The following is a 115343-nucleotide window of genomic DNA, read 5'->3' as shown; positions in this document are numbered from 1 at the left end:
TGACTCAGAAGGCGAGGTTGTGGTTACAAAATCCGTACCTGCCGAATGTTTTGACCCGTCTTTCGCGCGTGAGACGCTCGCACAGCTTGAAGGCGAACAGGATCAAATACCGCCCAGCTACTCAGCTATCTCGGTTGGAGGAAAACGGGCGTACGCTCTCGCCCGAGAGGGTAAGGACCTTGAGATTCCTGCTCGCCATATCACCGTCTACCAGGCGCGCCTTGTCTCTCTCTCCAAATCGTCCGAGGATTCAAACGACTGCTTGTGGACCGTTGATCTGCGTGTTTCTAAAGGAACCTATATCAGAAGCATTGCGCGGGATATGGGTCGCAAGCTCGGGACCGCGGCGCATATAAGCGCCTTGCGCCGAGTGGTTTCAGGGTCAATTAGCCTTGATGACTGTATTGAACTTTCTTTGCTCGAGACACGCGGCGCGTCTTGTATCGATGAATACCGTCTGGACCCTGCGCACGCCCTGCAACTGCCACTATATCGTCTGAATGAGCGGGAGTTTGCTGATGTGGTAGTCGGTCGGCGTATTGCGGCAGGTGAAGTGGAAGACAAAACAGGTTTTTCTCGCTGTCCTTCTCGCCGTCCGCCTCAGCAAAACGAACGCATAGCTCTCGTGTATGAGGGGGCGCTCTGTGGCGTCTGGCAATGCCAAGAAAACAAGCTGGTATGCTGCGCGAATTTTTCGCAGGGAATAGGCGGGGTTTCAGCATGAGCGGCGCGATAGAAAACTGCCTTGCGAAGTCTGTTTTTTACGGAGTGGAGCTGCCTGAGCCTCTGAGAGTCTCAAAATCGCAGCTCTATACCCTTGCCGACAACGTGCTTGGCCATGAATGTGTATGCGCGATTGGCGTGTTTGACGGTCTGCATAAGGGCCATCGCACGCTTATTGAAGCTGCAAGAGAAGATGCCTTGCGCCGCCGCGTACCGCTCGTGGTGGTAACGTTTGATCCAGATCCCGCTGAGGTTTTGTTCGACCGCGCGCCAAGGCTGTTGTTGCAAGACGCCGACAGACTTTGCGCGCTTGCCTCTCTTGAACCAGATGCGCTTCTGGTGCACGCGTTTACGCCTCAATTTGCGGCGCTGACGGCTCAAGACTACATCGAAGAAGCGCTTTTACCGTCCGTATATCCGGTAGCTATTCACGTTGGTTCCGACTTTGGCCTGGGCGCGCGTGGAGAAAGTCATGTAAACGATCTGGCGGCTCTTGGGCAACAACACGGTTTTGAAGTTGTGGCGCACCAACTCGTCACGCACGGAGGCGCTCCTATTACCGCGACGCGTATCCGAAGTCTTATCGAGGCCGCACGATTAGATGAAGCCCAGACGCTTCTGGGCAGAAATCATTTTCTTAGAGGTGAGGTCATTCATGGCCGCGGGGAGGGCGCGGGATTTGGCTTTCCAACGGCCAATCTGAGACTGTCTGCAAAAGACTGTCTTCCTGCTGATGGCGTCTACGGATGCTATATCATTGATGGCGCAAGGGCTTGGCCCGCTGCAGTAAACGTTGGTGCTCCTCCAAGTTTTGCAACGAAAAGCGCTCCTCTGCTTGAGGCGAACCTTTTGGGCTTTAACGACAATCTTTATGGACATACGCTGAGCTGCGTGTTCATAAAACATCTTCGCCCTTCGATGCAATTTGGTGATCTTGAAGAGCTTAAAAGGACGGTATTTCACGACATCGAGTGGGTACGAATTCATCTAGGTGAAACGATGCTGGAGGTTGACTGTGATATCTGACGAGGACAAAGAAAAAGTGCGACAAGCCACTGACTTTGTGCAGCTCGTTGGTGAAACCGTCAATCTTCGCCAGCGCGGTAATGAGTTTTGGGGCTGCTGTCCGTTTCATGGCGAGAAGACCCCATCGTTTAAGGTTAATCCCCAAACAGGACTGTGGCACTGCTTCGGCTGTTCAAGCGGGGGAGATGTCTTTAATTACGTACAAAAAAGAGAGAATCTCGAGTTTTCTGATGCTGTCCGCTACCTTGCCGATCGGGCAGGCATAACGCTTTCTGAAGAAAAGAAGTATTCTCGCGGTCCTCGGAAAAACCGCCTGATTGAGTGCCTTACCGAAGCCGAGAATTTCTTCCACCTCATGCTTATGCGCGGCCGCGGAGAAGGCTCCGCCGCTGCTAGAGCCTATCTTTCGGGACGCGGGTTTGGCGGAGACGTCTGCAAGCGTTGGAAACTTGGCTATGCGCCAGGAAGAGGGTCGCTCGTAGCGCACCTGCGCGAGAAGGGCTTTACCGAGCGGGAAATGATTGCCGCTAACTTAGCTATCGATAGAAATGGCCGTACGACCGATTGGTTCTATGATCGCGTAATGTTTCCGATACACGATGAAAGAGGCCGCACCATCGCCTTTGGCGGGCGCGTTTTGGTGACAGCGAAAAACGCGCCAAAGTATCTCAATACGCGTGACACTGCCGTTTTTAATAAGGGTAAACACCTATTTGCATATGACAGAGCCAAAGAGACCATGGCAGCAACAGGCACTGCTATTGTGTGTGAAGGGTATACCGATGTTATAGCCATGCACGAAGCGGGGTTTACTAATGCCGTTGCGGCGCTGGGAACGGCGTTCAGGCTTGATCACGTCAAGCTCCTTGAACGGCAGCGAGTTAAAAAGATTATCTGCATGTTTGATGGAGACAGCGCGGGGCAGAGAGCTGCTTCTCGTTCAGTTCAGTTCATCGACAAAACATCGGCGGCGTTTTTGTGCGTTGTGTTGCCGGATAACCAAGATCCCATGGAGTTTTTGGCGGCGCATGGGGCCGAAGCTCTGCAGGCTCATCTTGACCAAGCGCGTCCGTTGATGGATTTTGTCTTTGAAAGCAAACTTGGTGAGTTTGATCTTTCTACGCCGGGCAGTCGCGTCGCGGCGCTTCATGCCATGGCCGAAATCCTCGCTCCGCTCAAGAAGTCAGTATTGCTTGATGAATATGCCTTGCGTCTTGCGGATGCCCTCGGAGTCAATGTCAACGATGCGAAACGCATCATCCGAGAAACACCGATACAAGAGATTCCCGAGCCGAACCGTTCAAATTTTCAACCAACACCGGCAGAGAGTCGTACGCGGCAAGACGGCGCTTCTCGCCAAGAGGTAAGCGCGCCGCCGGCGCCTCCGGACACCGCGCTACAATCGCTCTCCCATGATGACCGTATGCAGTTACAGTCCGAGCGGGAGCTTTTGTCTGCAATGGCGGCTCGTATTGACACGGTTCGTACCTATGGAAAGCGTATCGCGGAGCTTTCATGGGTCGACAGCCGCCATGAAGCTATGGCGTGGGCAATGCTTGCCACGCCCAAAGGAACCCCGGCGCCTGCTGTTATCGCCGCTGCCCAAGTAGTTGAGCCAACGGCTCCGCAGGTACTTTCGGGCGGGAAGGTGTTTTCTGCTGAGGGAATGAGCGAACAAGAGAAACTGAACCTTATCGTCAATACGCTGGAGTTTTTCTCACTTAAACGAAAAATGCGAGAACTTCGTCGTTTGTTGCAGCGGAGCGCTTCCGAAGAAACCGCTCCGCTGCTGCGACAAATCTCAGAGTTACAGAAGCAGATTAATGAAGCGGGCGAGCGATTGTCGGCAAATTGATATCTGTTTTGAAAGCCTGCAATTAATAGTTAGTAAATGGGTATACTGCTTCCAGTTGTTGCGTTGAAAGGACTTATGTGTCTGCGAAGAAGACAAAAGAGAGTGTCAAGCTTTCCGATGAACTGAGCAAAGTGGCAGATGAAATTATAGTATCCGTAAAGGATTCGGGTTCTGTCTCTGAAGATGACATTCAGGTATCCCTTCAAGAAATTGATGTTTCCGATGATGAGCTTTCCCAGCTTTACGAAACTATTCGCAGCAAAAACATTGAGATTACCTCAGCGGCTGATGTGTCCGCCGATTATTCTGATGACGTGTCTGATGATGACTTCAGCGGCTCAGATGATGATTTTGATGACTCGTCTTCTCTCGATGAGGATGAGGACGATGAAGACTCCGAGGCGCTCAATGAAGCGCGCCAGGTAAAAGAAGCGCTTCGTTCCGTTCCCAAGGCAAAAACCGCAAAGCCCAAGCGTTCTTCTCGCGCCCGTGCCCGCCGTGTCGATACGTCTACCGTCATGCTTACCGGAGATCCGGTGCGCATGTATCTGAAAGAAATCGGTAAGGTTGACCTCCTGACAGCATCTGAGGAAGTCGATCTTGCTATGAAGATTGAGGCCGGCACGGAGGCTTCGCAGAAGCTTGAAGATTTTGAGGACGGCAAAGCCGAACTGTCACGGGCAGAACAGCGGCGCCTTATGCGTATCGAGCAGGTTGGACTTGATGCGAAGCAGCAGCTTATCAGCGCAAACCTTCGTTTGGTGGTTTCTATTGCCAAGCGCTATGTGGGACGTGGCATGCTGTTTCTCGATTTGATTCAGGAGGGCAACCTCGGTCTTATCCGCGCTGTCGAGAAGTTCGACTACACCAAGGGCTTTAAGTTCTCCACATACGCCACATGGTGGATTCGTCAGGCTATTACGCGCGCCATTGCCGATCAGGCGCGTACTATCCGTATTCCCGTGCACATGGTTGAGACTATCAATAAGCTGATTCGTGTGCAGCGTCAGCTCTTGCAAGATCTTGGCCGTGATCCTACGCCGGAGGAAATCGGCGCGGAGATGGATATGTCACCCGATCGTGTGCGTGAGATTCAAAAGATTTCTCAAGAGCCGGTTTCTCTTGAAACGCCGATTGGCGAAGAAGAGGATTCGCAGCTTGGTGACTTTATTGAAGACTCCACCGCAATCGCTCCTCCTGATGCAGCCTCTGATTCTATGCTTCGCGAGCAGTTGGAACAGGTGCTTGACGGTTTGGCTGATAGAGAGCGCAAAGTTATCAAGTTCCGCTTTGGTCTTGAGGACGGCCGTCCGCGCACGCTTGAGGAAGTCGGCCGCGAGTTTGGCGTCACGCGTGAGCGTATCCGTCAGATTGAGTCAAAAACGCTGGCAAAGCTGCGTCATCCGTCGCGCTCTGCCCGTCTGAAAGACTACATGGAAGAGTAGAAGACCACAGCAGCCATGAGGAAATGAAATTAATGCTTGCATGGTTGTGAGAGTGTCTTTATACTTAAACACCGCACAAAGCATTCTTATGGCATGTGCTGTTTTACCGACATATTCCCCGATGGCGCAGCGGTAGCGCAGCTGACTGTTAATCAGCGTGTCGCAGGTTCGAATCCTGCTCGGGGAGCCAGGCTTTTCAGACCGAGATTTTTCTCTCGGTCTTTTTTATATTGACCTCACAAAAATAACGCAAAATGAGCGATTTTCGCCCGTTTACCACACGCAAACGACCGCTGGGCGAAGTTATGGGTACGTTAACATACAGGTTTGTTAACGTATTCGGCAAGGTTAGTGTCGCGTAAAGAACGCGATATACAGAGAAAGGGCAAATCCTATGGAGATGTCTCGTCGTAAGTTTGTTGAGTTCTGTGGTCTTGGCGTTCTGAGCGTTGCCGGCACAAGTGCGCTTGCGGGTTGCGACAACAGCAACAAGAGCGATGATTCCGGCAAAAATGCTTCTGCTGGTGGCGCGGTAGCAAATAAGGACAAGCCGGTTGTCTTCTTTAATCGCCAGCCGTCCAACAGCTCTACCGGTGAGCTGGATATGGCTACGTTGAACTTTAACAAGGACACCTACTATGTCGGCTTTGACGCCAATCAGGGCGCTGAAGAGCAGGGCAAGATGGTCCTTGAGTATGTGAAGAAGAACGCCGCCAAACTTGACCGCAACGGCGACGGAACCATTGGCTACGTTCTCGCCATCGGCGACATCGGCCACAATGACTCCATCGCTCGTACGCGCGGTGTCCGTAAGGCTTTGGGCACGGCTGTCGAGAAGGACGGCAAGGTTGTATCTGATCCTGTCGGCAAGAACCTCGATGGTTCCGCAACGGTTGTACAGGACGGCAAACTTGACGTTGACGGCAAGACCTATGTGGTTCGTGAGCTTGCCTCCCAGGAAATGAAGAATTCCGCCGGCGCCACATGGGACGCGGCAACCGCAGGCAACGCCATTTCCGCCTGGGCCGCTGACTTTGGCGATCAGATTGACGTCGTCGTCTCCAATAACGACGGTATGGGCATGGCAATGTTTAACGCCTATTCCAAGAAGGAAGGCCTTCCGACCTTTGGATACGACGCCAACTCCGACGCGGTGGCCGCCATCGCCGATGGTTTCACCGGCACCATCTCCCAGCACCCGGATATTCAGGCGTACCTGACGCTCCGTCTGCTTCGTAATGCCCTTGATGGCGTCGACATCAATACGGGTATTTCTTCCAAGGATGACGCAGGAAACGTTTTGTCCTCCAGCGACTACAAATACGAAGCCGATCAGCGTTCCTACTACGCGCTGAACGTTGCCGTTACTAGTGACAACTACAAGGACTTCTTGGATGCAACCACTCCGTATCCTGACGCTTCGAAGCAGCTTGACGCCTCCAAGAGCCCTGAGAAGAAGGTGTGGCTGAACATCTACAACTCCGCTGATAACTTCTTGAGCTCCACCTATCAGCCGCTGCTTCAGAAGTATGACAAGCTTCTGAACCTCAAGGTCGAGTATATCGGCGGCGACGGCCAGACTGAGGCGAATATCACCAACCGCCTTGGCAACCCAAGCGAGTACGACGCCTTCGCCATCAACATGGTTAAGACCGACAATGGCTCGTCTTATACGCAGCTCCTTCAGAACTAACCGACTGCTGTAACTGCGTGCAATCCGAGAGGAGGGGAGCTGCTCCTCTCCTCTCGGTGTTTCTCGATAGCTGGCTTCTTGCAGGCCAGAAATATACCGCGAGAAGAACAGTACGAGAGAAACAAAGGGGTGATAAAATGGCTGATTTGCAAGATGATGTCGTCCTCTCCATTAAGGGCATGAGCAAATCCTTCGGCCGCAACCGCGTGCTTGATCATATTGATCTTGAAGTGCGTCGGGGTACGGTCATGGGTCTTATGGGCGAGAATGGCGCGGGCAAGTCCACCATGATGAAGTGCCTGTTTGGCACCTATCAAAAAGATGAAGGTCAAATATTTCTCGATGGCAGAGAAGTCAGCTTTTCCGGACCTAAGGACGCGCTTGAAAATGGCGTCGCTATGGTTCACCAAGAGCTTAATCAATGTCTTGAGCGCAATGTCATTGACAATCTCTTCTTAGGCCGCTATCCAGTCAATGCCATGGGTGTCATTGATGAAGGGCGCATGAAAAAAGAGGCGAACGAACTCTTTCGCCGTTTAGGCATGACTGTCAATCTGACGCAGCCGATGAAGAAAATGTCCGTTTCTCAGCGTCAGATGGTTGAGATTGCGAAAGCGATTTCGTATAACGCAAAAATCATCGTGCTTGATGAGCCTACATCTTCGCTTATGGCTCAGGAAGTCGACAAGCTCTTCTCGATGATTCGCATGCTGAAAGAACAGGGAATTTCCCTGGTTTATATTTCCCATAAGATGGATGAGATTTTTGATATCTGCGATGACGTCTCGGTGCTGCGTGACGGCAAATTGGTGATGACCAAAGCCGCCAAAGAGACCAGTATGAATGAGCTTATCGCTGCGATGGTAGGCCGTTCGCTTGAAAATCGATTCCCCAATGTCGACAACAATCCGGGTGATACGTATCTTTCGATACAGCACCTGTCAACAAAGTACGCGCCGTATCTGCAAGATGTAACGTTTGAGGTTAAAAAAGGCGAGATATTCGGCCTTTACGGTTTGGTTGGCGCAGGCCGCACTGAGCTTCTGGAAACTATTTTTGGTGTGCGGACGCGGGCGGCCGGTCGTGTCTACGTCAACGGTCATCTTATGAATTTCTCGAGCGCTGCTGAGGCTATGGATCACGGCTTTGCCATGATTACCGAAGAGCGTAAAGCCAACGGTCTTTTCTTGAAAGGCGATCTTACCTTTAACACTACTATCGCCAACCTCAATCAATACAAGTCCGGACCCATGCTTTCCGACCCTAAGATGACCAAGGCGACAGTCAAAGAACTTAAGGTCATGAACACTAAGGCCATGGGTCCCGATGATTTGATTTCAAGTCTTTCCGGCGGCAACCAGCAAAAAGTTATTTTTGGCAAGTGGCTTGAGCGCTATCCCAAGGTATTTTTGATGGACGAGCCAACGCGAGGCATCGATGTCGGCGCTAAATACGAGATTTATGAGCTCATTATCGACATGGCAAAGAAGGGGACAACCATCATCGTGGTGTCTTCCGAGATGCCTGAGATTTTGGGCATTACCAACCGTATCGGCGTGATGTCCAACGGCCGCCTTTCGGGAATTGTGGACACAAAACATACCAACCAAGAAGAACTCCTGCGCCTCAGCGCAAAGTACCTGTAAAGAGAGGGTTGATACATATGCCAAACACAGGTGATTCTGTCCTGACAGCCGAGCAGGAGCTCAAGCTGCGCAAACCAATTGACGAGTATGTAGGCGCCATTCAAAAGCAAATCGATGAATTGCGCAAAGATGGAACCGACCAGGCTGTCCTCGCAATGAGCAACATTGAATCGATAAAGCGGGACAAGTCGATTACCGCCGATGAGCGCTCCTCCCAGATTGCCGAGCAGAAGGCTCTTCTCGATAAGGCGAAGAGGGTCGAGGCGACGCACAAAGGTGAGATTTCAAAACTGATCGCTGACGCGGAGAGCTATTTGAAGCAACACTTCTCGCCTGAATATCTTGAGCCTGTGAAAGCGAGCTGCAAAGCGGAGAAAGTTGCGGCAAAGCAGGAGTACGAGAAGCGCTTGGCGGAGCTTGAAGCCGAGCACACCCAGACGCTTTCCACGCTGAGCGATTCTCAGGAAATAAAGGACGAGAAATACGTTTATAAAAACCGTCAGTTTGACGCAAAAGTCACTTATGAGAAGGAACTGCAGCGCATCAAGGACCGGGCGCATGACGCGTTTGGGTATGAGTACCACTTGATTGACCAGCTGCGCATGTCGAAGTTTACGCCTCTTGAGACGCAGGCTCAGCGTTGGGAGAATTACAAGTATTCCTTTAATATGCGTTCATTTTTGCTGCAAAACGGCCTGTATATCGTTATTTTGCTGGTTTTTATTGGTTTGTGCATCGTGACGCCGGCCGTAAAAGGTACGCAGCTTTTGACCTATAACAACGTACTCAATATTCTTCAGCAGGCGTCACCTCGCATGTTCTTGGCCCTCGGCGTCGCCGGCCTCATCCTACTTACCGGTACCGATCTTTCTATCGGTCGTATGGTGGGCATGGGTATGACGGCCTCGACCATCATCATGCACCAGGGTATCAATACCGGCGGCGTCTTCGGCCATATTTTCGATTTCACCGGCCTTCCCATTTCTGTGCGGGTTATATTCGCTTTGCTGACCTGTATCGTCCTGTGCACGATATTTACCTCCATTGCCGGCTTCTTTACGGCGAAGTTCAAGATTCACCCGTTTATTTCAACGATGGCAAACATGCTCATCATCTTTGGTATCGTGACCTACGCTACAAAAGGCGTTTCTTTCGGCGCTATCGAGGCGAGCATTCCGGCCGCGGTGATTCCGCGCGTAAACGGGTTTCCGACAATCATTTTGTGGGCGGTCGCTGCCATTGCGCTCGTGTGGTTCATTTGGAATAAAACTACCTTTGGCAAAAACCTCTATGCCGTCGGTGGTAATCCCGAAGCGGCAGCCGTTTCCGGCATCAATGTCTTCAAGGTTATGCTTGGTGCCTTTGTCATGGCTGGTATCCTGTATGGTTTCGGTTCGTGGCTTGAGTGCATGCGCATGGTTGGTTCCGGCTCCGCTGCCTACGGTCAGGGTTGGGATATGGACGCTATTGCCGCCTGCGTGGTCGGCGGCGTTTCCTTCACCGGCGGTATCGGCAAGATTTCGGGTGTCACAACGGGCGTTCTTATCTTTACCGCTCTGACGTACTCGCTGACCATCCTGGGCATCGATACCAATCTGCAGTTCGTGTTCTCTGGAGTTATCATTCTTGCTGCGGTTACCCTTGACTCTCTGAAGTATGTTCAGAAAAAGTAAGTAAACCGTTCGAGCGTAAACAGTCATACGTAAAAGGCAGGCCGTTTGAGGTCTGCCTTTTTTGTGTTGCCGAGAAGATCTGTTGAGAGATGAGAGAGTGGTAGAGAGCGATGAGAAGCGGTCAAGAAGCAGCGCTGAGAAGCTCTATAGAGCATCCAAAAAGCGGCGCTGTCCCTGACGACCCGCACTGTCCCATTTGAAAACGCCGGCGTCTTCTAGGACGTGAGCAAATACGGCACCGACCTCATCATGCAGCAGAGATTCAATGTCTGCGGAATTTTGCGCAATGGCAGCCCTGTGGCGGCGAAACACCTCAAGGGCCCATGCGGCATGGGAGAGTGTTTCGGGCTTTTCAAGGAGCTGGGCTTCAAGTGCCGCCTCGTTGCTGCATACTGCGGCATCGACAAGCGCTTTGCCAACCGCGTCAAGCTCAGGTACAAGGCGAGGCGGCAGGATGGCAAGACCCATGACTTCAATGAGCCCGATGTTTTCTTTTTTGATGTGATGGTATTCGGCATGAGGATGAAAAACACCCAGAGGATGCTCATCTGACGTGATATTGCACCGCAAAGCGAGATACGCCTCGTACACGTCGTTCACACGGCGTACCACAGGGGTCACGGTATTGTGAGGAGTTCCGTCTTTGGAGCGCGCAACGACCCCGACAGACTCATCGGAGTACGTTTTCCACACCGCGATGACATGGCAGGCGGCCTCAAGAAGCGCTTCTCGGTTGGAAGAAGTCAAGCGAATCACCGAGAGGGGCCATGTGAGAACGGCGCCTTTGACATCAGGATAGGAGGGAAGCGCAAACGTCTCTGAAACGGCCGCTTTTATCATAGGGAACTCATGCGCGCCGCCCTGGAAGTGATCGTGGCTGAGAATCGATCCGCCTACGATGGGCAAATCGGCATTTGAGCCGATAAAGTAGTGAGGCAGGTAGTCAACGAAGTCAAAAAGACAGGTGAGCGCGGAGCGGTCGATGTGCATTGGACGGTGATGAGCGCTCATAGTAATGCAGTGCTCGTTAAAGTACGCATAGGGGCTGTATTGAAATCCCCAGCGCTCGCCGGCAAGCTCAAGAGGAATGATGCGCAAGTTCTGCCGAGCGGGATGGGCCCCGAGGGGAGAAGAGGCGCTTCGTCCCGCGTACCCTTCATTTTCAATACAAAGTTGACATGCAGGATACTTCTTTTCCAGAGATAGTTCAGCTCCTGCGGCGGCTATCTCACGGGGATCTTTTTCAGGCTTTGAAAGGTTAATGGTTATTTCAAGATCGCCCCATGTTGTTGAGGCGCTCCATTGGATATTTCGCGCGATAGCTTGGCGGCGGACGTATCCCGCATTACAGCTGAGCTGGTAAAAATAATCGGTAGCGACTTTTGGCGACTCTTCCGCATGGAGCGCCTTGAACGTGTAGGAGACCTCGGAAGGCTTAGGCATCAGCGTGCCCATGATGCGCATGGAGATGCGGTCGCGGCCGGAAAGCGTGTTCTCTTCTTTTCCGCGTCCGATGGCTTTTTCGGCGAGAAGCCCCAGAATACCTTCGAGGTCAAATTCGCTTGCAGCAACTCCGGTGCCAGCAAACGCCTGCTGCTCGTCTGTGATTTCATCAACAAATTTGTCAATGGACGGCGCCTCGGCGTGCGCCCACCCTTCATCAGGCGCGATATTCTCGGCTCCAATAAGGTCGAGCACAAAGTTATAGCTCCATATGCGGTCGTCCCAGCCGATAAGGTCGGTGGATACTGCGTAATCTATCAAGCTCTGGATAGCCTGCGCCGTACTTATAGCCATTGCGCGTATGCTCCTTCTTCAGAGATGGTGTATTGCTGGCAGGCCTGCTCGCCAAACCAGCCGTTCATCTCCTTGACAAAGGTCTCAACGATATCGAGAGGAACAAAGCACTGGATTGATCCGCCAAAGCCGCCACCGTGAATACGAAGGGCGCCGCGGCCATCAAGTATGTGCTCAGCAAGGCCGAGAGCCAACATTGCCGGCTGGAAGCTGCCTGCGGTTGAAACATTTTGCAGATACATCGCGGAGCTTGCGCCGGAAGCGCGGGTGAGAGCAAGGAACGTGTCGATGGTGCCGTGTTGCAGCGCGTTCCAGCGTTTGTCGACAAGATCGTTTTCGTACCAGTAATGAATGGCGCGCAGCAACGCGCGGTCTCCGAGTTTCTCGCGGAGCTCGGTGACGCGAGCGTTGAAGTCCTTTGGGCTTACCTCACACAAGCGGTCTTTGCCAAATTCAGCAGCGACCTGCTGCATCTCAACGGGAACCGCAGCGTATTCGTCCGTAAAGCGGACATGATCAGATCCCACATCGACAAGGCAGAGCGCATAGCCGAAATCTTCGAAGTTGCAATCGAGCTTGGCGGTCTTGGGCGCCGTGGGATCTTCGAAATCCATATAGGCAAGGCCACCCATGCAAACCGAGAGCTGATCCATAAGGCCGCTGGGCTTGCCGAAATATTCATTCTCAGAGAATTTGCACTTCAGCGCCAATTCAACAGGGGAGAGGCGAGGTCCTTTCCAAAGCGCCTCCATTGCGCGCCCCAGCGCTGCTTCGATGGCTGCGGAGGAAGAAAGACCGCCTCCGCCGGGCACAGTGCTTGTAAGGGCAATGTCGAAGCCTGCCGGTTCATAACCCGCCTCGACAAGACCTGCGAGCATGCCGCGGGTGATACCAATGGTTGAAAGGTGCTCGTCCGTGTTCTTTTTGAGGTCGTGGGCGTTAAGTTCAAAAGGCTCGTAGCCCTTGCTTGCTACACGAATCATATCGCTGCCGTTGGGAGCAGCGATACCGTTGATAGCGACATTGAGGGCGCCGGCAATGACGTGGCCGCCTTCATGGTCGGTATGGTTTCCTGCTATCTCAGATCTTCCGGGAGCATGGACTGCAAGGTACTTCTCGCGAGAGCCAAACTGCTCTGTGAAGAGGACTTGAGCTTCGTTGTGCTGGCTGCGTGTTGTTGGGGCGGTGCAATCTGTCATGATGCGTCCTTTTCAAAGAGAGATAAGAAGAAATAAGAGCCCGTGAGTAGATCCGTTTTGACTTATCGGGGAGTGATCCTATACACAATCTTTGAATGCCAGGGATGTTCTGGCTCGCAAATTGACTGGTCCCACTCCGGATGATGAATACAGTCAGGGTAGAATTCCGGCTCAAAGGCAAATCCGTCATTTGGCCTGTAGATGGCGCCCTCCTTGGCGTTTCTGTCGTTGAGCCAATTTCCCGTATAGAAATGCGCTCCCGGAGCAGTAAGGGCAATTTCAAGCCGCGCTTTAGCGCCGGTCGCTGCAAGCGCGACGCGTGGCGCGGCCTCGCTTCTGTATCCGTCGATGCAGAAACAGTGATCATAGCCGTGAGCAATGTGCAGCTGTTCGTTGTCGGCGTCGATATCTGCTCCGATGAGTTTTTCTGAGCGAAAATCAAACGGACCGCCGGCAACGGGCGCGCGCAGACCTTGAGATACGCAGTCTGCGCGGAGCGGCAGGTAATTCTTTGCGTTGATGCGCACGGCGTGGTTGCGAACGGTACCCGAATTGTGGCCTGACAAGTTGAAGTACATGTGGTTAGTCATATTGACAAAGGTTGGCTGATCAGAGACGCATTCCTGAGAAAGAAGCAGCTCGGTGCCGGTTGTGGTTGAGACAAGCGTATAGCAGACGGTAAAGCGACGCGCTCCGGGAAGTCCAAACTCACCATCGGGGACAGAAAGCGTGAAAACGACAGCGTTCTTCTCGTCATCCGGAGCGGCGTGCCAGAGACGCTTATGCAAGCCGCGGGCAAGATCGGTATGGAGATTGTTCTGTTTGGAGGGACCGTCGTTTTTAGGAAGATGGTAGAGAGTTCCGTGAAGGGGAACCTCCGCCTTATCGATGCGATTTGCCGAAGGGCCGATGGTCGCGCCATGGCAGGCGGGATTGTCAAAGTAGTCCTCAAGTTTGTCGAAGCCCAAGACGATATCGTGTTGTTTGTTATCGCTGCCAACTACCTTGAGCGATTGGACCGCGGCGCCAAAGTCAGTCAGGATCAGCTGTACCGGTCCTGCCGAGAGGGTATAGGTAGATGCAGGTAAACCTTTGGGCGTGACTCCAAATGATGTACGAGAAATCATGGCGCCTCCAAAGTTAGGTTTCCAAAGTCAGCTGTGTTTCGATATCTTTAGTATACTGATGATGTTAACGTACTCAATACCTTTTCGGGAGAAGCGGTATTCTTTTCGAGCGGTGGTCCAATTCCGGCGACAAACGGTCGGAACAAAGCAGCAAACGGTCGTTAACAAGATGATTTACCTTGTCTTTTTGAGATCGTATCTCGCCTTGCTATTATGGGTTCGTTACCATTTGGAGGTGTTCGAGTTATGCCACGGCAGCAACATAACGCGAAACGCACCGCGCGTGTTCCGCGTCCCGTGTCAATGGCCGATGTCGCGCGTGAGGCGGGCGTTTCGCAGCAAACCGTTTCCCGGGTCGCAAACGATCTGCCAAACGTTAACGAGAACACACGCAATCGCGTGCAGGACGCTATGGTGCGGCTGGGGTTTCGTCCCAACTTCGCCGGACGGTCTCTCAGGAGAGGAACGTACAATTCGGTCGGACTGTGCCTCTATGATGTTCGTGAATTTGGCAACCTGGCAACACTCGATGGTATCCTTACGGCCGCCCGAGAGCATGGGTACGCTATTACCATGATAGAGAGCGTCGATGACAATCTTTCGCTATCCGACGTTTCTCAGCGCATTACAGAACTTCCCGTGGACGGCATGATTATCAGCATGAGTCTCATGGCGTCTGACTTCGCGTCCTTTGAACCTCAGCCGGCTATGGGAACCGTTCTGTTGAGTATGTATGAGCACCCACTTTGCACGACGGTAGACTCAGATCAGTATGGCTGCTCAACGACGGTGGTTGACCATTTCTTCGAAGCGGGCCACACAAATATCCGCTTTGTCGCGGGCCCTTCCTATTCAATCGATTCAAACTTCCGACAAAAGGGTTGGCGAGAAGCACTTGAGCGTCTCGGCCTTCCCATCGTCGAACCTTTGGCAGGGGATTGGACGGCGGACAGTGGCTATGAGATTGGCTGCAAGCTTGCTGAAGACACTGAGGCGACGGCTATCTACTCAGCAAACGATCAAATGGCGCTCGGTATCATTACCGCCTTGCGCGACAAGGGAATTCGTGTTCCTGAAGATATAAGCGTTATCGGTGTGGATGATTCGCTTGAAGGCTATCTGCCGCACTGCAACCTCACTACTGTCCGTTTTAATCTGCTTGAACGCGGACGCATGGCCTTTGAACACGCGCTGAGAGGTCGCACAGCCGACTTCGTTCCTGAAGCCGTTCGCATCCCAGGCAAACTCATCATAAGGGATACGGTACGAGATCTGCATTAGCTTCTCTTTTGGCTCATGGGCTATACTCGTAACGATAGTGTGCAAATGAGAGTGGGAGCGTGATGGCTGATTCGCATAAACCAGAGCTGGCGTGGACGGTTCAGGTTTCTTTGAATACCCATGAGGTCCATGTCGGTGAGGATGTTATAGCTACCCCTTGTATTACGGGCGCGGATGCAGCAGGTTTTCGATTCAACTACGTCTGGTCCAAAGATGATTGCTGGGAAGATGGATGGTGGGATACGACTGAGCACCAGTTCGGTGGTTCCATTACCGATACAAGCTGGACGTATACCTTTGATGATCCCGGTCGCTATCACCTCTATATCGATGCCTTTGACCCCAAGGGTAATCCGCAGACGGTTACGGCCTGGGTGGTCGTTGCCGGTGAGAATGACTTTATGCGACCCTCTCTTCCGTCTCCAGAGGCTGAGACGGTCGTGAAGGTCGACCATGTGCAAGAGATTTTCAATATAGCTTCAGAGCAGTACAGCTCGCTTAAAGAATATGTCATTGCGCTTACGCGCCACGAACTCAATTTCAAAGAATTCCGCGCGCTTGATGACATTTCTTTTGAGGTCAAACGTGGTGAGGCGTTTGGTCTTGTAGGAACAAATGGTTCAGGCAAGTCAACCATGCTGAAGATTATTGCGGGCGTTCTTGAGCCAACCTCCGGTACCTGTGAGGTTACAGGCACCATTGCGCCGCTTATAGAGTTAGGCGCCGGTTTTGATATGGAGCTTACGGCAAAGGAGAATATCTATCTCAACGGAGCTCTTCTCGGCTATAAAAAAGAGTTTATCGATGAGCATTTCAACGATATTGTGGAGTTTGCCGAGCTTGAAGGCTTTATGGAAATGCCGCTGAAGAACTACTCTTCGGGTATGGTAGCAAGGATTGCCTTTGCCATTGCCACGGTTACAGAGCCTGATCTCTTGATTGTTGATGAGACGCTCTCGGTAGGGGACTTTTTGTTCCAGCAAAAATGCGAGAAGCGAATCAAGGATCTCATTTCCTCCAACAACGTCACCGTTCTTCTCGTCAGCCATTCAATCGACTTGGTGCAGCGAATCTGTGACAGGGCGATTTGGATTGAAAAGGGTACTCAGCGCATGCTTGGACCTGTGGATGAGGTGTGCGAGGCATATGAACATCTGCAACGCTGAGGTTTCTCAGTGATTTGCTACGTTTCCGTGCTATACTCCTGTTGTCTTTAAACGCGGTACGAGATACCCGAAAGCAAAAGAACTCCATACACTTTCTTGGGATGTCTGTGCCGCGTGGCTGTCAGGCATCTTTTTTTAGGAGGGTATATGGAGCAACCGTTGCTCAAGGCTGTCATCATGGATGATGCGGCCCTCTCGCGCGCCATCACGCGCATCGCTCACGAGATTATTGAGCATAACGAGGGTACGAAAAACATTGCGCTTGTGGGCATTATCCGCCGCGGCGAGACAATTGCCGTGCGCCTTGCAGACGAGATCCAAAAAATTGAGGGTACACGTCCTCAGATTGGTTCTTTGGATATCAGCTTTTACCGCGATGACGTGCGCCGCAGCATCGCTCCGGTGCTTCATGCGACCAACATTCCCTTTGAAATAAACGGCCGTGATATCGTGCTGGTAGATGACGTGCTCTATACCGGCCGCACCATTCGCGCCGCTCTTGATGCGTTGATGGATTATGGACGTCCTAAGACTGTTCAACTTGCGGTCATCGTGGACCGAGGCCATCGTGAGCTTCCTATTCGCGCCGACTATGTGGGGAAAAACGTCCCGTCCTCCCATGAGGAGATTGTCCGCGTTGAGGTGGAGCCGATTGATACGGTAAATGGCGTGAGCGTGTGGGACGCGCGCCATGAACATGCTATTGAGGGGAGCGCAGAGTAAATGCTGTCAGTAAAGCACCTGATTGACACGAACAGCCTGACTGCCGATGACATCACTCAGATTCTTGATACGGCGAAGGCTTTCGAGGCTGTCAACAACCGCGACATTAAAAAAGTCCCTGCGCTTCGTGGGCGGACTATCGTCAACCTCTTCCTCGAGCCTTCAACGCGTACTCGCTCCTCATTCGAACTTGCCGAGAAGCGTCTCTCCGCCGACAGCCTCAACATGGGTGGCTCAACTTCGTCTGTAGTAAAGGGCGAAAGTCTTGCCGACACCATCCAGACAATCGACGCTATGAACGTAGATATGTTTGTTTGCCGCGCGAAGCTCGCCGGTACTCCTCAGCGCATTACGGAAAATACGGACGCCATTGTTATTAACGCGGGAGACGGCAAGCACCAGCATCCTACGCAGGCCATGCTTGATTTGTATACCATCCGCGAGAATTTTGGTCATCTTGACGGCCTTAAGGTAGCTATCGTAGGCGACCTGTCTCACAGCCGCGTGGCGGGCTCTCTTGCTCCCGCGCTTAAAACTATGGGCGCTGACGTGACGCTTGTAGGTCCTCCCACGTTTCAGGTGGATGACCCCGATTGGTTCGGCTGCCCGCAGACCGCCGATCTTGATGAGGTCATTCCCGAGATGGACGTCGTGTATATGCTTCGCGTGCAGCTCGAGCGCATGGAAGGAGCTGCTATTCCTTCTCGCCGTGAATACAACCGCCTCTTCGGCCTTGACGAGCGCCGGGCAAACCTCATGAAGCCTGAGGCAATCGTCTGCCATCCAGGTCCTATGAACCGTGGTATGGAAATCAATACCGAAGTCGCCGATTCGGCGCGCGCCCGCATTCTTGACCAGGTCAATGCAGGCGTTTTGACTCGTATGGCCGCAATGTACCTACTGCTTGGAGGAGAATCTGATGGCCTATCTGCTTAAAGCCGCTCATGTAATCGACCCGCAGCTCAATCTTGACGATGTCATGGACGTTTTGGTTGACGGCGAGAAGATCGTTAAAGTTGGAAAAGACCTTGCCGCCTCAAAGGACGTGCACGTCATTGACGCGACAGGCAAGTATTTGGTGCCCGGTCTTGTTGATATGCATGTGCATTTCCGCGATCCTGGATTTGAATATAAAGAGACTATCGAGACGGGCTCTAGGGCGGCGGTCCACGGAGGCTTTACCGACGTCGCTACTATGCCGAATACCAATCCGGTCACGGATACGGGCGCGGAGATACGCTATCAGCTCGATCACGGTCGCGAGGCGGGCCTTGTGCACATCCGTCCTATCGGCGCTCTTACCAAAGAATCCAAGGGGGAGGCTTTGGCTGAGATTGGCGATATGGTTATGGAGGGCGCTTGCGCTTTTTCCGATGACGGTCATGGCGTGCAGAGCGCCGGCATGATGCGTACCTGCATGGAATATGTATCTCAATTTGATCGCGTGGTAGCTGCTCACTGCGAGATCGAATCTCTTTCCGCCAACGGCGTTATCAATGAAGGCAGAGCCAGCACCCGTCTGGGGATGTTTGGCTGGCCCGCGCTTGCCGAAGAGCTTGAGATCTCTCGCGATATTGAACTTTGCCGCCTGACGGGATGCGCTTTGCATATTTGTCACATATCTACAGCTCGCGGAGTCGATTTGGTGCGCCAGGCGAAGGCGGAGGGCTTGCCGGTCACCGCGGAGGTCTGTCCTCATCATCTTTTCCTGAACGAGGAAGACATTACCAATACGTATAACACCAACCTGAAGATGAACCCGCCGCTCAGAAAGGCCTCGGACGCCCAAGCGCTTCAGGAGGCGGTTATCGACGGCACAATTGACTGCATCGTGACCGACCACGCCCCGCACGCCGCACATGAAAAAGATACCGAGTGGGAGATTGCCTATTTTGGCATCATCGGTCTTGAGACTTCGCTGCCGCTCATGCTGAGTCGCATGGTAGAGCCCGGAAAACTTTCCTGGGAGCGTCTCGTGGAACGTATGGCTGTCAATCCGCGTCGTATTCTTCGTCTTGAGCCGGTGCGCATTGAAGCGGGCGGTAAGGCGGATCTGACGCTTATCGACCCCAATCGTGAAATTGAAGTGACTGAGGCGTATTTTGAGAGCAAATCAAATAACTCAGCCTTTATAGGCGAGAAGCTTCGCGGCGTTGCTACCGACGTATTTGTGAGTGGTCATCGCACGCTTGTGGAAGGCGTTGTCACTCCCGGAGGGGAAAGCCGATGACGCTTCGGGGAAACGCCAAGCTGTTTAACTTCACGATTCTCTCAAACGAGCCGGTGGCAAAGGACACGTACCAGGCAGTGCTTTCAGTCCCGGGACTTGCCGGGACTTTGAAGGCGGGTCAGTTTGTCAACGTCAACGTTCCGGGAGACAAGACCCACATTCTTCGTATTCCTCTGTCCTTCTCGCGCATTGATAACGCCGCCGGCACGCTTGAGCTTATCTATGCAACGGTAGGCGAGGGTACAAGGCGCCTCTCCGAGATGCAGCCCGGTGAAACGAGCGATTTTGTAGCTCCCTGTGGCAGGCCCTGGCGCGTAGATGCCGGCTCAAAGCGAGCTGTGCTTGTCTCGGGAGGCGTGGGCATTACACCGCTCATAGCGCTGGCACAGGTTCTTGCCGAGAAGAACATTGAATTTGACGCCTGTATAGGCGCGCAGACTGCTGAGCGTCTCTATGGCAAGAAGCGACTCCTTGCCTGCGGCGCAGGTCAGGTCTTTGAGACAACCGATGACGGCTCGCGTGGCACCAAAGGCTTTGTGACTGACGCTCTTGCTGAACTTCTCGCGCAAGGAGTGTGGGACGTTGTATACACCTGTGGACCGGAGCCCATGATGCGAGGTGTTGCACGTTTAGCAGAGGCTCAAAGCGTCTCGTGCCAGGTTTCTCTGGAGCGCATGATGAGTTGCGCATTTGGAGCCTGCAATACCTGCAACGTTGCGCTCGCGCGCGGAGGGTACGCGTCTGCCTGTATGGACGGACCTGTTTTTGATGCACGGGAGGTGGCATGGTGAGCGCTATAGCTATGGCCGTTGACCTTGGCGGCATTGCCATGAAAAACCCGGTCAATACCGCGGCTGGCACCTTCGGATACGGCTGGCAGTTTGAAGGGTTTTATGATGTATCTCAGCTTGGCGCCATCACCATGAAAGGTGTTGCTCGCGTGCCATGGGATGGAAACCCCGCCCCTCGTATGTGTGAGCTTACCAGCGGCATGATGAATTCCGTTGGCCTCGCAAATCCCGGCATCGACGCTTTTGTGGACCGGACAGGTTCGTATATGGACGAGCTTGAGGGACGCGGAACGCGCGTTATTATGCAGATGGCGGCTCACTCAGTCAAAGAAATGGTTGAGGTTGTTGAGCGTACAGAAGAGCTTGCTCCCCACATTTCGGGAATCGAGCTCAATGTCAGCTGTCCGAACCTGGCAAAAGGGGGAAGAGCTCTTGGAGCCACACCTCAGCAGGCCGCTGAGGTCATGCGCGCTGTCAGGCCCCTTACAAACCTTCCCATACTGGTCAAAATGGCTCCCGTGAATGTTGCCGAGATTGGCAAAGCGCTTGAGGCGGAGGGCGCGGATGGTCTTACGCTCATAAATTCCCTTTCGGGGATGTCCATTGATGTTCATACGCGCCGTAGTCGTCTGTCTAAGCCTACGGGCGGCACGAGCGGTCCTCTCTGCCATAACGTTGCCGTGCGCATGGTGTGGGAATGCGCGCAGGCGGTGCAGATTCCTCTTTGCGGCGTAGGCGGCATAGAGACTGGCGAAGATGCCGCTGAGTTCATTCTGGCAGGCGCTACGGCTGTTTCTGTAGGCTCTGCGAACCTGTATGACCCCATGAGTGCCCCTCGAATCCTTTCGGAGCTTACCGAGTGGGCTGAGTCTCAGGGCGTATCTGACATTGCTGAGTTGGTTGGAGCGTTTGAATGCTAAAAAATGATGCCTGCGCGCGCGACGCCATTATCGTCGCTCTTGACTGTGACCGTGAAAGAGCTCTGGAGCTCACCGACCTTCTCGCTGGCCATGCTACCTGGGTCAAGGTCGGCATGACGCTTTTTTATCGCTACGGGCCAAGTATTGTTACACAGATGAAAAACCGGGGTTTTAATGTTTTTCTTGACCTCAAAGTGCACGATATTCCGTTTCAGATTCATGGCGCCGCGTGTTCTGCGGCACTGTCTGGAGCCGATATCCTGTCCATTCACGCTCTTGGCGGTGCCTCGATGATTTCCGAAGGGCGAGCCGGCGCAGAGGAGGCTGTAAAACTGCTGGGTTTGGACGAAAGCAGGCGCACCAAGCTTGTTGCTATTTCAGTTCTTACGAGCATGAATGAAGAAAGCCTGCATTCCATTGGCGTTGCGGGAGGTGTTCCCGATGAAGTCGCGCGCCTCGCACGCCTTTCCTACGATGCGGGTGCCGATGGACTTGTGTGTTCACCGCAGGAGGCAAGCTCTATGCGTACACTTCTTGGTCCTGACGCTTTAATTATTACACCAGGCATTCGTCCTTTGGGCTGTGAGAAAGGCGATCAGCAGCGGGTAGCGACTCCCGCAGCGGCCCTTGATGCCGGCGCGTCAAAATTGGTCATTGGACGACCGATTACCGCTGCCGTCGATCCGCTTGCCATTTTTGAAGAAATTGTTGAGGAGCTTGCAAATTGAGTTTTGTGCAGTTTTCTACATAAATGGCTTCATTTCTTCACTATTTTAAATAAGTGCTGGTCGACTATTCTTTTTTTCAAGAAATCTGATTGAGTTTGCCGTGCAAATATGCAAAAATAGTGACGTTTTAAGGGAAAATGCTCTGTACCCCCTTGTAAAACCGCTGATGTTTGGCATACTAGTTCGTTGATTGTGCCTACGGCACGAAATATTGTTCGCGTACTTATACCAATGAAGTACCGATGTTTGGAGGAATAATGGCACTACCTAACCTTACTCCTGAGCAGCGCAAGGCAGCACTCGAGAAAGCTGCAGAGGCTCGTCACGCTCGCGCGGAGCTTCGTGAGAAGGTCAAGAACGGCGAGGTTTCACTCAAGGAAGTTCTTGATTCCAATGACGCTATCGCTGAGCGTATGCGTGTTTCCGCTTTGATTGAGTCTTTGCCTGGTTACGGCAAGGCTAAGGCTGCTAAGGTCATGGCTGAGCTTGGTATTTCCTCAACCCGCCGTGTTAAGGGCCTCGGCGCTCGTCAGCGCGAGCAGCTTCTTGAGACGCTTTCCAAGTAAGTGACTCGCTCCGCTAAACTTTTTGTTGTTTCTGGACCGTCAGGCGTTGGCAAAGGCACGCTCGTTTCACGTCTTCGTGAAGAGCGGCCAAACCTGGGCCTGACGGTTTCAGCTACAACGCGTTCTCCTCGCGAAGGGGAACGCGACGGCGTTTCGTATCATTTTCTTTCCGAAGAGGCGTTTGAGGACCTTGTGCGGAAGGGCGGCTTTTACGAGTGGGCTCAGGTGCATGGACACCGTTATGGCACGCTTACCTCTGAAGTCGAGCGTCTTCTCGCGCGTGGTCTGTCGGTTGTTCTTGAGATTGATGTGCAGGGTGGCCTGCAGGTCCGACGCAACAACCCCGACGCGGTCCTCGTTTTTATCGAGCCCCCCTCGTTTGAGGTGCTTGAAGCTCGTCTTCGGGGTCGTGGTACGGAAGACGAGAAGACCATCCAGACACGGCTTGCGAACGCAAAGCGTGAGATGGAGTTTGCGGACAGCTATGATGTCCGTATAGTAAATGACAGCCTTGACGATGCGCTTCGCAAGCTTGAGGCTGTATTTGATATGTATGAATCGGATGAAGGGTCTACAAAAGATGTCCGTAATCAAGCCTGAAATCGATTCGCTGCTTGCAAAGACTGAGCACAATCCATTCCTTTTGTGCTCTATCGCTTCAAAGCGTGCATGCGATATCAATAATATGCTTCATGGCCAGCACCTGCGCGTTATCGCTGTCCAGGATTTTGATGACATTACAACGGTTGTGTCCGGCAAGGATTCCATTTCCGTTGCGATGGATGAGGTCAACGACGGTACCTTGAGCTTTGAAAAAGATTCCTTTGATGATGCCATCAAGGGCGAGAATACCATCGAAGTTTAGAGTATGTCCGAAAGAATATGCCTTGTTCACTATCATGAAATTGGACTGAAAGGCAAAAATCGCTCAACCTTTGAAAATCAGCTGGTAGAAAATCTGAGAAGAGCCCTTCGTGACTTTCCGGTCATGGAGGTCTCTCGCATTTCCGGCTATGTTATCGTAAGGACGAAAGATCGACAGGCTACTAAAGAATTGCAGCAGACCATCGCTCAAGTTCCCGGTGTAGCCCGCGTTTCTTTAGCCTATCGCTGCGGCTTAGAGGAAGAAGAGTTTTATAAAGCCTCTGTTGACGTCCTTGCTGAGGCGGGAGAGTTTGATACGTTCAAGGTGCATGCGCGCCGCTCCGCTACCGACTATCCCGTTCATTCCATTGATTTAAATCGTATGGTCGGTTCTGTGTTATGCAGACACTTTCCTTATAAGACGGTCGCCATGCACAAGCCTGACGTAACAGTTGTTGTTCACGTCATCCAGGGCAATACCTATGTATACGCCGCTTCGATTGTCGGCGCGGGTGGTCTTCCTGTAGGAACTGCGGGCAAAGTGGTGTCGCTTCTTTCAAGTGGCATTGACTCGCCGGTTGCTACCTGGATGGTGGGTCGCCGCGGCGCTACGGTTGTTTCGGTACACTTTTCAGGTCGTCCTATGACAGCGGATACCAGCGAGTATCTCTGTCGGGATATCATTGAGGCGTTAGAGCCATCGGGTGTAATAGGACGGCTGTATGTCGTGCCGTTTGGTGAGCGGCAACGTGAAATCTCTCTGAGTGTTCCTCAGAGCCTTCGTATCATTATGTATCGCCGCGTCATGTATCAGGTGTCTGAACGAATTGCTCAGCTTGAAGGCGCAAAAGCGCTGGTAACAGGTGAGTCGCTCGGCCAGGTGGCTTCACAGACGCTTGATAATATCGCTGCGGTTAACGAGGCTGTCTCCATTCCTGTTCTTCGTCCTCTTATCGGTTCCGATAAGCAGGAGATTATCAGACGTGCGCAAGCAATTGGGACCTTTGATATTTCCGCTCAGGCTGCAGATGATTGCTGCACGCTCTTTATGCCTCGGCGCCCTGAAACTCATGCCCGCCTGCGTGAAGTTCTAAAAGCCTGGGATTCTTTCGACCATCAGGCAATGATCGATGATTTGGTGGCGCATGTAGAGTATCAGGATTTCAAACAGTGCCCCTCCTATAAACCGCCTCGCGAGCTTAAGGCGTTCCATACAGATCTTGCCGCCGCATCGTTTTGTTTCTGAGTGCACTACCTCTTACTGCTTTCGGTGAGAGGTAGTTTTGTATCGGCGACAGGCAAGATAATCTGTTATTACACAGAGAAACTCTGTGTAATAGGACAAGTTTGTTCTGGCATTTTGCGGTTTCTCGTCATATATCAGTCAGCAAGCCGTCAGAGCGGCAGATCATATATGCGATTTTGAGTTGGCGCTATCGCCTTGTGCCTTCACGATAGAAGGAGAGGTGATGACTATGGCGCAAAAACCATCTGCCGCAAAAACATCGTGGTCGATGCTTAAGAGACGATATGGTTTTACCGGAAACAAAAAAGTCCTTATAGGGCTTTTTGGGGTACTTACGGCGGCGCTTTTGGGAGTAGCTGCATTTTCTCAGGTGACCCATGGGTCAGTAATCCCTCGACAGCCAAGCGAAAAAGCGCAGACGGATGCCCGCAGCGAAGACGCAGCTCAAACGAACACAGAAGCCTCTTCTCAGCTGTCCTCTCAGTCGTCTGAGTCAAGCGAGACCGAGCGTAAGAAAAAGGCTCCATCTGTAGTGGTATATGTTGATGGCGCTGTGTCGGCGCCAGGCATCTATACCCTGTCTCAAGCTCCACCTCGCCTCAACGATGCTCTTGAGGCTGCGGGAGGTCCTACCGATGAAGCGGACATATCAGAGCTGAACCTTGCTGCTCTCATCAAAGATGGCGAGAAGTTCCACGTTCCCGCAAAAGGAGAAAAGCAGGCTTTTGGTCAATCATCTCCCTCGGGCACTTCGGGCACAAGCTCTGAGGCAAATGCTGAGCCTTCTCTTGTCAACCTCAATACGGCTGATGAAAAGGAACTCATGAGCCTTCCTGGGATTGGGGAGTCGATGGCTCAAACGATTGTCAAAGACCGTCTTAAAAACGGTCCCTTTAGCACGCCGGAAGATCTCATGAGGGTCTCAGGGATTGGCGAGAAAAAATTTGAGCGAATAAAAGACTATGTCTGCGTGTCTTAAATTTGCAAAATCGCAGCGTAAGGTCATGAAACCTCAGCGTCCAGCGGTTCCTCCACTGCTGTATGTTCTTATTGCCGCCCTGGTGAGCGCTCGTCTGCTTTTGGAACAGGGATGCTCTCATCAGGCTTTGCTTGGTATCGGCTTGGTATGTCTGGGAGGAGCTTGTCTGGGTGTCGTTTGTTTTGTTCGGCACGGCTCAGTTGTTGTGGTAGCCATGATAGTTGCGAGTATTCTCGCGTCATCTTTTGCTGCGTACATAGCGTATCAAGGACTGCTTCACTCTGATGAGTCATTTACGCGCACCGCTCCTTCTCGCTATGAGTATGTCCTTACAAGCGATATGCAAAAAGGGGAGTCGTCATGGAAGGGCACGGCAGACGTGTATCAAGACGGACAGCTTCAAGGCTCTGTTTTACTGCTGACGGGGCGTGAATATGATGTGGGTACCCATATACAGTGCATTGGCCGCTATCGTTCCTACAAAGAGGGAGAAGCGGGCAGGAAGAGCTGGCTGCAGGGGATTGCGGGTTCGGTGCGTGTGGTAAAGGTAGTGAAGGCGTTTGAGTCAAAGGGTGTGAGGGGAGAAATTTATCGCCTGCGAAAAGAGATTCTGAAGACGCTTGAGCCTGCGCAATCAGCGGGGAGGGCTCTTGTTGCGGGATGCGTATGCGGCTATAGAGAGGCTTATCGAGAACTCAAGCTGCAAAGGCCGTTTATGTATTGTGGCCTCTCACATTTGGTATCAGTCTCCGGATCTCATTTGGCGCTTCTCGCCTTGCTGCTCGAGCTGATATTGAAAAGGCTTTTCATGCGCCCTTTAGCGAGAAATGCCGTGAAGCTGTGCGCAACAGGGTGTTTTGTCGTGCTTTGCGGGTTTCCCGTTTCAGCTCTTCGCGCATGGCTCTTAGTTGTTGCCTCATGCGGATCAGAAGCTGTGGGGAGAAGAAAAAATTCTTTGACGTCCAGCTGTGTTATCGCACTGGTGATGGTGTTGTTGCATCCTCAAACCTGCGAATCGGTTTCATTTTTACTCTCGCTTTGCAGCGTCTTTGGACTCATGCTTTACGGTTCGTATATTCGCTATGGAGTCCGCTTGGTAACGCCGCGTTTACCGTTGTCTTCGGGGCCTGCGGGTTTTCGCAAGGCCTGTAATACACTGCTCAAAATAGAAGGCGATACCATAGCCGCTTCTCTGACCGCGCAACTTGTGACCCTTCCTGTCTCTATAGCGGTGTTCGGACAATTTTCCCTCATTGCTCCTCTTGCAAATGCGCTTGCCGTAAGTTTTTTCAGTGCGTTGGTCGTCTTGGGGTTTCTTGTATGCGCCACCATGAAAATCCCCGGTGTATGCGCGGTCGTGCTTGGTTGTATCGACATTATAGGAGCGGCGTTCTATTTCATCGTGCAGGCTCTTGCACATATTCCTGTCGCAAGTGTAGCAGTTGAGGCGCCGTCAAGCCTTCTTTGGGCTGTGTCTTGTATTGTATCGGCATTGGTGCTGGTATGGTGGCCGTCTATTCGCCCGCGTGTGATTCTTGTGGGTACGGTGTGTGTAGTGCTGAGCTGCGCGTGTTATTTTGTGAGATGGCGCTATTTCGCGCCTGCGCGCATTTGCGTGATGGACATCGGACAGGGCGACGCCATTTTGGTGACAGATGGCGCTTCATCGATGCTCATTGATACAAGCCCTGATGAAGCGGTGCTTGACGCGCTGCAGCGGCAGCATGTTTTTCATATTGATTCGGTACTTTTGACTCATCTTGATATGGACCATGTAGGCGGCGTTGATGATTTAGTTGGTCAGATACCTTGCGAAGAAGTTATTGTCGCGCACGGCGTCAACGCGCATGAACAGAAATGGCTGAAAACGGCGATTATGCAGCTGACGGGTAAGGCCTCACGAGAAGTCGTATACAAAGAGAAGCTCTCGGTAGGTCGGTTCCATATGAATGTGATATCTCCTGTTGGTGAGGTAACGGGAAATGAAAACACCGATTCGATTGAAATGCTCGCATCGTATCATGACAGCGCCGGCAATTCGCTGAATGCGCTTTTTACCGGCGATGCCGAAGAAGACAGGACAGGAGAAGCGCTGCGGAGGGGAGACGTTGGCGACATCGATTTTCTCAAAGTAGGACATCACGGTTCTGCTCGCTCGATTACTTCTGCGCAAGCACATGTCTTAAAGCCTGAGGTGGCTGTTGCAAGCGCTGGAAAAAACAACAAGTTTGGCCATCCCAAACCGCAATGCGTAGCTACACTTGAGGAGAGCGGTTCAGCCTTTTATTGCACAAAGGATGACGGAGATGTGACGGTTGGGCCTGGACGCGACGGCCCGCGCGTGCGCACGCAGCACAAACATCGGTAAGCGTGTAAAGTAGAGAGGCAAGCAGGTCTAGGGAGGTAGGGTATGGCACAAGGTCTTCTTCCGGCGTATCTGGCAGTTGGCCCCAATGAGCTCAAGAGGAACAAGACGATTGCACGATTGAAGGGACGTCTTGATGAGTCTTTTGCCACGTTTAACCTCGATGAATTTTCCGGCACTGACACTACGCCCGAGGCTCTTGTTTCTGCCCTTCAGACGATGCCTTTAGGAGATAGTTTTCGCGTTGTGATCGTAAGAGAGGCTGACAAGCTTCCCAAGATTGCCTCTGACGCGTTGGTACGCTATCTTGATAATCCAAATCCCGCTACAACGCTTTTGCTGACCGCGCAAACACTTGCGAAAACTACTAGGTTGTATAAGGCGATAGCAAAAATTGACAAGAAGGCAATCGTTGAGTGCGCTTCTATGAAATCGTCTGAGCTTTCTTTATACGTTCAAAATCTCGCAAAAAGCCACGGGTTTTCGATTGATGATTCTGCCGCTCAAGAACTAATCAATCGAGTGGGAGATTCAACGGTTATGCTAGACGCGCAGCTCAAAACACTTGCCGCGCTCGGCAATGGTCAGATGGTAACAGTTTCTTTTGTGGAACAGCATGTTGTTCGTACCGCTGAGGTAAAGCCTTGGACATTCTTGGACAGCCTCTCATCTCGGAATTTACCGCGCTCACTTGAGTTGTATGAGATGCTGCCCGATAAGAGCCCGCTGGGTCTTTTAACGCTCATTACAACGCGTGTACGAGAGCTTATTTGCGCTTCATCATTGAGCAGCCGGGGAGAGACGGCGTGTCTTGCCGCAGAATTAAAAAAACAGTATTGGCAAGTTCGAAGCTACACCGCGTGGGCTTCTGCTTTTAAGCCCGGTGAGCTTGAGGGGCTTCTCGCCACCTGCGCCTATTGCGAGCGGGAATTAAAAAGCGGTGGTGACGAGAAGACCGTTATGCTGAAGCTGATTATGCAGATGTGTAAGAAAAAGGCGAACTCCGAAGAGTCCGCCTTGACAGTGCAATGAGTGCGGCGTGCTGTGCACTTTATGAAAGCGTATTGACGAGTTTCTGAACACCGCTCTTGCGCTTGGCCGCCTGGTTCTTGTGGATGATGCCCTTGGAGGCAGCCTTGTCAAGAAGACGACCTGCCTTGTTAGCTGCAAGCTGAGCGGCGTCTTTATCGCCGGCTTCAACGGCAACGCGAACATGCTTAATGACGGTCTTGAGCTCGGAGCGGACAGCCTTGTTACGCTGACGTGCCTTCTCAGCGGTGAGAATGCGCTTCTTCTGAGACTTGATGTTAGCCACGTGTGGTTCCTTTCGAATGTACGATGTGAGGCCTCTACGCTGAGACACGATGAGGACAGCTTTGAAAGTATAGCACGATGCCCCCGGTATGAGCTATTATTTTCTCTATGAATACATACGATACTTCACATATCCGCAACTTTTCCATTGTTGCGCACATTGACCACGGTAAATCGACCATCAGCGATCGCATCTTGGAGCTTACTCATACCGTTGAAGAACGTGACATGGACTCCCAGCTGCTTGACACTATGGACATTGAGCGGGAACGCGGCATTACCATTAAGTCGAATGCCGTTCGCGTTATGTACGACGCGGACGATGGTGAGCGCTACCAGTTCAATCTGATTGATACGCCGGGACACGTTGACTTTACCTATGAGGTCTCTCGATCTCTCGCTGCGTGCGAGGGCGCGGTGCTTGTAGTTGACGCCACGCAGGGCGTCGAGGCGCAAACGGTCTCAAACGCCATGCTTGCCATGAATGCTGATCTGGATATCGTTCCTGCCATCAACAAGATAGATTTGCCCTCAGCCCATCCTGACGAGGTAAAAGAGGAGATTGAAGACAGCCTTGCTATTCCGGCCGATGATGCGGTCTGCGTTTCGGGAAAAACCGGCGAGGGTATCCACGATCTTCTCGAGGCGATTGTCTATCTTGTCTCTCCGCCAAAAGGGGACGAGAAAGCTCCGCTCAAAGCTTTGATTTTGGACTCTTATTTTGACCAGTTCAGAGGCGTAGTGGCAACGGTTCGCGTTTTTGACGGTTCTATCAAGGCCGGCGATCAGCTTATGATGATGCAGGCCAATATAGCGTTTCTTGTTGAGGAGGTAGGCGCCAAGCGTCCGCTTGAGGTGGCTTTTGAAACGCTTTCTGTCGGCGAGGTAGGCTATGTGGTTACCGGTTTGAAGGATCCCGGTGCCGTGCATGTCGGAGATACCTTGACGTATCGTGATGTTCCGTGCGAGAAGCCCCTGCCGGGATATCGAGAAGCGAAGCCTATGGTATTTACGGGACTTTTTCCCATTGACAACAAGCAATACGAAAATCTCCGCGATGCCCTTGATAAGCTGCGCGTGAACGATCCTTCACTGACCTGGACTCCTGAGACGTCAGTGGCGCTTGGCTTTGGCTTTCGTGTGGGATTTCTGGGTCTTTTGCATATGGAAGTGGTCAAGGAGCGTCTTGAACGCGAGTTCGACCTTGATCTTATTGCGACAAGTCCTTCCGTTGACTATCACGTATACAAGACTGACGGCACGATGCTTGAGATGACCAGCCCCCAAGATCTTCCTGATGTGACGCGTATCGATCGCATCGAAGAACCGTATCTCAAGGCGAAAATTATTGTACCTCCGGAGTATGTAGGCGCGGTCATGCAGCTGATCATTGATCACCGTGGCGTTTCAAACGATATGGTGTATTTAACCGACAAATCGGTTGAGATGCATTTTTCAATCCCCTTGGCCGAGCTCATCCTCGACTTCTTTGATCAGTTGAAGAGCCGTACCAAAGGCTACGCTTCGCTTGATTATGAATTTGACGATTACCGTCCGTCTGATTTGGTGAAGTTGGACATTTTACTTGCGGGCGACATTGTAGACGCCCTGTCGTTTATTGTGCACAAAGACAAGGCATATGGTCTTGCGCGTGGTCTGTGCGACCGCTTAAAGGGCATCATTCCGCAGCAACTCTTTGAAGTACCCATTCAAGGCGCGATTGGCAATAAGATTATTTCCCGCTCTACCGTTCGTGCCCGCCGCAAAGACGTGTTGGCAAAGTGCTACGGCGGCGACATTTCCCGTAAGCGCAAGCTGCTGGAAAAACAAAAAGAGGGGAAGAAGCGCATGAAACAGATTGGTTCGGTCGAAGTTCCCCAGGAGGCCTTCCTCGCTGTTTTGAACGTTGATGATGAGTGATTTTGTGAGCGCAGACGTAGCTGAAATTCTCAAACAAGAGGCCACTTCGGCAGGTCTTACCTCTCATCTTGCGCCCTTTGCCCAAGGAGTAAATTTGCGTGAGCGCTTGGCGCGCAATCCCGTTCTCATGGCGCCCATGGCAGGCGTGAGTGACGGAGCGTACCGACTTCTCGCACGCGCGGGAGGCGCGGCTCTTGCCTACAGTGAGATGGTTTCTGTGGCAGGCATTCACTTTGGTGGCGAGAAGACCTGGGAACTTGTCTATCCGCTCGTGCCGGAACCGGATATTGCGGTTCAGGTGTTTGGCTCAAAGCCCGAACAATTTCGTGAGGCGACTGCTCAGATAACTGAGCGTCTTGGCTCAAAGCTCGCTCTTATTGATATCAATATGGCGTGTCCCGTACCGAAGGTTGTCAAAAAAGGGGAGGGGTCAGCTCTTCTCGACAGCCCAAAACAGGCGGCTGAACTCGTGAGAGCCTGTCTGTCAGAGACAAACGTGCCGGTTACGGTCAAGATACGCCGAGGACGTCTGCAAGGCGAGGAACAGGCGCCTGAGTTCGCCCGCGCTATGGAGGCGGCGGGGGCGGCGGCTATAACCGTTCACGGACGCTTTGCCTCGCAGCTCTATCGGGGTACGGCTGATTGGGGCTGTGTGAGCCGTGTTGTGGACGCGGTGTCAATTCCGGTCATCGGCTCAGGAGACCTTATGAGCGCTCAAGATGTCGCATGCGCGCTTACAGAAACGGGCGTGAGCGCGGTGATGGTTGCGCGCGGTACCTACGGAAATCCGTGGATTTTCTCGCAAAGCACAACGCTTCTTGAGGGCAAGGCTATACCTCAGCCAACGCTCTTTCAGCGCCTTTCCGCCTTCAAACTGCACGTGCGCCTTTTGGACGCGGCTCATATCCATATCGCTCGTGCGCGAAGCCTGTCTGCCTGGTATTTTCGAGGCATGCCTCATGCCGCCTATTGGCGCGGGTGGTCGGTGCGATGCGAGAGCGCGTCTGATTTTATACATCTTGCCGACGAGCTTTTCTTTTGCGTGACACATGAGATTAATCCGGAGCATGAGAAGTATGCTGGAAGATAGCAGCTGGTCGGAGCGTCTGCATATGAGTGGCGTCAGGGCGCTCTATGTGCATATCCCGTTCTGCGCGCAGAAGTGCGCCTACTGCGATTTTGCTTCGTGGCAAACAGCGTCTTATGATGCGCTCATGGAGCACTATCAAGCGTCAATTGAGTCTCAGATACAAGAGACGCAGGAGTTGGGCCTGCTTGAGGATTGCCAAAGCGCCTATATCGGTGGCGGCACTCCAACGCTTCTCGGGAAAGCCCTTGGCCGCCTGGTGTCACATATACGGATGAGCGCGCCGGTGCGTGAGTTGTCCTGCGAGGCAAATCCCGATTCGCTTACCGACGGTGTGCTTGCATCCTTACACGAGGCCGGAGCAACGCGCCTCTCTATTGGTGTTCAGAGCTTTGAGGACCGCGAGCTTGCCTTGCTTGGTCGTATCCATACGGCTCAGGAAGCCTTTGAGCGTGTGGAAGCCGCGCTTGCCTTGGATTTTGACGTTTCATGCGATTTCATGTGCGCCTTAGAAGGGCAAACGGAGCGCACATGGCGCCACACGCTTTTGACCTTTTTGCAGCTTGGTGCAGATCATGTGAGCATCTATCCACTGACGATTGAAGAAGGCACGCCTCTTGCACGCCGCGCACGCCGCACGGGAGCCGCATGGAACGATCAGGAGATACAGGCTGAGCGTATGCAGGAGGCCAAGAAGATCCTTGAAGGTGCCAGATATGCTCGCTATGAAGTAGCGAGCTACGCGCGAAACAATGCCGCATGCCTTCATAATATCGCGTACTGGACAGCTCTTCCGTATTTGGGGCTGGGAACCCATGCTGCTTCAATGCTGACGTCTGAAGGATACGCGAAGCTGCGCTCACTACAAAGACAACTTCCCGCAGCTCCGCGCAATGCTGCTCGCGTCCGTCTGACAGTGCAAGATGACCGCCGTACGATAGCTGCCGGCAAGACGCTTGCCGACACCGCTTTTGACGTGGAGTTTTTGAGCGCGCGAGAGGCTGTTGCTGAAGACCTCATGTTGGGCGCCCGTCTTTCAGAGGGGCTTTCGGAGGCGCTCGTCCAGCATGCGCGTGAAACGCTTGGGGTGGCGTGTGTGGACGAGACGCTTGAGAGCTGCGTGCGCGATGAGCTTCTCGCGCAAAACGATGCAAAACGTCTGGCGCCGACAGAGATGGGATGGCTTATGGGCAACGAGCTCTACGGTCGTCTGTGGGATCTGCATTAAGGGAGCCGTTTCTGGGTACAATTTGCGAGATTTGATTCGCGACGATTCGATCATATGGTTGGAGACAATGCATGGCATCAATGAACGAGAAGGACTACTACGCCATTCTTGAGGTCTCGGAGACCGCGACCACTGAGGAGATCCGGAAGGCTTTCCAGGTAAAGGCGCGAAAGCTGCATCCCGATGTCAACAAGGAGCCCGATGCCGAAGTGCGTTTCAAAGAGGTCTCCGAGGCGTATGCCGTGCTTTCCGATGCTGATAAACGCCGTCGTTACGATGCGATGCGCTCAGGCAGCCCCTTTGCGGGAGGTTATGGTCCTTCAGGCTCGCCCGCGGGATCGGGCACATATAGTCAAGATCCGTTTGGCTGGGGTTTTCCTTTTGGAGGCGTCAACTTTTCATCGTGGCGTTCAGGAAATTCACGCCGTTCGCGTGCGTACAAGCCTCAGACCGGCGCTGACATTGAGTATGACGTTACACTTACGCCTGAGCAGGCTCAAAAAGGAGTGCGTAAAGGAATTACCTATCAGCGCTTTGCCGCCTGTGAGGTTTGTCATGGCTATGGCTCAGTGCACCATAGCGAAGCGTCTTCAACGTGTCCCACCTGTGGCGGCACTGGTCACATTCACGTTGACCTGTCGGGTATTTTTGGCTTTGGAACCGTTGAGATGGAGTGCCCTGAGTGCGAAGGTACCGGACATGTGGTGGCTGACCCCTGCGATGCGTGCAGCGGAACAGGTCGCGTGCTCTCCGCGAGCGAGATCGTAGTTGATATTCCGGCGCATGCCCACGATGGGGACGAGATTCGCCTTGAAAACAAGGGAAATGCGGGTACCAACGGCTCAAAAACAGGCGATTTTGTGGTCAGGGTCCGCATTCCTGAGGAACAGGTTACCCTGCGTCAATCTATGGGAGCGCGCGCTATTGGCATGGCTCTTCCGTTTTTTGCGGTTGACATCGCAACAGGAGCTTCACTCATCGGCGCTATTATCGTTATCATGCTCGCTGTTTTCGGCGTTCGCAATATCATTATCGACGGCGTTAAACGCTCGCCGCGCTGGTGGAGAAATCTTGGCAACGCCGCAATCAACGGAGCTGCTACGGGCATCATATGGGCGCTCATGGCCTACATGTTCTTTTCCTGCACTGCAAGTCTTGGGCGCTGGTAGACAAGTCTTGCAGCGAGAAGGACAGGGCGAGAAAGTCGTGTAAAGAGAAAGCCGTGTGGAAAAGAGCCTTTTGCTCGGCGTGAGACGGTTCAGAGTTTTAAGTAATGGGAGACGTAAAGCGTGAAACCAAAGCGAGATTATTATGAGGTGCTGGAAGTTGAGAGAGATGCCGACCAGCGCACGATTAAGAGGGCATTTCTGAAAAAGGCGCGCAAACTGCATCCGGACGTGTCTGATGACCCTCATGCTGAAGACCTTTTCAAAGAAGTGAATGAGGCGTATTCGGTTCTCTCCGATGAAACGAAACGCTCCAACTACGACAGATACGGAGACGCGAGCGGCCCTGCTGGTTTTGGCGCGTCGTCGGGGTATGTCGATATGTCCGATATTTTCGGCGGAGGCTTTGGCGGTTTCAGCGATATCTTTGACTCGTTCTTTGGTGGGCGCAGCGGACGCGGTGGCGCGGCGGCTCGAACTCGCGGCTCCGATATGGCAATTCATCTTTCCGTTACGCTTGAAGAGGCTGCTGCCGGCACGCATAAGACCATTGCCTATGACAGACTCTCGCCGTGTGAGGATTGCGACGGCACTGGCGTTGGTGAAGGCGGACGAGTAGAAACCTGTACGCGCTGTCATGGTACAGGAGCGGTGATGCAGGTTCAAAAAACCGTTTTTGGTCAGATGCAGACCCAAACCGTCTGTCCTGAGTGTGGTGGCACGGGCAAAAAAATTACTGCGCCGTGTGAAACCTGCGCCGGAGAAGGGCGTACTCCTGAGCACGAACGCCTGACAATCGATATTCCCGCTGGTATACATTCCGGCCAATCGCTCGTTATGAAGGGCAAAGGCGAGGCTGGTGTTCGCGGAGACGTTGCGGGAGACCTTATTGTGACCGTTGAAGTTGCGGCTCATGAACATTTTGAGCGTCGCGGTGATGATCTCTACCGAGCGGTTACTATCGACGCTCTGCAGGCCATCGTTGGGACGTCCGTGAGCGTTGCGGGTATTTTGCAGGATGAGAGCATTGAGATTAACATTCCCGCAGGCTGTCAATACGGTCAGCAGATTGTTGTTGAAAACCGCGGTATGCCGCGCATGAACAGTATCGCGCGTGGGAATTTTATTGCCATGATTCAGATACAAACTCCCGTTGATTTGAATCGTACGCAGCTCCTTGATCTAGCCGCCATCGTCGCTGAACGTTCGCTCAATTCATCGGACGCTCCATCTGCGGCAACGAACAAGGCTTCCGCTGAACCAAAAGCTAAGCGTCCCAGACCTCGTAAAAAGACAAGGAAGTAGTATGGCGAACAAGAGAATCGCCTTACTCAATTTGGGATGTCGCGTCAATCGCGTTGAGCTTGACCTTATGGCTGATGAACTCATACGGATGGGCTGCTCGATTGTCGACCAAGAGGACGCCTCAGCCATTATTATCAATACCTGCGCCGTGACAGCGGAAGCGGAAGCCAAGACCAGAAAAGCGGTTCGGCATGCGGCGTCGCTGCCTCAGGCGCCGCTGGTAGTTGCCACCGGTTGTGTTGCCAACCTGTTTGCCGATGAGCTCGCCTCACTTGCACCCAATGTTGTGGTAGAGGTCCAAAAGGATCGCGTTGCTGAAGTGGTCATGCAGGAGCTCGGCTGCGCACTTGAAGGCGTGAGTGATGAGGGATACCTGCTGCGTAAGGCGACTCCGACAGGGCGCACGCGTCCGGGCATAAAGATACAGGATGGCTGTGACAACCGCTGTACCTTCTGCATTGTATGGAAAGCGCGTGGTCCTGCTCGCTCGCTTGCACCGGACGAGGTTATTAAACAGATTAGAGTAGCTCAGAGCCATGGCGCCCAGGAAGTTGTTCTGACCGGCATCAATTTGGGAAGCTATCGCGTAGCGCTTGGCGAAAAGACCGTCCGGCTGCCTGAACTTCTCGATTTGATACTTCAAACTACTACCATCGGTCGGGTGCGCATTTCTTCGCTTGAGCCTCCCGATGTAGACGAAGAGCTTCTTGCGGTTATGGCCTCGTCAAACGGGCGCGTGGCTCCCTTTTTGCACCTGTGTCTTCAGTCCGGCTGCGACGAAACGCTTCGCCGGATGGGTCGTATGTACCAAACCGAGCTGTATCGTTTTGCGGTTGAAGCGGTGCGAGAAAAGATTCCTCATGTGTCGCTTGGCACCGATTTGATTGTCGGATTCCCCGGTGAGACCGAAGAAGAATTTGAAATCTCCCGCGCCTTTTGCGAAGAAATGAATTTCTCAAAGATGCATGTGTTTCGCTACTCCAAACGTCCCGGAACGCCTGCCGCGCAAGCGCTTGGACAGGTATCGCCACAGGTGATGGCTGCGCGGGCGCATACCATGCGTGAGCTTGCGTTTCAGATGCGCTATCAAAGCGCGCGCGGGCTGGTGGGAACAACGGACAGCGTTGTCGTTCAGACGCCTGGCAAAGCGGTTTCCGGAGGTTTATTTGACGTATCACTTGATCCTGGCGTTCCTGTTGATTCACTCATTTCCGTACGTTTTGAATCTGTTTCAAAGGACGCTACACTTAAGGCATCGCTTGTTTCTGTATAACGGAGGAGTATGGAGCCAACACAGATTCGCCTGACTATTCCTGACTCGGTCGATCCCACCGCGCTGATGGGTCCCTCGGACGTGCTTTTGCGCCGTATTGAAGAAGCGCTCGATACGCTCATCTCCGTACGTGGCTCTTCTGTTACCATCTCAGGTCCCGCGTCTGACGCCGAACGCGCTGTATTGGTTTTTTCTCGTCTTATTACGATGGTGGAAGCGGGAAGTGCTCCAACGCTTTCCGATGTCGATATGCTGCTTGATTACGAAGAGAGCGCAGCAACCGCCCCGATTGTCTCGCTTTCAAACGACATTGTGCTCACCAAAGGAAGCCGCTCTATCAGACCAAAAACCGCTGGACAAAAGCGTTATATCGATGCTATTTCTGAGCATACTGTTACCTTTGGCCTCGGTCCTGCTGGTACTGGCAAGACGTACCTTGCTATGGCGATGGCTATCGCGTCGCTCAAACGTAAAGATGTCAGCCGCATTGTGCTGGTACGTCCGGTAGTTGAGGCGGGGGAGTCCCTGGGTTTCTTGCCGGGCACGCTTGAAGAAAAGCTCGATCCGTATGTGCGGCCTCTGTATGACGCGCTCTTTGATATGGTTGATAGAGAACACGCAAACTCCCTTATTGAACAGGGTATTATTGAAATCGCACCGCTTGCTTTCATGCGCGGACGTACCATGAACGACGCCTTCGTTATTTTGGACGAGGCTCAAAATACCACGCCTGAACAGATGAAGATGTTTCTGACTCGTTTGGGCTTCTCGTCAAAGTTTGTCATAACGGGAGATACCTCGCAGCGCGATCTTCTCGGGGAAAGTGGGCTCGATGTGGCGCGCCGGGTGCTTCATGGCCTTGATGACATCGCGTTTATTGATTTGGGCCGAGAAGATATTGTCCGCCACGCCCTTGTTGCTAAAATTGTTGAAGCGTACGAGCGCAGCGAGAAGGACCGGCAGCAAGGTAAGGGAGCACGGTAAGCCATGTCCCATGACTACGACATTTCTATTTCAGAGGGTGTTGAGGTACCTATCTCACAAGATGAGATAATCGCCGATTGCAATCTTGTCCTTGAGCAGGAAGGTATCAGTCGTCCCTGCATGGTGTCTATCTCTGTGGTACGCGATGACGAGATACGTGCGATAAACCGTACCTGGAGACAAAAAGACGCAATCACCGATGTAATCTCCCTGGAAATGGAGCGTCCTGACGATCCTGATTTGATGCCGGGTGAGCCTTGCGAGCTGGGAGACATTGTATTGGCGCCCTGCTATATCAGCCGTCAGGCGACTGACTTCCACACGACACCCGCAGATGAATTTCGCCTGATGCTTGTTCACGCCATGCTTCATCTGCTCGGCTACGATCATCTTGAAGATGCGCAAGCGGAAGTTATGGAAGCTCGCGAAGACGAGCTTGTCGCGCTGATTGTAACGGATCGACCTTTTACCCCCGTGACCTTGACACGCCATCGTGAGGGGACAGACGAATGATTCCAGGCTCAAGAGGAAAACATCCCAATTACCGAAGGAGCCTTCTCTTTGCCGTGCAGGGCTTTCGAAACGCTGTCAGGCAAGAGGCAAATCTGAAGCGCATGCTTGCTATTGCAGGATTAGTTTTGGTTGTCAGTCTTATTGTGGGCCTGGATATCATTGGCTGGATACTCGTTATTGGCTGTATCGGCAGCGTGATTTCGGCAGAACTGCTCAACACCGCTATCGAGACCGTCGTTGACCTTGTTTCTCCCGAGTTTCATCCTCTGGCGGGCAGGGCAAAAGATATTGCCGCCGCCGCCTCATGGTTTATCAGCGGAATTGCCGCCCTTATAGGAATCCTTGTTTTTGCTCGCGCTCTCTTTCATCTGTAACAGGAGGATTTTGTGTCCAATAGTGCTATACCATCTTCAACTTCGTTTCACAGCGGTTTCGTGGCTCTTGTTGGCCGTCCGAGCGTTGGAAAATCGACGCTCGTAAATGCCTGCCTGAATGAGAAAATCGCCATTACGAGTCCCGTGGCGCAAACAACGCGACGGCGCCTGCGGGCCATTGTCAACAGTGATGACTCTCAGTTGGTTCTTATCGATACTCCTGGCCTTCACAAGCCCAAGGACGCTCTTGGAAAAGAACTCAACAAAACAGCTCTCGCAGAGCTGAATGATGCCGATGCCATCGCGTTTTTAATCGACGCTACCAAACCGGTCGGTCGAGGTGATGAATGGGTTGCGCACTACGTCGACAAAGCCAAGGCGCCCTATAAGATCTTGCTTATCACAAAAGCCGATATCGCCGTAGCCGAACAGATAACGGCGCAAATTGAAGCCGCACAACAACTTGCCCGCTTTGATGACGTGCTGGTGCTTTCCGCCGTGGAGGATTTTAATGTCAAGGCCTTCATACAGCTCGTGTCAGAGCATCTTCCCGAGGGACCTCAATGGTTTCCAAATGATATGGACGTTGACGCCTCGGATGAGGATCTTGTGGCGGAATTTGTCCGAGAAAAACTCTTGTGCAATCTGCGCCAGGAGGTTCCTCACTCTGTTGGGGTCGTATGCGACAAGTTGGAGTTTTTAACCGATGACCACGCTTCCATTTCAGCTACGATTCTCGTTGAACGTGAGAGTCAAAAGGGAATTGTGGTTGGCAATAAGGGATCGATGATAAAAAAGGTTGGGATTCAGGCTCGCAAAGACCTTGAAAAGCTCTTCGGCTGCTCAATCTACCTTGACTTGCACGTTCGCGTACAGCCCCAATGGCGCCGGGACGCCAATGAGATACGCCGCCTCGGCTATGCTTCTGAGGACTAAAACGTGCCCGGCAGACGCACACATCGCATACAAGCTCTTGTGTTGGACAGGACAAAGCTTGGCGAACAGGATCTTATCCTGACGCTTCTGTCCTTCGGTGGAGAAAAAATACAGGCTGTCGCCAAGGGCGCGCGGAAGCCCGGCGGCCGCTTTGCAGCGCGGACTGAGCTTTTTTCCGAACTTGACGCTCTTGTGGCCGAAGGACGTTCTCTGGCGGTGATTTCCGAGGCATCGCTTATCGACGCGCATGAGGCTATCAGGGGAGATCTGTCGCGCGTGTCAGCCGCGTCAGTATTGTGCGAAATCGCACGCCTGACGTGCGCCGAAGGATATGAAGATACGTTTTTATTCCCGATTCTTTCCCGAGCGCTTTCAGCGGTCGAAGAAGCCTCAGATGACGCGCATCTTGATTTGATTGTCGCGGCGTACGTTTTTAAGGTGCTTGCGCATGGGGGCTGGAGGCCTGAGCTTGGCTCATGCATCGCCTGTGGAGATGAGGCGCCAACGTTCTTCTCGCCGCGAGCAGGGGGCGCACTTTGTGCGTCGTGCGCTCATGAAGTCGAAGGAGCTGAAGCGGTAACTCCCTCGCAGCTCGCATGGCTTTCGTCTCTTATTTCATTGACGTTTGACCAGCTTGTTGAGGTAGAAATTGACGCAGAGACAGCGTTTTTTCTGCTGAGCACAGCGCATATGTGGGCAGCAACGCATCTTGACGCGCGCCTGCGAGCGTTTGAATTTATGCTGAGTGTGTGATTCTCGGACGAAAAGCTCCCTTCTTTTGGTAGACTTTTACAGGTTGGTACCTCACTCTTAGCAGACCGTCACTGCCGGCGGCTGTCCCAGTGTGAGGCGAATTCACGCGAAAGGCGGTTTCATCATGGCAGTTTCTAAAGAGCGTAAGGCTGAGCTCATCAAGCAGTACGGCAAAGACGAGAAGGACTCCGGTTCCGCTCCGGTGCAGGTTGCGTTGCTGACTGAGCGTATCCGCGAGCTCACCGAGCACATGAAATCCCATCAAAAGGACTTTCACACCCGTCGCGGTCTTCTGATGCTTGTTGGTAAGCGTCGTCGTCTTCTTTCTTACATCAAGAAGAATGACATCGAGGAATATCGTGAGCTTATCAAGAGTCTGGGCATCCGCGACAACATCCAGTAAATAAGGTTATGCAGAGGGCGCCCGCGGGGCGCCCTCTATGTTTGCGAGCCCGTCTGCAATGGGGCAGGCGGAGATAGAAGAGGAATATACATGACAAAAGTAACGCACGAGTTTGACCTCTACGGTAAACACTACGCGCTTGAGGCTGGCGAACTTGCGAAGCAAGCGACAGGAGCCTGCATTGTAAAATGCGGAGACTCTACCGTCCTTCTAACAGCTGTCGTTTCAAAAGAGCGCAAAGATTATGATTTCTTCCCGCTGACGGTTGATTTCATTGAAAAAATGTACGCCGTGGGACGCATTCCGGGAGGTTACCTCAAGCGTGAAGCTCGACCGAGCGAGAAGGCTACCCTTACCGCTCGTATGATTGACCGTCCTTTGCGTCCCTCCTTTCCTGAGGGCTTTCGCAATGAGGTTCAGATTGTCGCCACTTCGCTGGTAGCGGATCAGATTAACGCCGTTGACACCATCTCCGTTATGGGCGCCTCCGCTGCGCTGCATATCGGTGGCGTTCCATATGAAGGACCGCTTGCATGCGTTCGCATTGGACGCAATCCCGAGACCGGGGAGTTCTTGGTAAACCCGACCTATAGCGAGCGCGATCATTCCGATTTGGATTTGGAGCTTGCCGGTTCCGCGACGTTTATCTCAATGCTTGAGGCTGGCGCTCATGAGATTTCCGAGGAGGATATGCTCTCCGCTATGGCCTTCGGTCAAGAGGCGATTGCGGCGTTCTGCGAGGAGCAGAAGAAATTCTTCGCAAAATGGGAAGAGGTCAACGGTCCTATCGAGAAGCGCTCGTATGTCCTGGATGAGCCCATCAGCGAAGTACATGAGCGCATTTTTGCTCACTATGACGAGATGAGCGCGGCTTTGAAGGACGCTGACAAGCAATCTCGCATGACCAAAGTGGCCGATTTGATGGAGGCCATTAAAGCTGAGTTTACGGAAGAAGAGCAGGAGGCGTGGAGTCGCGCCATTGCCGTTGAGCTTAAGGGTCTGGAGAAGCACGCCATGCGCGTTATGGTTGTCGAGACCGGTGAGCGCGTAGACGGCCGTGCGGCAGACGAGATACGTCCCCTTATGGTTAAGCCCGATTATCTGCCGCTGGTGCACGGCTCTGGCCTGTTCCAGCGCGGTCAGACACAGGTGCTTTCCGTTTGTACCTTGGGCATGCTCAATGAGTGGCAGCGCCTTGACACCATTGAACCCGTTGACGGTAAGCGCTATATCCACCACTATAACTTCCCGCCCTTCTGCACCGGGGAAACTGGCCGTATGGGCAGCCCCAAGCGCCGCGAGATTGGCCATGGCGCCCTGGCGGAGCGTGCGCTGCTTCCTGTTATCCCTTCCGAAGACGAGTTCCCCTATGCTATCCGCGTAGTTTCTGAGGTTATGGAATCAAACGGATCGTCTTCTATGGCCTCCACCTGCGGCTCAACGCTTGCGCTTATGGATGCGGGCGTGCCGCTTACACGTCCTGTTTCCGGTGTCGCCATGGGTCTTATTCAGGAGAATGGCAAGACGGTCGTCCTGACAGATATCCAGGGTCTCGAGGACTTCCTCGGTGATATGGACTTTAAGGTTACCGGTACCGTCAAGGGCATCACGGCGATGCAGATGGACAATAAGGCAACCGGTCTTACTCCTGAGATTTTGCGTCAGGCCCTGATGCAGGCTCATGAGGGACGTATGTTCATTCTTGAAAAAATGCTTGAGCAGATTCCGGCGCCTCGCGAAGAAACTAAAGAAACCGCTCCACAGATTCTCTCGCTTTCCATTCCCACTGATAAGATTCGTGACGTCATCGGTTCCGGTGGCAAGGTTATCCGTGGTATCCAGGAGGACACCGGCGCGACCGTTGATATTCAGGAGGACGGCTCTGTCTTTATCGCCGGCACGCTTGGTGCTGCCGAGGCGGCTGCAGAGCGCATCAAGGCCATCGTCAAGGTTCCTGAAGTAGGCGAGGAGTATGCCGGCCGTGTCGTGGGCATTCAGCCTTTCGGTGCCTTTATTGAGCTTCTTCCCGGTAAGGACGGCCTGTTGCATATCTCTCGTGTTGCGCAAGGGCGCGTCGAGAAAATCGAAGATGTTCTCTCCATTGGCGATGAGGTCAAAGTTCGCGTTCTTGAGGTTGATGAGAAGGGCAAGATTTCCCTCGATCGCCTTGACAAACCTGAGGCTCCCGCTTCGTCCGGTAAAAAACATGAAGAGCATGGTGAGCGCCGTCCGCGTCGGGAAACACGTCGTCCTGGCGATAACGGCGGCGAGCACCGCCAGCCGCGTCGCCACCATGACGCCTAAGGATACCTGGCGCAGTTTTGTGACTCTGTAAGCGCTGAATTGCACGCGGTAATGTGGGTACGTTGCAGCCCTGGCCCTGTGATAGTGGCCGGGGCTTCTTTTGCATACTACTGAAGATGTTATTTCTTACATCTCTGCCAATTTATGCAAACTTTTGTACGATTTTCAATATAATAAGTACTATCTGTATGTTTGGATTGAAAGGTATGCAAAAAAGAGACTCTTTTTTGCGTTGTTATAGTTTGTATGCAGAAATGCTTTGCTTAACGAAAGGATTTGTTCTTAATGCCTAAAAAAGAAGCACCCTTAAAGATTATTCCTATGGGTGGCTTAGACGGCATTGGTAAAAACATGACCGTCTTTGAGTACGGCAACGACATGGTTCTTATCGATGCCGGCTTGATGTTTCCCGATGATGAGCAGCCAGGCATTGACTTGGTGCTTCCCGATTATACCTATGTGCTTGAAAACGAACATAAGCTGCGCGCTATTTTGATTACCCATGGACATGAGGATCATATCGGCGCTCTGCCGTATCTTTTGATGGACTTGACGCGCAAGGTACCTATTTACTCCAGCAAACTTTCGTTAGGTTTCATTGAAGGCAAGCTTGCCGAGCACAAATTAACGGGCATCAAACTCTGTGAAGTCAATGACGGCTCCAATATCAAGCTGGGCGCTTTTGACATCACCTTCTTTTCCATGACGCACTCCATCCCCGCGGCGTTTGGCGTTCACATGAAGACGCCTGCGGGTTCCCTTATGCATACGGGAGATTTTAAGCTCGACCAGACGCCCATTGACGGCAAGCGTCCCAACTACGCGGCCATTACGACATTTGCCTCCGAAGGGCTTGACCTCTTGCTTTCTGATTCCACCAACGCGAACCATCCGGGCTTTACGCCTTCGGAAGCAGCGGTGGGGCCGGCGCTGAGGCATATTATCAAAAACGCAAAAGGCCGCGTCTTTGTGGCGTCCTTCTCGTCCCATATTCACCGCCTGCAGCAGGTGTGTGACGCCTCCGTTGCCGTTGGTCGCAAGGTGGTCGTAACGGGCCGCTCAATGGTTACCAATACCAAGGTCGCGCGTGACCTCGGCTATCTTAAAATTGCCGATAAAAACATCGTCGATGCCTACGATGTCGAGAAGCTCGCCGACGACCGTATTGTTGTCTTGTGCACTGGCTCACAGGGAGAGCCGCTCTCCGCGCTTGCCCGTATGGCTAACGGCGAGCATAAGTCGCTCTCTATACGCCCTCAGGATACGGTAATCATTTCCGCGACGCCCGTTCCTGGAAACGAGCGAAGCGTGCAGTCCATCATCAACTCACTTTCCAAGATTGGCTGCGCTATCTACGACAAGTCGAAGACGCTCGTTCATGTTTCCGGCCACGGAAGCCAAGAAGAGCTCAAGCTGGTTCTTGGCATGGCGCGCCCCAAGAACTTTATGCCGGTACATGGCGAGGCGGTACATCTTCGCGCCCATGCAGAACTTGCCAAACAGATGGGCATCCCTGAAAAGAATATCTTCATCCTTGATAACGGCGATTCTCTTGAGATGCGGGAGGGAAAGGTCAAGCGCGGAAAATCCGTGGAGTCCGGTGTCGTCTTTGTCGATGGTCTTTCCGTGACGGAGTCCAACCCCGTTGTGCTTCGCGATCGCCAGCGCTTGGCGCAAGACGGTATCGTGACCGTTGTGGTAACGCTGGTGGGACGCAGTCGCAAGGCGGGTGTCGTTGAAGTGTCAGGACGCGGCGTTTCGTTTGCTACGGACGACGAGCTTATGGACGGCGCGCAAAATCTAGTTCGCAACCAAGTAGATAAATTCTCCAAATCCGAGGGGTCAAACCCCGAGGCAATACGTAAAAACATCAGAAACTCCCTCTCCAATTTCCTTTGGACTAAAACGCATACACGTCCAATGGTTATTCCGGTTGTTATGGAGGTATAAGCTGAATGCCCGCTCAACGTAGTTCAAATGCAGCAAAAAGAAGAGCAGGTCAGTCGAGGCGCGCATCGGCCTCTCAAGGCTTGACACCCGTTCAAAACGACGTCATTGGCGTCGTGCTTGCCGTACTGGCGATAGCACTTTTCGTTTCGGTTATCCTGCCTTCGACCGCCCTTGTCACCAGCGCTGTCGGTCATGGCCTGAAGCTCTGCTTCGGTACGGGGGCGCCACTCTTTCCGATAGCGCTTTTCATGTTCGCCATGACGTTTTTCATGCGGGACGAAGGACCCGTTTCAACGCGTATTGCCGTTGGATTGACGCTTGACGTTCTCGCGGCTCTTGCCATGATTTCACTCAACTTTCCCGGCGCTGAGCAAAATCCTCAGATTCTGCTTTTTGAGTCGAATCTTGAAGTTGCCGGAGGGTATGTTGGCGGCGGCATTGCGCTGGTACTGCTGCAAATGCTTGGACGCATTGTCGGAAACATTCTGTTGCTTGGCGTACTTATCGCAGGCATAGTGGTGTGCGGATTTTCCATTTCTGACGTTGTCAGCCGAGCTTCGGGCCGTTTTGATGAGATGCGTGAAGACCACCGCATCAGACGAGAAGAGCGTGCCGCCGCGCGTGAGGAAGCCTCCTACGCCGAACAGGGAACGCGCATTGCTTCAGGAAAGAAAAATCGTCGCAAAACCGCGGACGAACAGCCTTCGCTCTTTGATGAAACAGGAGAGGGTAAAACTACCTTTATCGGTGATCGCAAGACGAGTGTCCTGCGCCGCAACGCGCGCCAATCAGAAGGAGAGGAGCTTCTTGAAGATGAGGATGCTGCCTCAGATACCCTGGCCGGTCGCGCGAAGACAACGCTTCTAGGCCGCACGTCCAAGGCCCACGAGGGTGACGGACAGCAGGACAGCCAAGAGGAGCAGTCCGCATCTGCTGCGACTCAGAAAAAGCGCAAAACGGCATCCAGAAAGACGAAGGGCGACGTTCCCGACTTCCTCGCAAATCCTGAAAGCTTAAAGCGACCGGGCGACGATGACAGCACCTACGAGCTTCCGCCCTTCTCGATTCTCAAAACTAACGCGAACTCAGGCAAGTCCGCCGTGTCTGAGGATGAGCTCGCGCAGACAGCCCAGCGTCTTCAGGCAACGCTTGAGGAGTTTGGGCTTTCAAGTCAGGTAGTCGGATGGGTCGCCGGCCCCTCGGTGACAACGTTCAAGATTTCCATGGGTGAGGGCGAGAGGGTCAATAAGATTACCAACCTTGAAGATGATATCGCGCTCTCTCTCGCGGCGAAATCGGTGCGTATTTTTGCGCCTATTCCTGGAACTTCGCTGGTTGGCATTGAAATTCCTAACGAGAAGTCGCAGGCGGTCAACCTTGCCGATGTGCTTCCGTATGCCAAGGGCGGTCCGCTTGAGTGCGCCTTTGGCCGCAATTCCGAAGGAAAGCCCATTGTAGTTGATTTAGCGAGCCTTCCGCACCTGCTGGTAGCAGGTACTACAGGATCGGGCAAGTCGGTACTTCTGAACGCCATCGTTATGTCGATGCTTATGCGAACTACGCCCGAGCAGGTACGCCTCATCATGGTCGACCCCAAGCGCGTTGAGTTCACAGGATACGCCGGCCTTCCGCATCTGTATGTCCCAGTCGTTACGGAACCGCGACAGGCGGCAAGCGCACTTCAGTGGGGCGTTACCGAGATGGAACGGCGGCTCAAGGTATTCGAGCATTATAAGGTGCGCGACATTAAGACGTACAACAAAAACGTTGATAGCGATAAGTACGCCGACATGGAAAATCCCCCCAAGCATATGCCGTACTTCGTGATTGTCATTGACGAGCTGGCTGACTTGATGATGGTTGCCGGCAAAGATGTCGAATCTTCCATCGTACGCATCGCGCAGCTTGGCCGTGCGGCCGGCATACATCTGATCGTTGCCACGCAGCGCCCCTCCGCAGACGTTGTAACGGGCCTTATCCGCGCGAACATCGATAACCGTGTAGCGCTTTCCGTTGACAACTCCATCAACTCGCGCATTATCTTGGACCAAAAGGGCGCGGAACAGTTGCTGGGCCGCGGCGATATGCTGGTCAAACTTCGCGGAAGCAAGCCCAAACGCGCGCAGGGATGCTGGGTTTCTGACGAGGAAATCGAGCAGACCGTCAGATACATCCGTGAGCAGCGCGTTGCCGAGTATCACGACAATATCCTGACGGTCGCCGTGCCGAGTCAGGTTGACGGAACCGCGTCTCAAGGGGCTTCTCGCGAAGACGACCCGCTCATTTGGGAAGCAGCGCGCATCGTCGTTGACTCTCAGCTGGGATCTACCTCCAGTTTGCAACGTGCTCTTTCTGTGGGATATGCCCGTGCTGGTAGAATTATGGATATGCTTGAAGCAAAGGGAGTTGTCGGACCTGCTAATGGTTCCAAACCCCGTGAGGTCCTGATTGATAAAGATGCACTTGAGGAGCTTAAAGTGCAGGATGCAGCCTATAAGGAGGTCGAGTGACCATGCCACGCCCGCGTTTCAGTGAGATGCTTGTTGCTCGCCGTCGCCAGCTTGGTATCTCCATAACCCAAGCGTCAAAAACGTTAAAACTTAAAGAGCAGGCGCTTATCGCTTTTGAGGAAGGGGACTTTGAGAACATTCCCCAGAGCGGTTACGCGCAGGGCATGCTCTCTTCGTACGCTCGCTACCTGGGGCTGAATCCCCGTGAGGTAGTTGACCTCTTCCAAGAGGAGGTCTTTGAGCACGAGCATGGAACCTACTCACATGAGCTTCGCCGCCGTACGCGAGACACGCAGTCGGGCCGTGGCATCTCAGGCTATGATGTTCCCAATGAGGCTGAATCACGTCCGAAAGCCTATGTGCAGTATCACGGTCTGCTCCCAACGGCAGGAGGCCCTGCGGGCGATATGGGCGCCTTCGCAACTACCTCAGGCGTTCGCTCTCGACAATCGAGTGTCCCCTTGGCGGGATCTTCCTCCGATTCGACAAACGCCTATTCATTTTCTGAATACGCAACAGGTCACGCTTATAACGCCTCACCGGATTCCGCGCATCGACGCAGTTCTTCTCGGCTGCGTACACGCGGCGTAGCGGCGCGCAGACGGGTAGGAATCGCTGGAGTATCGGGAACTGAAGGCTCTTCTCGGCTCATACGCGAAACGCAATCGACCCCGGGCTATCCGGCGTCGAGCGATCAGACGCGCATGATGGCGCGCGGCTCAAGGCTTGGTTCTCGCTCCGATGTCAGTACGCGCAGTGTCGCTCCGAGCGAGTATACCGATGACCTGCATTATGACGATCAAGCAGCTCCTTATGAGCGCGCGTCTACTATTTCCGGCCGCCGCGGTTCTCGTAACATTGCAAGCGTTGACAGACCAAATGTTCGCCGCCGTCAGCCGAGCAACCTTTCCCGCGCACCTCGAAGGTCGCGTCGCCGTGGCGTTATGGGAGCCATCGATGAGTTTTTCTCCAACACGGCGCGTGCTATCGCGACAATCGTGGTAGTGCTGGCCGTTATTTTGACGCTTATTATTATTTTCTCGGTCAGAGCATGCGCAGCCAATAAGACCAATCCTGTTCCGTCACGTACGGTGAGCGTCAATAATGAGTCTGCAACGCAGCAGTCTCAGTCTGAAAAAACGGATACCACGACGGAACCCAAGAAAGACTCAGAGGAATCTAAGCAGCCGGAGAAAACCACGGAAACGAAGACGGACAAAACGGAAGTTGAGATTAGCGTTCCCGATGGACAATTCAGCTGGCTGGAGATTGATGAGGACGGCACGTATGTAGTTGCCGATAAGGTCACAGGACCTTGGTCTAAGACGATTACAGTCAAAGGGACGCTGAAAATCCAGGCAGGCGTTCCGGGAGCGGTCACGGTAAAGGTGAACGGGCAAACAAAAGCGTTTGAGAATAGCTCGTCAGGAATTGGCATCATGACTATCAAGGGGTCGGAATCCAACAGCGAGGATACCTCCACGAAAAACGATACCTCTTCCTCTACAAAGACCGATGATTCCAAGACTGACACTTCCGCTCAGAGCAGCACAAATCAGGAGACTACCACGTCGTCGAGTTCGAACACCAACTAAGTTCATATAAGGTGCGCTGGTGAGAAGGGCTTCTCGCCAGCGCCGTATGAGGAGAGATTATGGCAAAAGAGTCCAGCTTTGACGTTGTGTCAGAGGTAGACATGATGGAAGTTGACAATGCGTATCAGCAGGCCACGCGCGAGCTTTCTCAGCGCTACGACCTGAAAGATTCAGGGGCCACGTTGGAGCTTTCCAAGAAGGACGCCGCGTTTACCATCGCGGCGCCATCGGATTTCGTGGCCTCTCAAGTACGGGACGTGCTCGGGAGCAAGCTGGTAAAGCGTGGTATCGATTTAAAAAGCGTTCGCTGGGCAGATCCCGTGCCGGCGGCCGGCTCTTCGGTGCGTCAGATAGGAAAACTGGTGCAGGGGATAGACCAGGAGACCGCTAAGCGCATCGCAAAAGACATTCGTGACATGAAGGTTAAAGCTAAGGCAACGGTTGAGGGCGAGAAGCTCCGTGTTGCCAGCGCTTCTCGCGATACGCTTCAGTCCGTTATCGCATTTCTAAAGGAGCAGGAGTATGGTCAGCCCCTCCAGTACGTCAACTATCGCTAGGGGCAAAAACGTCCTGTTTGTTACGTGGGGATGTGCGAAAAACGAAGTTGACACAGACCGCATGAGGGCGCTGCTTTTGGCGCACGGCTACAGTGAGACTACCGATTCTGAAACTGCCGACGTCGCCATCGTGAATACCTGTTCTTTTTTAGCGTCCGCTACGGAAGAGTCCATTGAGACTACGCTGCAGATTGCTGAGGAGGCTTCTGCAGGTGTGCGCGAGCTTCCCATTGTGATGTGTGGCTGCGTGCCATCTCGTTACGGCTCTCAGCTGCCAGAACAGCTGCCGGAAGTCGCCGCCTTTGTCCGCGCTGACGAAGAAGACGGTATTGTCGGCGTGGTGTCTGAAGTTCTAGGGGTCAGCCTTGCTTCTCCGTCTGTTATCGCGGCCCATGGGATGCTGCGTACTATTGAGGGAGCCAGCGCGTACGTCAAGATTTCAGACGGATGCGACCGCTTCTGTGCGTTTTGTGCCATCCCGTATATCCGCGGTCGCTACCATTCCCGTTCTGCTGACGAGATTCTCTCTGAGGTTGCCTCTTTGATGAAGGGTGGCGTCCGCGAGATTATCCTCATTGGCCAGGATACCGGCATTTGGGGCAATGATCTCGGCAAGACAGCTGACGGTGAAACGCTTACTCTGGCGTGGCTCATGCGTCAGGTTGCTCAAGTGGTGCATCCCTATGGAGGCTGGGTGCGCGTACTCTATCTTCAGCCCGAGGGGATGACCGATAATCTTATCGCCACCATTCGCGATATCCCTGAGTGCCTGCCCTATATCGACATTCCCATACAGCATTGCAATGAGCGCGTCCTTGCGAGCATGGGACGCTCTGGGTCCGCTGATGAGCTGCGCGTTCTTTTTGACCGCTTGCGAAGTGAGATTCCCAATATGGTGCTTCGTACTACGGGCATGTGCGGTTTTCCCGGCGAGACAGAAGAAGAGTCTGATGAGCTGTATGACTTCATCCAGGAACAGGAATTTGACTATACGTCAGTCTTCACGTACTCTCCGGAGGAAGGGACCAAGGGCGCTCATATGCCCAATCAGGTTCCAAACGAGGTCAAAATGGAGCGCACCCAGCGCCTTATCGATTTGGTAGAGGAGCTTGGGTTTGCGGCAACCGCTCGTCATGTTGGCGAGCGCTGCGAGGTCATTATTGACGGTGTTGAGGAGTCTGATGGCATAACGGAGCTTATCGGCCATGCGTGGTTCCAGGCGCCCGATTCTGACGGAGCCGTGCACATTGCCGAGGGCGAGGCCCGTGTGGGCGATATTGTCCTTTGCGACCTTGTTGATTCGTTTTGCTATGAGATTATCGGCGAGATAGTTGACGAGAAGAACGTCTAGTGGGGAGATATCTTGTGCCTAAAAAAAGCATTTGGACACCGGCAAATATTGTGACCTGCGCTCGAGTGGCGCTTGTGCCCTTGTGGCTTTTGTCGGCGCAGCTTTTAGGACGGCCTGCTGCCTCAGTCGGGGAGGGGCTTGCGATATCCTGCGGTCCGGCTCTGGTATTTTTCGGATATGTGATTATCTCACTTACTGACAAGCTGGACGGATATCTGGCCCGGAGCCGCAATGAGGTTACTACCTTTGGCAAGTTTTTGGATCCGATTGCTGACAAGCTTGCCGTTGTTGTCGCCCTCTGCGTGCTGCTTGAGTGGCATATGGTCTCTCCTTGGGTTTTGTTTGTCATCGTTGCCCGCGAGTTTTTGGTATCGGGGCTTCGCATGGTAGTGGCCTCCGCCGGTACGGTCATCGCGGCGTCCAATCTCGGTAAGTGGAAGACCGCTACCACTATGGTTGCCATTTGCGGTTTGCTGTTTTTACCGGTCATTTCCGCGGGACCCGTTCAAGACGCGCTCAGCCTTCTCTTTACTGTTCTTATGTGGATTGCCGTGCTCTTGACCGCGTGGAGCGGCATTGACTATTTCATGAAATCTTGGTCTATCATCGCAAAAGAGGCATAAGTTATGCAGACAACCTGCTGTGACAAGGAACTCTATGAGGCTGCGGCGCGTGTTATTCGCGAGGCGGCCGCTGCCCATGTAACACTAGCGACAGCAGAGTCATGCACAGGAGGTCTTGTCGCAGGAGCGCTTACTGCCGTGCCGGGTTCTTCTGAAGTCTTTCTCGGCTCCGTGGTGAGCTATGCCATTGAGGTGAAGCAGAAGGTGCTGGGCGTCTCCGAAGAGATTTTTGCCGTGCCGGAGTTGGGAGCTGTGTCGGAGCCGTGCGCTCAGCAGATGGCACAGGGAGTTCGTCGTACGATTGGCTCAGAGCTCGCTGTTTCTACTACGGGAATTGCAGGACCAGGGGGAAGTGAACCCGGAAAACCGGTGGGTACCGTTTGGTTTGGAGTCGCGAGCGCGCATGGAGTTCACGCAGGAGTAAAACATTTTGACGGGTCTCGCGATGACGTGCGCCGAGAGGCTGTGCTCTACGCGTTGCAACTGTTTCATGAGGAAATTGTGAAGAAGTAAAACCTTCGATACGGAAGAATATGACTCCAAAAATACCGGTGAAATTATGTCCGGCAAAACAGCGCTGGGCATTCTTAATCATTTCGGCGCTTTGCCTGATTTTGCGTCAGTTTTCTGATAGATACCGGTCAAAAAGCGGTCAGATTGCTTCGATAAAATCATCAGTAACATATTGACATCGAACGCTTGTTCCTATACGATGTATGCAATTCGACCCAAGGAGAAATAATGGCAAAAAGGCAGGTCACTCGCGAGATTAAACCCCGCACTACTGGTGAAGAACGTGAACATGTTCTTGAGACAACTACCTCAGAAATAGAAAAGAAATTTGGCAAGGGCGCTATTATGCGTCTGGGAGACGGTGGACCTTCCTTTGATATCCAGTCAATCCCAACTGGCTCTATCGCGCTTGACGCAGCTCTTGGCATCGGTGGCGTTCCGCGCGGTCGTATTATTGAAATTTACGGCCCGGAATCTTCCGGCAAGACAACCCTCTCTCTTGAAATTCTCGCTGAGGCGCAAGCACTTGGTGGAGTCGTGGCATTTATAGACGCGGAACACGCCCTTGATCCGGGCTATGCTGCTCGGATTGGCGTTGACATTGATGAAGTGTTAATCTCTCAGCCTGATACCGGTGAGCAGGCCCTTGAGATTTGCGATATGCTGGTGCGTTCGGGCGCTATTGACGTCGTCGTTATTGATTCAGTAGCCGCCCTCGTGCCCCGTGCGGAGATTGAAGGGGAGATTGGTGATTCCAGCGTTGGCCTTCAGGCTCGCCTTATGAGCCAGGCGCTCCGAAAGCTTGCGGGATCGCTTTCTAAATCAAACACTACATGCATATTTATCAATCAGCTTCGCGAGAAAATCGGCGTCATGTTCGGTAACCCTGAAACCACTTCGGGTGGCCGTGCTCTGAAGTTCTTCTCGTCTGTGCGCATGGATATTCGCCGTGTCGATAGCATTAAGGTGAATGGTGATGTTGTTGGCAACCGAGTCCGCGTGAAAGTAGTTAAAAATAAGGTTGCCCCTCCATTTAAGCAGGCGGAGTTTGACATTATGTACGGAAAGGGCATATCAAAAGAAGGCTCTATTCTTGACATGGCAGTTGATGAGGAGATTGTTAATAAGTCAGGATCATGGTTTACCTATGAAGGGGAGCGGCTTGGACAGGGCCGTGAAGCAGCTAAAGAGTTTTTGCTTGAAAATCCCCAACTTATGGATGAGATTGATCATAAAGTGCGCCTTGCTGCGGGTTTAATCGAAAACAATGACGAAGCGGTTGGTATTCCGGTTGCTCTGCAAAATACCGAGGATGCTAAATAGTGTCTTCACTAGCATGGGAGCTTACTTTTCCGGAGAAAAGACAGAGCACTCTTGGGCGCAAGAAGCCCTGTGTAACTCTCTCCCTTACCTCTGACGCCGGTGGAATTGAGCGTTTCTCTATTCCCGTTAGTGTCGGGCGAAAAGTGCAGTCATTAGAGCGAGAAGGGGCGTTTCACCCGGATTCAAGAGCGGAGTTCATATATGAGCTTACGCGGATACAAGAGAGCCTCATTCGCAGCCGTATTGAGACGCTGATTTGCCGCCGCGACTATTCGTCTTACGCACTGAGGGAGAAGCTCAGACTTGATGGGTACTTTTCCTCGGTTGTCAAAGAATCTGTAGAGCGTGCGGTTAAGGTTGGTCTGGTTGATGACGCTAGGTACGCAGATTCCTATGTCCGCGCAAAAGTCTCGCAAGGATGGGGCGCCATACGAATAGAGCGTGAACTTGAGAGAAAGGGGTTGTCAACCTCGTTGCTTGAGGGCTGGCCACAATCATATCTTTCCGTTGCGAGCCAAAAGGAAAAGGCGCTTTCTCTTGCTCGGCGCAAACGCCTAACCGGGAAGAACGATTATGAAAGAATAGTCCGTTTCTTAGCTTCCAAAGGGTATTCGTTTGAACTCTGCTCTTCGGCGGCCAAACAGGTGCTTGCGGAAAGCGCTCAGGCAAAGACGTAAGTTTTCAAAGTCGTGAATATATATGAATTTGCTGTCGGATTAGTCTGTTTACCTGCTTTTAATTGACAAATGATATGACAGTGAGTAGGATTAAAAGGCCATGAGAATGAGCATTTCCCGTCGGGTTTTCCGGCGTCACTTTTACAGTTCGTAGTTTTTTGAAAATGGCCTGCAATGGTGTTTGGTTACCTCCTCTTATGGCGGGTTCGCTGCCTTGGTCAAACAGGGAAGCGTCTCCTGAACATTTATGGAATACGCCATTTTAGGAGTAAGTATGGAAATTGCACTCGTAGGCATTGTCTGCCTTTTGGTGGGCGCCGCTGTTGCTTACGGCATTCTTGCCGGTAAAAGCAATTCTCGTTTGAAAATCGCTGATGAGCAGGTAAAGCAAGCTGAATCAAATGCAGGCCGCATTACTTCAGAGGCTCAACGTCAAGCGGAGACCGTCAAAAAAGAAGCAATCCTTACGGCAAAAGAGGAAGTTCTTCAACTGAAGCAGAACGCTGAGGCGGAAGAGAAGAAGCGCAAGAGCGAACTTCGCAGCATGGAGAATCGCATCCTTCAGCGCGAGGAATCGCTTGACCGCCGAAATGATGTGCTTGATAAGCGTGAGCATCAGCTTTCCAGTCTTCAGGGTCAGCTTGACCGCCGCAAGAATGATTTGGATGGTCTTGTTGCGCAGCAATCTGTTGAGCTTGAACGCATCGCGTCACTATCCCGTGATGAGGCTCATGATGAGCTTATAGAGCGAGTCCGTTCTGAAAGCGTTCGCGATGAAGCTCAGATTCTGCGTGATTCAGAGCAGAGGGTACGTGCGCAGGCCGATAAAACCGCGCGTGAAATCATTTCAACAGCCATTCAGCGTGTTGCTGCTGACCAGGCGTCTGAGATTACCGTAACTACGGTTCATATTCCGTCTGATGACCTGAAAGGCCGTATCATCGGCCGCGAAGGACGCAACATCCGTACCTTTGAACAAGTTTCCGGTGTCTCTTTGGTGATTGACGACACCCCTGAAACCGTGGTACTTTCCAGCTTCGATCCCGTTCGTCGCGAGACCGCTCGCGTAGCGCTTGAGAATCTGATTGCTGATGGACGCATTCATCCCGCACGCATTGAAGAGCTCTACAAGAAGGCTGAGAGCCTCGTCAAAGAACGCATTATTGAAGCAGGAGAACAAGCCGCTTTTGACTGCGGTATCCATGACCTGCACCCGGAGATCATCAGAACCCTAGGCGCTCTTCGGTATCGCACCTCATACGGTCAGAATGTACTTGCTCACTCTGTCCAGGTGGCGGTGCTGTGTGGCATGATGGCTGAGGAGCTGGGCATGGATGCAAAGCCGGCAAAGCGAGCCGGTCTTTTGCATGACCTTGGCAAAGCTATCGACCATGAGGTAGAAGGCCCCCACGCTGTCATAGGCGCCGAGCTTGCACGTCGTCACGGCGAGCGTCCGGAGATTGTGCACGCCATCCAAGCGCACCATGCAGATATTGAACCCAATACCGTTCTTGACGTCCTCGTCATGGCTGCTGACGCAATATCCGCAGCTCGTCCCGGCGCACGCCGTGAGTCTGCGGAAAATTACATCAAACGTCTTGAGAAGCTGGAGGAGATTTCCAACGCTCACGAGGGAGTTGAGCGCACCTATGCCATGCAGGCGGGTCGTGAGCTTCATGTCATGGTTGAGCCCGAGAAAATCAGCGATGCTGAGGCTACAGTTCTCGCGCATGATATCGCCAAACAAATCGAAGATGAGATGGAATATCCCGGCCAGGTTCGCGTTGTCGTCATTCGCGAGTCACGTGCCGTCGATGTTGCAAAGTAATTCATGGCTGAAGAAACGCATCTTTTGGATTTTGTTGCCTCTATGGGCGGTGAGCGCGCACTCCGCATCGAGGAAAATCTCGGTGCGGGGTACGTTCGTTTACGCGTAGCCGAAGCCGAACGTCGTCAGGCAAAGCATGACATCCGTTGCGTTGAAGATATTGTCATCGAAATGCTCCGTAATTCTCGCGATGCGGGTGCTCGCCATATCTATGTGGCGACCACACGCGAGGATAACATCCGTTCGCTTGTGGTTTTAGATGATGGCTCCGGCATACCTCTTGAAATGCAGGAGCGCATTTTTGACGCGCGTGTGACCTCAAAGCTTGAAAGCGTTCATGTTGACAGATGGGGCGTTCATGGTCGCGGCATGGCGCTTTATTCCATCAAAGAGAACACCCTTTCAGCAAAAGTTTTGTCTTCCGCGGCTGGTCTGGGCGCTTCAATACAAATCATTGCTGATACAAAAAACCTTTCCGAGAGAGCTGATCAATCCAGCTGGCCCCATGTCGGAGTTGATGATGATGGCCAAAAAGCGCTTGTCCGCGGGCCTCATAACATCGTTCGCACCTGCTGTGAATTTGCACTGGAGTCAAAGGGAAGCTGCGACGTATTTCTCGGTTCGCCGGCAGAAATCGCCGCAACCGCGCGCGTACGCATACCTCAGTCAATGAGTTCTGCTGACCTTCTTTTCATCGACAACCTGGCGGAAGTTCCTGTGTTGGAACGTTTCCGCGTCGCGTCGGACGCGCGGGAGCTTTGCGAGATTTGTGCCACGCTTGGCCTTACGTTGTCAGAGCGTACGGCGCATCGCATTCTGTCAGGTCAAATTAAGCCCATAAGAAGCTGTTATGCCCGCCTTTTTCATACAGGAGAGGCAACCGGGCCAAAAGAGATTGATCTTTTGAGAGACAGACGGAGTCTTAAATTGTCGAGAAAAGACGAACATGAATTTGCACGTCTGCTCGAAAAAGATTTCTCCTTTCTCTCCGATCGCTACTATCTTTCTATGAGCAACGAGCCAAAGATTCGTGTGGGAAAAGGTAAAATCGTAGTCACGTTTGAATTGGATCCGGAAGACTAACACAAAGCACACAGTAAGAGAGAGCACGTAGCAAGAAGCCGAGAATAACCATCGAAACGAAGCACTATCGCCTAGAAATGAAGAGTAAAACACGGTACCGCAGGAGTATATATGGGATTGCTAAAAGTCTCGAGCAAGTCATCACCCGCATCGGTCGCGGGCGCCATCGCCGGTTTGGTTAAAGACAGAGAACCGGTAACGCTGCAATGCATTGGCGCCGGTGCGGTGAATCAGGCGATAAAGGCGATTGCAATCGCCAGGGGATTTCTTATCCCGACAGGCTATGACATTTCCTGCGCGCCGACGTTTTCCGATATAGAGATAGCGGGGGAGAGCAGGACGGCTATAAAAATAGTCGTATATGTTCACACCCTCTCTGCGGCCGGAGCTACATTCGACACTTCTCCAGATATTCTCGGCGAGAAAAAAGTTACAGGGAAAATCCCAATCTACACGGAGTTATCTAGCATGTTTGAAGCCTCTGAGCTTGTTGGCAAGACATACCACATTAAGACATTCGGCTGCCAGATGAACCTTCATGATTCCGAACGCGTCAGCGGTCTTTTAGACGCCTGCGGATGCAATGAAGTTTTGACGACTGACGATGCCGATATCGTAGTTTTTATGACGTGCAGTGTACGCGAGAATGCCGACCAAAAGCTGTACGGCCAGGCGTCCGCTATGGTCAGTGCACCTAAACCTCCCTCGGGAAAACGCATTGTCGCCATTGGTGGCTGTATAGCCCAGCGCGATGGCGAAAAGTTGAAACAGCATGTTCCTGTGGTTGACGTTGTTTTTGGTACCAGTGCTCTCGCAAGCCTTCCTGAGCTGCTTGTCGAGGCATTCAAGGGTCATGACGGACAGGTCGTTGTTGATACTCAAGAGGAGGGCAGGGGCTTCTCGACAGAGCTGCCCAGCCATCGCGCCCAGTCCTTCCATGCATGGGTGCCCATCATGACAGGCTGTAATAATTTTTGTACTTATTGCATCGTGCCGTACGTTCGTGGGCGCGAACGGAGTCGTACGTTTGAGGCGATTGTCCGTGAATGTGAACGTCTGGTGGGCGACGGCGTTCGTGAGATTACCCTGCTCGGCCAAAACGTCAATTCCTATGGCCGTGATTTGTACGGAAAGCCCCGCTTTGCTGAATTGCTCCGCGCGGTGGCAACGACGGGAATTGAGCGCCTCCGCTTTACGTCATCAAATCCGAAGGACCTTACGGACGAAACCATTGCGGCCATGAAGGAGACGCCTGCCGTGATGCCCCATCTGCATCTGGCGGTTCAAAGCGGTTCTTCTCGAATTTTAAAGCGAATGAACCGAAGCTATACGCGCGAGGATTACCTTGATGTGGTACATCGTCTCAAGAAAGCTATGCCACACATTGCTTTCTCAACTGACATCATCGTTGGCTTTCCAGGCGAGACTGAAGAAGACTTTGAACAGACGCTTTCGCTTGTCAAAGAAGCTGAATATTCTTCGGCTTACACCTTCATCTATTCAAAACGGCCAGGAACTCCTGCCGCTGAATTTGAAGATGATACACCGCACGAGATTATTCAGGAGCGCTTTGACCGACTTGCAAGTCTTGTAGCGAAGCAGGCGCATGAGGCCAATCAAAAAGACTTGCATACAACCGTTTCCGTACTAGTCGAAGGCACTTCAAAACGCGATGATCACGTTATGGTAGGACACAGCGAGAAGAACCAGACGGTTCACTTCAGCATTCCCAACAATCACTCCTGCGATGAGTATATTGGCAAGATTGTTGACGTTTTTATTGATGAAGCCCGTACGTGGTATCTCAGAGGAACGCTAGTAGGCGATCCTAGATGAGCAGTCTTCCCTCGGTAGTATGCATCGTAGGTCCGACGGCATCGGGAAAGAGCGCTCTTGCCGAAATGATAGCGCAAAGACTTGAGACCTCGATTGTTTCAACTGACGCTATGCAGGTATACAAGGGGATGGATATCGGCACTGCAAAGGTACCAGCTGAAGAGCGTATAGTACCGCTTTTGATGGTGGATATGATTGATCCTGTGTGGGAAGACTATTCAGTTCAGCTTTTTCAGCGTGATGCACGCGCTGCAATAGATGCGCTTTTGGCCTGCAAAAAGCTGCCTGTGCTTTGTGGCGGCACGGGGCTCTATCTTGATGCTGTCATTGACGAGATGTACTTTCCTTCAGGAGCGCTGAAAACGCCGACCCGCTCAAAATACGAGGAACGCGCCGCTACCGAAGGTCCTGATGTGCTCTATCGTCTTCTGCAGGAGCGCGATCAAAAAAGCGCCGAACTGATACATCCTCATAATGTACGGCGTGTGATTCGCGCGCTTGAGATGTACGATGAAGGAGTCTCCTATGCAAAACAGCATATGGGCCTAAGAGCTCACACCCCTCATTATGCAGCGTCTTTATGGGGCCTCTCAATGAATCGCGCGAGATTGTATGAGCGTATTGACCGGCGTGTTGAGCAGATGTTTGCGGCGGGATTTGTGGATGAGGTGAAGCGTCTTGTTGAAGACGGTTTTACGGCGGACAGTACTGCAGGACAAGCCATAGGATATAGAGAAGTACTATCTTACCTTGCAGGTTCCTGTACACTCAAAGAGGCGGTAGAGGCGGTTAAGCAGCATACGCGCCGGTATGCCAAACGTCAGCTCTCATGGCTCAAGCGAGACGGCCGCGTTACATGGCTTGATTTGGATACGATAGGTATGGATGAGGCCGCAGACACCGTGCTTTCCGGCATTGGAGAGGGTCAGCATGAGTCGCTTTAAGCCGTTTTCGACAGCTCCCGTACCAGAGCGCGCGATTCTCGTAGGCGTTGATTATGGCAGGCGCGCTTGGTCTTTGGACGATTCAATGGCCGAACTTATGCGTCTTGCAGAAACTGATGGCGCAGAAGTCGTAGCAACACTTACGCAAAAGCTTGAAGCTCCCGTGCCAAAGACATTCATCGGTACGGGCAAAGCTACAGAACTCGTATCTCTTGTCCGCACCCTTAACGTTGATGTAGTTATCTTTGACGATGAGCTTTCTCCCTCTCAACAGGCAAACCTCGAGAAGCTTGTGGGTGAGCCGACGAAAATAATCGATAGAACTGCGCTGATTCTTGATATTTTTGGTACCCATGCAAAAACACATGAAGGCAGGCTTCAAGTGCAGCTTGCTCAGCTGCAGTACGTTCTTCCACGACTTCGCGGCATGTGGAGCCACTTGGTTGGCGAACAAACACGCGGAGGTATTGGCAGCCGTTTTGGTCAGGGCGAGAGTCAGCTTGAAGTTGACCGCCGACTGATTCGCAACAGGATAGCGATGCTTAAGCGAGAATTACGCGAACTTGAACAGCGGCGGAACGTGCAAAGCAAATTGCGCTGGGATTCAGGCGTCTTCAGCGTTGCCCTTGCGGGATATACCAATGCCGGCAAGTCTACGCTTCTCAATAAGCTTACTGACGCGTCCGTATATGCGAAAGACGAGCTCTTTGCGACACTTGATCCGACGACACGAGCCATAACGCTTGACGAAGGCCGCCGGATCACGTTGACTGATACGGTTGGATTCATACAGAAACTTCCAACAACTCTTATCGAGTCATTTAAGTCGACGCTTGCTGAGGCAAAGGCAGCTGATTTAATCCTTGTGATTGTCGACGCGTCTGATAAAAACAGGGACAAGGAAATTGAGGTTGTCACCTCAATTCTTGCTGATATCCACGCTTCTGCTCAGCGGCAGCTTCTCGTGTTCAATAAAATTGATCTTTTAGAGCATGACGAAATACTGACCCTGAGGGCTTCATATCCAAATGCGGTATGCATTTCCGCTCAGGAAGCAATAGGTTTGCGGGAACTTCTTTATGAAATTACTCGTATTGCTAGTGAAGGAGATGCTGTTATAAGCGCTCTTGTTCCCTTTGAAAAGGGGTTTCTTTTGAAAATGGTACATGAGCGTTGCCGAATCATACGCGAGCAGTACCTTGCCGAGGGGCTTCAGATTACTGTCCAGGCCGATGAGCGCATGCAGGCTATTCTCAAACCCTACCGAAATGACTAGATTGGCATGTGCCCGGTAAGCACACCTGCTATGAGCAGCAAAAGAGGCTGATGCAGGATATAGATGACAAGAGGATATTTTCCTATTTCTGAGACTACAGGAATGTAGAGCCTCTGCAGTGCAGGCGTGTATCCCTGCGCGAGGGCTGCTCGGTTACAAGCGGCTCCCGAAAGATAGAGCAATAGGTAGGGAAGCAATGGATAGTAGTCACTCGTTATGAAATGTAGCCCCGGAAATCCCAGCCACGCAAGATAGCCGGTTGCATAGAGCGTGCTGGGCAGACGTATACACAAAGGCCCGATTCCTACTGTGCCGGAAGGAAGATTGTAGAGCACAAGAAAGAGTATGAATAACAGGGCAGCTGTGGTATATCCCTGTACGAAAATACCGCATTTTTGAAGCAGCGCTTCAATAAGTGTGCAGGCGGCCATACAATAGATAATGCCAAATGAGATAGGGGCGTCTATACGGGCGATAGACGTAGCCACATAAATCATAAGCGCGAACAGGCCGTATATAAAGGCTCGCTTGAGCGCATTTTTTGAAAAAGAACACATAGAACCGGCAATAAAAAGAAACGACCAAGATATGCTGGCTCCCCATAGGTCGGTCAGAGGACGGGTGAACCAGAGTAAAGCAAGATCTTCTATATATACAAGGTCGTATGCAAAATGAAAGAGCACCATCGAAATGATAGACAGACCTCGCCAGGTATCAAAAAACACAATACGTAATTCTGAACCTGAAGAAAATCGCGCCGGCGTCAAGACGTCCTCCTAGGATAGAGAGCGGATTAATGCCGTAACGATACCAAGGATGCGGGGATTATCTGAATAGATAGGCTCCATCGTGTCATTTTCAGGCTGGAGACGGATGCAGTTCTTTTCTCGATAAAAAGTCTTGACTGTTGCGGAATCATCAATGAGCGCGACAACAATCTGCCCATCGTGAGCGTCTTGTTGCTCTTTTACGATGATGTAGTCGCCATTAAAAATACCGGCGTTAATCATGGATTCCCCGTGCACACGGAGGATGAACGTGCTTGCATCGCCGACAATGCTTGTAGGCAAAGAAAGCGTATCCTCAACATTTTGCTCTGCAAGAATTGGTGTACCTGCAGCGACGTTGCCGATGACAGGCAGCGTAATAACGTTGGCATTGATGTCTTGGGAGATTGAAGCGAGCTTTACGCTGGAACGAGAGCCATCAGAGCTGCGAGGGACGATTTTCATAGTTCGAGGCTTTTTAGGATCTCGGCTGATAAGACCAAGCTCTTCAAGAACTTTAAGGTGCATGTGAACGGTGGAAGGCGAAGCGAGTTGAACAGCCTTGCCGATTTCCCTTACCGAGGGAGGATAGCCATGCTCTTCTGTGTACGAGCATATGTATTCATAGATAGCACTTTGACGCTTGCTGAGCTTTCCCTTAGGCATGCGGACCTCCTTTATCGCTGTGCATATCATACACCTGTTCGGTATAAAAATCAAACGAATGTTCGTATTTTTTGTTGACACGAACAAACGTACGGTCTATAGTGAGTACACATGTTCGGTTCGATTGTTGTCCGGTTGGTAAGGTATAACCGTTCCGAGAAGCACTTCGGAAAGGATCGCACTATGGATAAGCAGTATTTAGATGCATGCATGTCTGACGGCACTTCTGCGTTGAAGACTACATCGCGCGGACTTGTTCTCATTGAGGGAGGAGCATCCGCAAAATCAGCTTCAGCCGCACAAATCAAACATGAACGGGTTGTCGCGCCTTATCAGCCTTTTTCTTTACGGCAACTCATTGTCTTTGCTGCTGCTTTTGCAGTGGTAGCTGCTGTTCTCATGTCAGTTTATAGCCTTCGTATGGCTGCGATAGAAGATTCCGTTGACGCTTCTTTGAATCAGGTTCAAACGGAGACAGTTTCTGTGAAGTCTGGCGATTCTCTTTGGTCACTTGCCGCACAGCATGGCGTTACAGGGGTATCCACCGCTGACGTAGCGCACCATATCCAAAAAATAAATGGACTTTCAGATACAACGCTTAAGCCGGGAGAAGTGCTGAAAGTTCCTTTTGCGCGCCATTAGCGGAATGTTTTAGGCCTTTAGCACCAAGAATTTTGACCGTGCTCTTCTTTTTTGGGGATACATGGTATCTTCCTTGTATGTCAACAGAGAGGATACTATGCGTTGTCCAAAATGCGGATATGAAGAATCAAAAGTTGTTGATTCTCGTTCGTCTGATAACAATGACGCTATACGACGTCGGCGCGAATGCATAAAATGCGGCTATCGTTTTACGACTTATGAAAGACGAGAGGAGATACCTCTCGTTGTTCGCAAGAAAGATGGTCATACAGAACCTTTTGACCGGCAGAAATTAATGCGAGGCCTTATCGCCGCTACGGTAAAACGCGATATAGCCGTCGAAAGACTGGACGCTTTGATTGATGCGGTCGAGTCGGGTCTTCGTGACGGCGGCCAAAATGAAATATCCTCTGAAGATCTTGGTAGCGCTGTGCTTAAAGAGCTTATCGCCCTTGATAAGGTCGCCTACATACGCTTTGCTTCGGTATACCGTGATTTCAAAGATGTTGATGAGTTCAGCGAAGAGCTAAGGAGTCTCACTAATGAATGATGGTTCACTAATGAATGAACATACCTGTGACTGTGACATACAACTTCCCATAAAACGTCTCGACCCTTCCGTTGATCTTCCGTCATATGCCTATAGCGGAGACGCAGGATTGGATTTAAGAAGTGCAGAAGAGCTGGATCTCAAGCCCTTTGAGCGCCGTCTTATTTCAACCGGACTGGCTATCGCTATTCCTGACGGATATGCCGGTTTTGTTCAGCCGCGAAGCGGCCTTGCATACCGTGAAGGTTTGTCCATGGCAAACACTCCGGGTCTTGTTGACGCTCATTATCGTGGTGAGTTGAAGGTATGTGCGGTCAATCTTGATGCGAACACTACCATCCATATCGAGCGCGGGGAGCGCATTGCGCAGCTGGTGATACAACGTGTGCCCGTTGTGCAGCTCGTTGAAGTAGATGAGCTTGATGCAACAGATAGAGGAGCAGGCGGTTTTGGTTCAAGCGGTGTTTAGCTTGTGTAGATAAGTTGTGCAAGTTCGTACATGTCTGCCAATTGCAGAGAGAGGGGAATTGGTGATGGAAAAGCTCTTTAAACTAGGTGAGCGTGGATCGTCTGTTACCCAAGAATTACGCGCCGGACTCACAACGTTTCTTGCAATGGCCTATATCATTGCCGTTAATCCTGGCATATTGGCCATGGCCGGAGTGCCGTTAAGCGCTGCAATTACGTCGACGTGCATCGGCGCGGGTATTATGACAATCTGCATGGGTCTTTTTTCCAACCGCCCTCTGGCGTGCGCGTCGGGAATGGGTGTAAACGCTGTTGTGGCATTTACCCTTACACAAGTTACAGGAGGTGACTGGCACGCCTCCATGGCCGTTATCTTTGTAGAAGGCATTGCAATTCTCCTTCTTGTTCTGTGCGGCCTTCGTGAAGCTGTTATGGATGCCATTCCAGTTTCTTTGCGTCATGCAATCTCTGTGGGCCTTGGACTGTTTATTGCCATGATTGGTCTCAAGAACGCTGGTATCTTGGTTGCCAATGAATCGACGATGGTTTCACTTGGAAATATCTTTGAGCCGACCTTTATAGTTGGTTTGGTTTCCATTGTTGCGACTGTCATTCTGTATTCCGCCAAAGTCAAGGGCTCCTTGCTCATCGGCATTATTCTTGCGGTTCTGGCTGGCATTCCGCTCGGCGTGACCGCGGTACCCGCGGGCATTATTTCCGGCCTCGATTTCTCTTCGTTTGGAGCGCCATTTCAAACCGATGCCAACGGTGTCATGGGAATCGTTAAAGTTCTAACCACTCCTGTTCTTCTCGTTTTTGCATTCTCGCTGATGATGTCGGACTTCTTTGACACCATGGGTTCTGCGATGGCCATTGCAAAGCAGGGAGAATTTCTGACAGAAGACGGAGAGGTACAAGATATCAAGCAGATTCTTATCGTCGATTCTGCAGCTGCGGCCGCAGGCGGTCTCTTTGGTGCGTCTTCGATTACTACGTTTATTGAATCCGCTTCCGGCGCGGCCGATGGTGGTCGAACGGGTCTTGCATCGGTCTTTACCGGTCTTTTCTTCTTTGTCTCAGCCTTTGTAGCTCCGCTAATTTCTATTGTTGACTCCGCTGCTACAACGGGCGCCCTGGTCATCGTTGGCTTCCTCATGATGACTGAAGTTACGGAGATTGATTGGAACGATCTTCTTGAGGGATTCCCTGCGTTTATGGTTATCGCAGGCATTCCCATGACCTACTCAATCTCCGATGGCATCGGTTTTGGATTTATCTTCTATGTGATCGTTGCGCTTGTTACGGGCAATGTAAAGAAGGTAAAGCCTTTGATGTGGGTTGCCGCGCTTGCTTTTGTCGCTTACTTTATCCTGCTTCAGCTGTAGCGCCAAGATATTTGGTATAATCCGTGAGTGGTTGAATAATGCCGATGAGCGTATATTCGACTCCGATTTACTTGCAGCTTGATATCATAACTTGTTATGAGTTCGCACCCTGTGTACTCATGTTATGTGGTGTAAGTGCACGCTTGAGCGTGTCTGGTTTTAAAGGTTTGGAGTGTTATGTCTGAGAAGCATGTGTACAGCTTTGGAAAGGATCATGCCGGTAACGATGTGACTGAAGTCGCCGGTGCATCCGTAGACGAGGCAAAATGGATTGTCGGCGGCAAGGGCGCTAACCTTGCTGAGATGTCTAAGATTGGCCTGCCTGTCCCTCCTGGTTTTTCAATTACGTGCCAGACGTGCGTAGCCTACTCTACAGCGGGCAACGTTTGGCCTGATGGCGTTATTGAAGAGATTGATTCGGCCATGCAGGATCTTGAGGAGCGCATGGGGAAGAAGCTTGGCGATAAAGAAGATCCCCTGCTTGTCTCTGTCCGTTCTGGCGCTCCGTTCTCCATGCCGGGCATGATGGATACCGTTTTGAACCTTGGCCTTAATGACGAATCGGTTCAGGGCCTCATCAAGCAGACAGGCAATGAGCGCTTTGCTTGGGACTCCTACCGTCGCTTCGTTCAGATGTTCTCAGGCGTGGTTATGGGCGTTTCCGGCCAGCTCTTTGAGGATGCCATCTCTGCTAAGAAGGCCGAGAAGGGCGTCACGCTTGACACGGAGCTTACCGCCAACGATCTTCGTGAACTTGTGACCTGGTTCAAGGGCATCTTTGCAGCCAATGTTGACGTCAAAGAGCACCCAGAGGTTTCAAAGAACGGCTTTGCCGTCTTTCCTTCCGATCCATATCTCCAGCTCCGCCTTGCTGAGCAGGCTGTTTTCGGTTCTTGGATGAACGACCGCGCCATCCTCTATCGTAAGCAGAACAAGATTCCTGATGACCTTGGTACTGCTGTAAACGTTCAGGTCATGGTTTTCGGCAACAAGGGTGAGACTTCGGCTACCGGCGTTGCTTTTACGCGTAACCCCGCCGACGGCACCAACGAGCGCTATGGCGATTTCCTTGTTAACGCGCAGGGCGAAGACGTTGTTGCTGGTATCCGCAACACCGAGCCTATTACCGATCTCGTTAAGGTTCCCGCTCTCAAAGAGGCGGGCGAAGAGCTCTTCCACGTCTTTGAGATTCTTGAGGATCACTACGCTGACATGATGGACATTGAGTTCACCATCGAAAACGGCAAGCTTTGGATGCTTCAGACTCGTGTAGGCAAGCGTACGGCACTTTCCGCTCTGAAGGTCGCAATCCAGATGTATGAGGAAGGCCGCATCACCAAGGAGCAGGCTGTTACCCGCGTTGCTCCTGAGCAGCTCGACCAGCTTTTGCACCCGCAATTTGACCCCAATGCAAAGTATGAGACTATCGCCAAGGGTCTTAATGCCTCTCCTGGCGCTGCTGTCGGCGCTGCCGTGTTCTCGTCTTCAGACGCCGAGAAGTACGCCGAGGCTGGTAAGCCTTGTATCTTGGTTCGCTGGGAAACTACGCCCGATGATCTTCATGGCATGGTCGCGGCTGAGGGCATCCTTACGTCTCATGGCGGCAAGACCAGCCATGCGGCTGTCATCGCCCGTGGCATGGGCGCTCCTTGCGTCTGCGGCGTTGATGTTTTGCGTATTGACGCGGCTAACAAGCGCTTCACGGTCGCTGGCTCTGATCTGGTTGTTAATGAAGGCGATATCATCTCCATTGACGGCACTACCGGCGATGTCATTCTCGGCGCTGTCGAGTTGGTCCAGCCTGAGCTCTCCGGTGACCTTCAGACAATCCTGAAGTGGGCTGACGAGGTTCGTCTTGATAGCTCTCGCGGCCGCAACATCGGCGTTCGTGCAAACGCCGACAACCCCGCCGACGCTCAGACATCACTTGATAACGGCGCAGAGGCAATCGGCCTTGACCGCACCGAGCACATGTTCCTCGGTGAGCGTAAGCACCTTATCCAGGACTTCATTTTGGCTGATTCCGAGGACGTCAAGCAGCTTGCTATTGACCAGCTTGGTCGCGCGCAAAAGGGCGATTTCCTTGGTATGTTCAAGGTTATGGACGGCAAAGACGTTGTTGTTCGCCTGCTTGATCCGCCTCTGCATGAGTTCCTTGACTCTCCGCGCGATCTTGAGGTTGAGATTGCCCATGATGAAGAGCAGGGTAAAGACGCTACCGCTAAACGGGCGCTTCTCGCTAAGTTTGATGCGTTCCAGGAAGCAAACCCCATGCTCGGTTTGCGTGGCTGCCGTTTGGGCATCGTGTATCCCGAGCTCAATGTTATGCAAGTTCGTGCTATAGCAAGCGCCGCCGCAGAGCTCAAGCGCGTCGGCCTTGATCCCCATCCTGAGATCATGGTTCCTCTCGTAGGCTTTGAGGAGGAGCTGGTACAGGTGCGTGAAGAGGTCGAGAAGACCATCAAACAGGTTGCCGATGAGTACGGCGTTGAGCTGGATATCCCCGTTGGTACCATGATTGAGCTGCCTCGCGCTGCCATCATGTCTGAAGAAATTGCAAAGCATGCTGATTTCTTCTCCTTCGGCACCAACGACCTGACCCAGACCTGCCTCGGCTTCTCCCGCGACGACGTTGAGTCCGCCTTTATGCCTCTGTATTTGGAGCGCAAGATTGTTAAGACCAACCCGTTCGCAACGCTTGACAAGGGTGTTGCAGAGCTCGTCCGCATGGGCGTCGAAGGCGGTCATAAGGGTAACCCCAACCTCACCATTGGCGTCTGCGGAGAGACGGGCGGCGATCCTGAGTCCATCCACATGTACTACAACCTTGGTCTTGACTATGTGTCTTGCTCGCCGTATCGCGTGCCCATCGCTCGTCTTGCGGCAGCTCAGGCAAAGCTCGCTGCAAACGGCGGACCGAAGAAGATTGCTACCAAGTAATTTCAATCAGGTTCACCACGGCGCTCTTTGCGTGTGAGATGCAGCTGTTATCAAAAGGAGAATGTCTTCGGGCATTCTCCTTTTCTGTTAGACTTTTGAAAACATTCGCCGCCTGCGCGCGCTATATGAGTTTTTTTGGGGGCATCATGAAAACCGTTACGCGAGAAGACCTTGAGCGTCGTGAGCATGAATTCCTTGCTCCGGAGGCCGCATTTTCCGATAGTTCACAAGGGCGTCTGACACCTGAGGAACCCGATGCGTTTCGTACCTGCTATCAGTGCGATAGGGACCGCATACTGCACAGCAAGAGTTTTCGCCGCCTTGCTCACAAGACGCAAGTGTTTCTCGCGCCGGAAGGCGATCACTATCGCACACGGCTCATCCACACGCTGGAGGTCGCTCAGATTTCGAGATCAATCGCGCGTCCTTTGGGACTGAATGAAGACTTGGCAGAGGCTATAGCGCTTGGACACGATCTTGGGCATACGCCATTTGGGCATATCGGCGAGAAGGCCTTATCAACAGCCATTGCTCTCTATAGGGGTCTGAATCCTTTGGATCCAAAAAATCAACATTTTTTTGCTCATAATGAACAAGGGGCGCGCATCGTTGAGCTTCTTGAACGTAACGGCAGAGGCCTTAATTTGAGCCGAGAGGTAGTAGACGGTATTCGGTGCCACTCGGGCAGTCTTCGAGCCATGACGGCGGAAGGCCGCATCGTTGGCGTTGCCGATCGTATCGCCTATGTAACACACGACATTGACGATGCAGAACGCGCTGGACTTCTCACGGAAGCAATGTTGCCTCAGGAGTCGCGCGCGCTTCTCGGGGACTCGTCTTCTGAGCGCATCGAAACTATGGTGCATGACATCGTTATCAAGAGTGCGGCTGTAGGAGACATTCAGATGTCGGATGTCATGTGGGATGCCATGATGCGCATGCGTTCGTTTCTCTTTGATAACCTCTACGCAAATGGGGATGCAAAATACGAAGAGCCCAAAGCGTACGACCTCATTATCGAGCTGTTTGACTACTTCATTTCGCACCTTGATGAAGTGCCTGATGAGTATACGGTTCACGATGCGGATAAGCCCGAACTGCAGGTAGCTGATTTTGTTGCAGGCATGACAGACAGATATGCAACGCGGACCTTTGAAGACCTGCGTCTTCCGAAATCGTGGAGGGAGAACAGAGGTAATCACAGGTAAGGCGATAAGAACAACGCGCAAGAATGGGGAAGAGCGAGCACTTCTCGCTGAAACAGAGGAATTTGAAAGAAATTCTCGCGTTATCCTTGCCTGAAAGCCCAAGGTCTAATATACTTTTCACCTGTGTGTTGAGCTATGTGTCGCTCGCCTCTGCGTCGGCACCTCTAGAGATGAGGAAATATGGATTACATTCGCGCAATTGAGCGCCAGCAGATCCGCGAGGATATCCCCGCTGTTCGCGTTGGTGACAATGTAAAGGTTCACTATCGCATCGTCGAGGGTGACCGTACTCGTGAACAGGTCTTTCAGGGCGACATCATCCGCCTTTCAGGCGAGGGTTCGCGTGAGACGTTTACCGTCCGTAAAATCAGCTTCGGTATCGGCGTTGAGCGTACGTTCCCGCTCCATAGCCCTAAGATTGCAAAGCTTGAAGTAGTTCGTCACGGTGTCGTGCACCGCGCTAAGCTTTACTTCCTGCGCGATCGTATCGGCAAAGCCGCCCGTCTTCGTGAGCAGCGCTAAGCCAAGGCGTACCTGCAGTATGATGAAGCCGTCCATAGGGGCGGCTTTTTCAGTAGGGAACTTCTTCAAGAGGAATGATGATGTCGTTTGATTCATCACGATTGACGGCAAAAGAAATCGCAGCGTTTTTGAGTGACGCATCCGAGTCTGAGGTTCTTGCGCTCGCCGAGCGTTATGCCGAAGATCCGCGAAAACAGGTGCAACACGCGCTCGCTTTAGCTCAAAAACGCCTCCTGCGTATCCGCGAAGAAAGAAAGCGCGTAGAGTCACTCTATACGCTTCAGCGCGCACTGGGCAGAGAAGGCATTATTGTCGGCGTTGATGAGGTGGGCCGTGGCCCTGTCGCTGGACCTTTGACCGTCTGTGCGGTTGTGCTTCCTGATAATCCTTATATTGAGGGACTGAATGACTCAAAGCAATTGTCGGCCGCAAAGCGCGAACTGGTTGCGGCTCAGGTTGCCAAGGTTGCGCTTGCTATAGGCATTGCCTCTATTGAGCCTGCAGAAATTGACGAGAAGGGAATGACAGCTTCACTTCGAAAGGCAATGCGGATTGCCATTGATAAAACAGGCGTTGAGCCGGACTGTGTTCTTATTGATGGAAATCCTGTTCATGCGCATCCGCTTGAAAAAACAATCATAAAGGGCGATGCCAAGATAGCTTCAATTGCCGCTGCTTCCGTTGTTGCTAAAGTATCCAGAGACGCTTTGATGGTGGCATACGACACGCGCTATCCCCAGTATCATTTTGCTGAAAACAAGGGTTATGCCTCGGCAGATCATATCGCCGCTATTGCGCAATACGGACTTTCTCCGATTCATCGCGTCTCGTTTTGTGGAAATTTTGAGAAGGGGCCGCGCCTCTTTGAATCGCCGTCATATCAATAATGTAATTACTGTCCTGGTTTGTCGCGCTTCCATTTGATACCCCTGCGCAACATGCAGGGGCATCGATTGTGGCTCTCAAAAAAATACATCAAAATTTTTTGCGGCTAGACATGCTTGTCAGATAACGGTCAGATTGAAGACAGAATGCTGTCAGATCGGCCTGTCATGATAGCTCTCTCAAGAAAGCGAAGGGAGAGCTTATGGACGAACAACTTGAATTTGATGCCAAGTATCATGCGAAGGAAGAGGACTGCCCTGAATCTGCCTCTCCTGAAGAATTTGCAGGTGATGCAAAGGATTTTGAGGAATCTGCGGAACCATCAAAGGAGTCGGAGCCGGCTGAGGAGCCAGAAAAGACTCTGGCTGAGTATTCGCCGTATGAAATAGGCGAGAAGGGCGAGCAGCTTGCAGCCGACTATCTCGCTCGCCGCGGCTACAAAATCATCCAGCGCAATTGGCGATGCAAGGGTGGAGGTGAAGCGGATATCATCGCGCGTGATGGCGAGACATACGTCATGGTTGAAGTTAAAACACGTCGCGTAACAAAAAGCGATGCGAATCTTATGCCGGAGCTTGCGGTGACAGCGCACAAGCAGCGGACCTATCGAAAGATGGCGTTGCTCTACCTTGCGTATCATGCGCATGTCAGCGTGGTTCGGTTTGATGTGATTGCAATCAATCTCGCTGCGGAGCGCAGCGCGAGCCTGCGTCATCTTATCGGCGCTTTTAGCTGGGATGAAAATGACTAGTTCAGGCGCTGTATGCGTAAAGACCGCAACCATCCGGGGCATTGAACCTGTTTTGGTAAACGTTGAGGCAAGCGTCGTGGGAGGCATTCCGGGAGTGACTATCGTAGGCATGCCGGATTCGGCTGTTCTTGAGGCACGCTCGCGGGTTAAGTGCGCCTTGGGAGCCTGCGGCTTTACCATACCCCGAAGGCATATCACTATTAATCTTTCGCCGGCGGATATGAGAAAGAACGGTTCAGGATTTGATTTGCCCATGGCGGTAGCTATCCTCGTTGCGACAGGCCAGCTTTCGCAGGAGATTATCGAAAAGAACATCTTTGTGGGAGAGCTTACGTTGAATGGGGAAGTGGCTCCGGTAAGAGGATCAATTGCCTATGTCGAAATTGCCCGAAGCCTTGGGCGTAATCTGGTCGTCTCCAATCAAAGCGAACTCGCGGGCGCCAACTGCACACATGTGTATGGCATCCAATCCCTTTTTGATGTCTGCTCAACCGCTGATTTGCGTAAATGTCATTTCAAAAGCAAAACGCATTTGAAGCGAACAACTCCTCAAAGTCTCAACCTTGAGTTTGCTGACGTTGTTGATCAGGAGCTCGCCAAGCGTGCGCTCATTCTTGCGGCGATAGGATCGCATGGGATGTTAATGGTAGGGCCTCCCGGTTCAGGAAAAACTATGCTGGCTCGGCGCTTCTTATCGATTCTACCTAAGCTCGATCCGGATGAGCTGGAAGAAGCGTTGCTGATTCATTCTGTGGCGGGAGAGCCTTCGGAATGGCTTGCTCAAGGTATCCGTCCGTTTCGATCTCCTCATCATTCTATCTCGCTTGGCGGGCTGATTGGAGGAGGAAGGCCGGTTTTGCCGGGAGAGGTTTCACTTGCGCACAAGGGTGTCTTATTCCTTGACGAGTTGCCGGAGTTTGCAACCAATACTTTGCAGGCTTTGCGGCAGCCCCTCGAGGACAAGGAGGTCCGGCTCGTACGCGTTGACGGTTTATATACATTTCCTTGTGATTTTCAATTATTAGCTGCAGCTAACCCTTGTCCCTGCGGTTTTTGCGGCGACCCGGACCATCTTTGCAAGTGCACCCCCGCACGTATCGATACCTATCAGTCGAAGGTAGGAGGACCTCTTATGGATCGGATAGATATCGTGTGCGATGTAGCTCGCCCCTCATCAACAAAGGTTATCGAAGGCGATACGGGTTTGACTTCAAGTGAAATGAGGCAGTTTGTTATGTCCGGCAGAGATTATCGGCAATGGCGAGAAGCGCGAGAGCGCGAAAGTCTGCAAAAACTTTTGTTTGAAGATGGTGCTCGACAGCTCTTTGAGCGGTATGCACGCGGACTTTCACTGGGAGGCAGGTCGATTGCGAGAGTTTCTCGTGTTGCGAGGACAGTTGCCGATCTTGAACACCACAGCCTCATAACAAAAGACGATCTTTCCGAAGCGGTTACCTTTCGCTCTCGAATACTGTCATAAAGGAGATGTCATGGCTGAAAAATGGGCGTTTGAACGTGGTTCAAAGCACTATCCGGCCTGTTTGGAAGATCTTGAAAACCCTCCAAACGTGCTCTACGGAATTGGAAATTCCGAAATATTTGAAACGCCAATGCTCTCAATCGTTGGCGCTCGACGGGCAACTCCTTACGGTATTGCCCTTGCTGAAATGGCTGCCCGAGTAGCCGCGGACTGTGGGGTGACCGTTGTTTCGGGAGGCGCGATGGGATGCGATTGTGCGGCTGGTATGAGCGCTCTTGCGGCAGGAGGAAAAACAATTGCAGTACTAGGCTGTGGCGCCGATGTTGTTTACCCGCGCTCTTCAAAAAGTCTTTTTTCCGCTGCGGTAAAAGAAGGAGCGGTAATCTCGCTAGACAGTTGGGGAACTCCTCCGCGGCGCTTTGCGTTTCCGCGAAGAAATGCTGTCATTGCCGCTCTTGGCTCTGTTTTGGTGGTGACTGAAGCAGGCGTGTGTTCAGGAACCATGTCAACAGCCGAGACAGCGGAAGATCTTGGACGAAAGGTATACGCCATACCGGGGTCTATCTTTTCTCCTACGTCCGCGGGAACTAACAAACTTATCACCGACGGAGCCAGGATTATCCCGGACGAGGCGTCGCTTGCTCTGTCCCTTGCGCTTGATTTTGGAGCAACAGTTCTAAAGCAGGAAGACAAGACGTCTCCAAAAAGCCGTGTTATGTCGGCTCTTACGGCTTCTCCGTGTCGTCCGGAAGAGCTTGCCATGCGTCTTGGAGAGAATGTGTTGACGCTCATGAGGACGCTTACAGACTTTGAAGCTCAAAGGATTGTACAGAGATTGCCCGACGGCCGCTATACACCAACCCGCGAATATCATTTAGGATTAGTACAGACAGCGAATATGAATGAGCAAAGGACGTTATGACAAAGAGAGTAACTGTTATAGGGGCAGGTCTTGCAGGCAGTGAGTGTGCGCTCCAGCTTGCCGCCAGAGGGATAGAAGTCCTTTTGATAGAGCAAAGGCCCATTCACCGGTCTTTAGCACACCATACGAGCGACTTTGCAGAGCTTGTCTGCTCGAACTCTCTTAAATCGACTAAAGAGGAGAGCGCGGCGGGTATCCTGAAGCGCGAACTGACAGAAATGAAAAGTTTCCTCTTACAGATTGCGAGAGAAAACGCCGTTTCTGCAGGAGGCGCCCTGGCGGTTGACCGAAGGAAGTTTTCACGTTCGGTGACGGCTGTGGTCGAGGCGAATCCTCTCGTTAAGATTGAACGTCGGGAAGCTACAGAAATTCCTGACGGGCCTTGCGTGATTGCGGCCGGACCGCTTTGCTCGGACGCGCTGTATGCGGCGATTTCCAAGCGCGTTGGCACAGAGGGCATGTCGTTTTATGATGCTGCGGCTCCTATTGTTTCAGCGGAAAGCATCGACCGCTCGATTGTCTTTTCGCAGTCTCGTTATGAAAAAGCAGGGCGAGGGGATTATCTCAACTGTCCTTTCAATAAAAACGAATATGAAGCTTTTATCCGTGAGCTTATCGGCGCGCAGCGCGTCGTCTCCCGCGAATTTGAGCAGGCTGATTTATTTCAGGCGTGCCAGCCTGTAGAGGAGGTGGCGCGCACAGGATTTGAGTCGCTTCGTTTTGGCGCTCTCAAACCGGTAGGACTCATTGATCCAAGAGACGGCAGACGGCCTTGGGCGGCAGTGCAGCTTCGTGCTGAAAATGAGGCAGCGACCGCGTACAATCTTGTGGGTTTTCAGACCAACCTTACCTGGGGCGAACAAAAACGTGTCTTCACGATGATTCCGGGACTTGCGCAGGCAGAGTTTGTGCGCTACGGCGTTATGCACAGAAATTCATTCGTTGATGCGCCTCATACGCTGACCGATACATTTGCGATTCCGCACTCATGCGTTCGGCTCGCGGGACAGATTACCGGCACAGAGGGCTACGTGGAAGCGATTGCTTCTGGTTTGCTTGCGGCGCTCAATACCTATGCGGATCTGGTTGGTGCTTCTCAGATGCACCTTCCCACAACGGGAGCCCTGGGTTCTCTAGTAGCTTATGCGACTAATCCAAACACTACGGACTACCAGCCCATGCACGTCAATTTCGGACTCTTTCCGCCGCTTGATACGGAGATAAAGAAGAAAGATGAACGCCGTGCTCGTATGACGCAAAGAGCGCATGAAGATTTTGACGCCTATCTGCGCCTCAGAAGCGATCTCTTTGGCCAAAGGAGCGATGATCAATGACACAGGCCTTTGATGATGCAGCCTATATAGATATGTTCCTGACATATTTGAAATCGGTGCGCAATCTGTCCGACAATACCGTGCGGGCTTATGCGACAGATCTCTCGTCGTATGCCGCGTGGTGCGGGCGAGAAGAACTTAGCATGCTTCAGGCAACACATCGAAGCCTTCGCTCCTATCTGTCCTATCTCAATCGAGCCCAATACTCTGCACGCACACGCAACAGGCATCTTTCAGCTCTCAGAGGATTTTATAAGTGGCTGAACAAAGAGGGTTATCTTGAAGCGGATCCCTCGCTTATTTTGACAAGCCCGCGTACTTCTCGCCGTCTTCCCAAGACCATGTCGGATGAAGATGCAAAAAGACTTCTTGCATCATGCGACGTACATACGTCATCCGGCTTGCGAGATAGGGCAATCCTTGAGTTCATGTATGCGACGGGCGCTCGTATCTCAGAGATCGCACGTCTTGACAGGGGAGACCTTATGCTGCGGCAAGGTGTCGTGAGGCTGTTTGGTAAAGGTTCAAAAGAGCGTGATGTCCCGCTCTATAAGACCGCGTGCGACTGGCTGGAGCTCTATCTTTATGAAGCTAGGCCGAAGCTTTTGGCAAAAAGCAGAACATCACTCAAAGTTGCGCCGGCTGAGGAGGCTCTCTTTCTCTCAAATCGTGGCCGCCGCATGAGCGCGGACGTGCTCAGAAAAATGTTTGAGGCCCATGTGCTGGAAGCGGGGCTTGATTCAGGTCTTACGCCGCATGCCATGAGGCATACGTTTGCGACAGAGCTCCTTACTGGTGGCGCTGATTTACGCGTCGTGCAGGAGCTTTTGGGCCACCAGAGTCTGTCGACAACGCAAATCTATACGCACCTTTCGATTGAGCGTCTCAAAGATGCAGCAAAACAAGCGCATCCGCGGGCTGAATCTGACTAAATCGTGGTATACTACCGCCCGGTTGTGTAAATGCACAGCCTGCCGCTGCCAAGCGGCACAATCACACACGCACGACTACTCATCGTCTGTGGTGCTCAAAGCTCAAGCCAGGTTTTGGGTTGATTGATGGGAAAGACCCCGTGCGGAGGTTAAACCAGGAGGTTACTTATGGCTGCAAAGATTACTATCCAAACCCTGCTTGATGCCGGCTGCCACTATGGCCACCAGACCCGCCGCTGGAACCCTAAGATGAAGCCGTATATCTTCGGCGATCGCAATGGTATTTACATCATTGACCTCAAGCAGACCATGCTTGGCGCTGACAAGGCTTACACCTTTTTGAAAGATCTTGCTTCTAAGGGTGGCCGCATTCTTTTTGTCGGCACCAAAAAGCAGGCTCAGGAGCCTATTGCTACTCAGGCCGCGCGTGCTTCCATGCCCTACATCAATCAGCGCTGGCTTGGCGGCATGCTCACTAACTTTGTCACCATGCGTTCCCGCATTCAGCACATGGAAGAGCTTGAGGCCATGGTTGAGGACGGCCGCATGGACGCTCTGCCCAAAAAGGAGCAGGCGCTTCGCAACAAGGAGCTTGCTAAGCTTCAGCTGAACCTGGGTGGCGTTCGCGATATGAACAAGCTTCCCGACGCTCTCTTTGTCATCGACTCAAAGCGTGAGGAGAACGCGGTTCGCGAGGCAAATCGCCTTCACATCCCCGTGGTTTCGCTTCTTGACACAAACTCCGACCCTGACGTTATCGACTACGGCATTCCCGCAAACGATGATGCTATCCGCTCCATTTCTTTGATGTGCGAACTTGCCGCCGACGCAATCCTTGCCGGCAGCGGTAAAGAGCAGATTTCCGCAGAGGAAATGAGCGCTCCGCAGGCGAGCGAAGAGGAGGCGCCTAAGGCCGAGCAGGCAGAAGAAGCTCCTCAGGCTGAATAGGTCCACCTAAGCAAGCAATACGTACGCAAGTACGCAATTATTCCTACGATCCCCAAGGAGGGGAACATGGCACAAATTACTGCAGCCCTTGTCAAGCAGCTCCGCGATATGACGAGTTCTCCTATGATGGAATGCAAGAAGGCACTCGTTGAAGCCGATGGCGACATTGATAAGGCGATTGATATTCTGCGCACCATGGGCGTTGCCAAGGCCGTCAAGCGCGCGGGTCGCGAGACTAATGAAGGCACCATTGCAACGTTCATTTCACCCGATTGTACCAAGGGCGCAATCCTTGAGCTTTCGTGCGAAACTGACTTTGTGGGTACCAACCCGCAGTTTACTGGCTTTGCAAGCGATTTAGCCGAGGCCGTTGTTGAGAGTGATCCTTCCGATGTCGACGCGTTCCTCACGTCAAAATTCGGTGAGGGCACCGTACAGGAAGCTCTGACGGATAAGATTCACAACATTGGCGAAAACATGCGTATTTTGCGCTTCGCCCGTGTTCAGGTTTCTTCCGGCGCTCTTTCAAGCTACATTCACCTCGGCGGCAAACTTGCGACGGTTGTTACCTTTGAGTTTGACAAGCCCGAGACCCGTGATTCTGAGGACTTCAAAAACTTCGCCCATGACGTCGCCATGCAGGTAGCCGCAGCCGCTCCGGTTGCTGCTCGCCGCGAGGATGTGCCTGCTGACATCGTTGAGCATGAGCTCTCCATCTACAAGGCTCAGGCTGCTGAGTCTGGCAAGCCCGAGGCTATTCAGGAGAGAATGGCACAGGGTCGTCTTGAGAAGTACTACAAGGAGAATGTCCTTACCGAGCAGGCCTTCGTTAAGGATCCCGACATGTCCATCAACGAGTACGCGAAGCTCGTTTCCAAAAAGGTCGACGACAACGTTCAAGTCGTCAGCTTCGTTCGTTTTTCCTTTGGCGAGTAGCCGCTGAGAGAACGACTCAGAAAAAGCCAGCTGCTTGCAGTTGGCTTTTTCTTTATGCGAAGCGTGTGCGTTGGTTGTGCTTGAGGCGAGTTGAGCTTGGGTCGTCTGATAAAATGTTCAGCGATTGTACGTTTGCGCGGAAGTGGAGGGTGTCTTGTCGAACTATACCTATAAAAGAGTGCTTCTCAAGCTTTCCGGCGAGGCTTTGATGGGCGAGCAGAACTTCGGGATTGATCCTTCCATTCCCGAGCAGCTGGCTCGAGAAATTAAGCCCGTCTGGGAGTCCGGTGTTCAAATCGCCGTTGTAGTAGGCGGCGGCAACATCTTCCGCGGCGTCTCACAGGCAGCGGCTGGTATGGATCGCGCCCAAGGAGACAACATGGGTATGCTTGCTACTGTCATCAATGCCCTGTCTCTGCAGGACTGCTTTGAGCGTCACGGCATGGACTGCCGTGTGATGAGCGCTATCACCATGGCGCAGATTGCAGAGCCCTACATCCGCCGCCGCGCCATCCGCCATCTTGAGAAGGGACGTATCGTCATCTTTGCCGCTGGCACGGGCAATCCTTATTTCACTACGGATACTGCAGCGGCGCTTCGCGCATGCGAGATAGGCGCTGAGGCTCTTATGAAGGCAACCAAGGTTGACGGCATCTACGATTGTGATCCGGTGCTCAATCCTCAGGCTGTCAAATTTGACGTGGTGACGTACAAGGACGTGTTGACGAAAGAGCTTAAGGTTATGGATGCTGCGGCGATTGCGTTGTGCCGTGACAATAAAATGCCAATCATTGTATTTGATATGGGTACCGAAGGCGTCTTCCACGATGCTATCTGTGGCAAGAACGTCGGTACGACCGTTGTTGAGGAGGACTTATGAGCGTCTACACCGACAAGGCAAAATCTTCAATGGATAAGGGCATTGAAGCCTTGAAGAACAACTTTGCTCGCGTTCGCACCGGCCGCGCAAACCCGCATGCGCTTGACCCCATCAAGGTCGATTATTATGGCCAGCTTACGCCTATTATGCAGCTTGCCGCAGTGAAGGTTCCTGAGGCCTCCCTGCTGGTAATTGAGCCTTGGGATAAGACTTCGCTCAAGGCTATCGAAAAAGCGATTGAGGCGTCTGATTTGGGAATCACTCCTTCCAATGACGGCGTAGCTATCCGTCTGCCGTTCCCTATGCCGACCGAAGAGCGCCGCCGTGAGCTCGCAAAGGAATGCGCCGGCCTTGCCGAAGAAGCGCGCATCGCAATCAGAAACGTGCGCCGCGACATTAACGGCAAGATTGAGCGGGACGAGGAACTCTCGGAAGACGAGCAGTCGCATGAGAAAAAGCAGATCCAAAAACTCACCGACAACTCAGTTGCCGAGATTGAAAAGCTCCTCAAGGCAAAGACCGCTGAGGTCATGGAGATCTAGATGCAGTTTGACAAGGCAAAACTGGCTGCGTTTTACCGCGATGCTCCCGGGGATATCTCGCTTGACGCGCTTGATATGAGTCGTATGCCCGCTCATGTTTCCATCATCATGGATGGCAACGGGCGCTGGGCGCAGGCGCGCGGTCTTGAACGCTCACAAGGCCATCTAGCGGGCGTCGCGTCGCTTCGTGAAACGGTGACAACAGCTGTCCGTCTTGGCCTGGACGTACTTTCGGTCTACGCGTTTTCAACGGAGAATTGGAATCGCTCGCAAAAAGAAGTTACCTTTTTGATGCAGCTTTTTGCCGAAACGCTCTTGAACGAGCTGCCGCTCTTTCATCAGGAGCAGGTAAAGCTCCGCTTTTTTGGCGACCTTGAAGCTCTTCCTCAAAAGACGCAGGAAACCTTTAAGCAGGGGCTCGCAGAAACCGCCAATAACACCGGTATGGTCTTTGCGCTTGCCGTCAATTACGGCGCCCGCGCTGAACTCGCCCGCGCCGCCGCACTTCTCGCCGCAGAGGCAAAAGCGGGAAGCATTGATCCTGCAAGCATAGGACCGGCAGATGTCGAGAAGTACCTCTACACCGCGGGACTGCCCGACCCTGATTTGCTCATTCGCACCTCAGGAGAGCTGCGCCTCTCCAACTATCTTCTGTGGCAGATTGCATACTCGGAGATGTATGTGACGCCAACGCTGTGGCCTGATTTCACGCGCTGGGATTTTCTGCGTGCGCTCGTGGCCTTTCAGGCACGGGAACGGCGTTTTGGAGGTGTGGCTTCATGACAAAGGAACGCAAGCCTGTGAGCCCGGCTTTAGAGGAAGTTTCGTATACGCCTCCCGAACCTGCCGGCTTGGACAGGCAGATAGATAAACTTGAGGACAGGCGGTCGCAAAAAGAGCCACTGCGCGCTGAAGGAAACCTTTTTGGTCAGCGTGTGCGCGAATGGACAGAAAAGCTCCTCACTCGCTCGCTTTCAGGCGCGATTTATGCCTTTATCGTGCTTGCCTGTCTGTATGCGGGTATTGACGCTACAACGGTATTGATAGCCGCGATTGGCTGGGTATGCTGCTCAGAGTTCTTTCACATCTGCCGTTTGGGCGGACGTATGCCCAATGAACCGTTGGGCTTGACCTTTGCGGTGGTATTTCCTATTTTGGCTCGTTTCGGATCATACGGAGTATTCGGCTCTTTGCTTATCTTGCTTATGTTTTGCGGAGCATGGTACGTTTTAACGCCGCGGGCCAACCTTGCTGACGTAGCGGTAACCTGTTTTGGCCCTGTCTATACTTCGCTGGCCTATGCCACCATCGTGATGTTTCGCTCGGCTGAGCCGTCGTTTTCGATACCTTGGCTGACGCTCGCGGTGATGGTATCCGTGTGGGCCAATGACTCGTTTGCGTTTTTCGTGGGATCCAAGTTTGGCAGACACAAAATGGCGCCCCGCATTTCTCCAAAGAAAAGCTGGGAAGGCTTTTACGGCGGTCTTGTAGGGTCTGTTTTGGTATGGGTCTTGGTAAGCACGTTCAGCCCTACCTTTCACATGCCCGTGTGGTGGGGAATTGCGGCCGGTCTCTTTGAGGGCATCTTCGCGGTCATCGGCGATCTTTTTGAATCGCGTATCAAGCGTGGTGTTGGCATAAAAGACTCCGGTACTATCATGCCTGGTCATGGAGGTCTTCTTGACCGTTCCGATTCAATGATTTTTGGCAGCGTGGCCGCTTTGTTATTCCTGAATTTTTCGTTTTACTTTATGGGAGCGCTTCTGTTTTTATGAGTATCTTTGAGGACACAGCGCCGCGTGCGCCGCGACGACGGCCTTTGCGCGTCGCCATACTGGGCTGCTCCGGCTCAGTCGGTTCGCAGACGCTGGATGTATGCCGCCATCATCGCGATAAGGTGCAGGTTGTTGCCCTTGCAGTGCACTCGTCGATTGCGCCACTTGCGGCCGCCGCACGTGAGTTTAAGCCCGCCTATATCGCCGTTGCCAATGAAAAGTGCCAGCATGACGCTCTTCTCGCCGATTTGCCCGAAGGGTGCAAGGTAACCTTTGGCGCTAAAGCGGTCAGCGCCCTTGCGGAGCTTGACGAGGTGGACTGCGTTGTCAACGCCGTTGTGGGCGAAGCGGGTATCTACGCTGGGTACGCAGCGCTCAAAGCAGGAAAGACGCTGGCCTATGCCAACAAAGAGTCAATCGTGGTCGGCGGCGACCTTCTGATGCCGCTTGTGCGCCCCGGCCAACTTGTGCCTGTAGATTCCGAGCACAGCGCCATTTTTCAGTGTCTTGCAGGTGAACGACTCTCAGAGCTGTCAAAACTATGGCTGACCTGCTCAGGCGGGCCATTTTTTGGCATGACGCGAGAAGAGCTTGCGCATGTGAGCGTTGCGGACGCCCTTGCTCACCCCACCTGGTCGATGGGAGCCAAAATCTCGATTGATTCGGCGACGCTCATGAACAAAGGTCTCGAAATACTCGAAGCCCATCATCTTTTTGAGACGTCCATCGACGATATTCATGTATTGGTTCACCGGCAAAGCCGCATTCATTCCATGGTTGAATTTATTGACGGCTCCGTAAAAGGTCAGCTTGGCCCCTCTGACATGCGCATTCCTATTCAGTACGCCCTGAGTTATCCTGAGCGCTGGCAAACCGTGGCAACGCCTGTCATGTGGGGGACTTGCGATCCTCTTACCTGCGAGGAAGTCGATGAGAAAACTTTCGGCTGTCTGGCGCTTGCGAAGGAAGCTGGTAGAGTCGGCGGAACGCAGCCCTGCGTCATGAACGCTGCTAATGAAGTTGCCAACGAGGCCTTCCGTTTAGACAAAATCGGTTTTCTCGACATTGAGCATATTGTTTCTTCCGTTATGGAGACAATCCCAAGAGAGACCGTTGAGAGTATCGAACAACTCTCCGAGATTGATACACATGCCCGCGCGCTTGCTCAGGCATGCGTGCTGAAAGGGTAGGATTTGAACATCTTGAGCGTACTGTCGCCTATTTTTTGGGGACTCGTAGTTCTTTCGATTTTAGTCTTCGTGCATGAAGCTGGCCATTATCTTGCCGCTCGCGCGTTTGGCGTGCGCGTCACTGAGTTCTTCTTGGGCATGCCGTTTCGCTATAAGCTCTCCTATAAGAGCGCGTCTCACGGTACAGAGATAGGCGTGACACCGCTGCTTTTGGGCGGCTACACACGCATTTGCGGCATGGAGGGCGAGAATAACGAGTATCTTGCGCCCGTGCTCCTTCTTGTACAGAAAAAGGGCCATGTCACGGTAGGCGAGGTTGCTTCCGAGCTCAACATAGCACCTGATACAGCCCTTGAGGCGCTCACGATTCTTACCGATTGGGCTGCCATTGAGTCCTGCGAACAGCATGAAAGCGGCGCAAAGGCAGACGATGAAGCTCTGATTACGTATCAGACCTTGGCGCGCGACGCTCTGCTTCGAACCGAATACGACCGCGGGCACGATTTTTCTTTGGAAGGCTCAACAAAGGCAGGCGAAGCCCACGACCCCTCCATGAAAGCCGAGGCGTTTCTCGCCCAGGAGCGCTCGCATACCTACCTTGGCGCCAGCATTCCCAAGCGCATCGTGATGTTGCTCGGCGGCATTGTGGTCAACGTGCTTCTCGCCCTTGTGCTGGTTGCAGGTTCGCTGATGATTGTCGGCATCGCGGTTCCTCAAAACACTCCTCAGATTGGCGCTGTCGAAGAGAAGTCGCTTGCGGCACTCGCGGGTCTGAAACAGGGCGACACCATTACCGCTATCAACGGAAAAGTGGTATCTTCCTGGACGGATATGAGCGAGGAAATTCACTCGGCGCTGTCCAATCAGAGTAACCTGACTGTCTCATATACTCGTGAGGGCATACAGCTTGAAACAGTCGTCAATCCAAAGCTTAAGCCGGAAGCAAAGATCATTGGCATTTCGCCTACAACGGCGCAGTATCGCCTTTCACTTCCCGAGGCGCTGTCCACATCGTTTGCCTATGCCGGCAAAGTAGCGCAGTTCGCCGGTAGCCTTTTGATTCCGACGCAGACCATGAACGTGCTCAATCAGTCGTCTTCTGTGGTCGGTATTTCCGTGATGGCGTCCAGGGCAGCTCAGTCCGGCGCGACGGATTTGATTATGATTATCGCTATGATCTCCATGTCGCTGGGCTTCATGAATTTACTGCCCATTCCTCCGCTTGACGGCGGCAAGATACTGATAGAGATTATCCAGGTGATTATTGGCCGCCCGCTTTCCGTAAAGACGCAAAATATCCTCACCTATATCGGACTGGCGTTTTTCCTGTTCATTTTTGTCGTTGCGCTCAAAAATGACATTTTTCGACTGATTTTCAGATAGCTGGTGAGCGTATGGCTGAAATTGCTCGTAACATAACGCATCCCGTGATGGTCGGTTCTGTGCAGGTAGGCGGTGGCGCTCCGGTGTCCGTGCAGTCTATGTGCACCGCCAAGACCGCGGACGCCGCCGCAACGCTTGCGCAAATCAAAACGCTTGCGGACGCCGGGTGTGAAATTATTCGCGTGGCTATTCCCGAAGCTCGCTCTCTTGCGGGATTTCATGAGGTATGTCGTCAAAGTCCGCTTCCCGTTGTTGCCGACATTCACTTTGACTTTCGACTGGCCGTTGAGGCCGCTCGCTTAGGCGCCTCCGCGCTCCGCGTCAATCCCGGCAACATCGGTTCATGGGAGCGCGTGGACGCGGTTATCGAGGCGGCGCAGGAGGCCCATATCCCCATACGCATTGGCGTAAATGCGGGATCTCTTGCCAAGGAGTTTGATACGCACTCTGATATGACGCTTGTCGAGAAGCTCGTAGCCTCCTCAGTGTCGTTCACAAAGCATTTCCGTGCGCGTGGCTTTGACGACATCGTGCTTTCCGCAAAGGCTCACGATGTTCCCACAACACTTGCCGTTTATCGAGCGCTTTCCCATGAGCTTCCGGAAGTGCCCCTGCATGTAGGGGTGACCGAGGCAGGAACGCTTCGCCAGGGTACAGTGAAAAACGCCGCTGCCGTGGGGATTCTTCTTGAGGAGGGGATAGGCGACACCATGCGCCTCTCGCTTACGGCTGATCCGGTGGAAGAGGTATATGTGGCCTGGGAGCTTCTGGCCGCGCTTGGTCTGCGCCGCAACAAGCCAGAACTTGTTAGCTGTCCTACCTGCGGACGTTGCGGCGTCAACATGATTCCCATTGCCGAAGAGGTTTCTGCACGTCTTGAAAGCGTTCACGCGCCAATCTCCGTTGCCGTTATGGGATGCGTGGTAAACGGCCCCGGTGAGGCGCGTGGCGTTGATATAGGCGTTGCCTGCGGTAAGGGGAGAGCGGTCCTTTTTGAGCACGGCGTTCCTACCAAGAAAATAGCCGAAAAAGACATCGTTGATGAGCTTTTCCATGAAATAGAGACGCGATTTAGCGAGAAGTCGGACGATTCGGGCGAGAACAAAACAAGTAAACTGTAAAGGAAATTTTGAGGCGAGAAGTTCTTCTCGCCTTATGCCATGAGGAAGGAACAATCTTGAAGCATTGGGTAAAGATGTCGTCACTGTATGCGCCGACCTTGAAAGAAGACCCGGCCGAAGCGGTGCTTGCCAGCCACAGACTCTTACTCCGTGCGGGCATGATTCGCAAGACTGCTGCGGGATTGTACAGCTATCTTCCGCTTGCCTGGCGCTCTCTTCACAAGATTGAAAAGATTATCCGGGACGAAATGGACGGCATTGGCGCTCAAGAGATTCTTGTTCCCATTCTTACCCCGGCTGAGCTCTGGGAAGAGTCGGGTCGCTGGGACGTGTACGGGCCGGAGCTCATGCGTCTGCACGACCGCCACGAGCGCAAGTTCGCGCTTGGCCCTACTCATGAGGAGACGTTTACGGATCTGGTGCGCAATGAGCTTAAAAGCTACAAGCAGCTGCCGGTAACGCTCTATCAGATTCAAGACAAGTTCCGAGACGAAATGCGTCCACGCTTTGGCCTTATGCGCGGCCGCGAATTCATTATGAAGGACGCTTATTCCTTCTCGTCTACGCAGGAGTCGCTGCAGGAGTGCTATGATGCGGAAAAGGCAGCGTACGCCCGTATTTGCGAGCGTACCGGCATTCGCGCTTTGCCTGTTATCGCGGACTCCGGCCAGATTGGTGGCGACACATCCGTTGAGTTCATGGCGCTTGCTGATGCGGGCGAGGCGGCGCTCGTGTATTGCGACTGCGGTTACGCGGCTGATACCGAGGCGGCAACCGTTGCGGTTCACGTTGAAGAGGGAAGCGCGGGCGAGCTCGAGAAGGTCTCTACGCCCGGAGTGAGTACCATTGAAGCGCTTGCTGAGTTTTTACACGTCAGCGAGGGTGCGACGCGCAAGGCGTTGGCGCTTATCGACGGCGACGGCCAGCCGGTAGTTTGTTTTGTTCCCGGCACCCATGAGTTGAATGAAGTCAAAGGTGAGCATGCCTTTGGCGCCTACCATCTTATGAGTGATGAGGAGCTTAAAGAGAACGGCCTGGTCAAAGGCTTTATCGGCCCTAAAGATTTGCCCGCTGGCGTGCGCGCGGTAGCGGATATTTCTTTGCGAGACTCCGAATGGTGGCTTATAGGCGCAAACGAGAAGAACTTCCATTTTGCGCATGCAAAGCCTGGTCGCGACTTTGAGATTGACGCGTGGGTAGACGTGGTGACAGCTCGCGAGGGGGATTTGTGTCCTCAGTGCGGCAAGCCCCTTCATGAGGCGCGCGGCATTGAGGTTTCGCAAGTCTTTCAGTTGGGAACTAAGTATTCCGAAGCGCTTGGCGCGACCTTTACCGCTGAAGACGGCAGTGAGCAGCCTTTCTTGATGGGTTGTTACGGCATTGGCGTTTCTCGTCTGCTTGCTGCTGTAGTTGAACAGCATAACGACGAACACGGTATTATCTGGCCGGTTTGCGTTGCTCCTTATGAAGTCGAACTTATTCCTCTGAGCGTAGGCGACGATCTTGTATGGCCGATTGCCGAGCAGCTTGCCGACGCGTTTGTCGTCGCTGGTTTGGAGACTGTCGTAGATGATAGAGACGAACGTCCCGGCGTCAAGTTCGCTGACGCCGATCTTATCGGCTTGCCCTGGCAGGTTATCGTAGGCAAGCGCGGTGCGGCAAACGGCGTGGCTGAGGTCAAGAACCGCGAAACTGGCGAGCGCTTTGATGTGCCGTTTGATGAAGTTGCCGAGTGGCTTGTTGCGCGCGTGGCTCCGCTCAGGCAGCTGTAGAGCATCTGTAGAGCTGTCGGCATTTTCTCGTGGCATTTTTCTCATGCAATCCGGGTTTTTCGCTTGCATGGCTCGCTTACTCTGATATAGTAGTTCCGCACCACTTCCGGGGAATTAGCTCAGCTGGGAGAGCGCATGACTGGCAGTCATGAGGTCAGGGGTTCGATCCCCCTATTCTCCACCATACATGACAGGCGGCGGGAAACCGTCGCCTTTTTCATACGGGCTCATGGCGCAACGGTTAGCGCAGGGGACTCATAATCCCTGGGTTGTAGGTTCAAATCCTACTGGGCCCACCAACTACTCAGCCTGGCAAGATACTATCTTGTCAGGTTTTTTAGGAGACCACGAGAGGGTGCTATGCGATGCAGGCGCTTCTTACATGGGAGACCGGTAAAGGTATTTCTTAAAATGAGATTACGTCTTGTGTGCGTGAGGGTAGAATATTTCATACTATTGCTGTCGGTAATTTTGTTGATACCTGTTGTTTGGTGAAAGGGGAGCAATGACTCCTGAAACTCGCTCAATGAAGCTCGTCAGCTTGTTTTTGCTGGCTGGTGGTCTTCTCGGCTTGGTAGTTGTAGTGATTACGGTTATCGGAAATGGACCAAAACTAGATTCAGCGCTTTTCCTCTTTGCGTGTATGATCGCTATTCTCGAAGGCGGATATGCCGCACGAGCCGCCAACGTTCCTAATCAGGCAGCAGAAGCGTTTTCGATGCTTTTTGGAGCAACCGCAGTATTGGCAATCAGTACCGTCGTTCAGGTGGTGACAGCGCAAAGTCTTACAATATTGAGTGCTGAACAACTGGTTCTTCTCGCCCTGTCGGTATTCGTTACCTTTGGATCGCGTCGGGTAAAGAAGTCACTTGAGGCAAAATAGAACAGAATCTCATACGAGCCTAGAATTGCGAGTTATTTTTTGATATGATTTGCAGGCGCTTATCGGGCGATTAGCTCAGGGGTAGAGCAATGCCTTCACACGGCAGAGGTCACAAGTTCAAATCTTGTATCGCCCACCAGAAAAGATGAAGCTGAGACTCAATCTTGGATCTCAGCTTTTTTGTGTCAGAAATGACTGTTAAATAGGACTGTTAAACGGTGTTGTTTAGTGAGTAAAGACCGCCGCCGAAACAACATTGACCGCAAGCCATACGTCGAAAAACGTCAGCGCAAGGGCAATTATTGAAAACGTGATGGGAATACAGAAGCGTTTCTTTGTCACTACATGGTTCTTCCTATCCTTGAGCCACCATACAAACGTGCGTATAAGGCTAACGGTTACCACAAGCCAGGCAACAAAAATCAGAATGGCAATAGGGAAGGCCCAGGAGTTGACGAGGGCTTCCAGTGATTGGATTGTGAGACCAAAAATAGCAGCAATGAGAATAATAGGCCAAAAAAGAATTACAAGCACCGCTCCCATATCAAAGCACCCACTTTATCGTTACTCGGCCACCTCTTTAAAACAGTATAATTCATTAAAATTATCGTTTTCTTAAGAATGGATTAAGAATCGATATGTGAAGAATGATGTCTGAAGCGCCATCTTAAACCTGGATAAATCTTTGATACACTTCATAGGAAGATGTCACTTAAACCGTACTTTGATCTGGGAGGCGCAGCTACATGTCCGAAACATCAGAAAATCCTGTTGAGCTTTTTGGAATGTACGTAGCGCATGTCGGTATTAATGCGCAAGAACCTGAAGAAGCAGAGGCTGTTGCCGACCGGTTTTCATTGCTCATGGGTCTTCCCAAAAGAGAGATGGAACCGTCGTTCTTCTCGGGAACGCTTGTTGAAATCATGAAGCAAAACGGTCGCGGTGAGAAGGGGCACATCGGTTTTCACGTGGACGATTTGCCTACGGCGGAAAAGTGGTTTGAAGCGCGTGGGTTTGAGATAGACGAGTCTTCTCGGCGCCTCATGCCTGATGGCAGTACTTTTCTTGTCTACTTCAAGGAGCAGATTGCCGGTTTTGCAATTCATCTGACGGTCGCTGAGTGAGAGCTGACTGCACTTCCGCTCATTGCTGGGTTTGCTTTCGGGCACGTTTTCGAATTCGCTTGCTGTGCGAGTCCAAAAAAGTGCATGAGTTGTGATATGAAAACTCCTAAAAAAGGCATCAGTTGTGATAAATCCCCTAAAAATGCCATGAGTTGTGAAGTATTTTTATCACAACTGTGGCACTTTTTTGGAAATCCATTTCTGTAAATCCATTCTTGCGCGGACAATGGCGAGAAGCACCTAAGATGCCGAGAAGCACCTGAAAATCAGCGAATGACCTATAATGGGTGGCTGCATTCTAGAGAGCTCGGGAGTCCTTTTGATCGCACTGGCAGATAAAATCGCAAAATCATTCGGCGGACGTGTCCTTTATTCAGGCGCAACGCTGCAGCTTAATGCCGGTGAGCGCTGGGCGCTCGTTGGTCCTAACGGCGCTGGCAAGACAACGCTTCTGAAAATCATCATGGGACAAGAAACACCAGATGAAGGTACTGTTTCCTTTGCGCGTGATACCACGCTTGGCTACCTTGAGCAGGAAACCAAGCTCATGGGAGAGAAGACGGCGCTTCAGGAAGTCATCGACTCGGCGCATGAGATTAAAACGTGGGAGCGCAAGGTGGCTGAGCTTTCGCAGACAATCGCGGAAACTTCGGAGGAGGCCAAGCTCAACAAACTTCTTGAAGCCTATGGTCACGCTATGGAGCGCTTTGAGCGTTTGGGCGGCTATGAGCTGGAGGCTCGTGCTCGCCAGATTCTCGGTGGCCTCGGCTTTCCGGTGGAGGACTTTGATAAGCCCGCCAAAGAATTTTCGGGCGGCTGGCAGATGCGTATCTCTCTCTCAAAGCTGCTCCTGCGCCATCCTGACCTGCTCTTACTTGATGAACCGACCAACCATCTTGACCTTGAATCGGTCCAGTGGCTGGAGAAGTTTCTGGCGGGCTATGACGGAGCTGTACTTCTCGTTTCACACGATCGCTCCTTTATGGACGCCTGCGTAAGTCATGTGGCAGCGCTGGAGAACCGTATGCTGGTAACCTATACCGGCAACTACTCTGGATATCTCCGCCAGCGCGAGGAAAACCTTGAACAGCTTCGTGCCAAGCGCGCGGCGCAGGAGCGCGATATTGCGCATATGGAAGTCTTTATCGAGCGTTTTCGCTACAAGCCGACTAAGGCGCGGCAGGTACAAGAGCGCGTGGTAAAGGTCGAGAAGATCCGTCAGGAATTGGTGGTGCTTCCGGAGCAGTCGCATCAGGTGCACTTCCGCTTTCCCAAACCGCCTCGCACGGGAGATACGGTGGTCTCATTTGAAGGGGTTTCCAAATCTTATGAGGATAACCTTGTCTATCGCGACATTGACGTAAAGCTCTATCGAGGCGACCATGTGGCGCTCGTTGGCCCTAATGGCGCGGGGAAATCAACGCTCATGAAACTCATGGCGCACAAGATTGCTCCTGACGCAGGCTGCATTGAGCTTGGACAGAACGTCAGCGAAGCCTACTATGCGCAGCATCAGCTTGAAGAGCTCAATCCCGCAAACACGGTCATGGCCGAACTTGATTCGGTAGCTCCCGGCTGGACAACCAGCGAGGAACGTCGCCTTTTGGGAGCCTTTCTCTTCCATGGCGATGATGTCGAGAAGCGCGTTCAGATTCTTTCCGGTGGCGAGCGTGCACGTCTGGCTCTTGCGAAGATGCTCGTATCGCCTGACCCACTGCTCTTGCTTGATGAGCCCACCAACCATTTGGATATTGATTCAGTTGACGTGCTTGAGAAGGCACTCGTTAATTTTCCGGGAACCATTGTCCTCATCAGTCACGATGAGCATTTGGTCAGAGCGCTTGCGAACAAGGTCGTTGACGTGCGCGATCATAAGGTAACCGTCTACGACGGCGACTATGAGTATTTTTGCTTCAAGCGCGCTGAGCTTGAGGCTGAAAAAGCCGGGGGCGCTGGGACACCGCAGCAAAAGATACCGACAGCCTATAGCTCCGATGGTTCGCGTAGAGAGAAGCGTCATGAGGCACCCACCAACACGGCGCGCAACGTCAAAACAAAGGAGCAGCGCCGAGCCGAGGCGGAAGAGCGCAATCGCAAAAACCGCGCGCTGCGTGATACAAAGAAGCGCCTGAAAGAAGTCGAAGCTGCTCTTGAACCTGCCCATAAGCGCTATGACGAGCTTATGCGTTTGATGGCGGATGAAAATTTGTACAGCGATGCGGAAAAATTCGATACCTGCATGGCAGAGTATAACGCGCTTGCAAAAAAGATTCCCGCGCTTGAACAGGAATGGCTTGAGTTGTCGGAAAAGATGGAGCAAGGCGCCCATGGGTAGAGTAGCTTCAAGCGTCAGACGTGCGCTCAGAAACATTTTGCGAGCAGTGGCACTTCTCGCTTTGGTGTTGGCGGCCTTGTATACCGTGATGGTCGTGCTTGACGCGCTTAAGCCGGACATACTGCGCGTGGAGCAGCTGAAACTCGATGGCTTCGCTATGCGGATGGTGCCTTCGGCGCTTGCGGGAAGATATGTATTCCCTCTGCCAACCGGTGGCGTCCTGCGCGGAGACTATCTCATTGTTGCTATCATTACTGCAGCCGTCTCGCGAGGAGCTCACTGTGCGGCGAGAAGCACAAGGTAAGCGGAAAGGTTTTGCATGAGCCAGACATACAACGGCATTCCGTGGATGTCACTTTTCATTCATATCGTGGTACTCTTTTTTGCCATCATTCTCCATGAGGTTGCTCACGGATACGTAGCGTATCTTTGCGGAGACCCAACTGCAAAAAACGCTGGCCGCCTGACGCTCAATCCACTAGCTCATATAAATCCTTTCGGCTCTATTATCCTTCCGGCGCTCTGCGTGATTTTGGGCTGGCCGGGGTTCGGATATGCTGAGCCGGTTCCGTACAACCCCAATAACCTGCGTCATCGTCGTCTGGACGAAGTGCTCGTGGCCCTTGCCGGTCCCGCTTCAAACCTGCTGCAGGCCAGCGTTGCCGCAATTATCTACCGCGTTGTATTCGCAGTAGCAAAAAGCAATCCATCGTGGGCGATGGCACACGCGAATCTTCTGGTCGCCTGGGTTATTCCGATTCTTTCCACGATCATGGTATCCAACATCGTATTGGCCGTTTTCAACCTTATTCCGTTGCCGCCGCTTGACGGCTCCAAGCTGCTTCTGCTGTTCTTGCCGGATAACTTGCGCCGGAAGTTTTACACAATCGAACCCTACTGTATGATTGGCCTCATGATCCTTTTGTGGTTTGATCCTGGGATTATCAATGGGATTATCGATGGCGGCATGTCTTTTCTCTTGAAGTTGCTGATTGGGTAAGCCATGTCGTATCGTATCAGAACAGCCGCCTACTCAGGCCCCTTTGATTTGCTTCTCCAGCTGGTCAGTCGTCAAAAAGTCGCCATAGGGTCAATTTCTATCGCCGAGGTCGCCGAACAGTATCTCGCCGAGGTAGAGGCTATGGGAGACTTGGACCTTGACGTCGCTTCCGATTTTGTACTGGTAGCGTCTACGCTTCTGGACATGAAAGCGGCGGCCCTTGTGCCTGAGGGAGTTTCGAGCCGCGCGTCGAGCGATGACGGTGAAGATGACGATGCCGATTTGCTTCAGAATCTTTCGCCTGACGAGGCTCGAGAAGTGCTCATCGCTCGGCTTATTGCCTACAAGCAGTTCAGAAACGCGGGTGCCGCTTTGGGTATGCGTGCGGAAGCCGAGAAGCTCATGTTTGCTCGCAGCGCCGGTCCCGACCCCGCATTTTTGAACCTCATGCCGGATTACCTTGAGGGCATTACCCTCAGAAGCCTCGCGGTCATCTGCGCTGACATTGATTCGCGCCGGGAGACTTTTTTGCTTGAGGCCGAACACGTGGCGCCCCGGCGAATCCCCGTGGCGCTGACCGTCGCTTCAGTGGACCGCCTGACTCGTTCGCGCGGCCGCCTCACCTTTTCTGAGCTGCTGGACGGACAGGATACGCCTGAGATTGTCGTTGCGAATTTTCTTGCCGTTCTGGAGCTCTTCAAACGCGGCATGATACGCGTCGCGCAAAGCAATCTGTTTGGCGACATCGAGATAGAGCATGTAGAAGGTGCTGACCCTTATGTGCTTGACGAGTCTGTTATGTCGGAGCTTAGCGAACTGTCAGGAGATGCGGCAGTCGCTGATTTATCGGAATTTGAACAGGAAGATGCCTAATGGCTGAAATGCTTGAAAATCTGGAAGCAGGTTCTTTGAAACAGCTGCTTGAAGCTCTGCTTTTGGTGGCGTCCGACTCTGTTTCCGCAACGGATTTGGCAAAGACTACGGGTGCCGCGCCGGGAGAAGTTGCGTCCGCCTTAGCTGAGCTGTCCGTCGAATACGCCGAAGCAAACCGTGGATTTCAGCTCCGCGAGGTGGCGGGTGGCTGGAGGCTGTTTACGCACCCCGCGCTTCATGATAAGGTGGCCGACTTTGTGCTGTCATGGGACACGCATCGCCTTTCCCAGGCGGCGCTTGAGACGCTTGCCGTAATCGCCTATCATCAGCCGGTTACGCGCGAGGGGGTCCGCGCCATCCGTGGCGTTAATTCCGATGGCGTCATAGCTTCTCTTCGCGAGAAGGGCCTCGTGCGCGAAATCGGCCGCGACGCCGAGCGTGGACAGGCTATTCTCTACGGTACAACAGCGCTTTTCTTGGAGCGCTTTGGGCTCAAGTCTCTTAGGGAGCTTCCGCCTCTTGAAGACTTTGCTCCCGATGAAGAGTCCAAGCAATTTATCCGCGAACGTCTCTCAGGCAGAAGTATTGCCTCAACGCTGGAAGAAACGGCTGAAGACCTTGATGAAGAGCAGGAACTTCTGAGCGAGGATTACCGTGGGTGATCAGCGTATTGTCCCCATGCGGCTGCAGCGTTTTTTGGCACGCGCGGGCGTGGCAAGCAGGCGCGGCTCTGAGCGGCTTATGAGCGCGGGCAGAGTATGCGTCAATGGCGCGATAATAACGGAGCTCGGCAGTAAAGTAGACCCCCGCTGTGACATAGTAACGGTGGACGGTGTAGAGGTCAGCATCGCTGACACACCGGCCTATCTCATGCTCAACAAACCCGAGGGCTGTCTTACGACGATGAAAGATCCTCAGGGTCGCCCGACCGTCAAAGGATTGGTTCCTTCAGAGCGATATCCTGGTCTTTTTCCAGTAGGGCGTCTGGACAGAGATACGTCCGGCCTCTTGCTTTTTACTACGGACGGCCTGATGGCGCAGGAACTTCTGCACCCTTCAAAGCATGTGTGGAAGCATTATCTGGCTCTTGTTTCAGGCACGCCGACCGAGGAGGAACTCAATCGGCTTCGGTTGGGCATTGTTTTGGACGATGGCCTGGCCCAACCTGCTCGCGTGGAGCTGAGAGATGACCTTTTGGAGCTCCATGGGGTTTCTCGCCACACGAAGCGCTTTGGCAGGGCGGATAACGCTATCGTTGGTATATGGATTCATGAAGGAAGAAAGCATCAGGTTAAAAAGATGATGCTAGCTATTGGACACCGCGTCATCGTGCTCCACAGAGACGCGTTCGGACCTTTGCATCTTGCCGGTCTTGCGGAAGGGCAGTGGCGGGATTTGAGCGAAGAGGAGCTTGCCGCGCTTAAAAAACAGGCGGGCTCTGCCGATGGTTCGATAGAGTATATGACGTGCAAGGAGGATATATGATCGTTGCCATTGACGGCCCAGCCGGTTCCGGTAAGTCGACTGTTGCCCGCACGCTTTCCAAGCGTCTGGACCTTGTGTTTTTGGACACCGGGGCGATGTATCGCTCCGTTACGGCGGAATGTTTGAGCAAAGGTGTCGCGCCTGAAGATACCGAAGCCGTTATCAAGGTTGCCCGTGAGATTCAGATTACCTTTGGCAACACCGAAGAAGGCCAGACGGTCTTTGCAAACGGACGCAACGTAACCGATGCGATTCGCACGCCCGAGGTCGACCGTGCGGTTTCTGCCGTTGCTGCCATTCCTGAGGTTCGTGAGGCGATGGTAGTGCTCCAGCGCCGCGCGGGGGAGGCAGGCTATGTGGTGGCCGAAGGCCGCGACATCGGTACCGTTGTGTTTCCTAAGGCGGAGGTCAAGGTATTCTTGACGGCTGACGCAGCCGCGCGAGCTCACCGACGCGCGGTGCAGCGTGAAGGCGGAGACGCCGCGACAAATGCCTCAGCCACCGCAAACGCTGCGGAAGAAAAGAAGATCCTTGAGGATATACAGGCGCGTGACAAGGCTGATTCATCCAGGGAGGTCGCGCCCTTAAAGCCCGCTGCCGACGCTCATCTCATCGATTCTTCTCACATGACTCTCGATGAGGTTGTAGATGCAATCATCTCCTTGCATCCCGGCCTCAAGGAGCGTGATACACGGGCGCCGCGTTCTTCTCGCCAGCATCACAGCGCGTCCTCCAAGCCCGCTTCGTCCGATGATAGCGAGGTTCACAGACCTTCGGCGACCAAAAAAACATCGAGAGGCGAGAAGAACTCTGAGAAGAGCTCCGACAAAAAGCCCACTAAAAAGTCCGACAAAAGGCTCCACGCGTTCCGCGGGAATTCCGTAGATGACTACTTTGACACGGGGATCAAAGACTTTCCGCTTCCCGCGCGTATATTTTTGCGGGTAGTCGTCCTTTTGCTTATGGGCGTCACGAAACTGTGGTTTCGCTGGGACTTTAAAGACGCGCAGCTTCTTAAGGACGATAAGACCGCTCGGGTGATTATCATGAACCATCCCTCGATGTTTGATCCCGTGATGAGCGTTGTCTATCTCATGTGGCACAACATACCGGTGCGCACCATTTACAAGAGCGAGTTTGGCAACAATCGGCTTATCGCCTGGCTGTTTTCGCGCGTTGGCGCCATTCCTGTCGAGCGCGGCACCGCCGACATGAAGGCCATCCGCCGAGCGGTGGCGGCGCTTAAGCGAGGAGAGTGCGTGCTCATCTATCCTGAGGGAACGCGCATTCGCGACAACTTTGCGAGACCAGAGATTCATGGGGGATTCGCACTCATCGCTCAGCTTGCGGGCTGTGATGTTCAGCCGACTGCCATCTTTGGTGCGCTTGATATCAAGAAGAAGCATTCACCTCTCGTCAAGCCGGTCAAAATTTGGGGCGCAGTTGGGAAGCGTATCGCGTTTTCCGAGCTTGCTTCTACAAAGCGCAAAGACCAGGCTCGTGAAATGGAACAGCTTGGCATGGAGCGGGTATATGAACTGAGAGATCAGCTCATGAAAGACCATCCCGGAAGGAATTAGCGTGCCTGTCATACGGATTGCAGAGGAGGCAGGAGCCTGCTACGGCGTTGAGCGCGCGCTCGCTATGGTAGAGGCCGCTGTGGCAAAGGGAGGCGCACCCGTCAAAACGCTCGGCCCTCTGATTCACAATCCGCGCGTCGTTAACTCCCTCAAACACCAGGGAGTTTCTGTCGTGGACAGCGCCTCAGACGCTGCGGGCGCCGCCTTGCTTCTCCGCACTCACGGGGTCACGCCTGAAGAAGAGCGTATCGCCCGCGACCAATGCGCAAAAGTCATGGACGCAACCTGTCCGTTTGTCAAAAAAGCGCACGCCGCGGCTGAGCTTCTGGCCAAAGAAGGCTATGCGGTCTATGTTGTCGGCGAAGCGGGCCATCCCGAAGTGGAAGCAACGCTCGCACATGTTCCCGGTTCAATAGCAATCAATTCGGCAGATGATGTCGAGAAGTACGCGAAAGCGCTGCGACAGGCGCGGCGCATAGGTCTTATCGTGCAGACAACCATGTCTGCCTCCCGCCTCAACGAAGTCGTCAGTGCCACACTGCCTCTCGCCGAAGAGGTGCGGGTCATGAATACTATCTGTGAGGCCACGGCCGGCCATCAGGATTCCTGCCGCCGCCTTGCGCAGCAGTCCGACGTTATGATTGTCATTGGCGGCCGTATCTCCGCCAACACGACACGTTTAGCGGAGATCGCATCGCAGTATTGTCCTCGTACACACCACATCGAAGGTCCGGATGAACTTCTCGCCAACTGGTTTGAGGGCGCGGAAAACATTGGAATAACAGCGGGAGCTTCCACCCCGGAGTCGCATATTAAGTCCGTGTACCAGGCCATAGCCACCATGGTCGGCGCCAACTGACACGACGATCCCTAAAAGACCATTTTGGACAAAGTAACTTGCGCACGTATACAGGTGCCTGCGGCTTGGCGTGATACCATTACTATAACTGTACGTTCATACAAGGAGAACCATGGCTAAGCCCATTGTCGCTATAGTCGGCCGCCCCAATGTGGGCAAATCTACGCTGGTCAATCGCATTGCCGAGAAGCGTGACGCGATTGTTCATGAATCACGCGGCGTGACGCGGGATCGCTCATACCATGATGCCGATTGGAACGGCCGCGACTTTCGCCTGATTGACACAGGTGGCATCGAATCCGTTAAATCCAAAGATCAGTTTGCCCCGCACATTCGTGAACAGGCTTTGCTGGCCTGCGCAGAAGCGGATATCATTGTCTTTGTGGTTGATGGAAAAACAGGCATCACCGATGAGGATGAAGAAGTCGCCCGTATTGTCCGCAAGTCCGGCAAACCCGTTTTTCTGGTGGTCAACAAGAAGGATAATCCCGCCGCTGAGCAGGACGGACTTTGGGATTTTTACGCCCTGGGCGTAGGCGAGCCGATCCCTATTTCTGCTGCGCATGGCACGGGGACAGGCGATTTGCTTGACGATATCGTTGCAGCTCTTCCTGAAGAAGACGATGAATCGCATGATGGCGCTATTCTTAACCTTGCCATTATCGGCCGTCCCAATGTAGGCAAGTCTTCGCTGGCTAACCGCCTGGCTCACAAAAAACGCTCCATTGTTTCAGATGTCGCGGGCACCACGCGCGACGCCATCGATACGATGATTGAATGGAAGGGAATGCCCATTTGTCTCGTTGACACCGCGGGCATTCGCAAAAAGAGCCAGGTACATGAAGATGTTGAGTATTACAGTCTGGTGCGGGGCCTGCAAGCTATGGACCGAGCTGATGTGTGCCTTTTGGTGGTAGACGCCTCCATCGGCGTTACCGAGCAAGACCAGAAGCTCGCCAATATGGCTATTGAGCGCGGATGCGCGCTGGTAGTGGTCCTCAATAAGTGGGACCTTATCGATTCCGACGCTCAGCGTAGTGACGTGGCCGCTTCTGTCGCCAAGCGGTTGGCATTCGCTCCTTGGATACCGTCCATTCATGTTTCCGCCTTGACGGGGCGCTCGCTTGATAAGGTGCTGAGCGCCGCTGTTGCTGCTGCCGAGGCTCACGCGGCTGAGCTGCGCACGTCCGAGCTCAACGACCTTCTCGCGCGGATTCGTGAAAGCGGCCATACGGTTTCCGATAAGGGCCGCCGCCTTAAGATTCACTATGCGACGCAGACGGGAACCAAGCCTCCCGCTATCTCGTTTTGGTGCAACGCGCCTGATCTTGTTGACGATGCCTACGAGCGCTTTATTGAAAATCGTCTTCGCGAGCGCTTTTCCTTGACAGGCACGCCCGTTCGTCTGAAGTTCCGCAGAAAAACGGAGGCACGATAATGAACGTCATCTTTGCTGGACTTGCGTTGGGAGTCGCCGCCTTCCTTATTGGAGGCATTCCCTTTGGATTGATTATTGCGCGGAGTATGGCTCACGAGGATATCCGCGAGGTGGGCTCCGGCAATATCGGGACGACTAATGTGGCGAGAAGCGCCGGCGGAGCGGCGGGTATTTTGACGCTTCTGTGCGACGCGGGCAAAGGCTTTCTCAGCGTCTTTGTCGCCCGTCTTGTCCTCACTGCGGTATCAGGGGGCGACGCGGCGGCTTTTAACGGAGAAGGAAGCTATTCCTGGCTTGTCGCCTTTATATACGCCTGCTGCGTACTGGGACACATTTTCTCTCCGTGGCTTCATTTTCACGGTGGAAAGGGGATTGCCGTAGGATTTGGCGGCGGTTTAGCGCTCAATACGGCAATGGCCTGTATGGCATTCTTGGTGTTTTTGGCGCTCGCGCTGCCAACGCGCTATGTGTCGCTTGGGTCTGTTGGCGCCGCCCTCGCAATCGTTGTCTTTGCCCTTCTATTCGGTGAATCTCTTCCTTCTGTTCTATGTATAACCGTTGTCGCCGTGACGGTTATATGGGCCCACCGAGAAAACCTGCAAAGGCTTTCAGCAGGAACTGAGCGTCAGTTTTCTCTGGAAAAAGAAAAGGATAAATCATGAGGCGCGCCTGTGTTATTGGATCGGGTTCTTGGGGTACCGCCTTTTCCACACTCCTTGCAGCTACCTGCGAAGACGTGGTCATATGGTCGCTTGAAGCGAAAATCGCCGAGAGCATCAACCAACGGCATACAAATTGCCTTCATCTGAGCGATGCGCTGCTGCCGGATACAATTCGAGCCACGACGTCGTATGAAGAAGCGCTTCAGGGAGCTGAGGCGGTCGTGCTGGCTACGCCTTCGGCATTTCTGCGATCTGTATGTCATTCGCTGGTGCCGTTTCTCTCAGATGACGTTGATGTACTTGTACTCTCAAAAGGCATGGAAGCGCACTCGCATATGCTGATGCACGAGGTTGCTGCTGACGAGCTGGGTCATCCGGAACGTATTGCCGTCCTGTCGGGTCCCAACCATGCGGAGGAGGTCATAAAAAAGAGCTTTTCCGCCGCGGTGGTCGCCTCAGAAAACCCTGCCTGTGCCCGCAGGTTTCAGCAGGCGATATCCTGCCGTTTTTTCCGTGCCTATGTAAGTGATGACATATGCGGAGTTGAGGCCTGCGCGGCGGCGAAAAACGTCGTTGCGATAGCGTGCGGTGTCGCGGCGGGAAAGGGAGCGGGAGATAACACCCTGGCCGCGCTCATGACCAGAGGTATCGCTGAAATAAGCCGCATAGTAGCCGCTCTTGGAGGCAATCCTCTCACGTGTATGGGTCTTGCCGGCATGGGAGATTTGGTGGTCACCTGCACTTCTCGCCATTCCCGGAACCGCTCCTTCGGGGAGGCTCTTGTGGCGGGCGAAACTCTTAAGGGATATCAGGATCGCACGCACATGGTGGTCGAAGGCGCTCAGGCGGTTCTAGGCCTTTCAGAGCTTGGCCGAGAGAAGGGCATTGAGGTTCCTCTTACAGACGCGGTATATGCGCTCTTATACGGGGGCAGTTCGATTGAGGATGTTATCGCGAACCTTGTGGACCGCATACCTCGTGACGAATTCTATGGTATTGAACGCTAAGAAACGTGAGGAACGCTATGACTGACACGATGACCAACATACAGATAGCCCCGTCCGTCTTATCGGCTGACTTCTCCAAACTCGGAGACGAGCTCGCAAGCATCGCGCACGCCGACTACGTTCATTACGACGTGATGGACGGCCATTTTGTACCAAACATCTCTTTTGGACCCGCCCTTATGGCTCAGGCTCAAAAGGCGACAGATTTGCCCTTTGACGTGCATCTTATGGTAACTAATCCCGAGGATATCGTCCCGTTGTTTTTGGATCTTGGCGCTAAGATTGTAACCTTTCATATAGAGGCTGCGACGCACGCCCATCGTCTGGTTGACCTTATTCATGCGCATAGGGCTCAAGCGGGTATCTCGCTCAATCCGGCAACGCCGGTGTGTCTGCTCGAGAACATCATCGAAGATCTTGATTTGGCGCTTGTCATGAGCGTGGACCCGGGCTTTGGAGGACAAAAGTTCATCTCAGGCTCTTTGGCAAAGATTCGCCAGCTCAAACGGCTCTGTGAGGCTCATAAGGTGCATCCCCAAATCGAAGTCGACGGCGGAGTCAGCGCCGCCAACGCCGCTGAGCTCACTGCTGCGGGAGCAACTATGCTTGTAGCGGGCAGCGCCATTTTCAAGGCCGAAGATCGCGCGGCCGCTATCGATGAGCTTCGCTTAGCTGCCGAGAAGGACCTTACTACACAAGCTTAAGGGAAGAAGTTTAACGACTATGCCATTGCTGTATCTGGATTATGCCTCGTCAGCGCCTACGAGAGCTACGGCGCTTGCTGCCGAGAAGGACTACGAAAACTCGGAGATTGCCGGCGTAAATCCAAACTCTTTGCACTCGCTGGGGAGAAAGGCCGCCCGCGCCTTGGACGGCGTCCGTGTAGATATCGTCAAAGCGGCAGGAGGACGCTTCAGGGCTCCTGACGTCATTTTTACTTCCGGTGGAACCGAGGGCAATAATCTGGCTGTCATCGGCATTGCCGAAGGCGCGCGTGCAAAAGACCGTTCTCGCACAACCGTGATTATGTCGTCCATCGAGCACGATTCCGTTCTCTCGACAGCGTCGGTGCTCCGCGGTCGCGGGTTCGACGTTCGTTTAGTACAGCCTAACCGTCAAGGATACGTTGAGGTTCAGACTCTTTGTGAAGCCCTTGACCAAAGCGTTTGTCTCGTCAGCATCATGTACGCCAATAACGAGACAGGCGTTGTGCAGCCCATCGCCGAGCTTTCCAAGGCGGCTCATCAGTCTGGCGCTTACGTTCATACCGATGCGGTCCAGGCCTTTGGACGCATTCCACTGCAGCTTGATGATGTTGACGCGCTTACCGTTACCGCTCATAAACTGGGTGGCCCTATCGGCATCGGAGCGGCGCTTATCAGGTCGCGCACGCCGCTGAGACCTCAGAGCTACGGCGGCGGTCAGGAGCAGGGGAGGCGCCACGGCACACAGGCTGTTCGAGGCGCCCTCGCCTTCGCGGCGGTGGCGCGAGAATGCGCTGATAACCTTTCTGAGCGGCGTGCTTTGGTTTCTGAGCGTGCGGAGAAGCTCTACCGGCGTCTTTGCGCGTCTCCAAAAATTGAGGCCACCACTTCAGTAAGCATTGGAGACGACCATCTGCCGGGAATTGTCAATATCCTTGTGTCGGATATTGATTCCGAGTCATTGGTACTTGGCCTTGACCAGAAGGGCTTTGAAGTTTCCGCGGGATCCGCCTGCTCTTCCGGATCCCTTGATCCGAGTCATGTGCTTTCTGCGATGGGAGTCTCTCGGCGTAAAGCCTTAGGCTCGCTGCGGATTTCATTTGATGAGCGTATCTGCGATAGTGAACTTGATGCGTTTGCCGACGCACTTCTCGCCATCGTTGATGCATAATAAATAACTCTTACGCGTAAAGAGAAGAGCGTGCGTCGGCATTGCTCTCACAGTTGTATACGATGCTTGTACAGGAGGGAATATGAGCGAATCAGCAGCACTGATGCGGCTTCAAAAAATTGATCTTGAGCTGCTTAAAGCCAACTCGACCCTCGCGGCAATGCCTCAGCTCAAGCGCCTCAAAACAATCCAGCTGGCTCAAAAGAAGCTATCTCTTGAGCTCAACCGCATTATCGGTCTGCGCAAAGACGCGGAGCTTGAAATAGAAGATCTTGAGGGTCGTCGCAAAGAGCATGTGCAAAAAACCGCAGAAGTTCAGGCTGCCGCGGCTACAGAGAGTGACTATCGAATTTTGAGCGATTATGACCACAAGCTGACGTCTCTGGCGAAGGCTATCGAGAAGGTTGATTTTAAACTTACAGGTGCTCGTGAGAATCTGCAGAAACTGCAAAAGGTTGAAGCTGGTGCGTATAAGATGCAGCGTAAGCTTACAGATGAGCTTGAGACTGTGACCTCCTCTCTTTCTACCGATACAACAGTTCTTCAAGACTGCGTTAACAGCTTGAAGAGCGATCGCGAGATGGTGGCCGCACAGCTCTCTCAACCTATACTTGACGCTTATGAAAAAGCTCGCAAGCGTTTCAAAGGTCTTGCCGTTGAGTATCTTGACGGTAACATGCCCAGCACCTGTCGCGTCAAGCTACAGCCAAGTTCATTTCATGATCTCGCCCATGGAGAGGCGATAACTGAGTGTCCTTACTGTCACCGTATGCTGGTAACGGATTATGCGCTTGAGGAGGAGTGTGCTCAGTCATGACATTGGAGGCTTCGTCGCAAAAAAAGGTCGCCCTTGCGGTTTGTGGGGGTATTGCCGCCTATAAGGCCGCTGAGGTGGTGCGCGATTTTCAGAGGAACGGATGTGACGTGCGCGTAGTCATGACAGAAAACGCGGCAAAGTTTGTCGGTCCCGTAACGTTTCGCGCGCTCTCGCACCATCCCGTCATCGAAAGTCTCTTCAACTTTGAAGAGAGTGCGACGCCTCATATCGATCTTGCCGACTGGGCCGATCTTTTTGTCGTAGTTCCCGCTACCGCAAACGTTCTGGCGAAACTGGCCACTGGCATCGCCGATGATGCTTTGACTGCCGCCCTGCTTGCTGCGCATACGCCTGTGCTTATCGCTCCCGCCATGAACACCCACATGTGGAATAACCCGGCAACGCAGACAAACGTTACCGTGCTGAGCGAACGAGGGTACCGCTTTGTGGCTCCTGAGACAGGTTTGCTTGCCTGCGGATATGTTGGAACCGGTAAGCTTGCCGGCGTTTCTGACATCACCGCTGCTGCCCTTGAGCTTTTTGCGCAGCCGGCGCACGATGACGCAGATGCGGCGCGCGACTTTCCCGAGCGTCCGTGTGACCTTACCGGACACCATATTCTCATCACCGCGGGGCCTACGCATGAAGCCATCGATCCGGTGCGCTTTTTGGCAAACGCCTCAACCGGCAAGCTCGGCTTTACGCTTGCGGCGGAGGCGTATCGCCGTGGCGCCAAGGTGACACTTGTTGCCGGACCCGTTTCGCTGCCAACGCCGCCTGGTGTCAAGCGCATTGATGTTGTCTCAGCCACCGACATGTTGCACGCCTGTGAAACCGCCTTTGAAAGCGCTGACGCGGCTATTCTGACGGCGGCGGTTGCCGATTACACGCCTCTTGTCTGCGCGGATCACAAGCTCAAAAAATCTCGTGAGCCGCTTTCTGAAATCAAACTTGTGGAGACGGTTGATATTCTCGCCACCCTGGCTGCCGCAAAAGGAAATCGTGTGGTGGTGGGCTTTGCCGCGGAAACGGATGATCTGCTTCAAAACGCTCAGGCTAAACTTGAGCGTAAGGGTGCAGATATGATAGTGGCCAACGATGTTTCGCGCGCCGACTCGACCTTCGGTTCTGATACAGACCGCGTCGCCTTTGTAACGAGCGGCGAAGTTCAGCAGCTTGAAACGCTGCCGCTGGTATCAGTCGCTCACGCGGTGCTTGACAGGACGCTTCGCTTGCTGGAGGCTCGTGCATGACGCCGGTTGCTTTTGAACTTACGATAGGCTGCCATTTGTCTACGGCCGCCGGCTGGAAGAAAATGGGGGAGACAGCGCTCGCGCTTGGCGCTAACACGTTTGCCTTCTTCACGCGAAATCCGCGCGGCGGCAATGCCAAAACGTTGGACCTTGATGACCTTGAGGCACTGAAAACGCTCATGCGAGAAAATCATTTCGGCAAGCTTGTGGCGCACGCCCCCTATACCATGAACCTTTGCTCAGCGAAGTATGAAACCGTCGATTTTGCTCGGCGCGCCATGGCAGAAGATCTTGAGCGTATGGAGTACCTGCCGGGAAACTACTATAACTTTCATCCGGGCAGCCACGTTGGGCAAGGTGCCGAGAAGGGCGTCAAGCTTGTAATTGAGGGATTGAATGCCTGTCTTGTTCCTGGGCAAGCTACCATGGTACTTCTCGAGACTATGGCCGGCAAGGGCACCGAGGTAGGGCGCACGTTTGAAGAACTCGCGGCTATTCTTGACGGGGTTGCCCATGACGAGCTTCTTGGAGTGTGTTTAGATACCTGCCATGTACATGACGGCGGCTATCGTATTTTTGATAGCCTTGACTATGTACTCGATGAGTTTGACAGGATTATTGGACTTGAGCGTCTTAAGGCTCTGCACCTGAACGACTCAAAGAATCCGTGCGGGGCCCACAAAGACAGACATGAAAAGATAGGCCAGGGATACCTTGGTCTTGACGCGTTTGCGTCAATCGTCACTAATTCTCGTTTGCGCACGCTTCCAATGATTCTTGAGACGCCTCAAGATTTTGACGGCTATAAACATGAAATTGCCCTGCTCCGCCGTATTGCAGCAGCGGACAATCAGACACATGAATCTGCTTTGGGCGGCGTGAGATAAATGGGGATTTTAATCGGCTGCGAGCGTCTTACGATGGAATGGCCGGGCAAGAGAGTTCTTTTTGACCAGACCGTCGGCATCAACGAAGGTGACCGCATTGGCGTCGTCGGAAAAAATGGAGACGGAAAGTCGACACTTTTGCGCCTCATAGCGCGCCGTTTGGATCCCGATGACGGCAACGTCGTCTGGCGCGGTAGCGTTCAGGTGGGATATCTTGGACAGTCGGACGCCCTCGATGCGCATGAGACAGTCGGCCACTCAATCGTAGGGGATATCCCTGAATACCTCTGGGCATCAGATGCGCGCATCCGAGGCATACTGGACGAATTGGTGGGAGATCTCAGCTGGGATGCTCTCATCGGGCAGCTTTCCGGAGGTCAGCGCCGGCGCTGTGACCTCGCTCGTCTTTTGGTTGGCTCTTGGGACGCGCTGCTTCTGGACGAGCCTACTAATCATCTTGATATGCATACCATACAATGGCTTGCCCATCATCTTAAGAACTGCTGGCCCAAAGGACAGGGCGCTCTCATTGTCGTAACGCATGACCGCTGGTTTCTTGATGAGGTCTGTGACCACATGTGGGAGGTTCATGATAGCGTCATTGATCCTTTCGAGGGAGGGTATTCGGCCTACATTCAGCAGCGTGTCGAGCGCGATCGTCAGGCAGCGGCAATAGAGGAACGCCGCCAGAATACCCTTCGCAAAGAGCTCAACTGGCTGTCGCATGGAGCAAAAGCCCGCACCTCAAAACCGCGCTTTCGCGTGGAAGCGGCCCGTGCGCTGCTTGCTGATGACCCGCTGCTGCGCAATACGCTTGAACTTAAGCGTATGGCTATGGCGCGCTTGGGCAAGCAGGTCATTGAAATGAAAAACGTTTCGTTTGCATATCCGGAGGCGGACGGCACACTAAAGCCGCCTGTCATCAACGCTATTGAATGGATTATCGGGCCGGGAGACCGTTATGGCGTCCTTGGCGAAAACGGCGCAGGAAAATCAACCCTGCTGGAGCTTATGACTCAACAGCTTATGCCGACGGCAGGACAGCTTAAGGTTGGCAAATCGGTACGATTCGGCTGGCTTTCTCAGCGTCTTGACAGTCTTGCTGACGTACAAGATCAAAGTGTCCTTGATATTTTATCCCGCTACAAAACAACGTATTATGTCGATGGCAAAGCTCAAAGTCCTACACAGCTGTTGGAACGACTTGGATTTGATCGCCGTGAGTTTTCTTCTCGCGTCAAAGATCTTTCCGGCGGCCAACAACGTCGGCTGGCCCTTCTCTGTGTGCTTTTGAAAGAGCCGAACGTGCTTGTTTTGGACGAGCCCGGCAATGACCTTGATACCGATATGCTGGCTGTTATTGAAGATTTGCTTGACAGCTGGCCGGGAACGCTGCTGCTGGTGACGCACGACCGCTTTCTTATGGAACGTGTTACTGACGATCAGTTTGCCCTTCTTGACGGCAAGATTCGCCACATTCCAGGCGGTGTTGATGAGTACCTCACGCTCGTTGAGAAGGCTCAGCGTGAGAAAACTAAGCGCGAAGGCAGCAAGCAGATACCGGCGTCATCGTTGGGCACCACGGCTGACAATGGCACATCGAAAAGCGCAGACGCTTCACCTCAAACGCTGACCAACCAGGAGCGGCGGAAATTGAAAAAACGTCTTGACTCAGTCGCGCGGCGTATGGAAAAAGCTGAAGGCGCGCCTGATGAGGTGCGTGCTCAGATGGCCGCAGCCGATCAAAGCGATGCCGAAACCCTTATGAGGCTGCAAAAAGAGCTGAATGAGGCTGAAGCGGCGGTATCAGAGCTTGAGGACGAATGGCTTGAACTTTCAGAGAGGCTTGGGTGAGGTGCGGTGAAGGAACTGCTTCGACGCTTTGTATTCCCGGCCTATGGCACGCGCACGCTCTTCGCGGTACTTGCAAAGAGCGTAGAGGTAATAGGCGACCTGCTGATGCCTCTGATTATTGCACGCATGATTGACGTTGGCGTGCAATCAGGCAATGTGTATGACATCATTCGCTATGGGTGCCTGCTCGCGCTTATCGCGCTTGTTGGATTCGGCTTTACGATCTTCTGTCAATACCAGGCCTCAATCGTGGCTCAGGGCTCAGGTACCGCCATGCGAAACGCGCTCTTTGCAAAAACACAGGAGCTTTCAAGCGCTGACGTACATCAACTGGGAACCGATACGCTTATCACCCGTCTTATAAACGATGTCAATCAAGTGCAGGTTACCGTGGCACTTGGGATTCGTCAGTTGATCCGCTGGCCCCTTTTGGCTGCCGGCTCTCTTATAGCGACTCTTGTGATCGATCCGCGTCTGGGCGGTATTTTTCTCATAGCAACGCTCATAGTGGGCGCCGTCTTTTGGTTTGTAATTGTCCGCTCGGTCGTGCTGTTTCATGCCTTGCAGGAAAGCCTCGATAGGGTATCGCGTTTTATGCGAGAAATGCTCTCGGGAGTTCGTGTTATTCGGGCGTTTCGCCGAGAAGATACAGAGCGGGCGCGCTTTACCGAAGCTGTTGGCGCACAGACTGACAAAGCAACCGCCGCCGCCAACTATTCTGCTCTTTTGAACCCTGCGACTTTTCTGGTGATGTATGGAGCCGTCGCGCTCGTCTTGTGGTTTGCCGCACCGCAAATAACTTCGCATACGCTTTCCTCGGGCAGCATCATTGCACTCTTGAGCTATATGACCCAGACGCTTCTGGCTGTGGGATACATCGCAAATTTGATGCTTATCTGTACAAGAGGAACCGCGTCCGGGAGACGTGTGCTGGAGGTATTGAACACTAAAGCCGCTCTGAGCGACAGAGAAAAGTCTTCCTTCTCTCTTTCCCGGCAGGAATGTGACCACGCTCCCGCTCTTGAGCTTCGCGATGTTACGCTTGTGTATGACGGCGGCGGTGAGCCCGCTCTTTCGCACATTTCTCTTACCGTACCTGCCGGCAGTTCGTTAGGCATCATCGGCGGTACCGGATCTGGCAAGTCTTCCTTGGCAAAACTTCTACTTCGACTGTACGACCCTGAAGAGGGCAGCGTAAAGATTTTTGGGCGCGCCTCAACGCAGTACGCCTTTTCTCAGCTGCGTCATCTTGTCTCGTTTGTGCCGCAGCACGCCTCGCTGGTCACAGGCACCATCAGAACTAACCTTCAGTGGCGAGACGCGCATGCAACCGACAAGGATCTCTGGAATGCCCTTACCTACGCTCAGGCGGCGGATTTTGTACGCGAGAAGCCCCAGCAGCTTGACAGCGCTGTTGAAGCCGGTGGCAAAAATTTCTCCGGCGGCCAGCGCCAAAGGCTTACCATCGCACGGGCGCTGGTAGGCAACCCGCGCATTATCGTACTTGACGACTCCGCCTCGGCGCTCGACTTCGCGACTGATGCGAAACTTCGCGCGGCGCTTCAAACGCTGCGTTCTGAGGCGACCTCTGTTATTATTTCCCAACGCGTAGCCGCGGTTATGCAAGCAGACCAGATACTGGTGCTCGATCACGGACGCCAAGTTGGTCTGGGAAGTCATCAGGAACTTCTCGCCACGTGCCCTCTGTACAAAGAAATCTGCCTCTCGCAGCTTCGTCCTGAGGAGGTGGGGGTGTAAATGGCTGATATGTATACCGGAGGAGGATCTGCCGCCGCCATCAGCGCCAGTGTGCGCGGCAATGGCTCAAACGACCCAGAGCGGAAAGACACTACTACAGGAGCGAGCGCAGCTCAGCTTTCTGCTTTGCAGGTCACCCGCCGCCTTGCCGGCTGGATTGCTCCGCACGCTCTGCTGTTGCTACTCTCACTGGTGAGCTCTGTTGTCACCATACTTTTGCAGCTATGGGTCCCTGTCATCGTAGGAGCCGCTATTGACCAGCTGGTTCACTTGGTTCAGGGAGGAGAGGCCGCTCTTGTTCCTACGCTTGTGAAGCTGGCTCTTGTAGTGCTTCTCGCCAGCGTAACGCAGTGGATCACCAGCTGGGCTACGAACCGCCTGACGTATTCGACTACGCGCGCGCTTCGCATCGCCGCGCATGAAAAGATTGCACGCCTGCCGCTTTCCTACATTGATTCTCATTCCCAGGGAGATCTGCTGTCGCGCGTTGTAAATGACGTCGACCAACTGGGAGATGGCCTCTTACAGGGGCTGACGCAGCTGCTGACAGGTGTGGTTACCATTGTGGGCACGCTTGCTTTCATGTTTTCGCTTTCTGTCCCCATGGGGCTTGTCGTAGCGCTTGCGACGCCGCTTTCTATCCTGGCGGCGGCTTTGGTGACACGTTTCGCGTCACGCTCCTTCGCGCGGCAGCAGGCGTTTCAAGGAGCGCTTGGCGGCTATGCCGAGGAAATGATTACCAACCAGGAGCTCATTGCTGCCTTCGCGCATCAAGAAGTTGTCGAGAAGGACTTCCGGAAAATCAATAGCGGTCTTTATACCGCAGGTCAGCGCGCTCAGTTCGCAAGTTCCCTTGCAAACCCGTCAACTCGTCTGGTCAATAACCTTATCTACACTCTTGTAGCGGCGCTTGGCTGCATCTGCGTCATCACCGGCATACCTTCAGTCCTCACTATTGGCCAAGTGCAGAGCTTTTTGTCGTACGCAAATCAGTATATGCGGCCTTTCTACGCCATCTCCGCCGTCACAACGCAGGTGCAGACCGCCTATGCAAGCGCGCGGCGTGTCTTTGAGCTGCTTGACGCTGAGGAGAACGCCGCCGACCCCGCTCATCCAAAGCATATCGATGACCCCTCAGGTGATATCGTTTTTGAGGATGTCTCGTTCTCGTATGATAAAAAACATCCGCTGCTTCAACACATCAGTTTCCATGCGGCAGCAGGTGAGCGTATCGCGCTTGTCGGTCCCACCGGCTGTGGCAAGACCACTCTGATCAATTTGTTGCTCCGCTTTTACACCATCGACTCCGGAGCCATTTTTGTCAACGGATGCAATACGCAAGATCTTACGCGCTCCGAGCTTCGCGCGCAGTTTGGTATGGTGTTGCAGGACACATGGCTCTTTGAGGGAACCATACGGGAAAACGTTCGCTATAGCCGTCCTGACGCCACGGATACAGAGGTTGAAGAAGCCTGCAGGCGCGCGCAGGCTCATGAGTTTATCGTTCAGCTGCCTCAGGGCTACGACACCAAGGTGGGAGAGGACGGAGGCGCGCTTTCCCAAGGTCAGCAACAGCTGCTTTGCATTGCCCGTGTCATGCTCGCCGACCCGCCCATTCTGCTTTTGGATGAGGCCACGTCAAGTATCGACACCAGAACCGAACAATTGGTGCAGGCCGCCTTCGACAGCATGATGGAAGGACGCACCTCACTTGTCGTTGCCCACCGACTTTCTACCGTTCGCAATGCTGACTGTATCCTTGTGCTTAAGGATGGGGGCATAATTGAGCGTGGTTCACATGATGAGCTGATCGCGAGAGGCGGCTTCTACGCCAATCTCTACGAAAGTCAATTTGAACGCATTCAAGACTAGCTTGAAAACTCTGTGTCAGGGAACAGAGCGAGAAGCTCATCGGCGTCACGAGAGAGGTGAAAGATGGCGCGGATATACGATGCGATTGTCATCGGAGCAGGCGTTTGTGGCTGCGCGATTGCGCGAGAGCTGTCCAGGTATCGTGGACATTTCGCGGTTATTGAACAAGAAGAAGATGTCTGCGCGGGTACGACAAAAGCTAACTCAGCTATCGTACATGCCGGTTTTGACGCGCAACTGGGGAGCCTTATGGCTCAGCTTAACGTTGAGGGATCACATCTTATGCCGCGGCTTTGCGAGGAGCTGGGGGTAGATTACGATCCAATTGGTGCGCTTGTTGTCTGCACCGAAGAAGAAGCGCAAAACAGCCTCTATGACCTGCAGCAGCGTGGTAAGAATAACGGTGTAGCTGAGCTTGAAGTTATAGACCGTAAGCGTTTAGTTGAACTTGAACCTCATATATCCGATAGGGCAATAGGAGCTCTTTTTGCTCCCACGAGCGCCATCGTCAACCCCTTTCAGCTTTGCCATCACCTTGCTGACTGCGCCGCGCAAAACGGCATCGAATTTCATTTCAACGAACCGGCTAAGAGTGTAGCAAGTGTCACAGATGACAGCGGAGAGACGCTCTGGCGTATAGACACCACGCAACGTGAATACTTCACCCGCGCGGTTATCAATGCCGCTGGCGTCTATGCGGACGTAATTCATAACTGGGTCGCTACGGAAAAACTTACTATAGGGCCGAGGCGGGGTCAGTACTATGTGCTTGATAAGTCGGCGGGAACCCATGTAAACCACACGATTTTCTCGCTTCCCACGAAACTGGGGAAGGGCGTTTTAGTTACTCCGACTACGGGAGGAAATCTCCTGGTAGGACCCAACGCCGAAGACATCGCAGATAAGCGGGGAACCGACACGACCGCAGAAGGAATGTCAGAGGTAAAAGCCAAATCAGCGCTGACCGTAAAGGACATTCCGTTTTGGGATACCATTGCAACATTTTCCGGCCTTCGAGCGCACCAGCCGGGGCATGATTTTGTTATCGGCGAGCTTTCTGAGGCTCCAGGATTTATCGACTGTGCGGCTATCGAGTCTCCGGGACTTAGCTCCGCGCCTGCCATCGGACGTATGGTCGCGGATATGGTTCAAGACAGGCTGGATCTCTCTCATAACCCCGAGTTTAATCCGTATCGTCCCACCATGCCGGACCTCTTAAAAATCTCTGAGGAAGCCTGGCAGGCGCTGATAGATAAAAATCCCGCTTACGGACAGATCGTGTGCCGCTGTAACCGCGTCTCAGAAGCGCAGATTATTGAGGCTATCACATCTCCTGTGGGCGCGCGTTCCCTGGACGGTGTGAAACGTCGCACCGAAGCCTGTATGGGCCGCTGCCAGGCGGGATTTTGTACGCCTAAAATCTTGGACCTTCTCGCCCAAAAGGTATCCGATCTTGCCCCTGATGAGGTGAGCAAAGCAGGACCCGGATCAGAGATCTTTTTCGGATGTAATAAGGGTCCTCTGAGCGCTTCATCTGCGCGTGTTTCTCTGAAAGCCGTTGATAGATATGAATAGCGTGGAGTTGAGCAGCGTGGAGTCTCTGGCGGCAAAGGACACAGCGCCTGCAAGAATAGATACCACAGGCACCGCAGCGCTTTCCTACGACGTTGTAGTTGTCGGCGGTGGTCCGGCGGGTCTCGCTGCCGCTCAAGCGGTCAACATCGGTGCCGCGAATACACATTCCGTCCTTGTCATTGAGCGTGATCGTGAGCTTGGCGGCATCCTTAACCAGTGCATTCATAACGGCTTTGGGCTCATTACGTTCAAAGAAGAGCTTACCGGGCCTGAATACGCCGCGCGGTATGTAGAAAAAGTTATGAACAATCCCAACGTTGAAGTGCTTTTAAATACCATGGTCATCAACGTCGCAGGCGATCGTACCGTAACGTGCGTAAACTCCCAGCGCGGCCTCATGCATATTCAGGCGGGAGCCATTATTCTCGCCATGGGCTGTCGCGAACGTCCCCGCGGAGCGCTTGCCATACCCGGTTTTCGACCAGCCGGAGTGTTTACCGCCGGCACGGCGCAGCGCCTTGTCAACATCGAGGGACGTATGCCGGGCAAGGAAGTCGTCATCTTAGGTTCGGGCGACATCGGCCTCATTATGGCTCGCCGTATGACGCTCGAAGGAGCTCATGTCGCCTGTGTAGCTGAGCTCATGCCGTATTCAGGTGGCCTCAAGCGCAATATCGTCCAGTGTCTTGATGACTTTGGCATTCCGCTACTGCTTTCGCATACCGTTACCAGAATTGATGGCGAGAAGCGCGTGGAGGCAGTGGAGATATCCGAGGTCGATGCTCATGGCACTCCCATCCCCGGCACGCAAAAGCTCTATCCCTGCGATACGCTGATGCTTTCGGTGGGATTGCTTCCTGAAAACGACCTCTCTCGTGAAACCGGCGTAGAGCTTTCCCGCGTCACGCGCGGACCTGTTGTTTCTGAGTGTCTCGAAACTTCTGTTCCCGGTATTTTCGCCTGCGGAAATGTCCTTCACGTCCACGATCTTGTCGATTATGTCTCTGAAGAAGCTTGCTTTGCAGGTCAGAGAGCCGCCGCTTTTGTGGAGCGAGAACAAACGTTGCCTCCAGAGGACCTCTCTCACGTTGAGCTTCTTGCAAAAGACGGCGTACGCTATACCGTTCCGCAGCATATCAGCCCTGAGGCTATGGGCGAACGGCTGACGGTCCGTTTTCGCGTTGATAACGTGTATAAAGACAGATCGATCGCAGTTTATTTTGACGATACGCGCATACTAAAAAAACGTCGACCAATCATGGTGCCAGGCGAGATGGAGCAGATAGTTCTCAAAAAAGAAGTCATTCTGTCTTATATCCATGACCACGGACCGCTTAACGTCATTACCGTCTGCCTTGAGGAGGTTGCTCATGCCTAGTACGCAGACTGTTACCTGTATTCGATGCCCCCGAGGCTGCTCGGTAGTTGTGCGTTTTGACGGCGAGAAGATCGTTGAGGTCACAGGCAACGCCTGTCCGCGCGGTGATTCCTATGCGCGCGCCGAGGTGACACATCCTGTGCGTACCGTTACCACTACGGTTCCGGTAGAGGACGGTATCATAGCCATGGTTTCAGTAAAAACGTCGGTAGAGGTGCCAAAAGATAAGGTATTCGATGTTGTCAAGGAGATCTCTCACCTGAAAGCTCGGGCTCCTGTTGCTCTCGGCGACGTACTTCTTGCCCAAGCGGCCGGGACCGACGCCGATATCATCGCTACAAAGTCTGTGAGCCGCGCTGAACTATAGGACGCAGCGGGCAATGCGGGCTTGTCCTTTGTCAGGCCTCCCAACAGCACGCTTTCATGTCAACACGACCATCGGGCAAAAACGTAACACCCTCGTTCTCAAGGAGAGTTCTTTGCGCTTCAGGTCCGCCGAACGCAAAGCCGGGCGCGAGGGAGCCATCTTTGAATACCACGCGATGGCAGGGGACCCCTCCAGCCACGCCTGGGCTTTGATGCACGGCAAAACCTACATAGCGAGCCTTACGGGGTTCACCGATCATGCGGGCAACCTGTCCGTATGTTGCGACCCTGCCCTCGGGAATCTGTCTGACAAGAGCAAAGACGCGCTGAAAGAAACTATCCATTGTTACTCCGTTTTACTCGTGACCGTTTCTCTGAATCTCTCCGCTTTTGAAAAAGAGAAAGAAATGTCAATTGTTACTTGCTCATTTTATGCCCAGATGATAAGGTACTGATTCGTGCATTGAAGAAGCACGTTTCGGGTGGTGGCGCAGTTTGGTAGCGCACTTGACTGGGGGTCAAGGGGTCGCTGGTTCAAATCCAGTCCACCCGACCATGAAACTCTAAAGACCGGAGGCCACATTTACCTCCGGTCTTTTGCCATATTCTGACCACTAGCATTTTCGCCGTCGATAGCCGAAGCCGGTGCCTTACTCAACCGCTATCTCATAGTCGAAAGGAGATTGAGTCATGTCTGAATTCAATCCTTCTGTGGGACCGATTAAGACGAACGGGAAGAGTGATTCGATGCAGTCTCCGCAGTCTGTTGTGGCGATAGCGGCAGCTGCTGTTTG

Annotated in this window: 105 protein-coding genes, 5 tRNA genes and 1 pseudogene (2 of these 111 cut by a window edge); 103 read left to right on the top strand and 8 right to left on the bottom strand. The window is 52.9% G+C overall.

The window, feature by feature from the left end:
• The 8 genes from truB to HMPREF1527_RS02285 all read left to right on the top strand — a co-directional run.
• Positions 1–724 carry the 3' portion of a tRNA pseudouridine(55) synthase TruB gene (gene truB, locus HMPREF1527_RS02320; protein WP_016477097.1) on the top strand. It extends 257 nt beyond the left edge of the window, so the window shows 724 of its 981 coding nt (coding positions 258–981); the start codon falls outside the window, past its left edge; its stop codon occupies positions 722–724.
• Positions 721–1749, top strand: a complete 1029-nt coding sequence (gene ribF / locus HMPREF1527_RS02315) for a riboflavin biosynthesis protein RibF (protein WP_016477096.1) — start codon at positions 721–723, stop codon at positions 1747–1749. The genes truB and ribF overlap by 4 nt, the downstream gene beginning before the upstream one ends.
• Positions 1739–3604, top strand: coding sequence for a DNA primase (dnaG, locus tag HMPREF1527_RS02310; RefSeq protein ID WP_016477095.1), 1866 nt, complete (start codon positions 1739–1741; stop codon positions 3602–3604). Before ribF ends, dnaG begins: the two co-directional genes overlap by 11 nt.
• 77 nt (positions 3605–3681) lie before the next feature.
• Positions 3682–5049, top strand: a complete 1368-nt coding sequence (gene rpoD, locus HMPREF1527_RS02305) for an RNA polymerase sigma factor RpoD (RefSeq protein WP_016477094.1) — start codon at positions 3682–3684, stop codon at positions 5047–5049.
• 115 nt (positions 5050–5164) lie between these two features.
• A tRNA-Asn gene (locus tag HMPREF1527_RS02300) sits at positions 5165–5239 on the top strand.
• Between the two features lie 204 nt (positions 5240–5443).
• Positions 5444–6742 (top strand): substrate-binding domain-containing protein, encoded by a 1299-nt coding sequence (locus tag HMPREF1527_RS02295; RefSeq protein ID WP_016477093.1) that lies wholly within the window; start codon positions 5444–5446, stop codon positions 6740–6742.
• A gap of 137 nt (positions 6743–6879) precedes the next feature.
• Complete coding sequence (locus HMPREF1527_RS02290; RefSeq protein ID WP_016477092.1) at positions 6880–8388, top strand: sugar ABC transporter ATP-binding protein; 1509 nt, start codon at positions 6880–6882, stop codon at positions 8386–8388.
• A gap of 17 nt (positions 8389–8405) precedes the next feature.
• Positions 8406–10061, top strand: a complete 1656-nt coding sequence (locus HMPREF1527_RS02285) for a methyl-galactoside ABC transporter permease (protein WP_016477091.1) — start codon at positions 8406–8408, stop codon at positions 10059–10061.
• A gap of 144 nt (positions 10062–10205) precedes the next feature.
• On the opposite strand, the gene HMPREF1527_RS02280 is transcribed toward HMPREF1527_RS02285, so the two are convergent.
• The 3 genes from HMPREF1527_RS02280 to HMPREF1527_RS02270 all read right to left on the bottom strand — a co-directional run bounded on the left by HMPREF1527_RS02280 (position 10206) and on the right by HMPREF1527_RS02270 (position 14184).
• Entirely contained in the window at positions 10206–11858 is a 1653-nt protein-coding gene (locus HMPREF1527_RS02280) for a UDP-glucose--hexose-1-phosphate uridylyltransferase (RefSeq protein ID WP_016477090.1), read from the bottom strand.
• Positions 11849–13057 carry a galactokinase family protein gene (locus tag HMPREF1527_RS02275; protein ID WP_016477089.1) on the bottom strand — a complete coding sequence of 403 codons (1209 nt, stop codon included), beginning with the start codon at positions 13055–13057 and terminating at the stop codon, positions 11849–11851. Before HMPREF1527_RS02275 ends, HMPREF1527_RS02280 begins: the two co-directional genes overlap by 10 nt.
• A 62-nt stretch (positions 13058–13119) precedes the next feature.
• The gene (locus tag HMPREF1527_RS02270; protein WP_016477088.1) at positions 13120–14184 is read right to left on the bottom strand and encodes an aldose epimerase family protein; all 1065 of its coding nucleotides are present in this window, start codon (positions 14182–14184) and stop codon (positions 13120–13122) included.
• A gap of 246 nt (positions 14185–14430) precedes the next feature.
• Here HMPREF1527_RS02270 and HMPREF1527_RS02265 point away from each other — a divergent pair, with 246 nt between their 5' ends.
• The 15 genes from HMPREF1527_RS02265 (at position 14431) to holA (ending at position 29075) form a co-directional block, all read left to right on the top strand.
• Positions 14431–15465 carry a LacI family DNA-binding transcriptional regulator gene (locus tag HMPREF1527_RS02265; RefSeq protein ID WP_016477087.1) on the top strand — a complete coding sequence of 345 codons (1035 nt, stop codon included), beginning with the start codon at positions 14431–14433 and terminating at the stop codon, positions 15463–15465.
• A 62-nt stretch (positions 15466–15527) separates the two neighbouring features.
• Positions 15528–16631 (top strand): ABC transporter ATP-binding protein, encoded by a 1104-nt coding sequence (locus HMPREF1527_RS02260; RefSeq protein ID WP_016477086.1) that lies wholly within the window; start codon positions 15528–15530, stop codon positions 16629–16631.
• 147 nt (positions 16632–16778) lie between these two features.
• Entirely contained in the window at positions 16779–17354 is a 576-nt protein-coding gene (gene pyrR / locus HMPREF1527_RS02255) for a bifunctional pyr operon transcriptional regulator/uracil phosphoribosyltransferase PyrR (protein WP_016477085.1), read from the top strand.
• Complete coding sequence (locus HMPREF1527_RS02250) at positions 17355–18290, top strand: aspartate carbamoyltransferase catalytic subunit (protein ID WP_016477084.1); 936 nt, start codon at positions 17355–17357, stop codon at positions 18288–18290.
• Positions 18274–19584: a dihydroorotase gene (locus HMPREF1527_RS02245; protein WP_016477083.1), complete on the top strand. Its 1311-nt coding sequence runs from the start codon at positions 18274–18276 to the stop codon at positions 19582–19584. Before HMPREF1527_RS02250 ends, HMPREF1527_RS02245 begins: the two co-directional genes overlap by 17 nt.
• Positions 19581–20375 carry a dihydroorotate dehydrogenase electron transfer subunit gene (locus tag HMPREF1527_RS02240; protein WP_016477082.1) on the top strand — a complete coding sequence of 265 codons (795 nt, stop codon included), beginning with the start codon at positions 19581–19583 and terminating at the stop codon, positions 20373–20375. The genes HMPREF1527_RS02245 and HMPREF1527_RS02240 overlap by 4 nt, the downstream gene beginning before the upstream one ends.
• Positions 20369–21295 (top strand): dihydroorotate dehydrogenase, encoded by a 927-nt coding sequence (locus HMPREF1527_RS02235; RefSeq protein ID WP_016477081.1) that lies wholly within the window; start codon positions 20369–20371, stop codon positions 21293–21295. The genes HMPREF1527_RS02240 and HMPREF1527_RS02235 overlap by 7 nt, the downstream gene beginning before the upstream one ends.
• Positions 21289–22023 carry an orotidine-5'-phosphate decarboxylase gene (gene pyrF / locus HMPREF1527_RS02230; protein ID WP_016477080.1) on the top strand — a complete coding sequence of 245 codons (735 nt, stop codon included), beginning with the start codon at positions 21289–21291 and terminating at the stop codon, positions 22021–22023. The genes HMPREF1527_RS02235 and pyrF overlap by 7 nt, the downstream gene beginning before the upstream one ends.
• Before the next feature lie 257 nt (positions 22024–22280).
• Complete coding sequence (mihF, locus tag HMPREF1527_RS02225; RefSeq protein WP_016477079.1) at positions 22281–22589, top strand: integration host factor, actinobacterial type; 309 nt, start codon at positions 22281–22283, stop codon at positions 22587–22589.
• A complete protein-coding gene (gene gmk, locus HMPREF1527_RS02220) occupies positions 22590–23189 on the top strand; it encodes a guanylate kinase (RefSeq protein WP_016477078.1) in 600 nt (199 codons plus the stop codon).
• Positions 23170–23454, top strand: coding sequence for a DNA-directed RNA polymerase subunit omega (locus tag HMPREF1527_RS02215; protein ID WP_016477077.1), 285 nt, complete (start codon positions 23170–23172; stop codon positions 23452–23454). The genes gmk and HMPREF1527_RS02215 overlap by 20 nt, the downstream gene beginning before the upstream one ends.
• 3 nt (positions 23455–23457) lie before the next feature.
• The gene (gene thiI / locus HMPREF1527_RS02210) at positions 23458–24699 is read left to right on the top strand and encodes a tRNA uracil 4-sulfurtransferase ThiI (RefSeq protein ID WP_016477076.1); all 1242 of its coding nucleotides are present in this window, start codon (positions 23458–23460) and stop codon (positions 24697–24699) included.
• A 229-nt stretch (positions 24700–24928) separates the two neighbouring features.
• Entirely contained in the window at positions 24929–25678 is a 750-nt protein-coding gene (locus tag HMPREF1527_RS02205; protein ID WP_156825471.1) for a helix-hairpin-helix domain-containing protein, read from the top strand.
• Positions 25679–25703: 25 nt separating this feature from the next.
• Entirely contained in the window at positions 25704–28046 is a 2343-nt protein-coding gene (locus tag HMPREF1527_RS02200) for a DNA internalization-related competence protein ComEC/Rec2 (protein ID WP_232209522.1), read from the top strand.
• Positions 28047–28088: 42 nt separating this feature from the next.
• Positions 28089–29075 (top strand): DNA polymerase III subunit delta, encoded by a 987-nt coding sequence (holA, locus tag HMPREF1527_RS02195; protein ID WP_016477073.1) that lies wholly within the window; start codon positions 28089–28091, stop codon positions 29073–29075.
• A 19-nt stretch (positions 29076–29094) separates the two neighbouring features.
• Here holA and rpsT read toward each other — a convergent pair whose 3' ends face one another.
• Positions 29095–29358: a 30S ribosomal protein S20 gene (rpsT, locus tag HMPREF1527_RS02190; RefSeq protein ID WP_016477072.1), complete on the bottom strand. Its 264-nt coding sequence runs from the start codon at positions 29356–29358 to the stop codon at positions 29095–29097.
• Positions 29359–29465: 107 nt separating this feature from the next.
• On the opposite strand from rpsT, the gene lepA reads away from it, so the two are divergent.
• The 28 genes and pseudogenes from lepA (at position 29466) to hflX (ending at position 61669) form a co-directional block, all read left to right on the top strand.
• Positions 29466–31277 carry a translation elongation factor 4 gene (gene lepA / locus HMPREF1527_RS02185; protein WP_016477071.1) on the top strand — a complete coding sequence of 604 codons (1812 nt, stop codon included), beginning with the start codon at positions 29466–29468 and terminating at the stop codon, positions 31275–31277.
• 4 nt (positions 31278–31281) lie between these two features.
• A complete protein-coding gene (locus HMPREF1527_RS02180) occupies positions 31282–32367 on the top strand; it encodes a tRNA-dihydrouridine synthase (RefSeq protein WP_016477070.1) in 1086 nt (361 codons plus the stop codon).
• Positions 32354–33592: a radical SAM family heme chaperone HemW gene (gene hemW, locus HMPREF1527_RS02175; protein ID WP_016477069.1), complete on the top strand. Its 1239-nt coding sequence runs from the start codon at positions 32354–32356 to the stop codon at positions 33590–33592. Before HMPREF1527_RS02180 ends, hemW begins: the two co-directional genes overlap by 14 nt.
• Positions 33593–33663: 71 nt before the next feature.
• Positions 33664–34761, top strand: a complete 1098-nt coding sequence (locus tag HMPREF1527_RS02170; RefSeq protein ID WP_016477068.1) for a DnaJ domain-containing protein — start codon at positions 33664–33666, stop codon at positions 34759–34761.
• 120 nt (positions 34762–34881) lie between these two features.
• A complete protein-coding gene (gene dnaJ, locus HMPREF1527_RS02165; protein WP_016477067.1) occupies positions 34882–36063 on the top strand; it encodes a molecular chaperone DnaJ in 1182 nt (393 codons plus the stop codon).
• A 1-nt stretch (position 36064) separates the two neighbouring features.
• Positions 36065–37336 (top strand): MiaB/RimO family radical SAM methylthiotransferase, encoded by a 1272-nt coding sequence (locus tag HMPREF1527_RS02160; RefSeq protein ID WP_016477066.1) that lies wholly within the window; start codon positions 36065–36067, stop codon positions 37334–37336.
• Positions 37337–37345: 9 nt separating this feature from the next.
• A complete protein-coding gene (locus HMPREF1527_RS02155) occupies positions 37346–38320 on the top strand; it encodes a PhoH family protein (RefSeq protein ID WP_016477065.1) in 975 nt (324 codons plus the stop codon).
• 3 nt (positions 38321–38323) lie between these two features.
• Positions 38324–38833 (top strand): rRNA maturation RNase YbeY, encoded by a 510-nt coding sequence (gene ybeY / locus HMPREF1527_RS02150; RefSeq protein WP_016477064.1) that lies wholly within the window; start codon positions 38324–38326, stop codon positions 38831–38833.
• Positions 38830–39207: a diacylglycerol kinase family protein gene (locus HMPREF1527_RS02145; RefSeq protein WP_016477063.1), complete on the top strand. Its 378-nt coding sequence runs from the start codon at positions 38830–38832 to the stop codon at positions 39205–39207. The genes ybeY and HMPREF1527_RS02145 overlap by 4 nt, the downstream gene beginning before the upstream one ends.
• A gap of 12 nt (positions 39208–39219) precedes the next feature.
• Positions 39220–40143, top strand: coding sequence for a GTPase Era (era, locus tag HMPREF1527_RS02140; RefSeq protein WP_016477062.1), 924 nt, complete (start codon positions 39220–39222; stop codon positions 40141–40143).
• Positions 40144–40146: 3 nt separating this feature from the next.
• A complete protein-coding gene (gene recO / locus HMPREF1527_RS02135; protein ID WP_016477061.1) occupies positions 40147–40896 on the top strand; it encodes a DNA repair protein RecO in 750 nt (249 codons plus the stop codon).
• A gap of 124 nt (positions 40897–41020) precedes the next feature.
• On the top strand, positions 41021–41299 hold the full coding sequence (gene rpsO, locus HMPREF1527_RS02130; protein ID WP_003148251.1) for a 30S ribosomal protein S15: 279 nt from the start codon (positions 41021–41023) through the stop codon (positions 41297–41299).
• 90 nt (positions 41300–41389) lie between these two features.
• The gene (locus tag HMPREF1527_RS02125) at positions 41390–43603 is read left to right on the top strand and encodes a polyribonucleotide nucleotidyltransferase (RefSeq protein WP_016477060.1); all 2214 of its coding nucleotides are present in this window, start codon (positions 41390–41392) and stop codon (positions 43601–43603) included.
• Between the two features lie 285 nt (positions 43604–43888).
• Positions 43889–45553: a ribonuclease J gene (locus HMPREF1527_RS02120; RefSeq protein WP_016477059.1), complete on the top strand. Its 1665-nt coding sequence runs from the start codon at positions 43889–43891 to the stop codon at positions 45551–45553.
• A gap of 5 nt (positions 45554–45558) precedes the next feature.
• The gene (locus HMPREF1527_RS02115) at positions 45559–48063 is read left to right on the top strand and encodes a DNA translocase FtsK (RefSeq protein WP_016477058.1); all 2505 of its coding nucleotides are present in this window, start codon (positions 45559–45561) and stop codon (positions 48061–48063) included.
• Between the two features lie 2 nt (positions 48064–48065).
• The gene (locus HMPREF1527_RS02110; RefSeq protein ID WP_016477057.1) at positions 48066–49658 is read left to right on the top strand and encodes a helix-turn-helix transcriptional regulator; all 1593 of its coding nucleotides are present in this window, start codon (positions 48066–48068) and stop codon (positions 49656–49658) included.
• Positions 49659–49717: 59 nt separating this feature from the next.
• Complete coding sequence (locus tag HMPREF1527_RS02105; RefSeq protein WP_016477056.1) at positions 49718–50215, top strand: YajQ family cyclic di-GMP-binding protein; 498 nt, start codon at positions 49718–49720, stop codon at positions 50213–50215.
• The gene (gene rimO, locus HMPREF1527_RS02100) at positions 50181–51566 is read left to right on the top strand and encodes a 30S ribosomal protein S12 methylthiotransferase RimO (protein WP_016477055.1); all 1386 of its coding nucleotides are present in this window, start codon (positions 50181–50183) and stop codon (positions 51564–51566) included. The genes HMPREF1527_RS02105 and rimO overlap by 35 nt, the downstream gene beginning before the upstream one ends.
• Before the next feature lie 14 nt (positions 51567–51580).
• On the top strand, positions 51581–52189 hold the full coding sequence (gene pgsA, locus HMPREF1527_RS02095) for a CDP-diacylglycerol--glycerol-3-phosphate 3-phosphatidyltransferase (RefSeq protein ID WP_016477054.1): 609 nt from the start codon (positions 51581–51583) through the stop codon (positions 52187–52189).
• 3 nt (positions 52190–52192) lie between these two features.
• Positions 52193–52702, top strand: coding sequence for a CinA family protein (locus HMPREF1527_RS02090; RefSeq protein WP_016477053.1), 510 nt, complete (start codon positions 52193–52195; stop codon positions 52700–52702).
• 228 nt (positions 52703–52930) lie between these two features.
• Positions 52931–54025: a recombinase RecA gene (gene recA / locus HMPREF1527_RS02085; protein ID WP_016477052.1), complete on the top strand. Its 1095-nt coding sequence runs from the start codon at positions 52931–52933 to the stop codon at positions 54023–54025.
• Positions 54025–54702 (top strand): regulatory protein RecX, encoded by a 678-nt coding sequence (locus HMPREF1527_RS02080; protein WP_016477051.1) that lies wholly within the window; start codon positions 54025–54027, stop codon positions 54700–54702. Before recA ends, HMPREF1527_RS02080 begins: the two co-directional genes overlap by 1 nt.
• A gap of 274 nt (positions 54703–54976) precedes the next feature.
• Positions 54977–56530 carry a ribonuclease Y gene (gene rny, locus HMPREF1527_RS02075; RefSeq protein WP_016477050.1) on the top strand — a complete coding sequence of 518 codons (1554 nt, stop codon included), beginning with the start codon at positions 54977–54979 and terminating at the stop codon, positions 56528–56530.
• A 3-nt stretch (positions 56531–56533) separates the two neighbouring features.
• Positions 56534–57613, top strand: a complete 1080-nt coding sequence (locus tag HMPREF1527_RS02070; protein WP_016477049.1) for an ATP-binding protein — start codon at positions 56534–56536, stop codon at positions 57611–57613.
• A 111-nt stretch (positions 57614–57724) separates the two neighbouring features.
• Positions 57725–57964, top strand: a pseudogene (locus HMPREF1527_RS07765) (stage V sporulation protein S); the annotation flags it as partial.
• 117 nt (positions 57965–58081) lie between these two features.
• Positions 58082–59449: a tRNA (N6-isopentenyl adenosine(37)-C2)-methylthiotransferase MiaB gene (gene miaB, locus HMPREF1527_RS02065; protein WP_035433852.1), complete on the top strand. Its 1368-nt coding sequence runs from the start codon at positions 58082–58084 to the stop codon at positions 59447–59449.
• Positions 59446–60393 carry a tRNA (adenosine(37)-N6)-dimethylallyltransferase MiaA gene (miaA, locus tag HMPREF1527_RS02060; protein ID WP_016477047.1) on the top strand — a complete coding sequence of 316 codons (948 nt, stop codon included), beginning with the start codon at positions 59446–59448 and terminating at the stop codon, positions 60391–60393. The genes miaB and miaA overlap by 4 nt, the downstream gene beginning before the upstream one ends.
• Positions 60380–61669 (top strand): GTPase HflX, encoded by a 1290-nt coding sequence (gene hflX / locus HMPREF1527_RS02055; RefSeq protein WP_016477046.1) that lies wholly within the window; start codon positions 60380–60382, stop codon positions 61667–61669. Before miaA ends, hflX begins: the two co-directional genes overlap by 14 nt.
• On the opposite strand, the gene HMPREF1527_RS02050 is transcribed toward hflX, so the two are convergent.
• Together HMPREF1527_RS02050 and lexA are read right to left on the bottom strand one after the other, a co-directional pair.
• Positions 61666–62436, bottom strand: coding sequence for a heparan-alpha-glucosaminide N-acetyltransferase domain-containing protein (locus HMPREF1527_RS02050; RefSeq protein ID WP_016477045.1), 771 nt, complete (start codon positions 62434–62436; stop codon positions 61666–61668). The two genes, hflX and HMPREF1527_RS02050, sit on opposite strands and share 4 nt — an antisense overlap.
• A gap of 9 nt (positions 62437–62445) precedes the next feature.
• Positions 62446–63102, bottom strand: coding sequence for a transcriptional repressor LexA (lexA, locus tag HMPREF1527_RS02045; protein WP_016477044.1), 657 nt, complete (start codon positions 63100–63102; stop codon positions 62446–62448).
• A 183-nt stretch (positions 63103–63285) separates the two neighbouring features.
• Here lexA and HMPREF1527_RS02040 point away from each other — a divergent pair, with 183 nt between their 5' ends.
• The 27 genes from HMPREF1527_RS02040 to HMPREF1527_RS01910 all read left to right on the top strand — a co-directional run bounded on the left by HMPREF1527_RS02040 (position 63286) and on the right by HMPREF1527_RS01910 (position 88690).
• A complete protein-coding gene (locus HMPREF1527_RS02040) occupies positions 63286–63744 on the top strand; it encodes a LysM peptidoglycan-binding domain-containing protein (RefSeq protein WP_035433630.1) in 459 nt (152 codons plus the stop codon).
• Between the two features lie 97 nt (positions 63745–63841).
• Positions 63842–64294: a transcriptional regulator NrdR gene (gene nrdR, locus HMPREF1527_RS02035; protein WP_016477042.1), complete on the top strand. Its 453-nt coding sequence runs from the start codon at positions 63842–63844 to the stop codon at positions 64292–64294.
• The gene (dut, locus tag HMPREF1527_RS02030; protein ID WP_016477041.1) at positions 64287–64763 is read left to right on the top strand and encodes a dUTP diphosphatase; all 477 of its coding nucleotides are present in this window, start codon (positions 64287–64289) and stop codon (positions 64761–64763) included. The genes nrdR and dut overlap by 8 nt, the downstream gene beginning before the upstream one ends.
• A gap of 64 nt (positions 64764–64827) precedes the next feature.
• The gene (locus tag HMPREF1527_RS02025) at positions 64828–66147 is read left to right on the top strand and encodes an NCS2 family permease (RefSeq protein WP_016477040.1); all 1320 of its coding nucleotides are present in this window, start codon (positions 64828–64830) and stop codon (positions 66145–66147) included.
• Between the two features lie 177 nt (positions 66148–66324).
• Positions 66325–69087, top strand: a complete 2763-nt coding sequence (gene ppdK, locus HMPREF1527_RS02020) for a pyruvate, phosphate dikinase (RefSeq protein WP_016477039.1) — start codon at positions 66325–66327, stop codon at positions 69085–69087.
• 146 nt (positions 69088–69233) lie between these two features.
• On the top strand, positions 69234–70295 hold the full coding sequence (locus HMPREF1527_RS02015) for a deoxyguanosinetriphosphate triphosphohydrolase (protein ID WP_035433628.1): 1062 nt from the start codon (positions 69234–69236) through the stop codon (positions 70293–70295).
• Positions 70296–70475: 180 nt separating this feature from the next.
• Positions 70476–70817, top strand: a complete 342-nt coding sequence (rplS, locus tag HMPREF1527_RS02010; RefSeq protein WP_016477037.1) for a 50S ribosomal protein L19 — start codon at positions 70476–70478, stop codon at positions 70815–70817.
• Positions 70818–70897: 80 nt separating this feature from the next.
• Positions 70898–71704 (top strand): ribonuclease HII, encoded by an 807-nt coding sequence (locus HMPREF1527_RS02005; protein ID WP_016477036.1) that lies wholly within the window; start codon positions 70898–70900, stop codon positions 71702–71704.
• 200 nt (positions 71705–71904) lie between these two features.
• Positions 71905–72453: a YraN family protein gene (locus HMPREF1527_RS02000; protein ID WP_016477035.1), complete on the top strand. Its 549-nt coding sequence runs from the start codon at positions 71905–71907 to the stop codon at positions 72451–72453.
• The gene (locus tag HMPREF1527_RS01995) at positions 72446–73933 is read left to right on the top strand and encodes a YifB family Mg chelatase-like AAA ATPase (protein WP_016477034.1); all 1488 of its coding nucleotides are present in this window, start codon (positions 72446–72448) and stop codon (positions 73931–73933) included. The genes HMPREF1527_RS02000 and HMPREF1527_RS01995 overlap by 8 nt, the downstream gene beginning before the upstream one ends.
• 10 nt (positions 73934–73943) lie before the next feature.
• Positions 73944–74855 (top strand): DNA-processing protein DprA, encoded by a 912-nt coding sequence (locus HMPREF1527_RS01990; RefSeq protein ID WP_016477033.1) that lies wholly within the window; start codon positions 73944–73946, stop codon positions 74853–74855.
• Positions 74852–76189, top strand: a complete 1338-nt coding sequence (trmFO, locus tag HMPREF1527_RS01985) for a methylenetetrahydrofolate--tRNA-(uracil(54)-C(5))-methyltransferase (FADH(2)-oxidizing) TrmFO (protein ID WP_016477032.1) — start codon at positions 74852–74854, stop codon at positions 76187–76189. The genes HMPREF1527_RS01990 and trmFO overlap by 4 nt, the downstream gene beginning before the upstream one ends.
• Positions 76186–77121, top strand: a complete 936-nt coding sequence (locus tag HMPREF1527_RS01980) for a tyrosine recombinase XerC (RefSeq protein ID WP_016477031.1) — start codon at positions 76186–76188, stop codon at positions 77119–77121. The genes trmFO and HMPREF1527_RS01980 overlap by 4 nt, the downstream gene beginning before the upstream one ends.
• 168 nt (positions 77122–77289) lie before the next feature.
• Entirely contained in the window at positions 77290–78069 is a 780-nt protein-coding gene (gene rpsB, locus HMPREF1527_RS01975; protein WP_016477030.1) for a 30S ribosomal protein S2, read from the top strand.
• A 66-nt stretch (positions 78070–78135) separates the two neighbouring features.
• The gene (gene tsf, locus HMPREF1527_RS01970; RefSeq protein WP_016477029.1) at positions 78136–79005 is read left to right on the top strand and encodes a translation elongation factor Ts; all 870 of its coding nucleotides are present in this window, start codon (positions 78136–78138) and stop codon (positions 79003–79005) included.
• Positions 79006–79159: 154 nt separating this feature from the next.
• Positions 79160–79885 carry a UMP kinase gene (pyrH, locus tag HMPREF1527_RS01965; RefSeq protein ID WP_016477028.1) on the top strand — a complete coding sequence of 242 codons (726 nt, stop codon included), beginning with the start codon at positions 79160–79162 and terminating at the stop codon, positions 79883–79885.
• Complete coding sequence (gene frr, locus HMPREF1527_RS01960; RefSeq protein ID WP_016477027.1) at positions 79882–80427, top strand: ribosome recycling factor; 546 nt, start codon at positions 79882–79884, stop codon at positions 80425–80427. The genes pyrH and frr overlap by 4 nt, the downstream gene beginning before the upstream one ends.
• Entirely contained in the window at positions 80428–81210 is a 783-nt protein-coding gene (uppS, locus tag HMPREF1527_RS01955) for a polyprenyl diphosphate synthase (RefSeq protein ID WP_016477026.1), read from the top strand.
• Entirely contained in the window at positions 81207–82202 is a 996-nt protein-coding gene (locus HMPREF1527_RS01950; RefSeq protein ID WP_016477025.1) for a phosphatidate cytidylyltransferase, read from the top strand. The genes uppS and HMPREF1527_RS01950 overlap by 4 nt, the downstream gene beginning before the upstream one ends.
• The gene (gene dxr / locus HMPREF1527_RS01945) at positions 82199–83392 is read left to right on the top strand and encodes a 1-deoxy-D-xylulose-5-phosphate reductoisomerase (protein WP_016477024.1); all 1194 of its coding nucleotides are present in this window, start codon (positions 82199–82201) and stop codon (positions 83390–83392) included. Before HMPREF1527_RS01950 ends, dxr begins: the two co-directional genes overlap by 4 nt.
• Positions 83393–83404: 12 nt before the next feature.
• A complete protein-coding gene (locus HMPREF1527_RS01940) occupies positions 83405–84775 on the top strand; it encodes an RIP metalloprotease (protein WP_016477023.1) in 1371 nt (456 codons plus the stop codon).
• Positions 84776–84786: 11 nt separating this feature from the next.
• The gene (gene ispG, locus HMPREF1527_RS01935) at positions 84787–85896 is read left to right on the top strand and encodes a flavodoxin-dependent (E)-4-hydroxy-3-methylbut-2-enyl-diphosphate synthase (RefSeq protein ID WP_016477022.1); all 1110 of its coding nucleotides are present in this window, start codon (positions 84787–84789) and stop codon (positions 85894–85896) included.
• A 56-nt stretch (positions 85897–85952) separates the two neighbouring features.
• Complete coding sequence (locus HMPREF1527_RS01930; protein WP_016477021.1) at positions 85953–87668, top strand: proline--tRNA ligase; 1716 nt, start codon at positions 85953–85955, stop codon at positions 87666–87668.
• A 108-nt stretch (positions 87669–87776) separates the two neighbouring features.
• Positions 87777–87852, top strand: a tRNA-Ala gene (locus HMPREF1527_RS01925).
• 39 nt (positions 87853–87891) lie between these two features.
• Positions 87892–87967: transfer RNA gene (locus tag HMPREF1527_RS01920), tRNA-Ile, on the top strand.
• A gap of 206 nt (positions 87968–88173) precedes the next feature.
• Entirely contained in the window at positions 88174–88551 is a 378-nt protein-coding gene (locus HMPREF1527_RS01915) for a hypothetical protein (RefSeq protein ID WP_016477020.1), read from the top strand.
• Positions 88552–88615: 64 nt separating this feature from the next.
• Positions 88616–88690: transfer RNA gene (locus tag HMPREF1527_RS01910), tRNA-Val, on the top strand.
• A gap of 86 nt (positions 88691–88776) precedes the next feature.
• Here the strand turns inward: HMPREF1527_RS01910 and HMPREF1527_RS01905 are convergent.
• On the bottom strand, positions 88777–89094 hold the full coding sequence (locus tag HMPREF1527_RS01905) for a hypothetical protein (RefSeq protein ID WP_016477019.1): 318 nt from the start codon (positions 89092–89094) through the stop codon (positions 88777–88779).
• A 203-nt stretch (positions 89095–89297) separates the two neighbouring features.
• Between HMPREF1527_RS01905 and HMPREF1527_RS01900 the strand changes: the two genes are divergently transcribed.
• From HMPREF1527_RS01900 to HMPREF1527_RS01790, 23 genes are all read left to right on the top strand, one after another.
• Complete coding sequence (locus HMPREF1527_RS01900; RefSeq protein ID WP_016477018.1) at positions 89298–89675, top strand: glyoxalase/bleomycin resistance/dioxygenase family protein; 378 nt, start codon at positions 89298–89300, stop codon at positions 89673–89675.
• A gap of 319 nt (positions 89676–89994) precedes the next feature.
• Positions 89995–92010: an ABC-F family ATP-binding cassette domain-containing protein gene (locus HMPREF1527_RS01895; protein WP_035433621.1), complete on the top strand. Its 2016-nt coding sequence runs from the start codon at positions 89995–89997 to the stop codon at positions 92008–92010.
• Positions 92003–92314 carry a hypothetical protein gene (locus tag HMPREF1527_RS01890; RefSeq protein ID WP_016477016.1) on the top strand — a complete coding sequence of 104 codons (312 nt, stop codon included), beginning with the start codon at positions 92003–92005 and terminating at the stop codon, positions 92312–92314. Before HMPREF1527_RS01895 ends, HMPREF1527_RS01890 begins: the two co-directional genes overlap by 8 nt.
• A 15-nt stretch (positions 92315–92329) precedes the next feature.
• On the top strand, positions 92330–93010 hold the full coding sequence (locus HMPREF1527_RS01885; RefSeq protein ID WP_016477015.1) for a site-2 protease family protein: 681 nt from the start codon (positions 92330–92332) through the stop codon (positions 93008–93010).
• Between the two features lie 3 nt (positions 93011–93013).
• On the top strand, positions 93014–93883 hold the full coding sequence (locus tag HMPREF1527_RS01880) for a ScpA family protein (RefSeq protein WP_016477014.1): 870 nt from the start codon (positions 93014–93016) through the stop codon (positions 93881–93883).
• On the top strand, positions 93883–94545 hold the full coding sequence (gene scpB / locus HMPREF1527_RS01875; protein ID WP_016477013.1) for an SMC-Scp complex subunit ScpB: 663 nt from the start codon (positions 93883–93885) through the stop codon (positions 94543–94545). The genes HMPREF1527_RS01880 and scpB overlap by 1 nt, the downstream gene beginning before the upstream one ends.
• Positions 94538–95368 carry a pseudouridine synthase gene (locus tag HMPREF1527_RS01870; RefSeq protein ID WP_016477012.1) on the top strand — a complete coding sequence of 277 codons (831 nt, stop codon included), beginning with the start codon at positions 94538–94540 and terminating at the stop codon, positions 95366–95368. Before scpB ends, HMPREF1527_RS01870 begins: the two co-directional genes overlap by 8 nt.
• Positions 95365–96948: a (d)CMP kinase gene (cmk, locus tag HMPREF1527_RS01865; RefSeq protein WP_016477011.1), complete on the top strand. Its 1584-nt coding sequence runs from the start codon at positions 95365–95367 to the stop codon at positions 96946–96948. The genes HMPREF1527_RS01870 and cmk overlap by 4 nt, the downstream gene beginning before the upstream one ends.
• A 1-nt stretch (position 96949) precedes the next feature.
• Entirely contained in the window at positions 96950–97807 is an 858-nt protein-coding gene (gene ispH, locus HMPREF1527_RS01860; RefSeq protein ID WP_016477010.1) for a 4-hydroxy-3-methylbut-2-enyl diphosphate reductase, read from the top strand.
• Positions 97808–97919: 112 nt separating this feature from the next.
• The gene (gene der / locus HMPREF1527_RS01855) at positions 97920–99245 is read left to right on the top strand and encodes a ribosome biogenesis GTPase Der (RefSeq protein ID WP_016477009.1); all 1326 of its coding nucleotides are present in this window, start codon (positions 97920–97922) and stop codon (positions 99243–99245) included.
• On the top strand, positions 99245–99907 hold the full coding sequence (plsY, locus tag HMPREF1527_RS01850) for a glycerol-3-phosphate 1-O-acyltransferase PlsY (RefSeq protein WP_016477008.1): 663 nt from the start codon (positions 99245–99247) through the stop codon (positions 99905–99907). The genes der and plsY overlap by 1 nt, the downstream gene beginning before the upstream one ends.
• Positions 99904–100914, top strand: a complete 1011-nt coding sequence (locus tag HMPREF1527_RS01845; RefSeq protein WP_016477007.1) for an NAD(P)H-dependent glycerol-3-phosphate dehydrogenase — start codon at positions 99904–99906, stop codon at positions 100912–100914. Before plsY ends, HMPREF1527_RS01845 begins: the two co-directional genes overlap by 4 nt.
• A gap of 17 nt (positions 100915–100931) precedes the next feature.
• Positions 100932–101618, top strand: coding sequence for a ribulose-phosphate 3-epimerase (rpe, locus tag HMPREF1527_RS01840; RefSeq protein WP_016477006.1), 687 nt, complete (start codon positions 100932–100934; stop codon positions 101616–101618).
• A gap of 19 nt (positions 101619–101637) precedes the next feature.
• Complete coding sequence (locus HMPREF1527_RS01835; protein ID WP_016477005.1) at positions 101638–102789, top strand: cysteine desulfurase family protein; 1152 nt, start codon at positions 101638–101640, stop codon at positions 102787–102789.
• An 82-nt stretch (positions 102790–102871) separates the two neighbouring features.
• Positions 102872–103606, top strand: a complete 735-nt coding sequence (locus HMPREF1527_RS01830) for a zinc ribbon domain-containing protein (protein WP_016477004.1) — start codon at positions 102872–102874, stop codon at positions 103604–103606.
• On the top strand, positions 103603–104859 hold the full coding sequence (coaBC, locus tag HMPREF1527_RS01825; RefSeq protein WP_016477003.1) for a bifunctional phosphopantothenoylcysteine decarboxylase/phosphopantothenate--cysteine ligase CoaBC: 1257 nt from the start codon (positions 103603–103605) through the stop codon (positions 104857–104859). The genes HMPREF1527_RS01830 and coaBC overlap by 4 nt, the downstream gene beginning before the upstream one ends.
• On the top strand, positions 104856–105746 hold the full coding sequence (locus tag HMPREF1527_RS01820) for a deoxyribonuclease IV (RefSeq protein WP_016477002.1): 891 nt from the start codon (positions 104856–104858) through the stop codon (positions 105744–105746). Before coaBC ends, HMPREF1527_RS01820 begins: the two co-directional genes overlap by 4 nt.
• On the top strand, positions 105747–107600 hold the full coding sequence (locus HMPREF1527_RS01815; protein ID WP_016477001.1) for an ABC-F family ATP-binding cassette domain-containing protein: 1854 nt from the start codon (positions 105747–105749) through the stop codon (positions 107598–107600).
• Positions 107601–107606: 6 nt separating this feature from the next.
• Positions 107607–109358 carry an ABC transporter ATP-binding protein gene (locus tag HMPREF1527_RS01810; protein ID WP_016477000.1) on the top strand — a complete coding sequence of 584 codons (1752 nt, stop codon included), beginning with the start codon at positions 107607–107609 and terminating at the stop codon, positions 109356–109358.
• A complete protein-coding gene (locus HMPREF1527_RS01805; protein WP_016476999.1) occupies positions 109359–111230 on the top strand; it encodes an ABC transporter ATP-binding protein in 1872 nt (623 codons plus the stop codon). It begins immediately after the preceding gene.
• Positions 111231–111293: 63 nt separating this feature from the next.
• Positions 111294–112805 (top strand): NAD(P)/FAD-dependent oxidoreductase, encoded by a 1512-nt coding sequence (locus tag HMPREF1527_RS01800; RefSeq protein WP_016476998.1) that lies wholly within the window; start codon positions 111294–111296, stop codon positions 112803–112805.
• 25 nt (positions 112806–112830) lie between these two features.
• Complete coding sequence (locus HMPREF1527_RS01795) at positions 112831–114183, top strand: NAD(P)/FAD-dependent oxidoreductase (protein WP_369745357.1); 1353 nt, start codon at positions 112831–112833, stop codon at positions 114181–114183.
• The gene (locus HMPREF1527_RS01790; protein WP_016476996.1) at positions 114176–114550 is read left to right on the top strand and encodes a DUF1667 domain-containing protein; all 375 of its coding nucleotides are present in this window, start codon (positions 114176–114178) and stop codon (positions 114548–114550) included. The genes HMPREF1527_RS01795 and HMPREF1527_RS01790 overlap by 8 nt, the downstream gene beginning before the upstream one ends.
• 31 nt (positions 114551–114581) lie before the next feature.
• Here HMPREF1527_RS01790 and HMPREF1527_RS01785 read toward each other — a convergent pair whose 3' ends face one another.
• Positions 114582–114893 (bottom strand): MGMT family protein, encoded by a 312-nt coding sequence (locus tag HMPREF1527_RS01785; protein WP_016476995.1) that lies wholly within the window; start codon positions 114891–114893, stop codon positions 114582–114584.
• Between the two features lie 135 nt (positions 114894–115028).
• Here HMPREF1527_RS01785 and HMPREF1527_RS01780 point away from each other — a divergent pair.
• Together HMPREF1527_RS01780 and HMPREF1527_RS01775 are read left to right on the top strand one after the other, a co-directional pair.
• Positions 115029–115105, top strand: a tRNA-Pro gene (locus tag HMPREF1527_RS01780).
• Positions 115106–115239: 134 nt separating this feature from the next.
• On the top strand, positions 115240–115343 hold the beginning of the coding sequence (locus HMPREF1527_RS01775; protein ID WP_016476994.1) for a hypothetical protein. 163 nt of this gene lie beyond the right edge of the window; only the first 104 of its 267 coding nucleotides appear in the window; it begins with the start codon at positions 115240–115242; its stop codon lies off the right edge, out of view.

The sequence above is a fragment of the Atopobium sp. oral taxon 199 str. F0494 genome (assembly GCF_000411555.1).
Classification (GTDB): Bacteria; Actinomycetota; Coriobacteriia; order Coriobacteriales; family Atopobiaceae; genus Lancefieldella.
The sequence above is the reverse complement of the archived record's forward strand: the minus strand, read 5'-3'. Positions and strand labels throughout refer to the sequence as shown.

Coding starts and splice junctions, on each gene's coding strand:
- ribF (WP_016477096.1), top strand. CDS start 721: ATGAGCGGCGCGATAGAAAACTGCCTTGCGAAGTCTGTTTTTTACGGA.
- HMPREF1527_RS02295 (WP_016477093.1), top strand. CDS start 5,444: ATGGAGATGTCTCGTCGTAAGTTTGTTGAGTTCTGTGGTCTTGGCGTT.
- HMPREF1527_RS02290 (WP_016477092.1), top strand. CDS start 6,880: ATGGCTGATTTGCAAGATGATGTCGTCCTCTCCATTAAGGGCATGAGC.
- HMPREF1527_RS02285 (WP_016477091.1), top strand. CDS start 8,406: ATGCCAAACACAGGTGATTCTGTCCTGACAGCCGAGCAGGAGCTCAAG.
- HMPREF1527_RS02280 (WP_016477090.1), bottom strand. CDS start 11,858: ATGGCTATAAGTACGGCGCAGGCTATCCAGAGCTTGATAGATTACGCA.
- HMPREF1527_RS02275 (WP_016477089.1), bottom strand. CDS start 13,057: ATGACAGATTGCACCGCCCCAACAACACGCAGCCAGCACAACGAAGCT.
- HMPREF1527_RS02270 (WP_016477088.1), bottom strand. CDS start 14,184: ATGATTTCTCGTACATCATTTGGAGTCACGCCCAAAGGTTTACCTGCA.
- HMPREF1527_RS02265 (WP_016477087.1), top strand. CDS start 14,431: ATGCCACGGCAGCAACATAACGCGAAACGCACCGCGCGTGTTCCGCGT.
- HMPREF1527_RS02260 (WP_016477086.1), top strand. CDS start 15,528: ATGGCTGATTCGCATAAACCAGAGCTGGCGTGGACGGTTCAGGTTTCT.
- pyrR (WP_016477085.1), top strand. CDS start 16,779: ATGGAGCAACCGTTGCTCAAGGCTGTCATCATGGATGATGCGGCCCTC.
- HMPREF1527_RS02250 (WP_016477084.1), top strand. CDS start 17,355: ATGCTGTCAGTAAAGCACCTGATTGACACGAACAGCCTGACTGCCGAT.
- HMPREF1527_RS02245 (WP_016477083.1), top strand. CDS start 18,274: ATGGCCTATCTGCTTAAAGCCGCTCATGTAATCGACCCGCAGCTCAAT.
- HMPREF1527_RS02240 (WP_016477082.1), top strand. CDS start 19,581: ATGACGCTTCGGGGAAACGCCAAGCTGTTTAACTTCACGATTCTCTCA.
- HMPREF1527_RS02235 (WP_016477081.1), top strand. CDS start 20,369: ATGGTGAGCGCTATAGCTATGGCCGTTGACCTTGGCGGCATTGCCATG.
- pyrF (WP_016477080.1), top strand. CDS start 21,289: ATGCTAAAAAATGATGCCTGCGCGCGCGACGCCATTATCGTCGCTCTT.
- mihF (WP_016477079.1), top strand. CDS start 22,281: ATGGCACTACCTAACCTTACTCCTGAGCAGCGCAAGGCAGCACTCGAG.
- HMPREF1527_RS02215 (WP_016477077.1), top strand. CDS start 23,170: ATGTCCGTAATCAAGCCTGAAATCGATTCGCTGCTTGCAAAGACTGAG.
- thiI (WP_016477076.1), top strand. CDS start 23,458: ATGTCCGAAAGAATATGCCTTGTTCACTATCATGAAATTGGACTGAAA.
- HMPREF1527_RS02205 (WP_156825471.1), top strand. CDS start 24,929: ATGGCGCAAAAACCATCTGCCGCAAAAACATCGTGGTCGATGCTTAAG.
- HMPREF1527_RS02200 (WP_232209522.1), top strand. CDS start 25,704: ATGAAACCTCAGCGTCCAGCGGTTCCTCCACTGCTGTATGTTCTTATT.
- holA (WP_016477073.1), top strand. CDS start 28,089: ATGGCACAAGGTCTTCTTCCGGCGTATCTGGCAGTTGGCCCCAATGAG.
- lepA (WP_016477071.1), top strand. CDS start 29,466: ATGAATACATACGATACTTCACATATCCGCAACTTTTCCATTGTTGCG.
- hemW (WP_016477069.1), top strand. CDS start 32,354: ATGCTGGAAGATAGCAGCTGGTCGGAGCGTCTGCATATGAGTGGCGTC.
- HMPREF1527_RS02170 (WP_016477068.1), top strand. CDS start 33,664: ATGGCATCAATGAACGAGAAGGACTACTACGCCATTCTTGAGGTCTCG.
- HMPREF1527_RS02160 (WP_016477066.1), top strand. CDS start 36,065: ATGGCGAACAAGAGAATCGCCTTACTCAATTTGGGATGTCGCGTCAAT.
- HMPREF1527_RS02155 (WP_016477065.1), top strand. CDS start 37,346: ATGGAGCCAACACAGATTCGCCTGACTATTCCTGACTCGGTCGATCCC.
- ybeY (WP_016477064.1), top strand. CDS start 38,324: ATGTCCCATGACTACGACATTTCTATTTCAGAGGGTGTTGAGGTACCT.
- HMPREF1527_RS02145 (WP_016477063.1), top strand. CDS start 38,830: ATGATTCCAGGCTCAAGAGGAAAACATCCCAATTACCGAAGGAGCCTT.
- rpsO (WP_003148251.1), top strand. CDS start 41,021: ATGGCAGTTTCTAAAGAGCGTAAGGCTGAGCTCATCAAGCAGTACGGC.
- HMPREF1527_RS02125 (WP_016477060.1), top strand. CDS start 41,390: ATGACAAAAGTAACGCACGAGTTTGACCTCTACGGTAAACACTACGCG.
- HMPREF1527_RS02120 (WP_016477059.1), top strand. CDS start 43,889: ATGCCTAAAAAAGAAGCACCCTTAAAGATTATTCCTATGGGTGGCTTA.
- HMPREF1527_RS02115 (WP_016477058.1), top strand. CDS start 45,559: ATGCCCGCTCAACGTAGTTCAAATGCAGCAAAAAGAAGAGCAGGTCAG.
- HMPREF1527_RS02110 (WP_016477057.1), top strand. CDS start 48,066: ATGCCACGCCCGCGTTTCAGTGAGATGCTTGTTGCTCGCCGTCGCCAG.
- HMPREF1527_RS02105 (WP_016477056.1), top strand. CDS start 49,718: ATGGCAAAAGAGTCCAGCTTTGACGTTGTGTCAGAGGTAGACATGATG.
- rimO (WP_016477055.1), top strand. CDS start 50,181: ATGGTCAGCCCCTCCAGTACGTCAACTATCGCTAGGGGCAAAAACGTC.
- HMPREF1527_RS02090 (WP_016477053.1), top strand. CDS start 52,193: ATGCAGACAACCTGCTGTGACAAGGAACTCTATGAGGCTGCGGCGCGT.
- recA (WP_016477052.1), top strand. CDS start 52,931: ATGGCAAAAAGGCAGGTCACTCGCGAGATTAAACCCCGCACTACTGGT.
- rny (WP_016477050.1), top strand. CDS start 54,977: ATGGAAATTGCACTCGTAGGCATTGTCTGCCTTTTGGTGGGCGCCGCT.
- HMPREF1527_RS02070 (WP_016477049.1), top strand. CDS start 56,534: ATGGCTGAAGAAACGCATCTTTTGGATTTTGTTGCCTCTATGGGCGGT.
- miaB (WP_035433852.1), top strand. CDS start 58,082: ATGTTTGAAGCCTCTGAGCTTGTTGGCAAGACATACCACATTAAGACA.
- miaA (WP_016477047.1), top strand. CDS start 59,446: ATGAGCAGTCTTCCCTCGGTAGTATGCATCGTAGGTCCGACGGCATCG.
- hflX (WP_016477046.1), top strand. CDS start 60,380: ATGAGTCGCTTTAAGCCGTTTTCGACAGCTCCCGTACCAGAGCGCGCG.
- lexA (WP_016477044.1), bottom strand. CDS start 63,102: ATGCCTAAGGGAAAGCTCAGCAAGCGTCAAAGTGCTATCTATGAATAC.
- HMPREF1527_RS02040 (WP_035433630.1), top strand. CDS start 63,286: ATGGATAAGCAGTATTTAGATGCATGCATGTCTGACGGCACTTCTGCG.
- nrdR (WP_016477042.1), top strand. CDS start 63,842: ATGCGTTGTCCAAAATGCGGATATGAAGAATCAAAAGTTGTTGATTCT.
- dut (WP_016477041.1), top strand. CDS start 64,287: ATGAATGATGGTTCACTAATGAATGAACATACCTGTGACTGTGACATA.
- HMPREF1527_RS02025 (WP_016477040.1), top strand. CDS start 64,828: ATGGAAAAGCTCTTTAAACTAGGTGAGCGTGGATCGTCTGTTACCCAA.
- ppdK (WP_016477039.1), top strand. CDS start 66,325: ATGTCTGAGAAGCATGTGTACAGCTTTGGAAAGGATCATGCCGGTAAC.
- HMPREF1527_RS02015 (WP_035433628.1), top strand. CDS start 69,234: ATGAAAACCGTTACGCGAGAAGACCTTGAGCGTCGTGAGCATGAATTC.
- rplS (WP_016477037.1), top strand. CDS start 70,476: ATGGATTACATTCGCGCAATTGAGCGCCAGCAGATCCGCGAGGATATC.
- HMPREF1527_RS02005 (WP_016477036.1), top strand. CDS start 70,898: ATGTCGTTTGATTCATCACGATTGACGGCAAAAGAAATCGCAGCGTTT.
- HMPREF1527_RS02000 (WP_016477035.1), top strand. CDS start 71,905: ATGGACGAACAACTTGAATTTGATGCCAAGTATCATGCGAAGGAAGAG.
- HMPREF1527_RS01995 (WP_016477034.1), top strand. CDS start 72,446: ATGACTAGTTCAGGCGCTGTATGCGTAAAGACCGCAACCATCCGGGGC.
- HMPREF1527_RS01990 (WP_016477033.1), top strand. CDS start 73,944: ATGGCTGAAAAATGGGCGTTTGAACGTGGTTCAAAGCACTATCCGGCC.
- trmFO (WP_016477032.1), top strand. CDS start 74,852: ATGACAAAGAGAGTAACTGTTATAGGGGCAGGTCTTGCAGGCAGTGAG.
- HMPREF1527_RS01980 (WP_016477031.1), top strand. CDS start 76,186: ATGACACAGGCCTTTGATGATGCAGCCTATATAGATATGTTCCTGACA.
- rpsB (WP_016477030.1), top strand. CDS start 77,290: ATGGCTGCAAAGATTACTATCCAAACCCTGCTTGATGCCGGCTGCCAC.
- tsf (WP_016477029.1), top strand. CDS start 78,136: ATGGCACAAATTACTGCAGCCCTTGTCAAGCAGCTCCGCGATATGACG.
- frr (WP_016477027.1), top strand. CDS start 79,882: ATGAGCGTCTACACCGACAAGGCAAAATCTTCAATGGATAAGGGCATT.
- uppS (WP_016477026.1), top strand. CDS start 80,428: ATGCAGTTTGACAAGGCAAAACTGGCTGCGTTTTACCGCGATGCTCCC.
- HMPREF1527_RS01950 (WP_016477025.1), top strand. CDS start 81,207: ATGACAAAGGAACGCAAGCCTGTGAGCCCGGCTTTAGAGGAAGTTTCG.
- dxr (WP_016477024.1), top strand. CDS start 82,199: ATGAGTATCTTTGAGGACACAGCGCCGCGTGCGCCGCGACGACGGCCT.
- ispG (WP_016477022.1), top strand. CDS start 84,787: ATGGCTGAAATTGCTCGTAACATAACGCATCCCGTGATGGTCGGTTCT.
- HMPREF1527_RS01915 (WP_016477020.1), top strand. CDS start 88,174: ATGACTCCTGAAACTCGCTCAATGAAGCTCGTCAGCTTGTTTTTGCTG.
- HMPREF1527_RS01905 (WP_016477019.1), bottom strand. CDS start 89,094: ATGGGAGCGGTGCTTGTAATTCTTTTTTGGCCTATTATTCTCATTGCT.
- HMPREF1527_RS01900 (WP_016477018.1), top strand. CDS start 89,298: ATGTCCGAAACATCAGAAAATCCTGTTGAGCTTTTTGGAATGTACGTA.
- HMPREF1527_RS01890 (WP_016477016.1), top strand. CDS start 92,003: ATGGGTAGAGTAGCTTCAAGCGTCAGACGTGCGCTCAGAAACATTTTG.
- HMPREF1527_RS01885 (WP_016477015.1), top strand. CDS start 92,330: ATGAGCCAGACATACAACGGCATTCCGTGGATGTCACTTTTCATTCAT.
- HMPREF1527_RS01880 (WP_016477014.1), top strand. CDS start 93,014: ATGTCGTATCGTATCAGAACAGCCGCCTACTCAGGCCCCTTTGATTTG.
- scpB (WP_016477013.1), top strand. CDS start 93,883: ATGGCTGAAATGCTTGAAAATCTGGAAGCAGGTTCTTTGAAACAGCTG.
- cmk (WP_016477011.1), top strand. CDS start 95,365: ATGATCGTTGCCATTGACGGCCCAGCCGGTTCCGGTAAGTCGACTGTT.
- der (WP_016477009.1), top strand. CDS start 97,920: ATGGCTAAGCCCATTGTCGCTATAGTCGGCCGCCCCAATGTGGGCAAA.
- plsY (WP_016477008.1), top strand. CDS start 99,245: ATGAACGTCATCTTTGCTGGACTTGCGTTGGGAGTCGCCGCCTTCCTT.
- HMPREF1527_RS01845 (WP_016477007.1), top strand. CDS start 99,904: ATGAGGCGCGCCTGTGTTATTGGATCGGGTTCTTGGGGTACCGCCTTT.
- rpe (WP_016477006.1), top strand. CDS start 100,932: ATGACTGACACGATGACCAACATACAGATAGCCCCGTCCGTCTTATCG.
- HMPREF1527_RS01835 (WP_016477005.1), top strand. CDS start 101,638: ATGCCATTGCTGTATCTGGATTATGCCTCGTCAGCGCCTACGAGAGCT.
- HMPREF1527_RS01830 (WP_016477004.1), top strand. CDS start 102,872: ATGAGCGAATCAGCAGCACTGATGCGGCTTCAAAAAATTGATCTTGAG.
- coaBC (WP_016477003.1), top strand. CDS start 103,603: ATGACATTGGAGGCTTCGTCGCAAAAAAAGGTCGCCCTTGCGGTTTGT.
- HMPREF1527_RS01820 (WP_016477002.1), top strand. CDS start 104,856: ATGACGCCGGTTGCTTTTGAACTTACGATAGGCTGCCATTTGTCTACG.
- HMPREF1527_RS01815 (WP_016477001.1), top strand. CDS start 105,747: ATGGGGATTTTAATCGGCTGCGAGCGTCTTACGATGGAATGGCCGGGC.
- HMPREF1527_RS01805 (WP_016476999.1), top strand. CDS start 109,359: ATGGCTGATATGTATACCGGAGGAGGATCTGCCGCCGCCATCAGCGCC.
- HMPREF1527_RS01800 (WP_016476998.1), top strand. CDS start 111,294: ATGGCGCGGATATACGATGCGATTGTCATCGGAGCAGGCGTTTGTGGC.
- HMPREF1527_RS01790 (WP_016476996.1), top strand. CDS start 114,176: ATGCCTAGTACGCAGACTGTTACCTGTATTCGATGCCCCCGAGGCTGC.
- HMPREF1527_RS01785 (WP_016476995.1), bottom strand. CDS start 114,893: ATGGATAGTTTCTTTCAGCGCGTCTTTGCTCTTGTCAGACAGATTCCC.